General features: G+C 60.9%; 99 protein-coding genes, 1 tRNA gene and 1 pseudogene. 49 read left to right on the top strand and 52 right to left on the bottom strand.

Annotated features, from left to right (window positions below):
* Window positions 1-169 precede the first annotated feature (169 nt).
* The 14 genes from aspS to SOR61_RS03900 form a co-directional block, all read right to left on the bottom strand.
* Complete coding sequence (aspS, locus tag SOR61_RS03965) at window positions 170-1,972, bottom strand: aspartate--tRNA ligase (RefSeq protein WP_320611393.1); 1,803 nt, start codon at window positions 1,970-1,972, stop codon at window positions 170-172.
* 43 nt (window positions 1,973-2,015) lie between these two features.
* Complete coding sequence (locus SOR61_RS03960; protein WP_320611392.1) at window positions 2,016-2,492, bottom strand: hypothetical protein; 477 nt, start codon at window positions 2,490-2,492, stop codon at window positions 2,016-2,018.
* A 3-nt stretch (window positions 2,493-2,495) separates the two neighbouring features.
* On the bottom strand, window positions 2,496-3,854 hold the full coding sequence (gene hisS, locus SOR61_RS03955) for a histidine--tRNA ligase (protein WP_320611391.1): 1,359 nt from the start codon (window positions 3,852-3,854) through the stop codon (window positions 2,496-2,498).
* A gap of 141 nt (window positions 3,855-3,995) precedes the next feature.
* Window positions 3,996-4,412, bottom strand: a complete 417-nt coding sequence (locus SOR61_RS03950) for a methylglyoxal synthase (protein ID WP_320611390.1) — start codon at window positions 4,410-4,412, stop codon at window positions 3,996-3,998.
* A 97-nt stretch (window positions 4,413-4,509) separates the two neighbouring features.
* Complete coding sequence (locus SOR61_RS03945) at window positions 4,510-5,247, bottom strand: AAA family ATPase (protein ID WP_320611389.1); 738 nt, start codon at window positions 5,245-5,247, stop codon at window positions 4,510-4,512.
* 76 nt (window positions 5,248-5,323) lie between these two features.
* Window positions 5,324-6,043: a 16S rRNA (guanine(527)-N(7))-methyltransferase RsmG gene (gene rsmG / locus SOR61_RS03940; RefSeq protein WP_320611388.1), complete on the bottom strand. Its 720-nt coding sequence runs from the start codon at window positions 6,041-6,043 to the stop codon at window positions 5,324-5,326.
* 12 nt (window positions 6,044-6,055) lie between these two features.
* On the bottom strand, window positions 6,056-6,238 hold the full coding sequence (locus tag SOR61_RS03935; protein WP_320611387.1) for a hypothetical protein: 183 nt from the start codon (window positions 6,236-6,238) through the stop codon (window positions 6,056-6,058).
* A gap of 13 nt (window positions 6,239-6,251) precedes the next feature.
* Window positions 6,252-6,728 carry a large-conductance mechanosensitive channel protein MscL gene (gene mscL / locus SOR61_RS03930; RefSeq protein WP_320611386.1) on the bottom strand — a complete coding sequence of 159 codons (477 nt, stop codon included), beginning with the start codon at window positions 6,726-6,728 and terminating at the stop codon, window positions 6,252-6,254.
* Between the two features lie 171 nt (window positions 6,729-6,899).
* Entirely contained in the window at window positions 6,900-8,189 is a 1,290-nt protein-coding gene (gene serS / locus SOR61_RS03925; RefSeq protein WP_320611385.1) for a serine--tRNA ligase, read from the bottom strand.
* A gap of 63 nt (window positions 8,190-8,252) precedes the next feature.
* Window positions 8,253-8,774, bottom strand: a complete 522-nt coding sequence (locus tag SOR61_RS03920) for a hypothetical protein (protein ID WP_320611384.1) — start codon at window positions 8,772-8,774, stop codon at window positions 8,253-8,255.
* Window positions 8,771-9,640, bottom strand: coding sequence for a ParB/RepB/Spo0J family partition protein (locus SOR61_RS03915; protein WP_320611383.1), 870 nt, complete (start codon window positions 9,638-9,640; stop codon window positions 8,771-8,773). Before SOR61_RS03915 ends, SOR61_RS03920 begins: the two co-directional genes overlap by 4 nt.
* A complete protein-coding gene (locus tag SOR61_RS03910; RefSeq protein ID WP_320611382.1) occupies window positions 9,641-10,423 on the bottom strand; it encodes a ParA family protein in 783 nt (260 codons plus the stop codon).
* Between the two features lie 188 nt (window positions 10,424-10,611).
* Window positions 10,612-11,298: a ParB/RepB/Spo0J family partition protein gene (locus SOR61_RS03905; RefSeq protein WP_320611381.1), complete on the bottom strand. Its 687-nt coding sequence runs from the start codon at window positions 11,296-11,298 to the stop codon at window positions 10,612-10,614.
* Between the two features lie 169 nt (window positions 11,299-11,467).
* Window positions 11,468-12,808: a butyryl-CoA:acetate CoA-transferase gene (locus tag SOR61_RS03900; protein ID WP_320611380.1), complete on the bottom strand. Its 1,341-nt coding sequence runs from the start codon at window positions 12,806-12,808 to the stop codon at window positions 11,468-11,470.
* A gap of 376 nt (window positions 12,809-13,184) precedes the next feature.
* Here SOR61_RS03900 and SOR61_RS03895 point away from each other — a divergent pair, with 376 nt between their 5' ends.
* From SOR61_RS03895 to SOR61_RS03875, 5 genes are all read left to right on the top strand, one after another.
* Complete coding sequence (locus SOR61_RS03895; protein ID WP_320611379.1) at window positions 13,185-13,766, top strand: xanthine phosphoribosyltransferase; 582 nt, start codon at window positions 13,185-13,187, stop codon at window positions 13,764-13,766.
* 94 nt (window positions 13,767-13,860) lie between these two features.
* Window positions 13,861-15,021, top strand: coding sequence for a BMP family ABC transporter substrate-binding protein (locus SOR61_RS03890; protein WP_320611378.1), 1,161 nt, complete (start codon window positions 13,861-13,863; stop codon window positions 15,019-15,021).
* A gap of 218 nt (window positions 15,022-15,239) precedes the next feature.
* Window positions 15,240-16,781 carry an ABC transporter ATP-binding protein gene (locus SOR61_RS03885; RefSeq protein WP_320611377.1) on the top strand — a complete coding sequence of 514 codons (1,542 nt, stop codon included), beginning with the start codon at window positions 15,240-15,242 and terminating at the stop codon, window positions 16,779-16,781.
* Entirely contained in the window at window positions 16,774-17,931 is a 1,158-nt protein-coding gene (locus SOR61_RS03880) for an ABC transporter permease (RefSeq protein WP_320611376.1), read from the top strand. The genes SOR61_RS03885 and SOR61_RS03880 overlap by 8 nt, the downstream gene beginning before the upstream one ends.
* Window positions 17,924-18,913 (top strand): ABC transporter permease, encoded by a 990-nt coding sequence (locus tag SOR61_RS03875; RefSeq protein ID WP_320611375.1) that lies wholly within the window; start codon window positions 17,924-17,926, stop codon window positions 18,911-18,913. The genes SOR61_RS03880 and SOR61_RS03875 overlap by 8 nt, the downstream gene beginning before the upstream one ends.
* 66 nt (window positions 18,914-18,979) lie before the next feature.
* Here SOR61_RS03875 and SOR61_RS03870 read toward each other — a convergent pair.
* Window positions 18,980-19,304: pseudogene (locus tag SOR61_RS03870) on the bottom strand (helix-turn-helix domain-containing protein).
* 141 nt (window positions 19,305-19,445) lie between these two features.
* Here SOR61_RS03870 and SOR61_RS03865 point away from each other — a divergent pair.
* Window positions 19,446-19,598, top strand: a complete 153-nt coding sequence (locus SOR61_RS03865) for a hypothetical protein (RefSeq protein WP_320611374.1) — start codon at window positions 19,446-19,448, stop codon at window positions 19,596-19,598.
* A 116-nt stretch (window positions 19,599-19,714) separates the two neighbouring features.
* On the opposite strand, the gene SOR61_RS03860 is transcribed toward SOR61_RS03865, so the two are convergent.
* Both SOR61_RS03860 and SOR61_RS03855 read right to left on the bottom strand, forming a co-directional pair.
* A complete protein-coding gene (locus tag SOR61_RS03860) occupies window positions 19,715-20,188 on the bottom strand; it encodes a nucleoside deaminase (protein WP_320611373.1) in 474 nt (157 codons plus the stop codon).
* Between the two features lie 93 nt (window positions 20,189-20,281).
* A complete protein-coding gene (locus tag SOR61_RS03855) occupies window positions 20,282-21,778 on the bottom strand; it encodes an oligosaccharide flippase family protein (protein WP_320611372.1) in 1,497 nt (498 codons plus the stop codon).
* Between the two features lie 302 nt (window positions 21,779-22,080).
* Here SOR61_RS03855 and SOR61_RS03850 point away from each other — a divergent pair, with 302 nt between their 5' ends.
* The 3 genes from SOR61_RS03850 to SOR61_RS03840 all read left to right on the top strand — a co-directional run bounded on the left by SOR61_RS03850 (window position 22,081) and on the right by SOR61_RS03840 (window position 24,856).
* Complete coding sequence (locus tag SOR61_RS03850; protein WP_320611371.1) at window positions 22,081-22,797, top strand: DUF554 domain-containing protein; 717 nt, start codon at window positions 22,081-22,083, stop codon at window positions 22,795-22,797.
* 160 nt (window positions 22,798-22,957) lie between these two features.
* Complete coding sequence (locus tag SOR61_RS03845) at window positions 22,958-23,734, top strand: enoyl-CoA hydratase-related protein (RefSeq protein ID WP_320611370.1); 777 nt, start codon at window positions 22,958-22,960, stop codon at window positions 23,732-23,734.
* A gap of 270 nt (window positions 23,735-24,004) precedes the next feature.
* Window positions 24,005-24,856, top strand: coding sequence for a 3-hydroxybutyryl-CoA dehydrogenase (locus SOR61_RS03840; RefSeq protein ID WP_407066503.1), 852 nt, complete (start codon window positions 24,005-24,007; stop codon window positions 24,854-24,856).
* A 123-nt stretch (window positions 24,857-24,979) separates the two neighbouring features.
* On the opposite strand, the gene SOR61_RS03835 is transcribed toward SOR61_RS03840, so the two are convergent.
* The 9 genes from SOR61_RS03835 to rpmH form a co-directional block, all read right to left on the bottom strand.
* Complete coding sequence (locus SOR61_RS03835; RefSeq protein WP_320611369.1) at window positions 24,980-25,894, bottom strand: cation diffusion facilitator family transporter; 915 nt, start codon at window positions 25,892-25,894, stop codon at window positions 24,980-24,982.
* Between the two features lie 156 nt (window positions 25,895-26,050).
* Window positions 26,051-27,451 (bottom strand): regulatory iron-sulfur-containing complex subunit RicT, encoded by a 1,401-nt coding sequence (locus tag SOR61_RS03830; RefSeq protein WP_320611368.1) that lies wholly within the window; start codon window positions 27,449-27,451, stop codon window positions 26,051-26,053.
* Window positions 27,452-27,478: 27 nt separating this feature from the next.
* Window positions 27,479-28,207 carry a DNA polymerase III subunit delta gene (locus tag SOR61_RS03825; RefSeq protein ID WP_320611394.1) on the bottom strand — a complete coding sequence of 243 codons (729 nt, stop codon included), beginning with the start codon at window positions 28,205-28,207 and terminating at the stop codon, window positions 27,479-27,481.
* A gap of 68 nt (window positions 28,208-28,275) precedes the next feature.
* Window positions 28,276-29,214: an alpha/beta hydrolase gene (locus SOR61_RS03820; RefSeq protein ID WP_320611367.1), complete on the bottom strand. Its 939-nt coding sequence runs from the start codon at window positions 29,212-29,214 to the stop codon at window positions 28,276-28,278.
* A 69-nt stretch (window positions 29,215-29,283) separates the two neighbouring features.
* Window positions 29,284-30,033 (bottom strand): RNA-binding cell elongation regulator Jag/EloR, encoded by a 750-nt coding sequence (gene jag, locus SOR61_RS03815; protein ID WP_320611366.1) that lies wholly within the window; start codon window positions 30,031-30,033, stop codon window positions 29,284-29,286.
* Between the two features lie 14 nt (window positions 30,034-30,047).
* The gene (gene yidC / locus SOR61_RS03810; RefSeq protein ID WP_320611365.1) at window positions 30,048-31,427 is read right to left on the bottom strand and encodes a membrane protein insertase YidC; all 1,380 of its coding nucleotides are present in this window, start codon (window positions 31,425-31,427) and stop codon (window positions 30,048-30,050) included.
* 60 nt (window positions 31,428-31,487) lie between these two features.
* On the bottom strand, window positions 31,488-31,706 hold the full coding sequence (gene yidD, locus SOR61_RS03805) for a membrane protein insertion efficiency factor YidD (protein WP_320611364.1): 219 nt from the start codon (window positions 31,704-31,706) through the stop codon (window positions 31,488-31,490).
* Window positions 31,703-32,071, bottom strand: coding sequence for a ribonuclease P protein component (rnpA, locus tag SOR61_RS03800; protein WP_320611363.1), 369 nt, complete (start codon window positions 32,069-32,071; stop codon window positions 31,703-31,705). The genes yidD and rnpA overlap by 4 nt, the downstream gene beginning before the upstream one ends.
* Window positions 32,072-32,192: 121 nt before the next feature.
* On the bottom strand, window positions 32,193-32,327 hold the full coding sequence (rpmH, locus tag SOR61_RS03795) for a 50S ribosomal protein L34 (protein WP_320611362.1): 135 nt from the start codon (window positions 32,325-32,327) through the stop codon (window positions 32,193-32,195).
* Window positions 32,328-32,791: 464 nt separating this feature from the next.
* On the opposite strand from rpmH, the gene dnaA reads away from it, so the two are divergent.
* The 11 genes from dnaA to SOR61_RS03740 all read left to right on the top strand — a co-directional run bounded on the left by dnaA (window position 32,792) and on the right by SOR61_RS03740 (window position 43,964).
* Window positions 32,792-34,108, top strand: coding sequence for a chromosomal replication initiator protein DnaA (gene dnaA, locus SOR61_RS03790; protein ID WP_320611361.1), 1,317 nt, complete (start codon window positions 32,792-32,794; stop codon window positions 34,106-34,108).
* A 285-nt stretch (window positions 34,109-34,393) separates the two neighbouring features.
* Entirely contained in the window at window positions 34,394-35,506 is a 1,113-nt protein-coding gene (gene dnaN / locus SOR61_RS03785) for a DNA polymerase III subunit beta (RefSeq protein ID WP_320611360.1), read from the top strand.
* A 19-nt stretch (window positions 35,507-35,525) separates the two neighbouring features.
* Window positions 35,526-35,738, top strand: coding sequence for an RNA-binding S4 domain-containing protein (locus SOR61_RS03780; protein ID WP_320611359.1), 213 nt, complete (start codon window positions 35,526-35,528; stop codon window positions 35,736-35,738).
* Entirely contained in the window at window positions 35,735-36,883 is a 1,149-nt protein-coding gene (gene recF / locus SOR61_RS03775; protein ID WP_320611358.1) for a DNA replication/repair protein RecF, read from the top strand. The genes SOR61_RS03780 and recF overlap by 4 nt, the downstream gene beginning before the upstream one ends.
* A 66-nt stretch (window positions 36,884-36,949) precedes the next feature.
* Window positions 36,950-37,219 carry an extracellular matrix regulator RemB gene (remB, locus tag SOR61_RS03770; protein WP_320611357.1) on the top strand — a complete coding sequence of 90 codons (270 nt, stop codon included), beginning with the start codon at window positions 36,950-36,952 and terminating at the stop codon, window positions 37,217-37,219.
* A gap of 36 nt (window positions 37,220-37,255) precedes the next feature.
* A complete protein-coding gene (gene gyrB / locus SOR61_RS03765; protein WP_320611356.1) occupies window positions 37,256-39,202 on the top strand; it encodes a DNA topoisomerase (ATP-hydrolyzing) subunit B in 1,947 nt (648 codons plus the stop codon).
* Window positions 39,203-39,231: 29 nt separating this feature from the next.
* The gene (locus SOR61_RS03760) at window positions 39,232-39,930 is read left to right on the top strand and encodes a PrsW family intramembrane metalloprotease (RefSeq protein WP_320611355.1); all 699 of its coding nucleotides are present in this window, start codon (window positions 39,232-39,234) and stop codon (window positions 39,928-39,930) included.
* A gap of 72 nt (window positions 39,931-40,002) precedes the next feature.
* Window positions 40,003-42,513 carry a DNA gyrase subunit A gene (gene gyrA / locus SOR61_RS03755; RefSeq protein ID WP_320611354.1) on the top strand — a complete coding sequence of 837 codons (2,511 nt, stop codon included), beginning with the start codon at window positions 40,003-40,005 and terminating at the stop codon, window positions 42,511-42,513.
* A gap of 9 nt (window positions 42,514-42,522) precedes the next feature.
* Window positions 42,523-42,753: a hypothetical protein gene (locus SOR61_RS03750; protein ID WP_320611353.1), complete on the top strand. Its 231-nt coding sequence runs from the start codon at window positions 42,523-42,525 to the stop codon at window positions 42,751-42,753.
* The gene (rnhA, locus tag SOR61_RS03745; RefSeq protein ID WP_320611352.1) at window positions 42,750-43,190 is read left to right on the top strand and encodes a ribonuclease HI; all 441 of its coding nucleotides are present in this window, start codon (window positions 42,750-42,752) and stop codon (window positions 43,188-43,190) included. Before SOR61_RS03750 ends, rnhA begins: the two co-directional genes overlap by 4 nt.
* A gap of 63 nt (window positions 43,191-43,253) precedes the next feature.
* A complete protein-coding gene (locus tag SOR61_RS03740; protein WP_320611351.1) occupies window positions 43,254-43,964 on the top strand; it encodes an HAD family hydrolase in 711 nt (236 codons plus the stop codon).
* 87 nt (window positions 43,965-44,051) lie between these two features.
* On the opposite strand, the gene gpr is transcribed toward SOR61_RS03740, so the two are convergent.
* Window positions 44,052-44,957: a GPR endopeptidase gene (gene gpr, locus SOR61_RS03735; protein ID WP_320611350.1), complete on the bottom strand. Its 906-nt coding sequence runs from the start codon at window positions 44,955-44,957 to the stop codon at window positions 44,052-44,054.
* Between the two features lie 199 nt (window positions 44,958-45,156).
* Between gpr and rpsT the strand changes: the two genes are divergently transcribed.
* The 13 genes from rpsT to SOR61_RS03670 all read left to right on the top strand — a co-directional run bounded on the left by rpsT (window position 45,157) and on the right by SOR61_RS03670 (window position 63,921).
* Window positions 45,157-45,423 (top strand): 30S ribosomal protein S20, encoded by a 267-nt coding sequence (rpsT, locus tag SOR61_RS03730; protein ID WP_320611349.1) that lies wholly within the window; start codon window positions 45,157-45,159, stop codon window positions 45,421-45,423.
* A gap of 79 nt (window positions 45,424-45,502) precedes the next feature.
* The gene (locus SOR61_RS03725) at window positions 45,503-45,628 is read left to right on the top strand and encodes a hypothetical protein (protein ID WP_320611348.1); all 126 of its coding nucleotides are present in this window, start codon (window positions 45,503-45,505) and stop codon (window positions 45,626-45,628) included.
* Window positions 45,629-45,630: 2 nt separating this feature from the next.
* Window positions 45,631-46,413: an AI-2E family transporter gene (locus SOR61_RS03720; RefSeq protein WP_320611347.1), complete on the top strand. Its 783-nt coding sequence runs from the start codon at window positions 45,631-45,633 to the stop codon at window positions 46,411-46,413.
* A 151-nt stretch (window positions 46,414-46,564) separates the two neighbouring features.
* Complete coding sequence (locus SOR61_RS03715; RefSeq protein ID WP_320611346.1) at window positions 46,565-47,902, top strand: trypsin-like peptidase domain-containing protein; 1,338 nt, start codon at window positions 46,565-46,567, stop codon at window positions 47,900-47,902.
* 249 nt (window positions 47,903-48,151) lie between these two features.
* Window positions 48,152-49,585 carry a glycine--tRNA ligase gene (locus SOR61_RS03710; RefSeq protein ID WP_320611345.1) on the top strand — a complete coding sequence of 478 codons (1,434 nt, stop codon included), beginning with the start codon at window positions 48,152-48,154 and terminating at the stop codon, window positions 49,583-49,585.
* 161 nt (window positions 49,586-49,746) lie between these two features.
* Window positions 49,747-51,657, top strand: coding sequence for a sulfatase-like hydrolase/transferase (locus SOR61_RS03705; RefSeq protein ID WP_320611344.1), 1,911 nt, complete (start codon window positions 49,747-49,749; stop codon window positions 51,655-51,657).
* Window positions 51,658-51,692: 35 nt separating this feature from the next.
* Window positions 51,693-53,456 carry an LTA synthase family protein gene (locus SOR61_RS03700; RefSeq protein WP_320611343.1) on the top strand — a complete coding sequence of 588 codons (1,764 nt, stop codon included), beginning with the start codon at window positions 51,693-51,695 and terminating at the stop codon, window positions 53,454-53,456.
* 221 nt (window positions 53,457-53,677) lie between these two features.
* Window positions 53,678-55,786, top strand: a complete 2,109-nt coding sequence (recJ, locus tag SOR61_RS03695) for a single-stranded-DNA-specific exonuclease RecJ (protein ID WP_320611342.1) — start codon at window positions 53,678-53,680, stop codon at window positions 55,784-55,786.
* Window positions 55,787-55,853: 67 nt separating this feature from the next.
* Window positions 55,854-58,094, top strand: a complete 2,241-nt coding sequence (locus SOR61_RS03690; RefSeq protein ID WP_320611341.1) for a bifunctional (p)ppGpp synthetase/guanosine-3',5'-bis(diphosphate) 3'-pyrophosphohydrolase — start codon at window positions 55,854-55,856, stop codon at window positions 58,092-58,094.
* A gap of 148 nt (window positions 58,095-58,242) precedes the next feature.
* On the top strand, window positions 58,243-59,451 hold the full coding sequence (locus SOR61_RS03685) for an ATP-grasp domain-containing protein (RefSeq protein WP_320611340.1): 1,209 nt from the start codon (window positions 58,243-58,245) through the stop codon (window positions 59,449-59,451).
* Window positions 59,452-59,494: 43 nt separating this feature from the next.
* A complete protein-coding gene (locus tag SOR61_RS03680) occupies window positions 59,495-60,205 on the top strand; it encodes an amino acid racemase (protein WP_320611339.1) in 711 nt (236 codons plus the stop codon).
* 41 nt (window positions 60,206-60,246) lie between these two features.
* Window positions 60,247-62,616 (top strand): acetylglutamate kinase, encoded by a 2,370-nt coding sequence (argB, locus tag SOR61_RS03675; RefSeq protein ID WP_320611338.1) that lies wholly within the window; start codon window positions 60,247-60,249, stop codon window positions 62,614-62,616.
* Window positions 62,617-62,670: 54 nt separating this feature from the next.
* Window positions 62,671-63,921, top strand: coding sequence for a pitrilysin family protein (locus SOR61_RS03670; RefSeq protein ID WP_320611337.1), 1,251 nt, complete (start codon window positions 62,671-62,673; stop codon window positions 63,919-63,921).
* Window positions 63,922-63,972: 51 nt separating this feature from the next.
* Here the strand turns inward: SOR61_RS03670 and SOR61_RS03665 are convergent, their stop codons facing one another.
* Genes SOR61_RS03665 through SOR61_RS03655 form a run of 3 tightly spaced genes read right to left on the bottom strand, consistent with a single transcriptional unit; the run spans window position 63,973 to window position 66,516 of the window.
* Window positions 63,973-64,530 (bottom strand): pyruvate kinase alpha/beta domain-containing protein, encoded by a 558-nt coding sequence (locus SOR61_RS03665; RefSeq protein WP_320611336.1) that lies wholly within the window; start codon window positions 64,528-64,530, stop codon window positions 63,973-63,975.
* A gap of 18 nt (window positions 64,531-64,548) precedes the next feature.
* Entirely contained in the window at window positions 64,549-65,553 is a 1,005-nt protein-coding gene (locus tag SOR61_RS03660) for an ATP-binding protein (protein ID WP_320611335.1), read from the bottom strand.
* 3 nt (window positions 65,554-65,556) lie between these two features.
* Complete coding sequence (locus SOR61_RS03655; RefSeq protein WP_320611334.1) at window positions 65,557-66,516, bottom strand: DnaD domain protein; 960 nt, start codon at window positions 66,514-66,516, stop codon at window positions 65,557-65,559.
* Between the two features lie 184 nt (window positions 66,517-66,700).
* Between SOR61_RS03655 and SOR61_RS03650 the strand changes: the two genes are divergently transcribed.
* The 7 genes from SOR61_RS03650 to SOR61_RS03620 are packed head-to-tail and all read left to right on the top strand — an operon-like array spanning window position 66,701 to window position 72,858.
* Complete coding sequence (locus SOR61_RS03650) at window positions 66,701-67,030, top strand: cell division protein ZapA (RefSeq protein ID WP_320611333.1); 330 nt, start codon at window positions 66,701-66,703, stop codon at window positions 67,028-67,030.
* Between the two features lie 12 nt (window positions 67,031-67,042).
* Window positions 67,043-69,139, top strand: coding sequence for a U32 family peptidase (locus SOR61_RS03645; RefSeq protein WP_320611332.1), 2,097 nt, complete (start codon window positions 67,043-67,045; stop codon window positions 69,137-69,139).
* 53 nt (window positions 69,140-69,192) lie between these two features.
* Window positions 69,193-69,783: a Maf family protein gene (locus SOR61_RS03640; RefSeq protein WP_320611331.1), complete on the top strand. Its 591-nt coding sequence runs from the start codon at window positions 69,193-69,195 to the stop codon at window positions 69,781-69,783.
* A 34-nt stretch (window positions 69,784-69,817) separates the two neighbouring features.
* Window positions 69,818-70,660 (top strand): rod shape-determining protein MreC, encoded by an 843-nt coding sequence (gene mreC / locus SOR61_RS03635; RefSeq protein ID WP_320611330.1) that lies wholly within the window; start codon window positions 69,818-69,820, stop codon window positions 70,658-70,660.
* A complete protein-coding gene (locus tag SOR61_RS03630; RefSeq protein WP_320611329.1) occupies window positions 70,661-71,164 on the top strand; it encodes a hypothetical protein in 504 nt (167 codons plus the stop codon).
* 18 nt (window positions 71,165-71,182) lie between these two features.
* Window positions 71,183-71,617 (top strand): hypothetical protein, encoded by a 435-nt coding sequence (locus SOR61_RS03625; protein WP_320611328.1) that lies wholly within the window; start codon window positions 71,183-71,185, stop codon window positions 71,615-71,617.
* Entirely contained in the window at window positions 71,548-72,858 is a 1,311-nt protein-coding gene (locus SOR61_RS03620) for a penicillin-binding transpeptidase domain-containing protein (RefSeq protein ID WP_320611327.1), read from the top strand. The genes SOR61_RS03625 and SOR61_RS03620 overlap by 70 nt, the downstream gene beginning before the upstream one ends.
* A gap of 183 nt (window positions 72,859-73,041) precedes the next feature.
* Here SOR61_RS03620 and SOR61_RS03615 read toward each other — a convergent pair whose 3' ends face one another.
* The 3 genes from SOR61_RS03615 to SOR61_RS03605 all read right to left on the bottom strand — a co-directional run bounded on the left by SOR61_RS03615 (window position 73,042) and on the right by SOR61_RS03605 (window position 74,306).
* On the bottom strand, window positions 73,042-73,401 hold the full coding sequence (locus SOR61_RS03615; RefSeq protein WP_320611326.1) for a hypothetical protein: 360 nt from the start codon (window positions 73,399-73,401) through the stop codon (window positions 73,042-73,044).
* A gap of 87 nt (window positions 73,402-73,488) precedes the next feature.
* Window positions 73,489-73,917: a hypothetical protein gene (locus SOR61_RS03610; protein WP_320611325.1), complete on the bottom strand. Its 429-nt coding sequence runs from the start codon at window positions 73,915-73,917 to the stop codon at window positions 73,489-73,491.
* An 80-nt stretch (window positions 73,918-73,997) separates the two neighbouring features.
* Window positions 73,998-74,306: a hypothetical protein gene (locus SOR61_RS03605; RefSeq protein ID WP_320611324.1), complete on the bottom strand. Its 309-nt coding sequence runs from the start codon at window positions 74,304-74,306 to the stop codon at window positions 73,998-74,000.
* Between SOR61_RS03605 and SOR61_RS03600 the strand changes: the two genes are divergently transcribed.
* Window positions 74,296-75,285: a serine/threonine-protein kinase gene (locus SOR61_RS03600; protein ID WP_320611323.1), complete on the top strand. Its 990-nt coding sequence runs from the start codon at window positions 74,296-74,298 to the stop codon at window positions 75,283-75,285. The genes SOR61_RS03605 and SOR61_RS03600 overlap by 11 nt on opposite strands.
* A gap of 80 nt (window positions 75,286-75,365) precedes the next feature.
* Here the strand turns inward: SOR61_RS03600 and SOR61_RS03595 are convergent.
* From SOR61_RS03595 to SOR61_RS03575, 5 genes are all read right to left on the bottom strand, one after another.
* A tRNA-Gly gene (locus tag SOR61_RS03595) sits at window positions 75,366-75,441 on the bottom strand.
* Window positions 75,442-75,539: 98 nt separating this feature from the next.
* Window positions 75,540-76,211 carry a hypothetical protein gene (locus SOR61_RS03590; protein WP_320611322.1) on the bottom strand — a complete coding sequence of 224 codons (672 nt, stop codon included), beginning with the start codon at window positions 76,209-76,211 and terminating at the stop codon, window positions 75,540-75,542.
* 28 nt (window positions 76,212-76,239) lie between these two features.
* Entirely contained in the window at window positions 76,240-78,489 is a 2,250-nt protein-coding gene (locus tag SOR61_RS03585; protein ID WP_320611321.1) for a DNA topoisomerase (ATP-hydrolyzing) subunit A, read from the bottom strand.
* 30 nt (window positions 78,490-78,519) lie between these two features.
* A complete protein-coding gene (locus tag SOR61_RS03580) occupies window positions 78,520-78,732 on the bottom strand; it encodes a hypothetical protein (RefSeq protein WP_320611320.1) in 213 nt (70 codons plus the stop codon).
* A 25-nt stretch (window positions 78,733-78,757) separates the two neighbouring features.
* Window positions 78,758-80,743 (bottom strand): toprim domain-containing protein, encoded by a 1,986-nt coding sequence (locus tag SOR61_RS03575; protein WP_320611319.1) that lies wholly within the window; start codon window positions 80,741-80,743, stop codon window positions 78,758-78,760.
* Between the two features lie 278 nt (window positions 80,744-81,021).
* Here SOR61_RS03575 and SOR61_RS03570 point away from each other — a divergent pair, with 278 nt between their 5' ends.
* The 5 genes from SOR61_RS03570 (at window position 81,022) to SOR61_RS10225 (ending at window position 84,384) form a co-directional block, all read left to right on the top strand.
* Window positions 81,022-81,510: an SCP2 sterol-binding domain-containing protein gene (locus SOR61_RS03570; RefSeq protein ID WP_320611318.1), complete on the top strand. Its 489-nt coding sequence runs from the start codon at window positions 81,022-81,024 to the stop codon at window positions 81,508-81,510.
* Between the two features lie 6 nt (window positions 81,511-81,516).
* Window positions 81,517-82,110, top strand: a complete 594-nt coding sequence (locus SOR61_RS03565) for an iron-containing alcohol dehydrogenase (RefSeq protein ID WP_320611317.1) — start codon at window positions 81,517-81,519, stop codon at window positions 82,108-82,110.
* Window positions 82,111-82,159: 49 nt separating this feature from the next.
* Complete coding sequence (locus SOR61_RS03560) at window positions 82,160-82,705, top strand: iron-containing alcohol dehydrogenase (protein WP_320611316.1); 546 nt, start codon at window positions 82,160-82,162, stop codon at window positions 82,703-82,705.
* The gene (locus tag SOR61_RS03555) at window positions 82,702-84,108 is read left to right on the top strand and encodes an aldehyde dehydrogenase (protein WP_320611315.1); all 1,407 of its coding nucleotides are present in this window, start codon (window positions 82,702-82,704) and stop codon (window positions 84,106-84,108) included. Before SOR61_RS03560 ends, SOR61_RS03555 begins: the two co-directional genes overlap by 4 nt.
* A 69-nt stretch (window positions 84,109-84,177) precedes the next feature.
* Window positions 84,178-84,384, top strand: a complete 207-nt coding sequence (locus SOR61_RS10225; protein ID WP_407066502.1) for a PF20097 family protein — start codon at window positions 84,178-84,180, stop codon at window positions 84,382-84,384.
* A 152-nt stretch (window positions 84,385-84,536) separates the two neighbouring features.
* Here SOR61_RS10225 and SOR61_RS03550 read toward each other — a convergent pair whose 3' ends face one another.
* A complete protein-coding gene (locus SOR61_RS03550) occupies window positions 84,537-85,061 on the bottom strand; it encodes a hypothetical protein (protein WP_320611314.1) in 525 nt (174 codons plus the stop codon).
* Between the two features lie 264 nt (window positions 85,062-85,325).
* On the opposite strand from SOR61_RS03550, the gene proS reads away from it, so the two are divergent.
* The gene (gene proS / locus SOR61_RS03545; protein ID WP_320611313.1) at window positions 85,326-86,768 is read left to right on the top strand and encodes a proline--tRNA ligase; all 1,443 of its coding nucleotides are present in this window, start codon (window positions 85,326-85,328) and stop codon (window positions 86,766-86,768) included.
* 96 nt (window positions 86,769-86,864) lie between these two features.
* On the opposite strand, the gene SOR61_RS03540 is transcribed toward proS, so the two are convergent.
* Entirely contained in the window at window positions 86,865-87,152 is a 288-nt protein-coding gene (locus SOR61_RS03540; protein WP_320611312.1) for a DUF6809 family protein, read from the bottom strand.
* 108 nt (window positions 87,153-87,260) lie between these two features.
* Here SOR61_RS03540 and SOR61_RS03535 point away from each other — a divergent pair, with 108 nt between their 5' ends.
* The gene (locus SOR61_RS03535) at window positions 87,261-87,509 is read left to right on the top strand and encodes a helix-turn-helix transcriptional regulator (RefSeq protein WP_320611311.1); all 249 of its coding nucleotides are present in this window, start codon (window positions 87,261-87,263) and stop codon (window positions 87,507-87,509) included.
* A gap of 99 nt (window positions 87,510-87,608) precedes the next feature.
* Here SOR61_RS03535 and SOR61_RS03530 read toward each other — a convergent pair whose 3' ends face one another.
* The 5 genes from SOR61_RS03530 to SOR61_RS03510 form a co-directional block, all read right to left on the bottom strand.
* On the bottom strand, window positions 87,609-88,331 hold the full coding sequence (locus SOR61_RS03530; RefSeq protein WP_320611310.1) for an amino acid ABC transporter ATP-binding protein: 723 nt from the start codon (window positions 88,329-88,331) through the stop codon (window positions 87,609-87,611).
* Complete coding sequence (locus tag SOR61_RS03525) at window positions 88,318-89,085, bottom strand: amino acid ABC transporter permease (protein WP_320611309.1); 768 nt, start codon at window positions 89,083-89,085, stop codon at window positions 88,318-88,320. Before SOR61_RS03525 ends, SOR61_RS03530 begins: the two co-directional genes overlap by 14 nt.
* Before the next feature lie 87 nt (window positions 89,086-89,172).
* Window positions 89,173-90,009 (bottom strand): transporter substrate-binding domain-containing protein, encoded by an 837-nt coding sequence (locus SOR61_RS03520; RefSeq protein ID WP_320611308.1) that lies wholly within the window; start codon window positions 90,007-90,009, stop codon window positions 89,173-89,175.
* A gap of 225 nt (window positions 90,010-90,234) precedes the next feature.
* Entirely contained in the window at window positions 90,235-91,011 is a 777-nt protein-coding gene (locus SOR61_RS03515) for an enoyl-CoA hydratase/isomerase family protein (protein WP_320611307.1), read from the bottom strand.
* A gap of 150 nt (window positions 91,012-91,161) precedes the next feature.
* The gene (locus SOR61_RS03510; RefSeq protein WP_320611306.1) at window positions 91,162-92,121 is read right to left on the bottom strand and encodes a nitronate monooxygenase; all 960 of its coding nucleotides are present in this window, start codon (window positions 92,119-92,121) and stop codon (window positions 91,162-91,164) included.
* A gap of 432 nt (window positions 92,122-92,553) precedes the next feature.
* Between SOR61_RS03510 and SOR61_RS03505 the strand changes: the two genes are divergently transcribed.
* Window positions 92,554-93,270 carry a hypothetical protein gene (locus SOR61_RS03505; RefSeq protein ID WP_320611305.1) on the top strand — a complete coding sequence of 239 codons (717 nt, stop codon included), beginning with the start codon at window positions 92,554-92,556 and terminating at the stop codon, window positions 93,268-93,270.
* A 148-nt stretch (window positions 93,271-93,418) separates the two neighbouring features.
* On the opposite strand, the gene SOR61_RS03500 is transcribed toward SOR61_RS03505, so the two are convergent.
* From SOR61_RS03500 to SOR61_RS03470, 7 genes are all read right to left on the bottom strand, one after another.
* Window positions 93,419-94,852, bottom strand: a complete 1,434-nt coding sequence (locus SOR61_RS03500) for a hypothetical protein (protein WP_320611304.1) — start codon at window positions 94,850-94,852, stop codon at window positions 93,419-93,421.
* Window positions 94,849-95,595, bottom strand: coding sequence for an ABC transporter ATP-binding protein (locus SOR61_RS03495; RefSeq protein ID WP_320611303.1), 747 nt, complete (start codon window positions 95,593-95,595; stop codon window positions 94,849-94,851). Before SOR61_RS03495 ends, SOR61_RS03500 begins: the two co-directional genes overlap by 4 nt.
* Window positions 95,570-96,562 (bottom strand): hypothetical protein, encoded by a 993-nt coding sequence (locus SOR61_RS03490; RefSeq protein ID WP_320611302.1) that lies wholly within the window; start codon window positions 96,560-96,562, stop codon window positions 95,570-95,572. The genes SOR61_RS03495 and SOR61_RS03490 overlap by 26 nt, the downstream gene beginning before the upstream one ends.
* On the bottom strand, window positions 96,559-96,945 hold the full coding sequence (locus SOR61_RS03485; RefSeq protein WP_320611301.1) for a GntR family transcriptional regulator: 387 nt from the start codon (window positions 96,943-96,945) through the stop codon (window positions 96,559-96,561). Before SOR61_RS03485 ends, SOR61_RS03490 begins: the two co-directional genes overlap by 4 nt.
* A 214-nt stretch (window positions 96,946-97,159) precedes the next feature.
* On the bottom strand, window positions 97,160-98,038 hold the full coding sequence (locus SOR61_RS03480; protein WP_320611300.1) for a GNAT family N-acetyltransferase: 879 nt from the start codon (window positions 98,036-98,038) through the stop codon (window positions 97,160-97,162).
* A gap of 65 nt (window positions 98,039-98,103) precedes the next feature.
* Complete coding sequence (locus SOR61_RS03475; protein WP_320611299.1) at window positions 98,104-99,027, bottom strand: phosphatidylglycerol lysyltransferase domain-containing protein; 924 nt, start codon at window positions 99,025-99,027, stop codon at window positions 98,104-98,106.
* 16 nt (window positions 99,028-99,043) lie between these two features.
* On the bottom strand, window positions 99,044-99,456 hold a 413-nt coding region (locus tag SOR61_RS03470), incomplete at its 5' end, for a C-terminal helicase domain-containing protein (protein WP_320611298.1).

Genomic DNA, 99,456 nt, shown 5'->3' with positions numbered 1-99,456 from the left:
TGCAGTTGCTGGACAACAGGAAGAAGTACCTTTACTTTTTCATATTTTCTCGCCATAATAATACCCCCTGATGTAGTACTTCCATTTTCCTACATCAGGGGGCGTTTTGTCTATTGTCCGTTTTTACTGGTTCAGTTCAGTCTTCCATACCGGCGTGTTTTTTCTGTCTTTATTCCTCTTCTGCGGGGGTCTCTTCCACTCTGGTGACCGCAATGGCCAGGTCATCCAGCTGCTTCTGATCCACCACGTCGGGGCAGTTCATCATAAGGTCGGAGGCGTTCTGTACCTTGGGGAAGGCGATCACGTCCCGGATGGAGGAAGCACCGGTCATGAGCATGACCAACCGGTCCAGGCCGTAGGCCAGGCCGCCGTGGGGAGGTGCGCCGTACTGGAAGGCGCCCACCAGGTGACCAAACCGCTCCTGGATGTCCTCCTGGGAGATGCCCAGCGCCTCAAAGGCCTTGGTCTGCATCTCGGGGGTGTTGATTCGGATGGAGCCGCCGCCCAGCTCGGTGCCGTTCAGGACGATGTCATAGGCGCGGGCACGGCAGTTTGCCTTGTCGGTGAGCATCTTGTCCTCGTCCTCGAGCATGGGAGCGGTGAAGGGATGGTGCATGGCCTGGTAGCGGCCCTCTTCCTCGGACCACTCGAACATGGGGAACTCAGTGACCCACAGGAACTTGAAGTCCTTGGGGTCCAGGATGCCCAGCTGCTTGGCGCACTCAATCCGCAGGGCGCCCAGAGCAGCGAAGACCACGTCGTCCTTGGCGTCGCCTACGATGAGGATCAGGTCCCCGTCCTTGGCGCCAGCCCGCTCCAGAATGGCAGCGTTCTCTTCGTCGGTGAGGAACTTCTGGTAGGAGGAAGTCACCTTTCCGTCCACCATACGGGCCCAGGCCAGGCCCTTGGCCTTGTAGGTCTTGACGAAGTCCACCAGCTTGTCGATCTTCTTCCGGGGGAAGTCCTTGGCGTGGCCGTCCACGTTAATGAGGCGCACGGAGCCGCCCTCCTGGATGGGGCCGGAGAACACACCGAAGCCGCAGTCCTTCACGATGTCGGAGATGTCTTTCAGCTCAAAGCCGAAGCGCAGGTCGGGCTTGTCGGAGCCGAACCGGTCCATGGCCTCCCGCCAGGGCATCCGCAGGAAGGGGGTCTGCACGTCCACGTCCAGCACTTCCTTAAAGACTCTCTTCAGGAAGCCTTCCTGGATGGTCTGGATCTGCTCCTCGTCCAGGAAGGACATTTCCAGGTCGATCTGGGTGAACTCCGGCTGACGGTCGGCCCGCAGGTCCTCGTCCCGGAAGCAGCGGGCGATCTGGAAGTAACGGTCAAAGCCGGAGAGCATCAGCAGCTGCTTATACTGCTGGGGAGACTGGGGCAGGGCATAGAACTTGCCCGGATGGACCCGGGAGGGCACCAGGTAGTCACGGGCGCCTTCGGGGGTGGACTTGGTGAGCACGGGGGTCTCGATCTCCAGGAAGCCCTGCTCATCGTAGTAGTCCCGGCAGATCTTCACGATCTTATGACGCAGAGCGATGGTCCGCTGCATATCCGGGCGGCGCAGGTCCAGATAGCGGTACTTGAGGCGGACCACATCCTTCACGTCGGAGTTCTCCACGATCTCAAAGGGAGGGGTCTCCGCCTTGGCCAGCAGCCGCAGCTCGGTGACCTTCACCTCAATGTCGCCGGTGGGCAGCTCGGGGTTCTTGGACTCCCGCTCCCGGACGAGACCCTTGGCAGCGATCACATACTCGCTGCGCAGGGAAGCGGCCTTCTCGAAAATGTCTCTGGGGGTGCTGTCGTCAAAGGACAGCTGCAAAAGGCCCGTGCGGTCCCGCAGGTCCACAAAGATCAGGCCGCCCAGGTTCCGCTGCCGCTGGACCCAGCCGCAGACAGAGATCTCCTGGCCGATGTGCTCGGCGCGGAATTGGCCGCAGTAGTCGGTGCGGCGGAAGTTCTGTAAGGTATCCATGGTTTCTCTCCTCCAATGGTGATTGTAAAAAATACCGCTGCGGTCACGCCGCGTTTTCCGCGGGAACCGCCTGGTTCCGCAGCAGGTCCAGGATGGCCTGCTGGTTGGCCTGGCCGTCGGAGCTCTTATGGGTCCTGGTCTGGCCGGTGGGGCCCAGGCTCAACAGGCTGCCCCCCTGGAAGGTCACTTCCCATACCTGATCGCTCTCCTGGTCAAACAGGCTGAGCACACACAGGTAGGGGAGGGTGGGGGTCTCCTGGGGCCGGGAGAAGGTAAAGGCGTAGCTGGGCTGATTCAGCAGGGTAAGCAGATCAGCAAACCCCTCTTCTCCCGCCTGGAGCTGAACGGTCAGGACCTCCCCGCCCTCAGCGGGGTGGAGGGCAGCCTCTACCTTGGTGATGCGGCTGAGCTGGAATCCGTCGCCCATGGCGGCCTCCAGCCCCTTGGGCCGGAAAAAGACCACCGCCACGATGATGACCAGCGCAATGAGCAGAAAGCCGATGACCCCTTCCTTTTTCATGGCTTATCCTTTCTCCCGGATGGGCTTGCCCTGGGCACGGAGGGCCATGGCCTGGGCGATGGTCTCCGCGGCCTTTTCCGGGGCCATGGCTTCCTGCTCACCGGTGGTCATGTCCTTCACCTTGACCACACCCTGGGCGATCTCCTCCTCACCCAGGAAGGCCACATAGGGGATCTTCAGCTTGTCTGCGTAGCTCATCTTGCCCTTGAACTTCTTCTGTTCCCCGTACACCTGGGCCCGGACCCCAGCCTGCCGCAGCTGGGTGGCAAAGGCGATGGCGGAGGAGAGGTCCTCGGTCATGGGGAGGATGAGCACATCCGCAGGGGCGGTCACCAGGCCGTCGTTCAGGTAGCCCTGCTCGCCCAGCACATAGAACAGCCGGGTCAGGCCAATGGAGATGCCCACGCCGGGGAGTTTCTTATCAGTATAGTACTCCGCCAGGTTGTCATACCGGCCGCCGGAGCAGATGGAGCCAATTTCCGGATGGTCCAGCATCACGGTCTCGTAGACCGTGCCGGTGTAGTAGTCCAGGCCACGGGCGATGGTGAGGTCCACGGCGAAGTGGTCCTCGGGCACCCCGAAGGCAGACAGGTATTTGACCACTGCGCCCAGTTCCTCCAGGCCCTGGTCAAAGACCTGGCTGCGGCCCCGGTAGCCCTCCAGCGCGGAGAGCACCTCTTCGTTGGAGCCGGTGATGGCGATGAACCGCAGGATCTCTGCGGCGGCCTCCTGGGATACGCCCTCCTCCAGCAGGAGGGCCTTCACCTTGTCGGGGCCGATCTTATCCAGCTTGTCCACGGTGCGCATGATGTCCCCGGCCTGGTCGGCCAGACCCTGCATCTCGTAGAAGCCGGTGAGGATCTTCCGGTTGTTCACCCGGATCTTGAACCGCTCCAGACCCAGGGAGGTAAAGGCGTGGTAGATGATAGAGGGGATCTCGGCCTCGTTGGAGATGTCCAGCTTGCCGTCGCCGATCACGTCGATGTCGCACTGGTAGAACTCCCGGAAGCGGCCCCGCTGGGCCCGCTCGCCCCGGTAGACCTTGCCGATCTGATAGCGGCGGAAGGGGAAGGCCAGGTCCCCGTAGTGGAGGGCCACGTACTTGGCCAGGGGGACGGTCAGGTCAAACCGCAGGGCCAGGTCACTGTCGCCCTTGGTAAAGCGATAGATCTGTTTTTCGGTCTCGCCGCCGCCCTTGGCCAGCAGGATCTCCGCCGACTCGATGACGGGGGTATCCAGGGGGGTGAAGCCGTAAAGGGCATAGGTGCGGCGCAGGCTCTCCAGCATCCGCTCAAACTGGGTCTGAGGGGCGGGGAGCAGCTCCATAAAGCCGGACAGGGTCCGGGGTTTCATCCGTTCCATGGGAAGGACCTCTCTTTCTTGGTTTCGGCGGAAAGGCCGGGCACCAGGGTCCCGGCGCGCCGTCTGCCCGCCGGCGGCAAACGGCCAAAAGCCCCTGACCTCCCCAAGAGAGGAGCCAGGGGCACAGGTGTGGACAAATGATTACACCGTAACAGGTTTCAGAGCCGGATTGATGATCTCTCTCCAGTCCAGGTCACCCCGCTCCAAGCCGTGGATCAGGATCTCCGCGGTGGCCACGTTGGTGGCAAAGGGGATGTTGTACTGATCGCACATCTGGTTAATGTACTTCAGATCCGGGTCCAGGTCGCTGGACTGGGGATCAGAGAAGAACAGGACCATGTCGATCTCGTTGTAAGCGATGCGCGCACCGATCTGCTGGCTGCCGCCGTGGGCGTGGGACAGGAACAGACGGACGGGCAGGCCGGTGGCTTCTGCCACCAGACGGCCGGTGGTGTTGGTGGCGCAGACAGTGTGCTTGGACAGGACGCCGCAGTAGGCGATGCAGAACTGCACCATCAGTTCTTTCTTGTGGTCGTGGCTCATGAGGGCGATATTCATTCTGGCTCATCCTTTCGCTTTCTCACCTGGGGGGCTGGGCCCTTGCCAGGCTCTGCTTATACCATGGGGGAGGGGAAGGCACTTCCTTTGCTTCCGATCAGTAAATCTTCATCAGGGGAACGGTCTCTCCGGCGATGCGCCGGGCGATGTTCCCATAGGCCTGCGCCGCGCCCCGCTGGCTGAGCTGGAGCAGCGCCCGCCCCTTTCCTGCGGCCAGAACCACCCTGGTATCCTCCGGAACCAGGCCCAAAAGGGGCAGGCCGGCGGTGTCCATGGCGTCGTCAATGGTGGTCCCCAGACGGCGGAGCACTCTGCCCCGCACCCGGTTGACCACCAGATGAACGGTCTGCATATGCTGGAGCTGGCTGACCACCCGCTGGGCGTCCCGCAGGGACGAGGGATCGCTCACCGCCACCACAATGGCCCGGTCTGCGTCGCACGCAGCCAGACGGAAGCCTTCGCCCAGGCCCGCAGGGGAGTCGATGAGGATATAATCATAGGCCTCCCGCGCCTGCTGCAGCAGGGTGCGGAAGCCGCTCTCCCCGGGGAACTCTCCCGGCAGGGTCAGGGGGGAGGTGAGAAGATACAGATCGGAAATGGACGGATGGGGCGCCACCGCCCGGCTCAGTTCGCACCAGCCGGCGATCACGTCGCTGAAATCCATGAGCGCGGCGTCGCTCATCCCCAGGGTGATATCCAGGTTGCGCAGTCCCACGTCGCCGTCGATGCACAGCACCTTGTGCCCTTGCAGGGCCAGGGCGCTGCCCACGCCGCCGGTGAGGGATGTTTTCCCGGTTCCGCCTTTTCCGGATGTTACGACAATTACGCTGCCCACAGCCAATCCTCCCGAAACTTCTGCTTCATTGTAACATAAAGCCCGCCCCTTTGCAACCATTTTTTGTGCAAAGATACTAAACTTTTCCTTCTTTGATCTTCGTCCACTTTCGCGGATACTCGCCCGGGGTGGGACGGTCTTTAAACACCGTTACGATCCGATGATAGACCTCAGTTCCCGGCAAAAGGTAGTCCATCACGAAGGGCTTCGCCCCGCCCAGGGCGTGGATGATCCCCTCGGCGGCAGCAATCTCCTCATCCGTCTTGTTGCTCTTCATAGCCAGAAACAGGCCGCCCGTTTTCACGTAGGGCAGGCACAGCTCCGACAGCACCGGCATGGAGGCCAGCGCCCGGGACACCGCCGCGTCGTAACTCTCCCGGTGGGTCTTGCGCCGGGAGAGCTCCTCCGCCCGGCCCTTGATGAGCACCACGTCGTGCAGACCCAGTTCCTGGCAGACCTGGTCCAGCCAGTCCATGCGCTTGCCCAGGCTGTCCAGCAGGGTCAGGCGGATGGACGGGTCCAGAATCCGCAGCACCAGGCCGGGAAAGCCCGCCCCGGTGCCCACGTCGATGACCTTTTTCCCCGCCAGAGCCCTGGAGGGCAGCAGGGCCGCGCTGTCCAGGAAGTGGCGGGAAATGACCTCCGCCGGGTCGGTGATGGCGGTGAGGTTCATCACCTGGTTTTTTTCCAGCAGCCGGTCGCAGTAGAGGGCCAGCTTGTCCACCGCCTCCGGCGCGGGGGAAAGGCCCAAGCGGGTCAGCCCGGTCCGGAGGGTTTCTTTCAGTTCGTCTGTCATAGGCTTACCTCATCACCAATTGATGATCTGGCCGGAGTAAAACACATAGAAGTATCCCAGGGTCAGGGCAACCATAATGGCCACCCCCACCCAGGCCAGGGCCCGGGTGAGGGAGCTTGTCTTTTTCTCCGGGGGCTTGATCTCCGGCGTCTCCTCCGCCGGGACCTGTTCTTCCAAACGCTTCTCGGGTTCCATAAGGGGCTCCTTTTTACTTCTGCTCCTTCAGCAGGTCGCGGATCTCCATGAGGAGCTTTTCCTCGGCGGAGGGTTCCGGAGGCGCAGCCTGGGCGGCGGCCTCCTCCTCTTCCTTCTTCTTGAGGACTTCCATTTTGGTCTTGGCGGAGTTCATCACCTTGATGACGATGAAGACCACCAGGGCCACCAGGATAAAGTCGATGATGGTGGACAGGAAGGTGCCGATGCCGATGGTGACGGCGGCGGTGATCACCTCGCCGGCCTCGTCCAGGACCTCAGGCTGAAGCACGATGTTCAGCTGGGTCAGGTCGGTGCCCCCCAGGAAATAGCCGATGGCGGGCATGACTACGTCGTTGACCAGGGACGTGGTGATTTTGCCGAAGGCGGTAGCGATGATCACGCCGACGGCCATATCCATCACGTTGCCCCGGCTGATGAATTCCTTAAATTCAGCGATAAAGCCTTTGGCTTTCTTTTTTGCGTCTGCCATGATGCTCATCCTTTCTTTCTGTCTTCCGTTTCATGGTAGATGTGCGGGGATCGTTCTTGCCGGTGCCGTGGTTCGGCGGGATGAGGGCATCCCGCCCTACAGGGCGTGGTCGGTAGGGCGGGGTCCCCTGACCCCGCCGTCTTACCCGGCAGTACCCTCTGGGGTTGTGGTTTACTTCTTGCTGATAACTTCCAGACCGCCCAGGTACTTCTGAAGGACCTCAGGCACCTTAACAGACCCGTCCTTCATCTGATTCTGCTCGGCCATGGCGGGGAAGATACGGCTGGTAGCCAGGCCGGAGCCGTTCAGGGTGTGGACAAACTCTGGCTTGCCGGTGCTCTCCCGACGGAACCGGATGTTACCCCGGCGGGCCTGATAATCCCGGGCGTTGGACACGGAAGAGACTTCCTTATAGCCAGCCATGGAGGGGATCTGGATCTCAATGTCGTAGGTGCGTGCCATGGAGGCGGAGCAGTCGCCGGCAGCCAGCTTCACGGTGCGGAAGTGGAAGCCCAGACCCTTCACCAGGTTTTCTGCCTTGGTCACCAGCTCGTCAAAGGCCTCGTCAGAGTCCTCGGGGCGGGTGAACTGGAACATCTCCACCTTATTGAACTGGTGGCCTCTCACCATGCCTCGTTCCTCGGCACGGGCGGAACCGGCTTCCCGACGGAAGCAGGGGGTGTAAGCAAAGAACTTCTTGGGCAGGTCTGCCTCGGAGAGGATCTCATCCCGGTAGACGCTGGCCAGCGCGGCCTCTGCGGTGGGGAGCATATAGTGGGTACGGTCGTCGGTGGGGTTCTGGATCTTATAGACCTCGTCAGCGAACTTGGGGAACTGACCAGCGGTCTCGCCGCACTGGTACTCCAGCATGTGAGGAGGCAGGATGAACTCATAGCCGTCGGCCAGGTGGGTGTCAATAAAGTAGTTGAGCAGAGCCCACTCCAGGCGGGCGCCCATACCGGTGTACATCCAGAAGCCGGAACCAGCCAGCTTCACGCCCCGGGTGTAGTCGATGAGGCCAAGGTTGGTGCACAGGTCCACGTGGTGCTTGGGCTCAAAGTCAAAGGTGTGGGGCTCCCCAAAGTAGCGCAGGGGCTCGTTGTTCTCCTTACCGCCGGGCTTCAGGTCGTCGTCGGGCAGGTTGGGCAGGGAGAGCATCAGGGTGCGGTACTCTGCCTCCACGGTGCGGAGCTTTTCGTCGTTGGCGGCGATCTCGCCCTTCAGCTCGCTCATCCGGGTAAACACGGGAGCGGTGTCCTCTCCGGCCTTTTTCAGCTGGGGGATGGTCTTGGAGACCTTGTTCTGCTCGGCCTTCATCTGCTCGGTGGCAAAGATAATATCCCGGCGGACCTTATCCAGCTCCAGAATGCGATCCACTTCCTGGTCGCAGTCCACTTCCTTGGCCCGCAGGCCTGCTTTTACCTTATCGGGGTCTTCCTTAATCCGTTTAATATCCAGCATGGTGTATCACCTCATCAAAGAATTTTCAGTCCACTCATGGGTTTGTTTCACGTGAAACAGGGCTCAGAAGAGATAGCTGTAAATACTCCAGTAGGTCTCTTTGGGGGAGCTTCCGCCCTCCACCACAGACTCGTCCGGGAGGGCTTCCTCCAGGCCGGACTCGTGGAATTGTTCCACCAGTTCCCGGGCCCGGGAGTAGGACTTCCGGGTGGCGTCCTCGATCTGCCGCAGCCACTCCAGGGCCTGGGCTTCCTTCTCCTTCTGGTCCAGCTTGCTCTGGGCCTCGTCTCTCTCTTTCTCCAGCTTGCCTGTTTTGAGCTCCAGCTTCTGCTTCTCCATCTGCAGGTCCATCAGGCTCTCCTGACTGGACAGGGATTCATTCAGGTCGGTCAAAGCCTGGTGGCTCCGCTGCTGCATGAAAAAGGACATCACCAGAAGCAGCAAAGCCACAAAGAACAGCACCGTCAGATAGACCTTGACGGGACGGCTTCTGCTCTTTTTCTTCTCCGGCGGGGGAGAGGACGCCTCCTGCTGGCCGGCGGCTTCCCCCGTGGTCTGGGTTACTTTGAATTCCTCTGTACTCAAGGTTCCGTTGTCTCCTTTCCAGAGGCCAGGGTTTCCAGGGCTTTCATCAGCCCTTCCAAATCCTCTTGGTCGTAGTATTCCAGGGTGAGCTTTCCCTTTTTCTTTCCCTGGGAAATGGTCACCTTGCGGCCCAGGTTGGCGCTGAGGCTCCGCTCCGCCTCCTTATAATACAGGCGCAGGGGAGAGGGGGCGGGCGCAGGCGGCTGTTCCTCCTGGAGCAGCCGGCGGATGCGCTCCTCGGTCTCCCGGACCGAGCTTCCCTTCTCCTGGATCTCTCCGGCCAGGGCGATCTGGGCCTCTGCCGTGGGCAGGGCCAGCAGGGCACGGCCGTGTCCGGCGGACAGGGTACCCTGCTCGATCATCCACTGGACCTCCTGGGGCAGGGCCAGCAGCCGCATGGCGTTGGCCACCGCAGGACGGGATTTGCTCACCCGCTGGGCCACCTCCTCCTGGGTGAGGCCGTAGTCCTGCACCAGGGCCCGGTAGCCGGCGGCCTCTTCCATGGGGTTGAGATCCTCCCGCTGGAGGTTCTCGATGAGGCCCAGTTCCATGACCTTCCGGTCATCGGCCTCGATGATGATGGCGGGCACCTGGGACAGGCCGGCCATCCGGGCGGCCCGCCAGCGGCGTTCGCCGGCGATGATCTGATAGTATCCAGAGGCCAGGCGGCGGACCGTCAGGGGCTGTAACACCCCGTGCTGACGGATGGATTCCGCCAGATCCGCCAGGGCCTCCTCGTCAAAATGCTTTCTGGGCTGGTTCAGGCCCGGTTCCACCTGGGACAGGGGGAGATTCACCGAGCCGCCCTCCTGGGTATGGAGAGAACTGTCTCCCAGCAGTGCGTCCAGCCCTCTTCCTAAGGCCATTTATGTACCATCCTTTCGTGGCGGCAGAGGGTTCCGGGACAGAACCTCCTCTGTCAGTCTTTGATAGGCCACCGACCCCCGGGAGGAGCCGTCGTAGGCGTTCACGGGCTTTCCGTGGCTGGGCGCCTCAGAAAGCCGGACGTTCCGGGGGATCACGGTGGCGAATACTTTTCCGGGGAAGTGCCGCTTCACCTCTTCTGCCACCTGCATGGACAGGTTGGTGCGGCCATCGTACATGGTGAGCAGCAGTCCTTCCAGGTCAATGGAGGGGTTCAGCCGCGCCTTCACGATACGGATGGTGGACAGCAGGTCGCTGAGGCCCTCCAGGGCGTAGTACTCGCACTGGACCGGCACCAGCACCCGGTGGGCGGCGCACAGGCAGTTGAGGGTGAGCAGTTCCAGGGAAGGAGGACAATCGATCAGGATGAAGTCATAACGATCTGCCACCTGATCCAGGGCGTGTTTCAGCAGATACTCCCGCTCCGGCAGGGGGATCATCTCCACAGAGGCCCCGGCCAGGGCCTTGTTGGCGGGGAGCACATCCCCGTAGGGGGTGGTGACAATGGCGTTCTCCACCGGTGCCCCGCTGATGAGCACGTCGTAAATGGTGGGGAACACCGCGCCCTTGTCCAGGCCAAAGCCGGAGGTGGCGTTGCCCTGGGGGTCAAAGTCACACACCAGTACCCGCGCCCCGGCGCTGTGGAGGCAGGAGCCCAGATTTACGCAGCTGGTGGTCTTGCCCACCCCGCCTTTTTGGTTGACAAAGGCTATGGTTTTCGCCATGATGGTCCCCTTCTTCCCGTTGTTCCGTAGCATCCCGAAGAAAGGCCAGGGGCCTCCGGTCCTTCGGGTAGACTTAAATTATACCCATATTTCGCCGCTTTTGCAAGGGCCGGGACCGGGCCCCTCTAAAAAAAGATGGATGTTTCACGTGAAACATCCATGAAAAGAAAGGAAATGTGCAAAGAATTTCATTCCCCAGGCCCCTTGGGGGTGCGGGCCTTGGGAATCCGAATGGTGAGCAGGATGGTATCCCCCTCCTCCACGTACTGCTCGGTCCGGGAGACGGTCCACCCCTCCTTCACCACCAGCTGGGCCCCTTCCACCTGGGCCTCGGGGTGAGGCAGGCGGAGCAAAGCCCGGGCGTGGCGCTCGGTGAACCCGTTCTTCCGGAGCAGTTCCAAGGCCTGGTCGGGCAGCCGCAGCAGGCGGAGCTTGTTGGCCACCGCCGACTGGGACTTGCCCACCTTGGCGGCAGCCTCCTCCTGGGAGAGACCGTAGACCCGGATCAGTCGTTCCAACGCCTTGGCCTCCTCCCAGAAGTCCAGGTCCCGCCGCTGGAGGTTTTCGATCAGGGAGAGCAGGCAGGAGTTTTCCCGGTCCACGTCCATGATGAGGCGGGGCACTTCTGCAAGCCCGCAGATCATGGCCGCCCGCAGCCGCCGCTCTCCAGCGATGAGTTCATACCGGCCGCCGCCTTTCCGGCGGACGGTGAGGGGCTGGAGAATGCCATGGACACGAATGCTGTCCGCCAGCTCGGCCAGCCCCTGGGGATCGAAGTAGCGGCGAGGCTGGTCAGGGTTGGGGGAAATACAGTCCGGCGAAAGCATGGTCACCCGGGTGCTCTCCAGCAGCCCCCGCTTGTACAAAACCGGCATTTCTCTGGCCTCCTTTCTAAGAACACCCAGATTTTACCATTTCCAAGGTGAAAAGGATTGGGAAGGCTGTCGAGGATTCCCCCCTTTTTTTCCCGGGACATAAAAAATCCCCCCTGGACGGAGCGAACGTCCAGGGGGGAGGTCAAAGTAAAAGAAGTAGGCGAAAGAATTACCGCTTGTTGGAGCGTCTCCAGATGCCCATCTTCTCAGCGTCCTTGATGAGCTCATCACGGAACTGGGGATGTGCGATGGAGATGATCTGCTCTGCACGCTGCCAGGTGTTCAGACCCTTCAGGTTGATCATGCCGTACTCGGTGACCAGGTAGTGAACGGTGGAACGGGGGTCGGTGCAGATGGAGCCGGGGGTCAGGGTGGGCACGATGCGGGACTTCAGGGAGCCGTCCTTACCCTGCATGGTGGAGGACAGGCAGATGAAGGACTTACCGCCGTTGGACAGGTAAGCACCCATGACGAAGTCCAGCTGGCCGCCGGTGCCGGAGATGTGCTTGATGCCGGCAGACTCAGCGTTCACCTGGCCGAACAGGTCCAGGTCAACGATGTTGTTGATGGAGATGAACTTATCCAGCTGAGCCACCACGCGCACGTCGTTGGTGTAGTCAACGGGAGCACCCAGCACGTCGGGGTTGCGGTTGACGTAGTCATACAGCTTCTTGGTGCCGGCGGCGAAGGCGAAGACCTGGCGGCCATAGTCCAGGCTCTTGTTCTTGCCGTTGATCTTGCCGGCCTTGGCAATGTCAACGAAAGCGTCGACATACATCTCGGTGTGAACGCCCAGGTCCTTCAGGTCGGACTCAGCGATGAGGGCGCCGACGGTATTGGGCATGCCGCCGATACCCAGCTGCAGGCAGGCGCCGTTGGGGATCTCGGGCACGATCAGGTTAGCAACGGTGCGGTCCACGTCGGTGGGAGGCACGGAGCCCAGCTCGGGGATGGAGGGGTTGTCGCCTTCCACGATGTAGGTGACGTCCTGGACGTTGATCTCGGTCTTGTACAGGCCGTAGACAACGGGCAGGTTCTCGTTGATCTCCACGATGATGTGCTTTGCGCGGGCGCACATATCATACAGGTGGGAGGGAGCCAGGGACAGGGAGAAGTTGCCGTGCTCGTCCATGGGAGGAACCTGCATCATGACCACGTCCACGGGGTCCAGGTTTTCACGGTAAAAGCGGGGCAGCTCGGAGTAACGCATGGGGGAGAACCAGCCCATGCCCTTGTTCATGATCTTACGGTCTACGCCGGAGCAGTGCCAAGAGTGCCAGGAGAAGTGCTCGCCAGCGTCGTCAGCCTTGGCGATCTCGGGCATCCACATGGTCACGCCGCCGCGGACCTTCACGTCCTGCAGCTCGTCCTGGCGGGCAGCCAGTGCCTTATCCAGGGCAATGGGGTGATTGGTGCACCAAGTATAGTCCACCCAGTCACCGGACTTAACCAGCTTAACAGCCTCTGCAGCGGTGGTCAGCTTGCTCTTGTACATTGCGTAAAAATCCATACTTCGTTTCTCCTTTTCTAATAAAAAGAATAAAAAATCACCCCGCCGGGTGGCCGGAGGGTCTGATTTTCGCCCCGGATCGGGGGAAAAATCAGAATAAAACGATCAGGCTCAGTTTAAAGGTCGAGATAATAAATGTCAAGAAAAAGTGCGTATTTTATCTAATTTTCATCTTTGCAATTTTTTGCAACAGAAGGCCCCTGTAAAAACCGCCAAAAAAGAGAAAAGCACACGGGGGTTTTCCGTTGTTTTTTTGTGAGGATTCCCCTCTTGCAAGGCGCATACGCATCAAGTACAATAGTGATATTCAGCGCCGTCAGACGCTGTCATTCTCTTACTCTTCAACGGGATTTTCATCGAAAGGGGCGTCACTTCTGTGGAAGAACTGAAACAGCGTATTCGTGAGCAGGGAAAGATCCGGGGGACCAACGAGATCCTGAAGGTGGACAGCTTTCTGAACCACCAGATGGATGTGGGCTTTTTGACCCAGATCGGCCGGGAATTCCGCCGCCGGTTCCAGGACTGTCAGGTGGACCGCATCCTTACCATCGAGGCCTCCGGCATCGGCATCGCCTGCCTGGCCGCTCTGGCCTTCGACAACATCCCCGTGGTCTTTGCCAAAAAGAACAAGACCAAGAACATCGCCGGCGATGTCTCCATCAGCCAGGTGGAGTCCTTTACCCAGAGCAAACGTCCCTATAATATCTTCGTCTCCAAGGAATTTCTCCATCCCGGAGAAAAGGTCCTGCTCATCGACGACTTTCTGGCCAACGGCAGCGCCCTGAGCGCCCTCATCGACATCGCCGGACAAGCCGGCTGTGAGGTAGTCGGCGCCGGTATCGTCATCGAAAAAGCCTTCCAGCCCGGCGGCGAGCGCATCCGCGGCCAGGGCGTGCGGGTGGAGTCTCTGGCCCGCATCCAGGCCATGAGCGAGGAAGCCGGCGTCGTCTTTGCGTGACCCTTCGTTCATTACGGCCCTCCGGCCGTTTTGAAGCCGCAAGCTCCCCTTGCGGTTTTGTCCCTGTGACTACATATTTTAAGGAGGAAACAAAATGAAAAAGCGTATTCTTGCTCTGCTGCTGGCCGGCGTCATGGTCCTCGGCCTGGCTGCCTGCGGCGGCGACAAGCCCAGCGAAACCACCGGCGGCGACGGCGACTCCACTGCTGCTGGCATCGCCAAGGAAGACCTGAAGGTGGGCCTCATCCTCATCGGTGAAGCCGCCGACGCCTACAACAAGAACCACATCGAGGGCATGCAGGCCGCCTGCGAGAAGCTGGGTCTGGACTATGAGACCCAGGTGGTGGTGAAGCCCAACATCGCTGAGGACTCCACCTGCTCCGACGCCATCAACGAGCTGCTGGACGCTGGCTGCAACGCCATCTTCGCCAACTCCTTTGGTCATGAGCAGTACATGGTAGAGGCTGCTGCCGACTACCCCGACGTGCAGTTCTGCCACGCTACCGGTTACCAGAGCGCAACCGACAGCCTGGACAACACCCACAACTACTTCGCCAAGATCTTCGAAGCCCGCTATCTGGCTGGTATCGCCGCCGGTCTCAAGACCGAGACCAACAAGCTGGGCTATGTGGCTGCCAAGCCCTTCGCAGAAGTCATCTCCGGCTTCACCGCCTTCTATCTGGGCGCTAAGAGCGTCAACCCCGACGTGACCATGCTGGTGAACTACACCAACGAGTGGTCCGACGCCACCAAGGAAGCCACCAACGCACAGGCCCTCATCGACCAGGGCTGCGACGTGATCTCCCAGCACTCCGACACCTCCGCTCCCGCTACCACCGCTGAGGCCAACGGCGTCTTCGCTGTGGGCTACAACGACGACATGGTCCCCGTGGCTCCCAAGTCCGCTCTGGTCTCCGCTCGGGTCAACTGGGGCGCTTACTATGAGTACGCTCTGAACTGCCTGATCAAGGGCGAGAAGATCGACCAGGATTGGTGCGGCAGCTACGCAGAGAACGCCTGCTACCTGTCCGACCTGAACGAAGCCATCGTGGCTGAGGGCACCAAGGAAGCCATCGACAAGGCTGCTGCCGGTCTGGCTGACGGCTCTGTCCAGGTCTTCGCTGGTCCTCTCCACGGCAAGGATGCTGACGGTAAGGAGCTGAACCTGGCTGAGGGCGAGTTCTACACCGAGAACGAGAAGTCCTCCGCTCCCTCCTTCGCCTTCATCGTCGACGGCATCACCGTGCTGTCCTGATCCCTTTGTTCCTACGGCCCCCCGGATGGGGGGCCATCCCCTGCACCCTTGCCCTGCGGCAAGGGTGCAGTTGGTTTCCTTCCCCATGGGAAACCCCAGAGGAAAACCCATAAGCCTTCTCTTTAACGGCTTTCCTGTGGCGCTTCCCTGAGAAAAGAGAACGGTTCGTCCATGGTACCAGCCTGCCCCGGCAGGCCAGAGAGAAAGAGGTGAATCCCTTGCACACAGTGAACGCGGTAGAACTGCGGGGCGTGACCAAAACCTTCGGCCCTGTGGTCGCCAACAACAACGTGAATCTGGACATCCGAAAGGGGGAGATCCTGTCCCTGCTGGGAGAGAACGGCAGCGGCAAGACCACCCTCATGAACATGCTGGCGGGCATCTACTTCCCCGACAGCGGCACCATCTTCGTCAACGGAGAAGAGGTCTCCATCCTGTCCCCCAAAGATTCCTTCGCCCTGCGGATCGGGATGATCCACCAGCACTTCAAGCTGGTGGATGTGTTCACCGCCGCAGAAAACATCGTCCTGGGCCTGGAGGAGAAAGGCCGCTTTGACCGAAAGGCCATCTCCCAGCAGATCAAGGACATCAGCACCAGGTACGGCTTTGATCTGGACCCCGACCGGAAGATCTATGACATGGCCGTGTCGGAAAAGCAGACCGTAGAGATCATCAAGGTCCTCTACCGTGGGGCTGACATCCTCATCCTGGACGAGCCCACCGCCGTCCTCACCCCCCAGGAGACCGAAAAGCTCTTCGCCGTCCTGCGGAACATGCGGGACGACGGCAAGTCCATCGTCATCATCACCCACAAGCTCAACGAGGTCATGGCCATCTCCGACCGGGTGGCCGTCCTGCGCAAGGGGGAGCACATCGCCACGGTGGACACCAGGGACACCAACCCCCAGGCCCTCACCGACATGATGGTGGGCCACGCCGTCACCCTGAACATTGACCGGCCCACCCCGGAAAACCCCGTGAAGCGGCTGGAAGTGAAGAACCTCACCTGTCTGGACAACGAGGGCGTCAAGGTGCTGGAGAACGTGAGCTTCTCCGCCAACGGAGGCGAGATCCTGGGCATCGCCGGCATCGCCGGCAGCGGCCAGCGGGAGCTCTGCGAGGCCATCGCCGGACTCTATCCGGTGAACAACGGTCAGATCCTCTACCACCCCAGAAACCCCCAGGAGGCGCCGGATAGTCTGGTGGGCAAGTCCCCCATGGAGATCCGGGACCTGGGCATCAGCCTGGCCTTCGTCCCCGAGGACCGGCTGGGCATGGGCCTGGTGGGTTCCATGGGCATGACCGGCAACATGATGCTCAAGAGCTACGACAAGGGCGGCCACTTCTTCACCGACTCCAAGACCCCCCAGGCCCTGGCCCAGGAGATCAAGGACAAGCTGGAAGTGGTGACCCCCAGCATCAACACCCCCGTGCGGAAACTCTCCGGCGGCAACGTGCAGAAGGTGCTGGTGGGCCGGGAGATCGCCTCCGCCCCCTCGGTGCTCATGGCCGCCTACCCGGTCCGGGGCCTGGACATCCACTCCTCCTACACCATCTACCGCCTGCTCAATGAGCAGAAGCAGAAGGGCGTGGCGGTCATCTACGTAGGCGAGGACCTGGACGTGCTGCTGGAGCTGTGCGACCGTATCCTGGTCCTCTGCGGCGGCAAGGTCAGCGGCATCGCCGACGGCCGCACCATTACCAAGGAAGAAGTGGGTCTCATGATGACCCATCTGGGGGAGGTGAGCACCCATGACTGACCACAGACACAGCCAGAAGGAACCCCTTGTCCGTATGGTCAAGCGGGACGACCTGAGCAAGAAAAAGAAATGGGCCATCCGCCTGGGCGCCATCGTGCTGGCCCTCCTGGTAGGCTGCCTCTTCGTGGCGGTTTTGGGCCACAACCCCCTGGCCGTTTACCACGACATCATCGACGGCTCCCTGGGCGGTCCCTCCGCCCGGCGGATCACCATCCGCACCGCCATCCCCCTGCTGGGCGCCGCCCTGGCCATCGCCCCGGCCTTCAAGATGAAGTTCTGGAACATCGGCGCAGAGGGTCAGATCATGGCCGGTGCCATCGGCGCCTCCTACTTCGCCCTCTACTGGTACGATAAACTCCCCAAGCCCGCCCTGCTCCTGGTGATGGCCCTGGCCAGCATCGTCATCGGCGGCCTCTGGGGCCTTATCCCCGCCTTCTTCAAGGCCCGCTGGGGCACCAACGAGACCCTTTTCACCCTGATGCTCAACTACATCGCCCTGGGCATCGAGAGTTACCTGCAAAACGGACCCTGGAAGGACCCCAAGGGCACGGGCTTCCCCATCATCGCCATGTTCGACCAGAACGCCCGTCTGCCCAAGGTCTTCGGCGTCCACATCGGCTGGATCATCGTCCTGGCCCTTACGGTGGGTATGTTCATCTACATACGGTACAGCAAGCACGGCTATGAGATCTCCGTGGTGGGCGAGAGCGAGCGCACCGCCCGCTACGCCGGCATGAACGTGAGCAAGATCATCATGCGCACCATGTTCCTCTCCGGCGCCATCGCCGGTCTCATGGGCTTCTTGGTGGTCTCCGGCGCCGACTACACCCTGAACACCGGCACCTCCGGCGGCGTGGGCTTTACCGCCATCATCGTGGCCTGGCTGGCCCACCTGAACCCCTTCGCCATGGTGCTCATCGCAGGGCTGCTGGCCATCCTCACCAAGGGCTCCAACACCATCCAGACCAATTTCAAGATCCCCGCCTCCGCTGCCGATGTGCTCTCCGCCATCATCCTCTTCTTCATGCTGGGGTGTGAGTTCTTCATCAACTACCGTCTGATCTTCCGGGGCAGCAAGCACAACCGTCCCCAGGAAGTGCCCGCTCCCGCCGCAGACCCCAAGGGAAAGGAGGACCAGGACCATGAATAACCTCATCAACTTTCTGACCGCCGGGATCCTGGCCGCCACCCCGCTTCTCTTCGGCGTGCTGGGTGAGACCCTCACAGAAAAATCCGGCAACCTGAACTTAGGTGTGGAAGGCATGATGTTCATGGGCGGCATCGCCGGCATCATGGGCCCCTACTACTATGAAAAGGCAGGGGGGACCAACCCCTACATCGCCCTGCTGCTGGCCCTGGTGTGTGCAGTGCTGTGCGCCGGGCTGGGGGCCTTCATCTTCAGCGTCCTCACCATCACTCTCCGGGCCAACCAGAACGTCACCGGTCTGGCCCTCACCATGTTCGGCACCGGCGTTGCCAACTACTTCGGCGAGGCCATCGGCCACGCCGACCCCTCCGGCTTCCTCTCCGTGAGCACCGCCGTGAAGGGCCTCTTCAACAACCCCATCTTCCCCGAGCCCCTGGTGAAGCTCCCGGTGGTGGGCAAGCTCCTCTTCTCCCATAACTTCATGGTCTATCTGGCCATCCTCACCGCAGTGCTCCTGGCCTGGTTCCTGGGCCGCACCCGCAAGGGCCTGAACCTGCGGGCCGTGGGCGAGAGCCCGGCCACCGCAGACGCTGCGGGCATCAACGTCACCCGGTACAAGTATCTGGCCACCTGCATCGGCGGCGGCCTCACCGGCCTTGGCGGCCTGTATCTGGTGATGAACGCCGGCGCCGGCGTGGGCGGCGCCTGGGTCCACAACTGCATCAACGGCTACGGCTGGCTGGCTGTGGCCCTGGTCATCTTCGCCGTGTGGAGCCCCAAGCGCGCCCTGTGGTGCTCCCTCATCTTCGGCGGCCTGGCCTGTATGCGGTACTACTATCCCATCTCCTTCATCCCCGCCTCCATCTACGACATCGTTCCTTACATCGTCACCGCTGTGGTGCTGGTCTTCGTCAGCCTCAAGCACAACCGGGCCAATCAGCCCCCGGCCAGCCTGGGCCTGAGCTACTTCCGGGAGGAACGATAACCCCTTCGGGACAAACGAAAACCCGAGCGGCTTATCATAAGCCGCTCGGGTTCTTTTTTCTCTTGGTCAGGGTTCCTCTTTCCTGGGCTGTAATCCCTGAAGAATCGTCCGAATCGCCTCCAGCTGGACCGGGTCCAGCCGGGCCAGGTCCTCCACCACCTCGGCCAGGCGGGCGGGGATCTCCTGCCCCTCCTCAAAAAACTCCCGGGGAGTCACCTCCAAATATTCACAGATATAAAAGGAAGCCCTGCATGGAGGGGAGGGCTTTCCGGTTTTCGATCCGGTTGATATAGCTGCTGTTCTGCCCGATGGCCAGGCTCATCTCCCGGGCAGACACCCCTTTCTGCATCCGCAGCTGGGTCAGACGGCGGGAAAAGAACTCCTCATACATAGCATCCACCCCTTATGATAGGATATTATATGCTATGCCATCTGGATTATTAGGACATAAAATCGCCTATTCCATTGACAATAGGATATTTTATGTCATATCATAACAGGAAATGCTACATCCCTTCCCGGAGGTGTTTCCATGGCCCGTCTGTTTCGTCTTGTTTTGTCCCTTTGTCCGGTCCTGCTGGGCCTGGGGCTCTGGCCCCTCTTCCTCCAGGGCTTCCCCCTGCTGGACCTGCTCCCGGGGTTTGTGCCCCTGCTGCTGCAAGGGGGAAAATGGGCAGAAAAATAGGGTCAGCGGTTGCAACACTGACCCCGTTCTTCCGAAGGTTAAAAATGAAAAGAAGCTTTCTTGACTCTTGCAAGGATATCCTACCAAAGACTTGTTACAAAAAAAGTCCACAATTGTTACAAAAGCTTTAAGTTTTCGGGTCTTTTTTCCCGTACCTGGGAAAAGAAGGCCTGGAGCAGAGAAGCGCACTCCTCTTCCAGAATGTGCCCCACGATCTTGGGGTGGTGGCGGAAGTTCTCTTCAAAGAGATTCAAGATGGATCCACAAGCCCCGAAGCCCTCGTCCTTGGCCCCGTAGTACAGCTCAGGGATGCGGGCAGAGATGATCCCCCCGGCACACATGGGGCAGGGCTCTAAGGTGACATACAGTTTGGTCCCGCTGAGCCGCCAGCCGCCCAAGGTCCGGCAGGCGTCCTCAATGGCTTCCAGTTCCGCGTGGGACAGGGCAGAGCCCTTCTCCTCCCGCTGGTTCCGGCCTCGGCCCACCACCTTGCCGTCCTTCACGATCACACAGCCTACGGGAACCTCTCCCGCCTCATAGGCCTCCCGAGCCAGGTCCAGGGCCTGGCGCATATAGTCCTCATGGGTCATGGTGGTCTCCCTCCTCCTGCGTTTTTCCCATTGTACCGGATTTCTCCGCCCCAGGCAAGGCGGAGTTTTTTACGCCGGAGGACAGGGGAGAGGCTACGGTTCCCCCTTCTGTCCCACGCCCATGGCCTGGAGGGCCGCCAGATAGAGGAGCAGACCAAAGAGCAGGGCGCCGCAGGCCGCAGCCAGGGAAGACAGGCCCCCTCGCAGGAGGACGGTTTCCATCAGGTCCCCGCAGGAGGACGCCAGACAGGCCGCCAGGGTGGGGGCGGTAAACCAGGCAAAGACCGGCAGCTTCAAGCCGATTTCCCGGGAAACCACCCGCCAGCTGAGCACCGCCCCCAGCAGAGAACTGAGGGTAAAGCTCAGGGCATAACCCCCCATACCCCAGGTGCCCACGGTGAGACAGGTGAGACCCAGCTGGACCCCATCGCACACCAGTGCCACCGCAGCAGAGGCCCCCTGCCGGTTCACCCCGCTGAGCACACAGGCAAACAGGCCGTGCCAGCAGGAGAAGAGGACTCCCAGGGCCAGCAGGGACAGGTGGTCCCCCACGGCAGGCTCTTTGTACAAAGCGCTGCCAATGGCAGAGCCCAGCACCGCCAGCAGCGCCAGGGCGGGAATCAGAATGAGATTGGCCACCCCCACCCACCGGCGGACCTGGGTCCGAATCTCCTCCTCCTTGCCCAGGGCAGCGGACCGGGAGAGCTTGGGGGTGAGCACCAGCCCCAGGGCGCTGAGGAAGGCGGTAGGGAGCAGCAGCATGGGCAGGGTCATGCCAAAGGTAATGCCGTAGGCGGACATGGCCTGGCTCTGTTCCATGCCGCCCAGCACCAGCAGCCGGGGGATGAGCACCGCATTGGCCGAGGAGATCAGGTTTCCCAGGAGGGCCGCCGCGCTCACCGGCAGGGCGATCTGCCCCATCTGCCGCCGCAGGGCAGCAGGGGGGAGCTTCTGCCCCGCCAGGGAACGGGGGGGCCCCACATAGCAGCGGAAGAGGACCGTCTGGGTCAGGGCGGAGGCCACCTCGCTGAACACCATGCCCAGGACGATGGTCCCCACCGCTTTCTCCGGGGTAGGGGGCTCCAGCACCCACAGAAGGGAGAGGATGAGGGCCGCCCGGAGCAGGTGCTCCAAAAGCTCGGTGAGGGCGGCGGGGCAGACCTTCCCCGTTCCGTAGAAGTAGTGTTTTTGCAGGTTTTCCACCCCGGTGAGAAGGAGGCAGGGCACCAGCAAAATCAGACCCAGCTGGGTCCGGGCGTCCCCCAGCAGGTAGACCGAGGCCCCGTCGGACAAAACCACCAGCAGGGCCCCAGGCAGCAAAGCCAGCAGAAAAAACAGCCGGACTGCCTGCCCCCGGATCTGATGGACCACCCGCAGGTTGCCCAGGGCCTGGTACCGGGCGGAGAGATTGGACACCGCTGTGGTGAGGCCCACAGAGGTGAGGGAAAGGAGCACGGAATACACCGGAAGGATGAGCTGATACAGCCCTAAGATCTCCGCCCCGGCCATTCTGGTCAGGAGGATACGGTACACGAACCCAATGGCCTGGGATAGGATCCCGGTCAGGGTCAGCAAGGCCACACTGCCCACGGACACACCCCCTTTGTTTCTGTTCAGACTATGAGGGGGCGGGGGAAAAGATACCTGGGCCTGGCCCGGGGAGGGCGGGGGAGCTGTTCCTGTATAAATATAGTACAGGACGAAAGATGCCCTTCTTCAAAAAAACCTTTTATTTTTCCATGTTTTTTTAAGATTCCTGGCATATTTTTCAGGAAAGGTAAGATTTTTCTCTTTCCTTGACAAGGGTAGGGAAAGGACGTATAGTATTTTTATTCTTTTTTCTACGGATCTTTCCCCGGGACGGCTTTTTGGGGGGAAAAAGAGGCGGTTTTATGCTTGCTGTGCTCATCAACTGCGCCCTCATTCTGGCGGGCAGCGCCCTGGGGATGCTGCTGAAAGACAAACTCCCCCAGCGCTTTCTCACGGTCCTCATGCAGGCCATGGGCCTGTGCGTGGTGAGCATCGGGATCTCCTCCGCCATCGGCACCAAGGATACCCTTTGCGTGGTGGTCTGCCTGGTGGTGGGCACCCTCATCGGGGAGGGCATTGACATCGAAGCCCGGCTGGACCGCTGGGGGGAGGGGCTGCGCCGCCGGTTTGAGGGAGAAAACGCCACTGGCAGCAGCACTTTCACCCAGGGGTTCGTCACCGCTTCCGTTTTGTTCTGCGTGGGCGCCATGGCCATTGTAGGGGGCATCGAAGCGGGGATCCATAAGGATTACTCCATCCTGGTGTCCAAATCGGTGATCGACGGGGTCACTGCCATCAGCCTCACCGCCGCCCTGGGGATCGGGGTGGCCTTTTCCGCCCTGCCCATCCTGGTGTATGAGGGGGCCATCACCCTGCTGGCCGGGGCGGCGGTGGGGATCCTTCAGGAGGCGGTCATCACCGAAATGAGCGCTGTGGGGGGCTGCATCATCATCGGCATCGGCCTGAATATGCTGCAGTTGCGCAGAGAACCGCTGAAAGTGGGCAATCTGCTTCCCTCCATTTTTCTCCCTCTGGGCTATCTGCCCCTGGCAAACTGGATCGGTGCGGTTATTCCCTGAAAATCCAACAGAAAAGCCTCTTTTTTTCCCATTTTTTTCGGTAAATCAGCGAAGACTTTCACCTTGTCCCATGGGTAAAAATGCAGTATACTATTGCAGAACTGTTGTATACAGATAAAAAAATGATCTGTAAACCAATCTTTTTAGGAGGTATTCCCCCATGGCATTTGTAGAGGTAACCCAGCAGGGCCACGTCGGCATCATTACCATGAACCGTCCCGAGACCCTGAACGCCCTGAGCAGCGAGGTCTTTGCTGACCTGCTGAAGGCTTTTGACGTTGTTGAGAACAACGACGATATCTATGTCGTGATCGTGACCGGCGCCGGCCGTTCCTTCGTGGCAGGCGCTGACATCAGCGAGATGGCTACCATGAACGTGGTCGCCGGCAAGAACTTCGGTGACCTGGGCAACCAGGCTATGCTCCGTCTGGAGAGAATGGAGAAGCCCACCATCGCTGCTATCAACGGCTTCGCTCTGGGCGGCGGCTGCGAGCTGTCCATGTCCTGCGACATCCGCATCGCTTCCGAGAAGGCCAAGTTCGGTCAGCCCGAAGTGGGCCTGGGCATCACCCCCGGCTTCGGCGGCACCCAGCGTATGCCCAGAATCTGCGGCACCGCTCACGCTATGGAACTGATCCTCACCGCTGACACCATCAGCGCTCAGCAGGCTCTGGAAATCGGCCTGGTCAGCAAGGTCGTCGCTCCCGAGGCTCTCATGGATACCGCTATGGAAATGGCCAACAAGATCGCTTCCAAGGCTCAGATCGCTGTCCGCGCTGCCAAGCAGGCTATCCGCTATGGCGTGCAGTGCGACATGACTACCGCTGCTACTTACGAAGCTCTGGCTTTCGGCACCTGCTTCGGCACCGAGGACCAGAAGGACGCCATGAAGGCTTTCGTCGAGAAGAAGAAGCTGGACGGCTTCAAGAACCGCTAATTTCTCCTTCCCATCTGTCGCCTTCTGGTCCGGCACCCGCACCGCGGGGACGGCGTCTGGGACGCCGCCAAGCGTTTTGCCCTGCAAAACCTTGGCTTTGACGGAATTCACTTCCGGCAAAGCAAGTCCAATGACACCAGAAGGACGCTATGAAGGCTTTCGTTGAGAAAAAGAAGCTGGACGGCTTCAAGAACCGCTAAGCGATTCTCTCATTTCCCATCCTTTCGTTAATAAAATTTTTCACATATTCATCTTAGGAGGAACACTACAATGGCTATTAATAAGATCATGGTCCTGGGCGCTGGCACCATGGGCATGGGCATTGCCCAGGTTTTCGTCGAAGCCGGCAAGACCGTTATCGTTCGCGACATCGCTGACGCTTTCATTCAGCGCGGTGAGCAGGTCCTGAACAAGAACCTGGACAAGAAGGTCTCCAAGGGCAAGATCACCGAGGAGCAGAAGGCTGACATGCTGAGCCGCGTCTCCTTCACCGTGGACCTGGCTGACGCCAAGGACTGCGACCTGGTCGTGGAAGCTGCCATCGAAGTTCTGGACATCAAGAAGAGCATCTTCAAGGAACTGGACGAGATCTGCAAGCCCGACACCATCCTGGCTTCCAACACCTCCTCCATCTCCATCACCGCTATCGCTGCTGCTACCAAGCGTCCTGAGAAGGTCCTGGGCATGCACTTCTTCAACCCCGCTCCCGCTATGAAGCTGGTTGAGGTCATCCGCGGCGCTCGTACCTCCGACGAGTCCTTCCGCGCTGTGTACGCTTGCGCTTCCGAGATCGGCAAGAGCCCCGTCGAGGTCGGCGAAGCTCCCGGTTTCGTGGTCAACCGCATCCTGTTCCCCATGATCAACGAAGCTATCATCGTTCTGGAGAACGGCATCGCTTCCAAGGAAGACATCGACACCGCTATGATGTACGGTGCTAACCACAAGATGGGCCCCCTGGCTCTGGCTGACCTGGTTGGTCTGGACATCTGCCTGGCCATCATGGAGACCATCTTCACCGAGACCGGCGACAGCAAGTATCGTCCCGCTCTGACCATGAAGAAGATGGTGCGCGCTGGCCTGCTGGGCCAGAAGACCGGCGAAGGCTTCTACAAGTACAACTGATCTTACCCCTTTGTTGGTGCAATCCCCCTCCGGCTCAGCCGGAGGGGGGTTTTTCTCTTCGAAGGACCCCTCCTGTCGCCAGAGGGAAAAGATAAACGCCATCCGGTTCGGATGGCGTTTTCTTCATTCCTTCTCATCTTCTCTGGGGTTTACATGGACCATACAGTGTTTCACCATGGGGAAGGCCTCCTCAATGGCCTCATGGACCTGCTCGGCAATGGCGTGGGCCTGCCGGAGGGAGAGGTCCTCATGGGCGGAGATCTCCGCGTCCACATAGATGCGGGTGCCGAAGAGACGGGTCTGAAGCAGGTCCAAGCCCAGCACCCCCTCCTGCTGTAAGATGACCTGGGTCATACGCTCCAGGGTCTCCTCGTCGCAGGACTGGTCCACCATCTTGTTCACCGCATCCCGGAAGATATCGATAGCCGCTTTGGCGATGAACACGCAGATGACCACGCTGGCCACGCTGTCCATCACCGGGAACCCGGCCATGGAGAAGGCGATGCCCACCAGGGCGCCGATGGAGGACAGGCTGTCGGAGCGGTGGTGCCAGGCATCGGCCATGAGGGCGTCAGAGCCGATCTTTCTGGCGGCCGCCCGGGTGTACCAGTACATCCATTCCTTCACCAGGATGGAAACCACCGCCGCCGCCAGGGCCAGGACGCCGGGGGCGGTCAGGTCGCCCCGGCCCCCGGAGAAGATGGTCTTGAGCCCGTTCCAACCGATGAGCAGGCCGGTCTCCAGCAGGATGATGGCCAGGGTCACCGAGGCCACGCACTCAAAGCGCTCATGGCCGTACTGATGGTTCTTGTCCGCCTGTCTGCTGGAGATCTGCACGCCGATCATCACGATGAAGGTGGAAAAGACATCAGAGGCGGAGTGGATGCTGTCGGAGATCATGGCCCCGGAATGAGCCAGCAGACCGGCCAACAACTTAAAGAGGGAGAGGATCAGGTTGACGGCCACGCTGACCCAGGAGACCTTCATGGCCAGCTTCTTCCCCTCCTCGGGAGTATAGGGTCCCTTTTCAGATACCATAGGAAACACCTCGTTTCATAGGACAGGCGTCATCCCCAATATGGGGTGACGATGTGGAAAGAATACCGGGTTTTCCCTGCTGGAAAGGGAAAACCCGGCAGAAAGACCAGAAAACCCAGATGGTTTTCCACAAGTCCCTCGTTTTTTGTGGATGGCTTACTCTGCGGCAGGGGGCTTTCCGCCTCCGCCGCTCCGCCGGTGGCCCGGTCTGTGCCAGTAGGAGCGCTTCTTCTCTCCGCCTTCGCCCTTCTCGGTCTTGGCTTCGCCGCTCTTTCCGGTCTTCCTGGGCTTTTCCTGGGGGATGGACGCAGGGGCGTCCTGCTGGGGCCGTCCTCCGCCCCGGGACCGGCGGCGGGAGCTGCCGCTCTTCTTCCGGCCCTCGTCCTTGCCCCCGTGCTGGTCCTCCCCGTCCGGGGTCTTGGGGGCGGCGGGAGAAGCATGGCGGGGCCGGTGGCGGGACTTTGCCTTTTCCCGGGCCTCCTGCTTCTCCTTCTCCCGCTCCAGGTCTGCTTCCAGGGCTTTCTCTGCCTTCTCGGCGTTTCTGCACCGGTCGCCCCGGCGGCGGCGGGAGGAATGGGACTCCCCGTGGGGATGCTTCTCGCTGTGCTCGGCCATATACTCGTCCAGGGCGGCGGCCAGGGCGGCCTGCTCCCGGCGGTACTGGTCCTCGATGGACTCGCTCTCTTTCCGCAGCTTGGCCAGCTCCTCCTTGGGGGGCTCTACATAGCCCTCGGGGCGCTTGCCCTTGCCGCTGCGCACCACCCGGATCTCGCTGTTGTGATAGGTCCGCAGAGAGTCGGGCTGGTCGTCCAGACGGACCCGGACCTTCTCCCGGAGGGTGTTCACGCTGATGATGGTGCCCGCACCGTCCGGGGTCTCCACAAAGGAGTCCATCCGGGGGGCGTCCTTCATAATGTCCTCATAGGCCTCCTGCTCATACTTGAGGCAGCACATGAGGCGGCCGCAGGTCCCGGAGATCTTGGTGGAATTCAGGGAGAGGTTCTGGGTCTTGGCCATCTTGATGGACACCGGCTGGAACTCCCGCAGGAAGGAGGAGCAGCAGAAGGGACGGCCGCAGATGCCCAGTCCCCCCAGCATTTTGGCCTCGTCCCGGATGCCGATCTGCCGCAGCTCAATGCGGGTATGGAAGATGGCAGCCAGGCTCTTCACCAGGCCACGGAAGTCCACCCGGCCCTCGGAGGTGAAGAAGAAGAGGATCTTGGTCCCCTCAAAGCTGCACTCCACGTTGACCAGCTTCATTTCCAGGTTATGCTCCAGGATCTTTTCCTGACAAACCCGGAAGGCATATTTTTCTTTCTCCCGGTTCCGGTCCACCACCGCCAGGTCCTCGGGGGTGGCCTTCCGGATCACCGGGCGCAGAGGAGCGGCCAGCTCTGTCTCCGCCAAAATAAAGTTGCCGCGGACGCACACTGCGTACTCCAGGCCGCCCGCCGTCTCCACGATGACGCCGTCCCTGGGGACGCAGGAGAGCTCCCGGGGGTCAAAGTAATATTGTTTGCCTTCGCTGCGAAAGCGAACGCTGATGATTTCTGCCATAGGTGTTCTCCTTTGGGTATTGATCCGTTACAGCACCGCTGCGATCCAGCCCGCCAGATGGCCGGAACTGATGTTGAACTCACAGGCGGCGCGAATGGGGGCCAGCCGGTCCACCACCGCCAGCAAGTCCGGCCGACGGGGCAGCAGGGCGGTGAGGCGGGCGGTGGTCTCCTCCAACAGAAGGGCGATCTCCTGCCGGTCCTTCTTTTCCAGCGACAGCAGGAAGGGAAGGGTCTCCAGGGGGGCTGCCCCGGATACGATCCATTGAGTCAGCTGTTCTCCTTCCCGGCTGGCCGCCGCGGTCTCTTCTCCCTCCGCCCGGAGGGTCTCGCACCGGGAGCGGATGGTGGGCAGAAGGAGCTCCGGGTTGGGGGAGAGGAAGAGAAAGCAGGCGTAGGCCGGTCCCTCCTCAATGAGTTTCAAAAGAACGTTCTGTCCGGTGGGGTTGAGCAGTTCCCCGTGCTCCAGAACATAGACCTTGTTGGGGGCTTCGTTGGGTCGGATGTAAGCGTCTGCCCGCAGGGCCCGGACCTGGTCGGCTTTCAGCCCTTCCCCCTCCGGGTCCGCCCGGATGATGTCAGGATGGATGCCCAGGGCCGCCTTTCGGCAGCCGGAGCAGTGTCCGCAGGGCGGTTCCGGTCCGGTGCAGACCCAGGCCGCAGCCAGGCGATCCGCCAGGGCCTTCCGGTTTTCCCCCACCACCAGGTAGGCGTGGGATAACTGCCGGCGTTTCATTCGATTTTCCAGGAAATCCATCCGATCCACAGGGAAGTCTCCCTCCTTTTTCCACAACGTGGCGTGAAATTGTGTAAAGAATCCCGTTCTTACCTGCCGAACGCTCTGCGCAGGGCGGCGTAGGTGAGGGCATAGGCTGCCTGGCTGTAATCTGCGTCAGGAACGCTCAGCTCAAAGCAGTGGTAGCAGCCCGGGAACACATGATATTCTACCTCCACCCCGGCTTCCATCATCCGGGTCCAGTAGGCGATGTTTTCGTCCCGGCCCGGGTCCAGCTGCCCGATGTAGGAAAAGAGAGGAGGCAGGCCGGTGAGGTCCTTGGCCAGCGCAGGTGCGTCGTACTGGTCGGGCATCTTCCCGGGATTCAAGAACTTCTCCCAGGACTTTTCGCAGTTGTACCGGCACCAGACCTTTTCGTCGGTGATCTCATGGCTGGAGGGAGTATCCAGGGTATAGTCCAGCTCCGCGTACAAGGGCATTTGCAGGCAGAGCTTGGGGCCTTTCCGGTCCCGGACCAGCAGGGCCATGGCCGCAGCCAGGTTTCCTCCGGCGGACAGGCCGGACACCGCCAGCTTTTCCCGGTCCACCCCCAGGGTGTCGGCGTTTTCATACACCCACAGAAGGGCGGCGTAGCAGTCCTCCAGGGGAGCGGGGGTTTTCCAGTTGGGGGCCAGACGGTACTCCACGGACACCACCATGCAGCCTACATTCTTGACGTAGCGCTGGCACAGGGCCTCCTGCCGGTAGACCGTGCCGAAGAGGAAGCCGCCGCCGTGGTAGAAGAACAGGCAGGGCAGGGGCTGGGCCTGTTTCTCCCGGGGCTCATAGATCCGCACTTTCACATCAGGGGCCCCGTGGGGGCCGGGAATGATCTCATCCCGGACGGAGACTTCCGGGTCTTCTTTCAGGTTGGCCAGCTCGGCGGCGTTGCACTTGGGCACAAACTCCTCCAGATGGTCGAAGTCAAAGCCAGGGGAGGCGTCATACCAGGCACGAAGCTGCGGATGGATACGTTCACGGAATGTCATGGCATTCTCTCCTCTCTAAAACGGGAAAAAACGGCGGTGGAACACAGTCCTCCCCCGCCGTTTTTCTGGTCAATATACGTGCTTTCCCCGGGAAAAGGCCACCACGGTGCGGCGGTTGGGCTCAGTTCCTGTGGAGTAGGTGATGACGTCGGGATAATCCTGCAGGGTCTCATGAATCACATGACGCTCATAGGCGTTCATAGGCTCCAGCGTGATATTCCGGCGGTACTTGACCACCTTGGCAGCCACTTTGTTGGCCAAACGCTTCAGGGATTCCTCCCGCTTGGCACGGTAATTTTCCGCGTCAATATGGATCCGCACCCGGTGGGAGCGGCCACGATTGACAGAGTAATTGGTCAGCTGCTGGATGGCGTCCAGGGTCTCGCCCCGGTGCCCGATGAGGGCGCCCAGGCGGCTGCCTTCCAGGGTGACCAGGATGCTGTTGTCTTCCTTGGGGGAGATGTGAATCTCCGCCTCAACTTCCATATGGGCCAGCAGGCCGGTGAGGAAGGCGCGGATGCGCTCCTCCACGGTGCCGGTGCGGGTGGTGGGGGCAGGCTGCTCCTTCTCCGGGGCGGCCTTCTCTGCCGGAGCGGGGGGCGCAGCGGGCTCCTCTGCCGGGGCGGGGGCGGGTTCCTCGTCGGGGACCTCATAGGTGACCTTCACCTTGGCCGGAGAGCTGCCAAAGCCCAAAAAGCCGCTTCTGGCCCGCTCTAAAATTTCTACGGAAACGCTGTCCCGGTCCAGACCCAGCTGTTCCAGGGCGCTGCGCACAGCCAGCTCCTCGGTCTTGCCGGTGGCTTCGATCCATTTCAACATCTGGCGTTCCCTCCTTACTTTTCTTCGTTCTCTTCCTCAGGTTCTTCCAGGAAGGATTCCTCCACGAAGCCCTCTTCTTCCTCTTCGGGCTCTGCCGGCTGGACCGGCTGAGAGGAAACGGGAACCTGGGTCACCGCAGCAGCCTCCTGTGTTTCCTCCTGTGCAGCAGCTTCCTTGGTCTCTGCCACAGGGGTCTCAGTGCTCACAGGCGTTTCTGCGGGAGCGGGAGAACCATCCTTCTTTCCTTTTTTCTTGTTCTTCCGCTCTTCGGCTTCCTTCTGCTTCTGCTCCCACTCCTCCTTGGCGATCTCATTGGGGTCGCGATAGGGGAAGGTGGGGTAGCGGTCGGGGTCATAGAGGCGGCCGCGGGCATAGGTACGCATCCCCTCCCGGCTGGCGGTGGCGATGCTCTTGTTGAGCTTGCGCTCCATCTGGATGCGGCGCATCTCTTCCGCAGCCTTTCGCTTAGCCTCGGCCTGGAGCTTTTTCTCCTGCTTGAGCCGTTCCTTTTCCTCCTCCTGCCGGCGGAGCCGCTCCTCTTCCTGCTTCTTGATAAACTTGGTGAGGAAGGGGATGTTCATGAACTCCTGCATGATGGCAAAGAGGCTGTTGGCGATCCAGTACACGCCCAGGGCGCCGGGGAGGGTGAAGCACAGCCACAGGGAGACCAGGGGCATGATCACCATGGTCATCTTGGCGCTCTGGTCCACCACCCGATTGGTGTGCAGGACCTTGGCGTTGATCTTATTGGTGACGATCATGGACACCACGCTGAGCAGCGCGGAGAGAACGGGCACCAGAAACAGGCCAAAGGTGGGCAGCAGGTTTTCTTCCTTCCAGAAGAAAAGGGAAGGCGTCTGGGAGAGGTTGATGCCCAGGAAGGTAAAGTCGATCTGGGGCATGTTGGCCAGCTCGGGGATGGCGGAGACGATTTTGTCGTGGTTCAGGAAGACATCCTGGGCCATCTGGAGCTGCTGGTTCTGGTAGCTCAGTACGTTTCCGTAGAGCAGGTTGGACACAGAGTTGAACTGGTCCTCGGTCATGCCCATAAGGTAGGTCAGAGGCTGACGGACGATGGCGTACAGGACCATCAGGAAGGGCAGGGGGAGGAAGGACCACAGACAGCCGGAGGAGGGCTTGACCCCTTCCTGTTCATAGAGCTTCTGGAGCTCCTGGCTGTACCGGGTCCGGTCTTTCGCGTACTTTTGCTGCAGGACTTTCTGCTTCTCCGCCAAACTGCTCATGCCCATCATGCCCTTCCGGCCTTTCAAAAAGACGGGGAAGAGGATGAGTCGGATAACGAGACCGAAGAGAATGAGGGACACACCATAGCTGCCGGTCACGTTATAGAAGAGCAGAACCAGTTTGGCGAAGGGGGTTAAGATGATGTTCATTGCAACGCCTCCAAGGTTGGTTGAGAGTCCGGCGGCAGGGCGCCGGCCCGAAGAGCATCCTCAGGGAACGGGATCATACTCAATGCTTTTCTGCTTATGAAAGGGATTGCAGCGCAGAATTCTTCGCACGGCAAGAAAGCCCCCCTTCACTGCGCCGTATTTTTCAATGGCCTCCAGGGCGTAGGCCGAGCAGGTGGGAATAAAACGGCAGCAGGGGGGACGGGCAGGTGAGATTGCCTTTTGGTAGAACCGGATCATCCATAAGAGGATCGTCTTCATGGCTTCTTCTCCTTTCCGGCGGGACCGGAGGAACGAAGAAGCTGCAGTTTTTTTGCCAGGCGGAGAAAATGCTGCTCCAAGTCTCTGTACTGACTGTGCACCGCCCGGACCCGGGCCACGACGACAATATCGTAGCCGGGGAGGATCTCCCCCTCGTGGAGGCGATAGATCTCCCGCAGACGGCGGCGGACTTTGTTGCGGACCACGGCATGGCCCAGCTTGGTTCCTGCGGTGATGCCGAAGCGGTTTTCCTTTCTGCCGTTTTTCCGGCAGTAAAGCACCATGGTGGGAGCCACGGCGCTTTTTCCCTTGGCGTAGAGCCGGCGGAACACTCTGTTTTCCTTTAAGGAGACCGTATACTTCACAGCTTCATTTTCTCCTCACGCAACGTAGACTGCGAAGCGGGAGAGAAACTCCGTATGCTTCGCAGGGGCGGTGGAATTGGATTCCCCGCCCCTTGTACTCTTTATGCGGTTAACCCCGGCATCAGTGGGTCAGCCGGGCACGGCCTCTGGCGCGGCGACGGGCCAGAACCTTGCGCCCGTTGGCGGTAGCCATGCGCTTGCGGAACCCATGCTCCTTGGAACGCTGACGCTTCTTAGGCTGATAGGTACGAACCATTCTGATACACCTCCTGTATCTATTTCCAGCGGAGGATCTCCCTTCCGCCAACCACAACAGCCGAATTGCCCCGGCTGCGGTCGTCAAATAAACGCGTGATCTCTGTCCATGATTACGCGAAGATTATTATAACGGAAAAGAATTGGCTGTGTCAACCCAAAATTTACGGAAACCCCTTGTCCCGCACCGACTTTTCCCTCTTTCCCACAATATCTTGCGGGAGAAAAACCTCCTCTCCCCAAGGGGGCTGAAAAAAATTTTTTTCAGTTCCCCCTTCTCCCGGGAAAACCCGGTCCAACCGCCCCCCTCTTTTCCGGACCCGGAGAAGTCTCTCCCCCTCCTACCTTATAAATACAAATCTGCTTGCCAAGGTCCGCAAAATCTGGTATAATAAGCCGATTATTGTATACTTGTTTTTTCTCATCAATCTCGTCTCGTTCTGGAAAGAAAGAAGGAGGAATCCCATGAACTCCGCCGCTGACATTTGGAACCGGGTCCTGGCGATTATGGAGCAGCAGCTCACCAACACCACCATCTCCACCTGGTTCAACGACGCTGAACCCATCGCCCTGGAGGAAAACCGGTTCGTCATCTATATCCCCACCGACTTCAAAAAGGATATCGTGGCCTCCCGGTACCTGCCGGATATGAAGAAAGCCCTGTACGATCTCTTCTCTGCCGACCTGGATGTGGTCATCCTGGGTCCCGAGGAGCGGGAAAAGTACGGAAAAAAGGAGACCGTCTCCCGGTTCCTCCCCGGCACGGAGGAGTATACCTTCGAGCGCTTCGTGGTGGGCAACTCCAACAAGTTCGCCCACGCCGCCGCTGTGGCCGTGGCGGAGCACCCGGCTGAAAACTACAACCCCCTCTTTATCTACGGAGAGTCCGGTCTGGGCAAGACCCACCTGCTCTACGCCATTGCCCATACCATCCACCAGAATCACCCCGATTACCGGATCGTGTACATCCGCGGCGACTCCTTCACCAACGAACTCATCCGCGCCATCCGGGAGGGCAAAAACCAGGAGTTCCGGGACAAGTACCGCTCCGCCGACGTGTTCCTCATGGACGACGTGCAGTTCATCGCCGGACGAGACTCCACCCAGGAAGAGATGTTCCATACCTTCAACAGCCTCTATGAGGAGAAAAAACAGATCGTCTTCACCTCCGACCGTCCCCCCAAGGAAATGCTTCGGCTGGAGGACCGACTGAAAACCCGGTTCGAATGGGGCCTTCTGGCTGATATCCAGCCCCCCGACTACGAGACAAGAATGGCCATCATCAAAAACAAGGCCATCCGCATGGGCGTGGAGCTTCCCGAAGAGGTTCTCATCTATGTGGCGGAAAACATCACCTCCAACGTCCGGCAGATCGAAGGGACCGTCAAAAAAATCCTGGCCTTCCGGGACCTGCTGGGCAGCAACGTGGACGCCAACTCCGTCACCCGGGCGGTGCGGGATATGTTCAAGGACACCGCCGACATTCTGCCCACTGCGGAAGTGATCATAGAAGAGGTCTGTAAATTCTATAATATTGAGGACGCTGCCCTCCGGGGCCAGGGCCGAACCAAGGAGACGGCGCAGGCCCGGCAGATCGCCATGTACCTCATCCGAAACATGACCAAACTCTCCCTGAAGGAGATCGGCAAGGAGTTTGAAAACCGGGACCACACCACTGTCCTGCACTCCATTGACCGCATCGAAAAACTCAGTAAATCCAACCCCGAGATCGCCGAAGTGGTGAAGGATATCCGCTCCAATGTCAACGACCGGTACGGATAAGAAATTCCCCCTTTTTTCTCCGGCGTTCTCCTGAAAAATCCACCGGATTTTGTGGAAATGTGGAACCCGTCCGGTGGATATTTCCCGTTTTTCCACAAAGCCAAAATTTTCGTCAAATTTTTTCCACGGGCCCTGTTGGTAAAAAATCCTTGGCATTTCTGGCTTTTTCCGGCTTTTCCACAAAAATTCCCCCTACGACCACGATTACTACCATTTTTCCTGTTCTCTCTTATTTGGGGAGAAAACACAGGTTTTTCCATCTTTCAACCGATTGGAGGCTTTCCCATGAAATTCAGCTGCGAAAAAGCGCTGCTTCAAAGCGCCATTTTGACCGCCTCCCGGGCGGCTTCTCCCAAGAGCACCATCCCCGCTCTGGAAGGACTCCTGCTGGAAGCAGAAGAATCCGGCACCCTCTTCATCACCGGCTACAACCAGGAGACCGGCATCCGGTCTTCCATCCAGGCCGACGTCACCGAAGCCGGGTCCATGGTTCTGTCCGCCCGCCTGTTCGGAGAAATCATCCGGAAAATGCCCGACGATACCGTTCTCTTCCAGGAAGAGGCCCTGAAAGTCCACATCTCCTGCGGGATGAGTGAGTTTTCCCTCATGGGCATCGACCCGGAAGACTTCCCGGAGCTCCCCACTGTGGAATATCAGAACTCTCTGGAACTGCCGGAACAGACCCTTCGGGCCATGATCGGGCAGACCCTCTTTGCTGTCAGCGACGATGAGAGCCGTCCGGTCCACAGAGGGACCCTGTTTGTGGTGGATGATGACGGCCTCACCCTGGTGGCGGTGGACGGATTCCGTCTGGCTCTGCGCCGGGAACCGGTGACCTCCAAAAACGGAACCTTTGAGTTCGTGGTCCCCGGTGCTTCTTTGGCGGAAGTGGAAAAAATCTGCCGGGAAACCGACGAGTCGGTGCACATTCACCAGGGCTCCCGCCATATTCTCTTTAAGATCGGCCAGACCATCCTCATTTCCCGCCGGTTGGAAGGGGAATTTTTGGCCTGGCGGCAGGCCATCCCCCGGAACAACCCCATTCAGGTGGTGGCCGGAACCAAACAGCTCCTGTCCTGCATCGACCGTGTTTCCCTGATCGTCAGCGAAAAGCTGAAAAGCCCCCTGCGCTGCGTCATCAATGACGGGGAAATCGACATTACCACCAAAACTGCCATCGGCACCGCCCATGACTGCTGCCCTGTGGAGGGCAGCGGCAACGGATTGGAGATCGGCTTCAACAACAAATACATGATGGACGCCCTCAAGGCTGCCCCCAGCGACCAGGTGAAGCTGGAACTGTCCAGCCCCATTACTCCCTGTATTATCGTTCCCGCAGAAGGGGAAGAAAACTTCCTGTTCATGGTGCTGCCTGTGCGGCTCAAGGCTGACTATTGAGGATGGGGAGAAGAGAACCATGGAAAAAATCACCGTTCCCATCACAACCGAATACATCAAGCTGGACGCCCTTTTGAAGCTGGCCAACGTGGTGGCCAGCGGGGGAGAGGCCAAGATCCTCATTCAGGAAGGGGAGGTCTCGGTCAACGGAGAACCCTGCTTCCAGCGGGGAAAGAAGCTCCGCCCCGGCGACGTGGCCGTGCTCTTTGACAAAGAGATGACGGTGCAATGAGAGTAGACGCCATTTCCCTGGACGGGTTCCGCAACTACGAGGGGTTTTCCGCCTCCTTTTCCCCGGGGGTCAATGTGATCTATGGGGAAAACGCCCAGGGAAAGACCAACCTGTTGGAAGCCATCGGCTTTCTCTCCGGGGCCCGGTCCCATCGGGCCAGGGGAGACAAGGAGCTCATCGGTTTCAGCCGGGACAAGGGGACCATCACGGCCCAGGTCCACAGCCGGGACCGGGACTTTCTTTTGGAGGCGCAGCTTTTCCGGGGCAGCCGCCGAAAGCTCTTCGTCAACCACGTAAAACTGAAAACCGCCGGGGAACTGGCGGGGATCGTACAGACCGTTCTCTTTTGTCCCGAGGACCTGTCCCTGATCAAGTCCGGGGCCGCAGAACGCCGGGCCTTTCTGGACCACGCCATCTGCCAGCTCCGCCCCCGGTACGGGGAGGCCCTCACCCAATACAATAAGCTTTTGGAGCACAAGACCCGCATTCTCCGGGACTGGGAGAAAAATCCCGGACTGTTGCAGGTGCTGGAGGACTTTAACGAGGCCATGGCCCGGGCGGGCGCTCTGGTGATCCACTACCGGGCCCATTTTATCCGCAAGCTGGCAGAGAAGGCCGGGGAGATCCAGCGGGAATTTTCCGGTGGACGGGAGGACCTCTCCTTGTCCTATGCCACCGTTTCCACCATCCAGGACCCCCTGGCCCCTACCACCACCCTGTATGAAGGGATTCGTCTTCATCAGGAGAACCACGCCCAGGGAGAACTGGCCGCCCGCTCCTGCCTTTCCGGTCCTCATAAAGACGATCTGCTTACGGAGATCAACGGTCAGTCCGCCCGGCAGTTTGCCTCCCAGGGGCAGACCCGCACCGCAGCTCTGTCTTTGAAGCTGGCGGAGCGGGAACTCTTCCGGGACGACACCGGACAGTGGCCCATCCTTCTGCTGGACGACGTGCTCTCTGAGCTGGACGCCCGGCGGCAGGCCTTTGTGCTGGAGCGGATCACCGGGGGACAGGTCTTCATCACCGGCTGCGACGCCCCGGAAGGGGAGGCCTTTTCGGGGAACGTGCTGCACATTTCCCAGGGAAAGCTGGTGGCAGGGGAGAGATCCGGACAGGAATGTCCCGGATTCGAGGCCGCCCCGTGATACAATAGGCAGAAAACAAGGGGTCCGGCTCATTTCTCCGGATCCAACGGGAAAGGAGCCGCCGCTGTGTATCTTCACTTGGGTTCCTCTGTGGTCATTCCCCAGCGGGATGTCCTGGGGATCTTTGACCTGGACAACACATCGTATTCCAAACTCACCCGGGAGTTTCTGGCCCGGGCGCAGCAGGAAGGACGGGTGGTCACCGTAGGGGAGGACCTGCCCAAATCCTTCACCCTCTGCCAGGACCCATCCGGCAGAGTGACCATTTACCTGTCTCAGCTCTCTTCCTCCACCCTCCTCAAGCGGGTGGAGTCGGGCAGCTTTGAGACGGTTTGATTTTCGTTTCGCATTCTCTCGTTTTGGAGGTTATCTATGGATCAGTTGGAAAACAAAACCACTACGGCAGTGGAGCATGAATACGGCGCCTCGGAGATCCAGGTGCTGGAGGGGCTGGAGGCAGTCCGGAAGCGTCCGGGCATGTACATCGGCTCCACCTCCTCCAGTGGGTTACACCACCTCGTCTATGAGATCGTGGATAACTCCATTGACGAAGCCCTGGCCGGGTACTGTACTGAAATTCACGTGTCCATCGAAAAGGGGAACATCATCACCGTCACCGATAACGGCCGCGGCATCCCCGTGGACGTACAGCAGCAGACGGGAAAGCCCGCCCTGGAAGTGGTCTTTACCATCCTGCACGCCGGCGGTAAATTTGGCGGCGGCGGCTATAAGGTCTCCGGCGGCCTCCACGGCGTGGGCGCCTCGGTGGTCAACGCCCTGAGCGAGTGGCTCACCGCCCGGGTCTACAAGGACGGAAACATCTACGAGATGAAGTTCTCCCGGGGTGCGGTCACCCAGAAAATGACCATCGTAGGCCAGACCGACCGCACCGGCACCGAAGTCTCCTTTAAGCCCGACCCGGAGATGTTCCGGGAAACCCTGGAGTACAGCTATGAGACCCTCCATACCCGGATGCGGGAAGAGGCCTTCTTAAACGCCGGCCTCACCATCACCATCACTGACCGGCGGGGAGAAGAGGAAGTCTCCGACACCATGTGCTATGAAGGTGGCATCCGGGAGTTTGTCACTTACCTGAACCGGAACAAGACCACCATCCATGACCATGTGATCTACATGTCCGGGGCAAAGAACACCTCCATGGCAGAGGTGGCCATGCAGTACACCGACACCTACAACGAGGTCATTGTTTCCTTTGCCAACAACGTGCACACCCCGGAGGGAGGCATGCACGAGGAGGGCTTCAAGCGTGCCCTGACCAACTCCCTCAACGCCTATGGCCGAAAGGCCAAGATCCTGAAAGATGACGAGAAGGTCACCGGCGACGACTGCCGGGAGGGCCTCACCTGCGTCATTTCCGTGAAGCTCACCGAGGCCCAGTTTGAGGGCCAGACCAAGGCTAAGCTGGGCAACTCCGAGATCCGCACCCTGGTCAACTCCATTGTCAGCGAGCAGCTGGAGATCTTTTTCGAGGAAAATCCTGCCGTGGGCAAGGCCATCCTGGAAAAAGCCCTCACCGCTGCCCGGGCACGGGAAGCTGCCCGGAAGGCAAGGGAATCGGTCCGGCGCAAGACCGGGCTGGAATCCGGCCAGATGCCGGACAAGCTGAAGGACTGCAACGAGCGGGACCCCGCCCTCACGGAAATCTACATCGTCGAGGGCGACTCCGCCGGCGGCTCCGCCATCCAAGGCCGGGACGCCCGGTTCCAGGCCATCCTGCCTCTGTGGGGCAAGATGCTCAACGTGGAAAAGGCCCGGGCGGACCGGGTATACAGCAACGAAAAGCTAATCCCGGTGATCACCGCCCTGGGGGCTGGCATCGGAGAGGAGTTTAACCCGGAGAAACTGCGGTATCACAAGATCATCATCATGGCCGATGCCGACGTGGACGGCGCCCACATCCGCACCCTGCTTTTGACCTTCTTCTTCCGCTTCATGCGGCCCCTCATTGAGCAGGGCTATGTCTACTCTGCGGTTCCCCCTCTGTATAAGATCACCCGGGGCAAGCAGCAGCGGGTGGCCTATTCCGACCCGGAGCGAGACCAGGTTTCTGCTCAGATGCGTGGGGATAACCCCAACGCCAAGGTGGAGATCAGCCGCTACAAGGGTCTGGGCGAGATGGACCCCCACGAGCTGTGGGAGACCACCATGAATCCTGAGACCAGAACCCTCCGCCGGATCACCCTGGACGACGCAGTGAAGGCCGACGAGGTCTTTAATATCCTCATGGGCGAGAAGGTAGAGCCCCGAAAGGAATTCATCGAGGAAAACGCCAAGTACGTGGTGAACCTGGATATTTAAGCTGATTTCCGGCGAAGGGAGCAGAACCAATGCTGTTTTTGAATTCCGTGGTGTTTCTGGTGGCGGCCGCCCTGCTGCCTCCCCTTCTTTTGCTGGGGGTGGTCTACCGGATGGACAAGCTGGACCGGGAACCGGCGGGCCTTCTTATGTCCCTGTTTTTCCGGGGCGTGCTGGCCATGGTCCCCATTCTGGTGCTGGAACTTATGGCCGACCAGTTCATTGACTTTTTCCCCTGGCGTCCCATGGTCTATCTCTTCCTGGCCTACTTTGTGGTGCCTGGATTCATCGAAGAGGGGGTCAAGTATCGGGTCCTCATCCGCAGGACCTGGCAGGAGCCCAACTTTAACTTTCGCTTTGATGCGGTGGTGTACGCCGTGTTTGTCTCCCTGGGCTTTGCCGCCGTGGAGAATATCCTGTATGTTCTCACCAACGGCTTTTCCACTGCCGTGGTGCGGGCCATCTTCTCCATCCCCGGCCACGCCATGTTCGGGGTGGTCATGGGGGCCGGCGTGGGCCGGGCCAAATGGCTGGAAGCCCACGGACAGTACCAGCAGGCCGAAGCAGCCCGGAAAAATGCCTGGCTGCTGGCGGCGGTGCTCCACGGCCTGTACGACTTTTTGCTGGTGGCCTTTGGCTGGGTGTTCTACCCCTATTTTGCAGGGCTGGTACTCTATGTGTGGAATTTTTTGCGAAAAAGCGCCCGGGAGGACGGCCCTGTGGCCCTGTAACGGCAGAATGGGGTATGGTTTTCCCCATACCCCGCAGAAGATGCGGAAACCTTCCTGAAAAGGAGTTACGATATGAGCAAGAACAAAGACTATAAACCGGAGGACATTGCCTTTCCTCAGCAGGTCATCGTAGAGTCCGACCTGGTGAAGGAGATGAAGGACAGCTACATCGACTACGCCATGTCCGTCATCGTGGGCCGTGCCCTTCCTGACGTGCGGGATGGTCTCAAGCCTGTCCACCGGCGCATTCTCTACACCATGTACGAAAGCGGGCTGACCTCGGACAAGCCCTTTAAGAAGTCCGCCACCTGCGTGGGTGACGTGCTGGGTAAGTACCACCCCCATGGGGACGCATCGGTGTACGACGCCCTGGTCCGTCTGGCCCAGGACTTCTCCATGCGCTATCCCCTCATCGAGGGCCATGGCAACTTCGGTTCCGTGGATGGCGACCCCCCGGCTGCTTACCGTTATACCGAGGCCAGAATGTCCAAGATGGCGGCGGATATGCTCAGCGACATTGAGCAGGAGACCGTAGACTGGGGCCCCAACTTTGACGAGAGCCGGAAGGAGCCCAAGGTCCTGCCGGCCCGGTTCCCCAACCTGCTGGTGAACGGTTCCTCCGGTATCGCCGTGGGTATGGCCACCAACATCCCGCCTCACAACCTGCGGGAAGTGATCGACGCGGCCATCTGCGTGCTGGAAAACCCAGAGGCAGACCTGGCCGACCTGATGCAGCACATCAAGGGTCCGGACTTCCCCACTAAGGCCATCATCATGGGCCGGTCGGGCATCCGGGCAGCCTACGCCACCGGCCGTGGCCGGATCACCATGCGGGCCCGGACCGAGTTTGAGGAGTACGGGAAGAACCATGACCGGATTCGGATCATCGTTACCGAGCTTCCCTACCAGGTGAACAAGCGGATGCTCATCACCTTCATCAGCGATCAGGTGAAGGACAAACGGCTGGAAGGCATCTCCGACCTGCGGGATGAGTCCGACCGCAACGGTATGCGCATCGTCATCGAGCTCAAGCACGACGCCAACCCCCAGGTGGTGCTCAACCACCTGTTAAAGCAGACCCAGCTGCAAACCACCTTTGCGGTGAACATGCTGGCCCTGGTGCACAACCAGAGCCAGCCCAAGATCCTCTCCCTGCGGCATATTCTGGATGAATACCTGGCCTTCCAGGAAGAGATCATCACCCGCCGGACCATCTTCGACAAGCGGAAGGCAGAGGAGCGGGCCCACCTGCTGGAAGGTCTGCTCATCGCCCAGGACCACATTGACGAGGTCATTCAGATCATCCGGTCCAGCTACGACAACGCCCGGGAAAACCTGATGAACCGGTTCGACCTGGACGAGGTCCAGGCCCAGGCCATCTGCGATATGCGTCTCATCTCTCTCCAGGGCCTCAACCGGGAAAAGCTCCAGGGCGAGTACGACGAGCTGGAGGAAAAGATCGCCTGGTACGCCGAGCTCCTCTCCAACCGGGAGAAGCTGCTGGGGGTTCTGAAGGAAGAACTCCTGGTGATGCGGGAGAAGTACGGGGACGACCGTCTCACGGAAATTCAGGACGTGGAGGACGAGATCGACATCGAAGACCTGATCGAAGAGGAGATGTGCGTCTTTACCCTCACCGCCGCCGGATACATTAAGCGGATGCCCGCCTCCACCTACCGGTCTCAGAAGCGGGGCGGCAAGGGCATTTCCGCCCAGAGCCTCCGGGAAGAGGACTATGTAGACACCCTCTTCACCGCCTCCAGCCATGATAATATCCTCTTCTTCACCAGCTCCGGCCGGGTGTATCGGAAGAAGGGGTACCAGATCCCCGAGGCCAGCCGCACTGCCAAGGGCACCCATCTGAACAACATCTTCCAGTTCGAGCCGGGGGAGAAGGTCACCGCCATGCTCCACGGACGGGACTATGACGAAAACGGCTATCTCTTCATGGTCACCCGCAACGGCACCGTGAAGCGGACAGAAAAATCTGCCTTCCGGAACATCCGGACCTCCGGCCTGCGGGTACTCACCCTGGATGAAGGGGACGAACTCATCTCCGTGCGGGAGACCAACGGGGAGCGGAACATCCTCATCGCCACCCATGAAGGTATGGCCATCTGCTTCCGGGAGACCGACGTACGGCCCATGGGCCGGACTGCCGTGGGTGTCCGGGGCATCAAGCTCCGGGAGGGGGACTACGTCATTGGCGCGGTCCGGGCCTATCCCGACGCCAACCTGCTGATGATCACCGAAAATGGTTATGGTAAACGTACCCCCGTGGAGGAGTACATCCGTTCCGGCGGAGAGCCCCAGCACCGGGGCGGCTTCGGCCTGAAGGCTTATCAGATCACCGAAAAGACCGGAAAGGCCGCTGCCTTGAAGGTGGTGGGTCCTGACGACGATATCCTCATCATCTCCGACGACGGCACCATGATCCGCATGGCAGCCTCTGACGTGAACCTGTACAGCCGCACCGCCCAGGGCGTGAAGGTCATGCGGGTCTCTCCGGGGGCCAAGGTCATCGCTCTGGCCCGGGTGGAGCAGGAGAACGACGAAGAGACCACCCCGGACGGGGAGGCATAAGGAGGCCCCATGGAAGAAAAAAGTTTCCGGCGGATGCTCACCGGCGCAGGGATCGTCATGCTGATTCTGGGGGCCCTGCTCATCTGGAAGGCCATCGTTGATGTGATCCCCGCCTCCAACCTCTACTACGGGAGTTTCTATCTCTTTGGCGGCGGGGTGATCGCCCTGATCGGTCTGGCTCTTCTGGTGGTCCCCCGGAGAAAAAGGAGGAAACAGGCCAAAAAGGAGGAGACCCCGTGAAACAGGTGACCATTTATACCGACGGCGCCTGCTCCGGCAACCCCGGTCCCGGGGGCTGGGGCGCGGTCCTCTTTTACGGCAAGCATAAGAAAGAAATCTCCGGCGGGGAAGCCTCCACCACCAACAACCGGATGGAGCTCACCGCTGTCATCAGGGCCTTGTCCCTTTTGAAGGAGCCCTGCCAGGTGGACCTGTACTCCGACTCCAAATATGTGATCGACGCCCTGGAAAAGGGCTGGGCCTGGGGCTGGAAAAAGCGGGGCTGGGTGAAAAGCGATAAGAAACCCGCTCTGAATCCCGACTTATGGGACCAGCTGCTGGCGCTCACCCAGGTCCATTCCCTCACCTACCACTGGGTGAAGGGCCATGCGGAGAACCCCTATAACAACCGCTGCGACGAGATGGCCGTGGCGGAGAGCCGAAAGTGGAAAGGCTGACCAACTGTGAAGCAAACCCCCTTTGCCCTGTAGGACAAAGGGGGTTTTGAAAGGAATGAAACCATGAAGAAACCCACCATTCTCTTTGACCTGGACGGCACCCTGCTGCCCATGGATCAGGATGTCTTTACGAAAGGATACTTCCAGCTGCTGGCCGGAAAGTTACAGGAGCACGGGTATGATCCCCATACTTTGGCCGAGCATATCTGGACCGGCATTGGCGCCATGGTGCAGAACGACGGCAGCCGCACCAACGAGGAGGCCTTCTGGGCTGCTTTTACTAAGATCTACGGGGAGAAGGTCCGGGAAGACCAGGCGATCTTTGAGCGCTTTTACCGGGAGGACTTTCAGAAGGCCCAGGCCTTCTGCGGTTTTAATCCCCAGGCCAGGGAGACCGTGACCGCCCTGAAAGCCCAGGGGTATCCGGTGGCTCTGGCTACCAACCCCATTTTCCCCTCCATCGCCACAGAGAGCCGCATCCGCTGGGCGGGGCTGGAGCCGGAGGATTTCCTCTTCTACACCACCTATGAAAATAGCCGGTTCAGCAAACCCAATCCGGAGTACTACCGGTCTCTCACCCACCGGCTGGACAGCCCGGCAGAGGCCTGCGTTATGGTGGGCAACGACGTGGATGAAGATATGGTGGCCAGAACTGTGGGCATGGAGGTCTTTCTCCTCACCGATTGCCTCATTAACCGTGGGGAGAAGGATCTCTCCCCTTATCCCCACGGGGGATACGCCGATCTGATGCGCTATCTGGAGGGCCGGAAGTAAGGGTCCTGTGGAAGAAAAAAGGGGGATGGTTTCCCCAAAATCAGAAAAAATGTGGGAAAAATCCCCGGAAATCCGGGAAATTCATCCCTATGAGATCCACTTTTCCACATCTTCCACAGAGAAATCCACATGGAGTGCCGTGCTGATCCCCAGGCCCAGCACCCGGGAGAGCAGCTGCACTTCGCTGTCAATGCTTCGAGGGGTCACGAACCACTCTGCTCCCTCCCGGCGAAAGACCGACAGGTCAAAATCCTGGATGCCCCCTGCTTCCAGCAGGTCCATACAAAGGGTGGCGGCGTCCACCACCGTGGGGATCCCAATGGCGATCACCGGGATGCCCAGGGTATCCCGGTCCAGGGCCAGGCGGGCGTTGCCCACCCCCGACCCGGGGACGATGCCCCGGTTGGAGACCTGAATGGTGCGGCAGACCCGCTCCTGCTGCCGGGCGGCCAGGGCGTCCACCGCCACCAGACAGACCGGCTGTATGGTTTTGACCACTCCCGCCAGCACTTCGCCGCTCTCCATTCCGGTGGTGCCTGCCACCCCTGCGGCCAGCGCGGCCACCGGCCGCAGGCCGGAGAGAGAGGGCTCTGTGGTTCTGGTCAGATGGCGGGTGACCAAAAGGGAGTCCGTGGTCTTGGGCCCTAAGGCGTCGGGGGTGATGCTCCGGTTGCCCAGGCCCGCCACCAGTACCGGACCGGTCTCCGGCAGGGTGCCCAGCTGTTCCAGCATGGCGGCCACCCCCCGGGCTGCCTCTAAAATCTCCTCCCGCTCCCGGGGGAGATGGGGAAGGGTAAGGGTGAGATAGGTGCCGACCGGTTTTCCCAGGGCCGCTTCCCCCTCCGGCGTGAGAATGTCCACCCGGGTCAGGGGGAACCCGAAGAGGGTGGACTCCTCCGCTTTCACCCCGGGAAGGGGAGACAGTTCCCCGGCGGAAGCCTCCGCCAGCTCCTTGGCCTCCAGGGCCAGATCGATCTTTCTGCGGTACGTCATGGCGCCCTCCCTGATAAAAACCACCATATCTGGTGGAAGAATAACCTTTGCGCCACTATTTTTAGCATTGGGCAAAAAAATATGTAAAAATTCGAATTTTTCCAGAAAAAAGGTTGCAATTTTCATTTGCTTGTGCTAAAATACATTCTCGCACAGAACTTTTGTGACTTTATGACAAGAATCGGAGGAGGTGTTTGGTTTGCCGAATATCAAGTCTGCAAAGAAGCGTGTTCTGGTCAATCAGACAAAGGCCGCAAGAAACAAGGCCGCAAAGTCCGCACTCAAGACTCAGCTGAAGTATTTTGACGCTGCTATCAACGAAGGCAACCGCAGCGAGGCCGATAAGAGATACAAGGAAGCAGTCAAGGCTGTGGATCAGGCTGCTGCCCGTGGCCTGCTGCATAAGAATACCGCAGCAAACCGTAAGAGCAAGATGACTCTGCGGCTGAACAAGATCCCCCAGTAATGATCCTGTATGCAAAAAACCGTCTGACAATTTCAGACGGTTTTTTTCTATCCTTTTATTGTAGAATAAGGAGACACGTATGAACTTTCAGCCTCTTTCCTGGCCCCAGCGGCGGCAGCTCTGGGCCCGCCTGCTGATCCGTCTGCTGATCTTTCTGGCCATTGTTTTGTTTTTGTTCCTGGCGGGGGGCCTGTCCTGTCCCTGACCATGCCCTTTTTGCTGGCCCTGCTGCCCACGGCGGTGGCTGATCTGGTCCATGACCTGTCGGACCGGCTGCTGCTGTGGCTGAAAGACTTTGCCTATGGGCTGGTCCCCCAGACCGCCTCGGCCGCCCGGAGCATCTCCTCCTTTGTGCTGGCCTTTCTGTTTTTCCTCATGGCCTGGTACTTTACCGCCGCAGACTATCCCCATATTAAGGAGAGCGTGGCCCGCCGGATCCCGGAGCCTATGGCCCGGGTGGCCCACCAGCTGCGCCGGGCCTTTTCCGCCGCCTTTGGGGGCTACCTGAAGGCGGAGGCCCTGATCTCTCTGGGGGTCATGGTGATCCTGCTGGTGGGATTTCTGGTGATCGGCCAGCCGTACAGCATTCTCCTGGCGGTGCTGCTGGGTGTGATGGACTTTATCCCCATCATCGGCGCAGGAACTGCCATGGTGCCCTGGGCGGCGGCCCTCATTCTCCTGGGAAAATGGCAGCAGGCGGTGCCGCTGCTGGTGATCTGGGGGATCATCTGCCTGTTCCGCCGGTTTATGGAGCCCAAGGTGGTGGGCGACCAGACGGGACTGCACCCCTTGCTGTCCCTGCTGGCCATCTATGTGGGCATGAAACTGGGGGGCGTCCTGGGCATGATCCTGGGCCCGGTGCTTCTCATCATGGTCCGCAACCTCTGGCAGGCGGGGATGTTCCGGGAGACGGTGGGCGACCTGGCCATGGCCGGGGAGGACTTTACCGCCTTGCTGCGAAAGACACCCCGGAAAGGACCCAAAAATTAAAAAATTCTCCACGACGACGTCACGAAATTTTCATAAATTATGGGTATACTGACCCCTGTAAAAAACAAGAACCCATGCAGCAGGAACCAGATCCGCCGGAAGGAGAACCCAGGCGGCCCTCCTGCGAAGCGGAGCACAGGAGGCATTCACCATGGACTACTACAACAACGACAATCAATGGAACCATGATCCCTTCTCTCCCCAACCGGGGCAGGAGGGTCCGGACTTTCCCGGCGGACCTAAGAAGAAGGAGCGGAAGCCCATGAGCCGCAAGACCAAGCACGCCTTGAAGATCGTTGCGGTCTGTCTGGTCTGTGTGCTGGCCGGTGCGTCCATCCATCCTCTGGCCAGCGTGATGGGGGGGAAGAACGAGACCACCCTGTACGCCGGCAGCCGGGAACCCACCCAGCTGAACGTGACGGAAGTGAACACGGAGAAGGAGATGACCACGGAAGAGATCTACGGGGCCTACTCCGCCTCCTGCGTGGGCATCACGGTGGATATCGTGAGCACCAATATCTTTGGCCAGACCGTCACCGGCGCCGCCGCCGGTTCCGGCTTCGTCATTACGGAAAACGGCTACATCCTCACCAACTACCATGTTATTGAAGGGGCCAACTCCATCACCGTCACCTTTGTGGACGGCAAGCAGTACCCCGCCACTGTGGTGGGCGGCGAGGCGGAAAACGACATCGCCGTCATTAAGATCGAGGCCACCGGCCTGAAGCCTGTGGTCATTGGCAAGTCCAGCGACATGCTGGTGGGCGAGCAGGTCACCACCATCGGCAACCCCCTGGGCGAACTGACCTTCTCCCAGACTGCCGGCATCATCTCCGCCCTGAACCGTACCGTGACCATGAGCAACGGCCAGCAGATGAACATGATCCAGACCGACTGCGCCATCAACTCTGGCAACTCCGGCGGCCCTCTCTTTAACAGCCACGGGGAAGTGATCGGCATCGTCTCGGCCAAGCTCTCCTCCAACGGGTCCTCTTCCTCCGCCTCTGTGGAGGGTCTGGGCTTCGCCATCCCCATGGACGACGTGGCAAGCATGGTGTCCGACCTGGTGAACAAGGGATACGTCACCGGCAAGCCTGTGATGGGCGTCATCATGGAGGACGTGGACCAGCAGGTGCAGGCCTATGGCATCCCCGCCGGTGTTCTGGTGGGGAAGGTGAGCGAGGGTATGCCCGCTGCCAAGGCCGGCCTCAAGGACGGAGACATCATCACCAAGATCGACGATACGGAGGTCAAGAGCCGGACCGAGCTGGCCGCTGCCGTGGACCAGCACAAGCCGGGAGATCAGGTGACCCTCACCGTGTATCGCAGCGGGGAGACCCTCACCGTCAAGGTGACTCTGGAAGAGTCCACCCCCGAAACCGAAGCCAAACAGGAAGAAGATCGTAAGGCATATCAAGAACAGCGGCAACAGCAGCAGCAACAGCAGCAGCAAGGCAGCGGCGGTTGGTCTTACAACTTCGGATATTAAGCATAGAGAAATCGATCAAACAAGAAGGGAAAGCATGCCTGCTTTCCGGAAAACCGGCTGCTCCCATGAGGATCAGCCGGTTTTTCCCTGGGGCGACCGTCCCGGCCTTGACACTATGGTGTTTTCGGGTATAATTGAACTATTACGGAAGTGTATAGAAAACCATAGAAAAAGAGAGTCTTGCCGGGTTTTGTCCCGACCAAAAAAATATAAGATCGCCGGGGCATCCGGCGAAGGAGGAGTTTTGTCATGCTTTCCAATTCCGAAAAGACCATGGATAAAGTAGTTGCCCTGTGCAAGGGACGCGGCTTTGTGTTCCCGGGCAGCGAGATCTATGGCGGTCTGGCCAACACCTGGGATTACGGCCCCCTGGGCGTGGAGCTGAAGAACAACGTGAAGAAGGCCTGGTGGAAGAAGTTCGTGCAGGAGAACCCCTACAACGTGGGCCTGGACGCCGCCATCCTCATGAACCCCCAGGTGTGGGTGGCCTCCGGTCACGTGGGCGGCTTCTCCGACCCTCTCATGGACTGCAAGGAGTGTAAAGAGCGGTTCCGCGCCGACAAGGTCATCGAGGCCTGGTGCGAGGAAAACGGCTTTGACCTGGGCAAGTCCGTGGACGCTCTGAGCCAGGCCGAGATGAAGGAATTTGTGGAAGAGCACAACATTCCCTGCCCCACCTGCGGCAAGCACAACTGGACCGATATCCGTCAGTTCAACCTGATGTTCAAGACTTTCCAGGGCGTCACCGAGGACGCAAAGAACACCGTCTATCTCCGTCCCGAGACCGCCCAGGGTATCTTCGTGAACTTCCAGAACGTTCAGCGGACCACCCGGAAGAAGCTCCCCTTCGGCGTGTGCCAGGTGGGCAAGTCCTTCCGCAACGAGATCACCCCCGGCAACTTCACCTTCCGTACCCGTGAGTTTGAGCAGATGGAACTGGAGTTCTTCTGCAAGCCCGGCACCGAGCTGGAGTGGTTCGGCTACTGGAAGGACTTCTGTCACAAGTGGCTCCAGGAGCTGGGCATGAAGGACGAGAACCTGCGCATGAGAGACCATGAGCCCGAAGAGCTCTCCCACTATTCCAACGCCACCACCGACTTTGAGTTCCTCTTCCCCTTCGGCTGGGGCGAGCTGTGGGGCGTTGCTTCCCGCACCAACTACGACCTGAACGCGCACCAGACCACCTCCGGCAAGGATCAGACCTATTTCGATCAGGAAGCTGGCGAGCACTACATCCCCTTCGTCATTGAGCCCTCCCTGGGCGCTGACCGTGTGACCCTGGCCTTCCTGGTGGACGCCTACGACGAGGAAGTGGTGGGCCAGGACAAGAAGGGCGTGGACGACGTGCGTACCGTGCTGCGTCTGCATCCTGCGCTGGCTCCCTTCAAGTGCGCTGTGCTCCCCCTGAGCAAGAAGCTGGCTGAGCCCGCTCTGAAGATCCAGGAAGAGCTGTCCAAGCACTTCATGGTGGACTACGACGAGGCCGGCTCCATCGGCAAGCGGTATCGCCGCCAGGACGAGATCGGTACCCCCTTCTGCATCACCGTGGACTTTGACACCGTGGGCGACGGGGAGAAGGAAGCCGATCACTGCGTCACCGTCCGTGACCGTGACACCATGGAGCAGATCCGTCTGCCCATCGACCAGCTGAAGGACTACATTCAGGAGAAGGTGTCCTTCTAAGCACCCACTGAAAGAGACCAAGCCCTGCCCCGCCGGGACAACCGGCGGGGCAGGACCACAGCCATGGATGCCGCGGCCTCTTTCCCTGCCGCCGGTATCCCGCCAAAGGGAGAGCAGTGCACCCCTTGGAGGGTCCCTCTCTTCCCATGAGGACCATTCTTATGCATACCCATTCCAAAAAGAACATGGACAAAACACAGGAGGGAAAGGCACAAGGCCTTTCCTTTGGTTATTGTATGGCCCATGCCCGCCTGTACAGCCGGGACGTGCCCGGCATCCTGCCCTATCTCTACATCATCCCCTTCTTCCTGGCCTATCTGGTCCTGGACTTCACCCTGCGCTTCACCTACCGGGGCGTGGGGATGGTGGGGGTCACATATCTTCCTGCCAACCTCTTCACCCTGGGCTGGGCCCTGGTGTTTGCCGGGTTGGTGTTTTTCCTTCCGAAAGCCCCCCGCTGGTTTGTCCGGTGCGTCCCGCTGGTGACCTTTGTCACCATCGCCGTGACCCACAGCGGTTTTATGAGCGTGTTCAGCCAGTTCTTCTCCTTCTCCGTGCTCATCTTCGGGGGAACGGGGAGCTTCGTGGACAGCTCTTACATCCACATCGACTGGAAGGTGGTGGCCGGCGCCACCATCACCGTCCTTCTCATGATGACCTCCGGACGCCTCCTAAAGGTCATCCCCCCGAAACCGGTGAAGAAATCGGTGCTCACCGGTGTGCTGGCTTTTCTGGTGGGGGTGGGCCTGGTGATCTTTACCCACTTCCACTTCTTCCTCAAGATGGACACGGTGATCTGGCTCAACGACGCAGAGGACGTACCCGCTGCCACCTACCAGGAGTTCAGCGACACCACCAACTGCCTGAAACTCTGCGGCCTGTACCAGTACACCGTCCGGGACCTGTGGATCTTACTCTTCCCCACCGGCTCCATGACCGACAGCCAGCGGGAGCAGGTGGACCAGTATGTGGCCGACTATGAGGCCGCCCAGACCGACAACGACTACAGCGGGATGTTCCAGGGGAAAAACCTCATCATGGTCCAGCTGGAGGCCATTGATACCTGGATGCTGGACCCGGCCTACATGCCCAATCTGGCGGCCCTGAAGGAGCAGAGCATCTGCTTTGAGAACCACTATACTCCGGCCTATATCACCGCCAGCACCTTTAACACCGAGTTTATGACCAACACCTCTCTGCTCCCCGCCCGGGGAGGGATCCCCACCTCCGTGTATACCCGGGACGATTTCTCTTACTCTATCGCCAACCTCTTCCGAAAGGCGGGGTACACGGCCAACACCTTCCACAACAGCGACGGAGATGTGTACAACCGGGGAGAGGTCCATCCCAACCTGGGCTATGAGCGCTACGTGGGGGGCAGCGAACTGGGGATGGAGAACCCGGAGTTTGACCGGTATCTCATGAACGGCTTTGACCAGATGGTCCAGGGCGACCCCTTCTACTCCTTCGTCATCACCTACTCCGCCCACGGCTACTACGGGGACGAGCGGGCGGTCTACCAGGCCCACGCCGACCGGGCCAAGGCCGCCGCCAGGCACACGGAGGGCAACTGCGTCTACGCCATTGGCGGGGCCATGGAGACCGACGACTTCATCGGGGCACTCATGGCTGAGCTGGAGGCCAGCGGCCACCTGGACGACACGGTGCTGGTCTTTTACGCCGACCATTACAACTACTACATGATGGACGACGACCTGTGCATGAAGCTCAAAGGCGCAGATAACATGAACCTCATCCGCCACACGGACTTCTTTATCTGGTCCAAGGATACCAAGCCCACCCAGGTGGAGAAAGTCACCTCCAGCCTGGACGTGCTGCCCACCCTTGCCAACCTCTTCGGCCTGGACACCACCGGCGCATTCTTCGCCGGGCACGACGGCCTGGGGGACCAGGGGGGCTATGTGTTCTTCTCCGACGGCAGCTGGTACGACGGCAAGACCTACTGGGACAGCGCCAGCGGGCAGAAGGGCGACCCCGCCCGCACCCAGGAGATCAATCAGATCATGGCCATGAGCAACTGGGTCCTGGCCGGAAACTACTATGACCGCTGAGGCGGCCCAACAACAGCAGAACAAGGAGCGTATCTATGAAATCCTTTTCCCATAAACGACCCGTCTCCCCCTGGCTGACCTTTGGTCTACTGGTGGTGGTGACGGTGGTGTACAGCGGGTTTTCCCTGGCCCTGGCGGGGCAGGGGGAAAACGCCCTGGGGAGCCATCCCCTGATCTTTCTTCTGAACACCCTGCCGGTGTTTCTCTGCCTGCTGCTTCTGTGGCTGGCCACAGGGCAGGCCTGGATCGCCAGTCTGGTGACCGGGGCGGTCCTCTTCCTTCTCACCGGAGGCAACTACTTCAAGATCCTCTTCCGGGACGACCCCCTTCTCTGGGACGACCTGCGTCGGATTCGGGAGGGCCTGAAAATGTCCGGCCAGTATGAGGTGTCCCTGACCCCTCTCATGATCCTCTGGATCGTGGTGATCGTGGCCGTCACCGTGCTGCTCTTCTTCCTGGGGAAGGGCCGGCCCAAGCTGCCGGTCCGTCTGGTCTCCCTGGGGGCGGCGGCGGTGGTGCTGGTGGTCTGCTTCTGGAAGGTCTTTCCCAACGACCTGCTCTACACCCGGATGGCCGGGGAGACCAGCAAGAACCAGACCCAGGCCTATATGACCTGCGGGGTGGTCTATCCCTTCCTCCACAGCATGGAGGGGAACACGGAGGGGTACGACGAGGCAGCCGGCAAGGCCATCATGGACCGGTATCAGGACGCCGACATCCCCCAGGACAAGAAGGTGAGCATCATCTCCATGCAGATGGAGGCCTTTGCCGACTTCTCCCAGTACAACATCGACGGCCTGTCCCCGGAGGTCTACCGGGACTTCCATGACCTGCAGGAGCAGAGCTATTCCGGTACCCTGGTCACCGACATCTTTGCCGGGGGCACCGCAGAGACCGAGTGGGCGGTGATCACCGGGGGCAACAAACACGGGGACTTTCTGGAAAAGACCGACTCGGTGGCCTGGTACCTCCGGGACCAGGGCTATGTGGCCAACGGGTCCCACCCCTGCCGGGACTGGTTCTATGACCGGAAGCACGCCAACCCCAACCTGGGTCTGGAGGATTACCTCTTTACAGACAACTACTACAACCGCTACACCCAGGATGACGTGGTCTACGACAACGTCTACTTCCCCGACCTGGAGGAGCGGCTCACAGAATACTTTGACACCAACGATGCCCCTCTGTTCTCCTTTAACGTGACCTACCAGGGCCACGGCCCCTACGAGACGGAGTTCACCTACTGGGGCAACAGCTACTGCACCGGGGACTACCCCACGGAAGTGGACAACGCCCTGAACAACTACTTCTACTCCATCCAGGACACCAGCCATTACCTGAAGGAATTCACCCAGTATCTGAACAGCCGGGAGGAGCCGGTGGTGCTGGTGCTCTTCGGGGACCACAAGCCCTGGATGGGCAACCAGGGGGCCTATTACGAGACCCTGGGCATCAACCTGGACACCTCCACGGAGGAGGGCTTCCGAAACTATTACGAGACCTGGTACATGATCTGGGCCAACGATTCGGCCAAGGAGACCCTGGGCAATGACTTCCAGGGCCAGGGCCCGGATCTCTCCCCCTGCTTCCTGATGAACGAGGTCTTTGGGCTCTGCGGCTGGGAGGGCTCGGCTTACATGCAGGCCCAGCGGGAAGTGGCCCAGGCTCTGCCGGTACTTCACACCACCGGATGGGTGATGGAAAACGGGGCGCTGACCCAGACCCCGTCGGCTGCCGCCCAGGCCCTCATGGACCAGTTCCAGAACGTATCCGCCTATGACCGGAACCGGTATTCCTGAGGGATTTGACATGAGAGGGAAAAAAAGAAAGTTTTCCTTCTATTTTCTGTTTCAAAATGACGGATTTCCATTGAAATTTCTGAAAAGCCTCCCTTATCTCTTGAGATAGGGGAGGTTTTGTGATACACTTTAATATGTATAGTTATTTGCATTTTTCCTTTTCCTCCCAAAAAATGGAGGGGAGGGAGAGAGGCAGAAATTTTCCCAAACGAGGACCAACCATGAAATATCAGCAGTGGAATATCACACATCGACCAGAGGAGGCCTATAAGGCCATGCGAAAACAGGGGATCCCTACCCTGGTCGCATCCACCCTCTGCGCCCGGGAGATTACCTGCCTGGATGAGGCCAGGATGCTGCTCTCCAGCGGAGAGGATCAGCTCCAGGACCCCTTTCTCATGAAAGATATGGACCTGGCTGTGGCCAGAATTGGGCGGGCCCTGCGCAACGGAGAAAAGATCGCGGTCTACGGCGACTACGACGTGGACGGCATCACTTCCACCTGCCTTTTGACCCACTACCTGCGCAGCCAGGGGGGAGAGGTGATCTACTACATCCCCAACCGGCTGGAGGAGGGATACGGGGTCAACAACCAGGCGCTGGATCAGCTGGCCCAGGAGGGCGTGAAGCTGATCATTACCGTGGACTGCGGGATCACCGCCGTGGAAGAGGTTCGGTACGCCGCCGGTTTGGGTCTGGATATGATCATCACCGACCACCATGAGTGCAAGGAGGAGCTCCCCGCCGCCCTGGCGGTGGTGGACCCCCGTCGGAAAGACTGCCCCTATCCCTTTAAAGAGCTGGCCGGCGTGGGCGTGGCCCTGAAGCTGGTCATGGCCCTGGGCGGTCCCGCCCGGTATCGGGCCCTCTTCCATGAGTATGCAGACCTCACCGCCGTGGGTACGGTGGCGGACGTAATGCAGCTTCTGGGGGAGAACCGCACCATTGTCCGGGTGGGTCTGAACCACCTGAAAAAAACCAAGCGGCGGGGGCTGTACGCCCTCATGCTGGAGGCAGGCACCCTGAACCGGGCCATCACCTCCACCACCGTGGGGTATTGTCTCTCCCCCCGGATCAACGCCGCCGGCCGGATGGGCCGGGCGGCCATGGCCGCCGAGCTCATCCTCACAGAGGATACCAGCCGGGCCGAACTCTTGGCCCACGAGCTGTGCGAGCTCAACCGCCAGCGTCAGGCGGTGGAGCTGTCCATCTTTAACCAGTGCCTGGACCAGCTGTCCGGGCGGAAGCAGTACGACTGCCTGGTGCTGGCAGATAAGACCTGGCACCAGGGGGTGGTGGGCATTGTGGCCTCCCGCCTGAGCGAACAGTTCGCCTGCCCCGTGTTCATGATCTGCCTGCAGGAGGACGGCAAGGGCAAGGGTTCCTGCCGGTCTTACGGCGGGTTTAACCTGTTCTGCGCCCTGGACCAGTGCTCCGACCTGCTGGAAGGGTACGGAGGCCATATGCTGGCCGCAGGCTTCTCCATCAAGGAGGAGAACATCCCCGCCTTCCGGGAGAGAATGCAGGAGATCGTCCGGGCCAATACCGGCGGGGAGGAGATGGTCTCCACCCTGCAAATCGACGGAGAGATCGAAAACGCCTCCATCCTCACCGTGGAGGAAGTGGAAGCCCTGTCCATGCTGGAGCCCTACGGGGCGGGCAACCCCAAGCCGGTGTTCTCCCTGTCCGGGGTGACGGTGACCTGCCTGTCCGACGTGGGCGGCGGCCGCCACCTGAAGATGCGGGCCAGCCGGGACGGCCGGACGGTGGATATGATCTTCTTTTCCGTGACCCGGGCCCAGTCGGGCCTTTCCGTGGGGGACAAGGCGGATGTGGCCTTCTATCCCCAGATCAACGAGTACCGGGGGTCCCGGACGGTGCAGCTCCACCTGGTGGACCTGCGCCCCTCCTACTCCACCAAGCAGCTCAGCGAGCAGGAGCTCTACCGCCGGTTCTGCCGGGGCGAGCGGATCACCCCCTGGGAGGCCCGCTCCATGATCCCCCGCCGGGATGAGTTTGCCGCCGTGTGGCGTTATCTGGCCCGGCGCAACGGGGAAGTGGCCGATACCCCCATCCGTCTGGCGCGAAAAGTGGCCCACGAGGAGGACCTTTGGGAGTCCACCCTGCGGACCATGATCTGCCTGGACGTGCTGGAGCAGTTCGGCCTGGTGAAGATCTGGCAGGAGGAGAACCATATCATCCGGGTCCGCCTGCAAAAACGAAAGGAGCGGGGCAAGGTCGCCCTGTTCCAGGCCCCCATCATCCAGCGGCTCCAGGCCATCGCCTGGGAGGAGGATGGGTCGATGAACCGCAGCAGCGCCAGTTCCTGAGAGAGGCGGCCGTTCCGGCCGGGTCCCGGGGAACCGGCTGGAACAACAAACCGAAAGGAGCCCGCCTATGGAAGATAGATTGGATCTGCGTTTTCAAGAACTGGAAGATAAACTGAAAAACTTCTCGGAAGAGGAGAAAAACCAGGTGCGGGACGCCTACACCTACGCCCGGGACCACCACAACGGACAGCTGCGCAAGGACGGCTCCCCCTACATCACCCACCCTCTGGAGGTGGCCCATCTGGTGGCGGAGCTGGGGCTGGACGCCGACTCGGTGATGGCCGCCCTGCTCCACGACACCATTGAGGACACCGAGGCCACCCACGAGGAAGTCTCCAAGCGGTTCGGGGTGACGGTGGCCGACCTGGTGGAAGGGGTCACCAAGCTCACCCGGGTGCAGTACACCTCCACCGAGGAGAAGCAGATGGAAAATCTGCGGAAGATGCTCATGGCCATGGCCAAGGACATCCGGGTCATCCTCATCAAGATCTGCGACCGGGTCCACAACATCCGGACCATGGAGTACCAGTCCGAGCGGAAGCAGCGGGAAAAAGCCCTGGAGACCCTGGAGATCTACGCCCCCATCGCCCACCGGCTGGGTATGCAGCGGATGAAGTGGGAGATGGAGGACCGGTCCTTAAAGTTTCTGGACCCGGTGGCCTACAACGAGATCGACCAGGAGCTGGCGCGCCAGGCCCAGGCCCACGCCGCCTTTATGGAGCGCATCCAGAACGAGATCCAGGCCCGCCTGGCCAAGGAGGGCATCAAGGGCACCGTCTACGGCCGGGTGAAGCATGTGTACTCCATCTACCGGAAGATGTACGCCCAGAACAAGAAGCTCAGCGAGATCTTTGACCTGTACGCCTTCCGGGTGATCGTGGACGACATCCCCACCTGCTACGGGGTGCTGGGCTGCATCCACGACATGTACAAGGCTGTGCTGGGCCGGTTCAAGGACTACATCGGCACCCCCAAGCCCAACATGTACCAGTCCCTCCACACCACCGTCATCGGCTCCGAGGGCATCCCCTTCGAGGTGCAGATCCGCACCTGGGAGATGCACCACATGGCCGAGTACGGCGTGGCCGCCCACTGGAAGTATAAGCAGGGTCTGTCCAGCAAGCAGCTGGGCACCGAAGAGACCTTCGCCTGGGTGCGCCGTCTGCTGGAAAACCAGCAGGACACCGAGGCTGAGGAATATATCCGCACCTTGAAGGTGGACCTGTTCGCCGACGAGGTCTTTGTCTTTACTCCCAACGCCGACGTCATCAACCTCCCCGCCGGCGCCACCCCCATTGACTTTGCCTACGCCATCCACTCCGCTGTGGGCAACTCCATGACCGGCGCCAAGGTCAACGGACGCATCGTGGGCTTTGACTACCGGCTCAAGTCGGGCGAGATCGTGGAGGTCATCACCTCCAAGAACGCCAAGGGCCCCAGCCGGGACTGGATGAAGCTGGCCAAGAGCAACCAGGCCCGCACCAAGATCCGCCAGTGGTTCAAGCGGGAGAAGCGGGAGGAGAACGTGGCCACCGGCCGGGCCATGTTCGAGGGCGAGCTCAAGCGCCTGGGCATCACCATTGCCATGATCACCACCGAGCACATGCTGCCCCACGTGCTGGAGAAGGTCCGCTTACACTCCCTGGAGGAGATGTACGCCGCCATCGGCTACGGCGGCGCCTCTGCCCAGAAGTGCGCCAACCGGGTGAGAGAAGAAGTGGTCCACCAGGACCGCCAGCAGGCCGAGCGCCTGGCCGCCGAGCGGGCGGCCCAGGAAGCGGAGAAGGAGGCGGCCAAGGTGGCTGCCGCCCTGGACGGGGGCGTGGCCAAGTCGGGTAACCGCAAGCACTCCGTGTCCGGCGTCATCGTCTCGGGGATGACCGAGTGCATGGTGAAGTTTGCCAAGTGCTGCACCCCCGTGCCCGGAGACGAGATCATCGGCTTTATCACCCGGGGCTACGGCGTGTCCGTCCACCGGGCGGACTGTCCCAACGCCATCTCCAGCCGCCGCCGGCCGGAGGAAGCCGACCGCTGGATCAAGGTCAGCTGGGACGCCGGCAGCCTCAACACCTATAAGACCGCCCTGGAGCTCATCGCCAAGGACCGCCAGGGCCTGGCCATGGACGTGGCAGCGGTGCTGTCCACGGCCAAGATCAACATCCTGGGCATGACAGTAAACGTCCTGCCCGACGGCTACACCAAGATCAATCTGGTGGTCGAAGTCCGCACCCAGAGCGAAGTGACCACCATTATGAATAAACTCAACCAGATCTCCGGGGTCTATCACGTGACCCGGGTCAGCGGCTGAGCATGTTTCACCCCCTTTCCCCAATGGGGGAGAGGGGGTCTTGCAGGCAGACGGCCTGTATAAATCCACCAAGAAACGGGAACACAAAGAGGAGCCGGAGAAAACGGCTCTTTGCCTTTCCCGGGAAAAGTAAGGAAGCGTATCAACTATGGAACACACCTTCCAGCCCCTGCTCTTTGGCGGGGATATCAATGTTTACAGCGTGGCCCGGGCCTTCCATGAGGCCTATGGGGTCAAGTCCATCTGCTACGGCAAGTATGCCTCGGGTCCGGCTTACGGCTCCCACATCATCGACTACCGGGTCTGCGCCCAGAACGAGGACGGGGAGACCTTCCGCCGGAACGTGGAGACCGTGGCCGGGGAGTTCCCCAACAAGACCATCCTGGTCTTGGGCTGCGGAGACAGCTACGTGAAGCTGGCCGCAGAGAATAAGGACCGGTTCCCGGCCAACTGCGTGGCCCCCTACGTCAGCGGGGAGCTCATCAACACCCTCATCAACAAGGAGAAGTTCTACGATCTGTGCGACCAGTACGGCATCGACCATCCGGCCACCTTCATCTACCGCAAGGAGATGGGCCACGACTTCACCCTGCCCTTCGATCCCCCCTATATCTGCAAGCCCTCCAACGGCGTGGCCTACTGGGAGCATCCCTTCCCCGGCAACGAGAAGGTCTTTACCTGTCCCACCCGGGAGAATCTGGAGGAGGTGCTGGACAAGGTCTATGCCTCCGGCTACCCGGACACCATGATCATCCAGGACTTCATCCCCGGGGACGACAGCTATATGCGGGTGCTCACCAACTACTCTGACCGCAACGGCCAGGTGAAGCTCATGTGTCTGGGCCATGTGCTCCTGGAGGAGCACACCCCCCACGGCATCGGCAACCACGCGGTGATCCTCACCGAGGTCAACCGGGAGCTGTGCCAGAAGATGAAGACCTTCCTGGAGGCAATGGGCTATCTGGGCTTCTCCAACTTTGACATCAAGTACGACCAGCGGGACGGCAAGTACAAGGTCTTTGAGATCAACTGCCGCCAGGGCCGGAGCAACTACTACGTCACCGGCGCCGGATACAACATCGCCAAGCTGGTGGTGGAAGACCGGATTGAGGAAAAGGACCTGCCCTTCGTCCTGGGGGACAACCCCAGCCTGTGGCGGGTGGTACCCAAGAAGGTGGCCTTTGACTACATCGTCTCCGACTACCACCAGGAGATGAAGGAGCGGATGCACCAGGGACAGGAGGTTTCCCCCCTGTTTTACAGCAAGGACAAGGCCCTGGGCCGCACCCTGCGCATGAAGAAGAACTATCTGGGCCACTTCAAGAAGTTCAGCCAGTACTACGAGAAGAAGAAGTAACCACTGCCGCGCGCCCCTATGGGGGCAGAAGAGGAAGTGTCCTATGACAGAAAAAGAAGGCATTTTAGGCGTGCTGGGGGGCATGGGTCCCCAGGCCACCAACACCTTTTATCAGCGGATCATTGACCGCACCCAGGCCGAGACCGATCAGGAGCACCTGCGGGTGCTCATTTGGAGCGACGCCAAGATCCCCGACCGGACGGCGGGGATTCTGGGGGGCCGGGAGGAGGAGGTCTTCTCCGCCCTGCTGGCGGATGCCCAGCTGCTGGAGCGGGCAGGCTGCACCGTGCTTGCCATCCCCTGCAACACCTCCCACTACTTTGCCGACCGGCTCCAGGCCCAGCTCCAGGTCCCCATCATCCACATGATCCGGGAGACCGTCCAGGCCATCCAGGCGGCGGGCAAACACCGGGTGGGCATCCTGGCCACCGACGGGACCGTCAAAACCGGCATCTACCAGAAGGAGCTGGAGGCGGCGGGCCTGGAGGCAGTGACCCTGCCCGAGTCCCTGCAGAAGGTGGTCATGTCCATCATTTACGACGAGATCAAGCGGGGGGAGACCGGCTCCCGGGAAAAGTTTGCGGAGGTAGATTCCTACCTGCGCTCTGTGGGGTGCGACTGCGCCATCCTGGGCTGCACGGAGCTGTCGGTATACCGCAGCCTCCACAGCCTGCCCCCTTACTATATTGACGCCATGGAGGTCCTGGCCGAGCAGGCCATCCTCCGCTGCGGCAAGCGCCTGCGGAACATCTGACCGGGGGCGCACCCATTCACACAAGGAAAGGACCGTACGCCATGAACCTGACCCTTTATCCCCTGGGGGATTACATTCAGCTGTTACAGAAGAAAAACCTGCTGCTGGACTTCTCCGGCGCCCCCCTCACCCGGGAGGTCTCCCTGGTGAGCTGTGACTCCCGGACGGTCACCCCCGGCACCCTGTTTATCTGCAAGGGCGCCCACTTTAAGGTAGAGTTTCTCCAGTCGGCCAAGGAGAAGGGCGCCTTCGCCTACCTGGCGGAAAAGCCCTATGACCAGGTGGACCTGCCCTGCCTGCAGGTGTCCGACGTCCGCCTGTCCATGGCTCTGCTGGCCGACTTTTACTACAACCACCCCTCCGCCAAGCTCAGCGTGGTGGGCATCACCGGCACCAAGGGAAAATCCTCCACGGCCTACTACTTAAAGTACATCTTCGACGAGTATCTGGCCGCCAAGAAGCAGACCCCCAGCGGGGTCATCTCCTCCATCGAGACCTTCGACGGGGTAGAGAAGTTTGAGTCCCACCTGACCACCCCGGAGCCCCTGGACCTGGAGCGCCACTTTGCCAACGGTGTCTCCACCGGTATGCGCTACCTCACCATGGAGGTCTCCAGCCAGGCCCTGAAGTACGACCGGGTGAAGAACGTGGAGTTTGCCGCGGCGGTGTTCCTGAACATCGGCATGGACCACATCTCTCCCATTGAGCACCCGGACTTTGAGGACTACTTTGCCTCCAAGCTGCGGATCTTCTCCCAGGCTGCGGCTGCCTGCGTGAACCTGGACTGCGACCACGCCGACCGGGTGCTGGAGGCGGCCCGGAAGAGCTGCCCCCGGATGATCACCTTCTCCCGGAAGGACCCCTCCGCCACCATTTTCGGCTCCCAGGTGCGCAAGGCCGGCGGCGATATCCTCTTCCGGGTAAAGACCCCCCGGTACAACCGGGAGTTCCGCCTGACCATGCCCGGCCTGTTTAACGTGCAGAACGCCCTGGCCGCCCTGGCCGTGTGCGAGGCTCTGGGTATTCCCGAGCAGTACGCCTTTGCCGGCCTTATGAAGGCCCGGGTGCCCGGCCGGATGGAGGTCTATACCAACGCCGACGAAAAGGTATCCGTCATCGTGGACTACGCCCACAACCGGCTGTCCTTTGAGACCCTGTTCCAGTCGGTGAAGGAGGAGTACCCCGGCAAGCGGATCGTCACCGTCTTCGGCTGCCCCGGCTACAAGGCCTATGACCGCCGCCGGGACCTGGGCGAAGTGTCCGGCCAGAACTCCGACCTGGTCATCCTCACCGAGGAGGACCCGGGAGAGGAGCCCATCCAGGATATCTGCCGGGATATCGCTCAGTACGTGGAGCAGGAGGGCTGCGATTACTCCATCGTGCCCGACCGGGGCGAGGCCATCCGTCAGGCCGTGATGGGCTCTCAGGTGCCCACGGTGATTTTGCTCACCGGTAAGGGGGCTGAGACCCGGCAGAAGCGGGGCATTGAGTATATTGACTGCCCCTCTGACGTAGACTATGCCAAGCAGTATCTCCACGAGTACGACGTGCAGCACGGCATGGACGGTATGAGCAAGGTCCGCGCCCTGCTGGATGTGCTGCCCCTGCTGCGCCGGTACGAGGGGAGAACCATTGTGATCAAATACGGCGGCTCCGCTCTGAACGCCGCCTCTACCGACACCATCCTGGAAGACGCCGCTGCCCTGCAGTCCGTGGGCGTTCGGGTGGTGCTGGTCCACGGCGGGGGCAAAGAGATCTCCGCCCTGCTGGATAAGCTCAACGTGGAGAGCCAGTTTGCCGACGGCTATCGGGTCACCAGCCAGCCTGTGCTGGAGGCTGCGGAGATGGCCCTGTCCGCCCGGGTGAACAAGACCATTGTGGGCGCCCTGGAGCGGATCGGCGCCAAGGCCTGCGGTGTCTCCGGCCGGGACGGCGGCCTTATCACCGCCCGTCAGAAGGACAAGAACCTGGGCCAGGTGGGTACCATCACCCGGGTCGACCCCCGGCTGCTGCGCACCCTGCTGGACGGGGGCTATCTGCCCGTGGTGTCTCCCATCGCCCGGGGCGAGGACGGCACGGTGTACAACTGCAACGCCGACGACGCCGCCCGGGCTGTGGCGGAAGCCATGGGAGCAGATAAGCTGGTCTTCCTCACGGATACCGACGGCATTCTGGTGGACAGCCACAACCAGAGCACCCGGATCGCCAAGATGGACGTGAGCCGGGCCAAGGAACTCATTGACAGCGGGCTCATCGCCGGCGGCATGATCCCCAAGACCATGAACTGCATCCACGCCGTGGAGCACGGCGTGGGCGCGGTGACGGTGCTGGACGGCCGGATGGAGCACGCGGTGCTGCTGGAATCCATCTCGGAGAAGTCCCTGGGCACCACCATGGAAAAGAAACGGTAAGGATCTGGAAACGGGTCTTTCCCGACCCTGTGACCCAAAGGAAGGAGAGACCCTATGGTTCAGATGGAAACCCTCCCCAACGGGGTGCGCATTGTGACCGAACGGATGGACACCGTCCGGTCCGCCGCCCGGGGCATCTGGGTGGGCGGCGGCTCCCGGGAGGAGCGTCCGGAGGAGTCCGGAGCAGCCCACTTTATCGAACATATGCTGTTCAAAGGCACCGAGCACCGGTCGGCGGCGGACATCGCCCGCCAGACCGACGCCATCGGCGGCCAGATGAACGCCTTTACCACCAAGGAGTGTACCTGCTTTTACGGACGGGTGCTGGACAGCCACCTGCTCCAGGCCCTGGACATCCTGTGGGATATGGTGTACCACTCCTCCTTCACCCAGGAGGCAGTGGAGACCGAGCGGGGCGTTATCCTGGAAGAGATCGACATGTATGAGGACACCCCCGACGACCTGTGCGCGGAGAAGCTCTTCGGCCAGGTCTTTCAGGGCTCCTCTCTGGCCCGGCCCATTCTGGGTAGCCCCGAGACCTTAAAGACCATGACGGGGAATTCTCTCCGGGCCTACCACCAGCGCCATTACCGGGCAGACAACACCGTGGTGGCCCTGGCGGGGAGCATCCCTCCCCAGGTGCTGGAGGAGATCCGGCGGCGGTTTGCCACCCTCCCCGGGGGAGAGGCGGAACCCCAGCCTCCGGCGGTGTATACCCCCTCCTTCGTGGTGACGGAAAAGCCCATTGAGCAGAATCACCTGACCCTGGCCTTCCCCGGCCTCACCTACCACTCTCCCAAGCGGTTTGCCTTGCAGCTGCTCTCCTCCATCCTGGGGGGCGGGGTCTCCTCCCGCCTGTTCCAGCAGGTGCGGGAGCAGCAGGGCCTGTGCTACACGGTCTACTCCTATGGGGCGGGCCACGAGGACACCGGCGTGTTCTGCATCTACACCGCCCTCAACCGGGAGACTGAGGAAAAAGCCCTCACCACCATCCGCCAGGTGGTGGAGACCTTCCTAAAGGAAGGGCCCACCCCCGAGGAGCTGGAGCGGGCCCGGGAGCAGTCCAAGGCCAACGTGGTCATGGGGCTGGAATCCACCCAGGCCCGGATGAGCCACGCCGGGCGGTCCCTGCTCTTTACCGGGGAGATCCTCTCTCCTGAGCAGATCATCGCCGCCTACGACGGGGTGACCCGTCAGGACGTGATGGAGCTGGCCCAGCAGCTGCTGCGCTGGGACCAGGTATCCCTGTCCGCCGTGGGCCAGGTGCGCACTGTGGAGGAATACAAAGCCCTTCTGTTTTCCTGAGACGTGAAAAAAGGCCCGACGGCAATGCCGTCGGGCCTTTTGTTGTGGGGTTTAATAGGGCTTGCAGAGAATTTCGTGGACCTTGGTGTCCAGCAGATGGGCGGTGTAGCCGGGGGTGAGGACGCAGGCGGTGTCCGCCCCGTGGGCAGAGCCTCCCACCGCCACCACAGGCTTGCCGTAGGAGATGGACCCGTGGTCCAGCGCCATGAGGGCGATCTCTACGCAGACCTTGGTGCCCTGACCCAGCATCCGCAGGGTGGCGGCCATGACCTCCACCGGGGAGACCCCGCCAAACTGGTTGCTGAGCCCCCGCTCTCCCCCGGACAGGGCGTGGGCGGCGGTGACCACCGGGACTCCCTGGGCCACCAGCTGGTCATAGACGTCCTGGGGCATGTCGTTTTCTCCTGGGGCGTGCATCCCGTAGACGTGGCGGACCACCACGATCCGGTGGGGGAAGGCGGTCTCTTTAGCCAGGTCCAGCAGGGTCAGGGCAGTCTGGCCGGAGGAAGAGGCCACCACCAGGTCCAGGCCCCGCTCCTGGGCGCAGTCTAAGGCCAGGCGAAGGGTTTCGGCGGTGTTGGCAGGGCCGGGGGTGTCGTAGATACGCATGGAACGCTCTCCTTTCTCTTACCGCAGCTGCTTTTTCAGCAGGCGGATGTCCTGGCCGAAGAAGGCCATAATAAAGTATTCTCCTTCCAGCCGGGAGGCCACCTGGGGGGAGTACCGCTGGCGGATGCCATCCAGGTTCAGGTTGGAAGAGATGACGGTGTGCTTTTGCTCCACCAGCCGAGTGTTGATGAGCTCGTACAAGGCGGACTGGACGAAGGGAGTGGTGAACTCGCTGCCCAGGTCGTCCAGGATGAGCAGGTCGCAGCGGAGATACCGCTGGGCGTCGGCCTCTGCCTGACGGGCGTCCTCGGCGTTCCGGGCGAACTTCCGGGTCTCAAACCGGGAGAAGATGTTGGCGGCGGTGTCGTACACCACAGAGAAGCCCTTTTCCGCCACCACCCGGGCGATGCAGGCAGAGAGGAAGGTCTTGCCCAGGCCCGGGTTGCCGTTGAGGAAGAGGTTTTTGTGGGGGTAGGAGCCGAAGAGCTCGGCATAGCTGCGGCAGGTGGAGAGAATGATCTCCATGGTCTCCCGGGGGGAGCGTTTGAACTCCGGCCAGGTCTGGCGGTCGTAGTAGTCCAGGCGGAAGGTCTCAAAGGACTGTTCCCCCAGGTTCAGCAGGGAGGAGAGCTCCTGAATCTGCTCCTGACGGCAGAGGGCAGACAGACACCGGCACATGGTCTGACCCTTCCAGCCCCGGTCATTGCACAGGGGGCAGAAGGGCTGGTCGTCCAATGCGTCCGGGGGAAAGCCCCCCTGGGCCAGCAGGGCGGCTTCCTCATCCTGGAGGGCCAGGTTCTCCCGCCGGAGGGCAGCCAGGGCCTCCTCCTGACCCAGCCCCTGTTTCAGGCTGGCGGCCAGGATCCGAGGGGCGGTCTGCCGCAGGGTGCGCTCGATCTCCCGGGTCCGGGGCAGGGCCCGGAAGATTTGTTCCCGCCTGGCCTGCTGCTGGGCCCGGTGGGCCTCCTGCTGCTCCTTCAGGCGGCGCTCCGCCCGGGCGATGATCCCTTCACTGTATGCCATGGGTTATCCCTCCTTGTGTGGGTGTTGCTGGGCTTGCTGCCGGGCAGCCTCCTCCAGCATCCGTCCAATGTCGTCGGAGGGCAGGGGAGCCTGCCCTTTGGCCCGGTTGGGGGCGGGCCGGGTGAAGCCTGCCCGGCGGCGGTCCTCTGCCTGGCGGATCTCCGCTGCGGTGGACAGCCCCTGCTTCTGCCAGCTGAGCAGGATGCCGTTCATATAGCTCCACTGGAACTTGCCCAGCTGGAAGACCGTACGGTCGTGGGCCATGGTGAGGGCCTCGTCGTCGAAGCCCATGGTGATCCAGGCGTCCAGATACTCCGCCTCCCGGTCCACCGGGGCCCGGTCGGGGTGGCCCAGCAGGGCCATGATCTCCATGCCCCGGCTGCTCAGACGGGCCAGGCGGCGGAGGTAGGCGTCGGCGGTCTCCAGAGAGTCCACCCCTGCCTTCTGCCAGCGGAAGGCGGTGCGGCGGATCTGGGTGAGGGTGGGCTTTCGTCCCGGCCCCCGCTTTTTGGCGACCTCCTCCACGCAGTAGCTCACCAGGGTGAGGATGACCTCCGGCGGCATGGCCAGAAAGTCGTAGATCATGTAGAGGGTTTTCAGGTCGCTGGGGGAGAGGACCTTCCCCAGCAGCCGCTCCACCTCGGGCACCAGGGCAGCAAAGCCCCCCTGGGCCAGGGCCACGGTGATGTCCTGGGTGGTGTAGTCCGGGGGCGCGTCCGGCTCCAGCTTCTGGGGGGGCGGGGCCTGGACGGGGGCCTCCGGGTCTGCCAGGTGGAGGGTGAGCAGGGTATGGTGGGCGGCCTCCAGACGGGCCGGGTCCCACTTGAGGGCGGCGGCGTCCCGGCCGGCGAGGAGACACAGATAGAGCAGGGCGGCGTCTGGGCTGCCCGAAGCGATGAGCTTGTCCGCTGCCTTCCGGTGGAAGGAGAGGATGCTCCCGGGGTAAAACAGGTCTTTGGCCATGACGCACCTCCTTGGTTTCCTGATTGAACCTTCATTTTACAGGAAAAACCCGGTTTCGTAAAGGGGGACGAGGGGGCAGGACCTGGGGGAAAGGGGAAAGTCCTCTATGAAACCCTGTCGAATTGTGGTATAATGACGCTGACTTTGCCAAAGGCAACTATAACTCGGATTGGAGGAACAGAATATGGCAAACCGAGTGACCATTGTACTGCATCATCGGGAATATCACATTGTAGCCGAAGAGGACGAGAGCTATATCCAGCAGTGTGCGTCCATTGTAAATAAAGAGCTGGACGAGGCCATGAAGGGCACCACCCTGTCCATCAGCGACGGGGCCATGCTGGCCTGCCTCAACGTAGCGGACAAGTACAGCAAGGAGCGGCAGGTATCGGATAACCTGCGGGCCCAGCTGAAACAGGCCCTGGACGAAAACGCCCGGCTGTCCCGGGAGCTCAGCGAGCTCCGCCGGGAGGCCAAGAAGGCGGAGCGGGCCGCCAAACAGGAGAAGAAGTAAGGAGAGAGCAGCATGGAACTGTTAGCACCGGCCGGGTCCCCGGAGGCCCTGCGCGCGGCGGTCCAGGCGGGGGCGGACGCGGTCTACCTGGGCTTCGGCCCCTTAAACGCCCGGCGGAACGCCAAGAATTTTTCCCGGGAGGAGCTGGAAGAGGGGGTCTCTTACTGCCACCTGCAGGGGACCAGGGTCTACCTTACCCTGAACACCCTGCTCACCGACCGGGAGCTCCCCCTGGCGGCCGAGACCGCCGCCCTGGCCAACGAGATCGGGGTGGACGCCATCCTGGTGCAGGACCTGGGGGTGGCCAAGCTGGTGCGGGAGACCTGCCCGGACATGGAGGTCCACGCCTCCACCCAGATGACCGTCCACAACCTGGACGGCATTCTGGCCTGCGCTGACCTGGGTATGACCCGGGTGGTCCTCTCCCGGGAGCTGCCCCGGAGCGAGATCGAGGGGCTGTGCCGGAAGTCTCCGGTGGAGCTGGAACTCTTCGTCCACGGGGCCCTGTGCATGGCGTACAGCGGCCAGTGCTTCCTGTCTGCCCTCCTGGGCGGCCGCAGCGGCAACCGGGGCCTGTGCGCCCAGCCCTGCCGCCTGGCCTATGGCTGGCCGGGGGAGAAGGGGACCTGTCATCCCCTGTCCCTGAAGGACCTCTCCCTGGCCGGAGAACTGAAGGAACTGGAAGAGATGGGCATTGCCTGTCTGAAAATCGAAGGACGGATGAAGCGGGCGGAGTACGTCTCCGTGGTCACGGGGATCTACGCCGCTGCCCTCCGGGAGGGCCGGGAGCCCCGCCCCCAGGAACTGGCCCAGCTGGAAGCGGCCTTCTCCCGCCAGGGCTTCACCCAGGGCTACTACGCCGACCGGAAGGGACCGGAGATGTTTGGCATCCGCAAGGAGGGGACCCGGGACCCGGAGGACCTCTTTGCCCAGGCCCGGCAGTTTTACGGCCGGGGAGAGCATAAACTCTCCCCCGTGACCCTGTCCGCCACCCTGCGGCAGGGCCAGCCCCTCACCGTTACCGCCCAGGATGACCAGGGGCATACCGTCACCGCCCAGGGGGCGGAGCCCCAGCCTGCCCGCACCCGTCCGGTGACCCGGGAACAGCTGGAACAGCAGCTGCGCAAGACCGGCGGCACCGTGTATCAGGCGGCTGCCCTGGATGTCCAGGCAGAAGAGGGGTTGTCGGTACCCCTGTCCGCGGTGAACGGTTTGCGCCGCCAGGTGCTGGAAGGGCTGGACCAGGCCCGCACCCAGGTCCCGCCCCGGCGGCAGGTGCCCTTCCAGCCCCCTGGGAAGGAGAAGGGCAGCCGGGAGACCCCGGCCTTTTCCCTGTCCTTCCGCCGGTTTTCCCAGCTCTCCCGCAGCTGTCTGGAGGAGGGCCCCAAGCTGGTCTATCTCCCCAGCCAGGAATGGGCAGGCCACGGAGAAGAACTGGCCCGGTGGGTGGAAGCCTTCCCTGAGATTTCCTTTGGGGTGACCTTCCCCCGGGTGGTCTGGGACCGGGAGCTGCCCCGGCTCCGAAAGGAACTGGAGGAAGCGAAGAAAGCAGGGGCCACCCAGGCCCTGCTGGGCCACGTGAGCCAGCTGGCTCTGGCCCGGGAGTTTGGTCTGGTCCCCCGAGGGGACTTTGGCCTGGGACTTCTCAACAGCCTCACCGCCCAGGAGCTGGCGGTGCTGGGCTTTGCCTCGGCCACGGTGTCCTTTGAGGGGAAGTTCGGCCAGATCCGGGACCTGAATAAGCCCCTGGAGACCGAACTTCTGGTGTACGGCCACCTGCCCCTCATGCTCATGGAGAACTGCATCATGAAGAACTGGGGGAAGGGCTGCCACTGCGAGAGCGGCACCCAGATCCTGCGGGACCGGAAGGGCGAGTCCTTCCCGGTGGAGTCTGCCTGGGGCTGCCGCAACGAACTCTTTAACGGCAAGGCCCTGTGGCTGGCGGACAAAAAAGCGGACTGGACCGGACTGGGGGTCACCTATGCCCGGCTGTCCTTCCTGCGGGAGGACGCCCAGACCTGCGCTGCGATCTTCCGGGCCTACCGGAAGGGCGAAGGAGAGGGGCCGGACCAGTTTACCCGAGGCTTATATTACCGCGGGGTAGAGTAAGGGGAAAAGTTGGGGCAGGTCCCCCATTTCGATGGAAACCACGGAGGAAAACCATGAAAATAGTGTTAGCGTCCCAATCCCCCCGGCGGCGGGAGCTGCTGGAGCAGATGGGACTGGAGTTTACAACCAAATCGCCGGAGATCGACGAGAGCGCCTATACCGGGCCCACCGCCCAGGACCTGGTGGAGATCCTCTCCCGGGAGAAGGCCCTGTGGGTGGCCCGAGGGGAGGACCCGGAGACCATCGTCATCGGGGCGGACACGGTGGTGGTGTCGGAGGGGCGGATTCTAGGCAAGCCCCACACCCCCCAGGAGGCGGAGGACATGCTCCTCTCCCTGGCGGGTAAGGACCACCTGGTGTGCACCGGGGTGACCGTCTGCCAGGGGCAGCGGCATACCTCCTTCCGGGAGATCACCCAGGTGACCTTCCGGGCCCTGACGCGGGAAGAGGTGCAGGACTACGTCCGCACCGGAGAGCCCATGGACAAGGCAGGAGCCTATGGCATCCAGGGCTATGGGGCCCTTCTGGTGGAGGGCATCCGGGGGGACTACAACAACGTGGTGGGCCTGCCGGTGCATCGCCTGGGACAAGCCCTTCGTGACTTCGGCGTAGACTGTCTGAAGCTGGCCGCCTGCCGCCCGTAAGGGCAGAGGCCCCGCCGGCGGAAAGGGGGCCCACGTGAAGGAATGGTTCCGGCACAAATGGATGAAAATAGCAGCCGCGGCTCTGTCTCTGAGCCTCACCGCGGCGGCCCTGACGGTGGTTCTGAACGGAACCGCAGGGCCGCTGGGACGATGGGGGGAGACCGTGTCGCGGCCCTTTTTGCGCCTTTTTTCGTCGGTAACCGGGGCGGTGCGCCAGGGGGAGGACTACCTGCGGGGGATCTCTCAGCTGCGGCAGGAGAAGCAGGCCCTGGAGCAGGAGCTGGCCCAGGCCCGGCAGGGCGCCCTGGAAGGGGCGCTGGCCCTGGAGGAGAACGACCGGCTCCGGTCCCTGCTGGGCTTCCAGCAGCGGCGGCGGGATCTGACCCTGACCCCCGCCTGGGTGGTGGCTCGGACCCCGGACAACTGGCAGGGGGAGGTCACCCTGGACCAGGGGGAGAACCAGGGGCTTCGCCCGGGGCAGTGCGTGGTGGACCAGCGGGGGGCGCTGGTGGGCCTCATCAAGGAGGCGGGGCCCTCCTGGAGCAAAGTGACCCTCCTGTGCGACGGCGGCTTTCGGCTTACCGGCCAGGGGATTCGCTCGGGAGAGCTGGGAGAGCTCACCGGGGACCTGACCCTGCTGGCCCGGCAGGAGGGCAAGCTCAGCGGCCTGCCTCTGGACACCCAGGTGCAGCTGGGAGAAGAGGTGGTGACCTACTCGGTGAGCGGCAGCGGTCCCTCGGGCCTCTCGGTGGGAAAGGTGAGCGCCCTGGAGGAGGACCCGGGAGGGCTGAGCATGTCCGCCATCCTCACCCCGTCGGCGGACCTGTCCCGCCTCACCCAGGTGTTTGTGGTGACGGCCTTTCAGGAGGTGCGGTAGATGTCCGGGGGAAAACTATGCCTGCTGGGGCTGGGGGGACTGGCGGTGCAGAGCGTGGTGCTGGGCCGGATCTCCTGGTGGGGCGTGAGCCCCATGCTCTTTCCCGGGCTGGTGTATCTCGCAGGCCGGACCTGGGGAGAGACCTGGGGGGCGGCCTGTGGACTGTTCTGTGGAATCCTATGGTACCTGGCTGGGGGAAACCTATGGCAGATGGTGCTTTTGGCGGTGCTGGGTGGAATGTCCGGGGTAGTTTTCCCCAGAGTGGGTGGATTTTGGGGAAAGTGGCTCTGCTTTCTCCCCCTGCTGGGGGCGTGGGAGGTCTGCCTCATGGCGGGCCACTGGCTCAGCGGCAGCGGCCCCTGGGGCCCGGCGGTGATCGCCGGGCGGGAATGGCTGCTCTCCGGACTCAGTTATCCTCTGGCCTGGGTGCTGGTGTTCCTGGCGGGCCGGACCTGGCACAGACCAGCCCGGCGGAGACGGCGAAGGAAACGGAAATCCCTCTGAGAAAGGACGGAATGGAATATGCGCTGGACGGTAGCAGGGAGTGTATTTTCGGCGGTGCTGGCGGGGTTTTTCCTGCTGCTTTGGAATTTGCAGGTGGTGCAGGGCGCGGCGTACTATGAGAAGTCTCAGCGGAGCATTGCGGAGGTGGTGGAAGTCCCGGCGGCCCGGGGAAAACTCCTGGACCGAAACGGGAAGATCCTGGCCCGGGACCAGGGGGTCTGGACCGCCCAGGTGGAGGAGGACCTCTCCCGGGAGGACCGGGAAGCCCTGGCCGATCTATGCCACCGGGAGGGCATCCTCTGGGACGGACAGGGGACCATCCCGGAGGTCTCGTCCACCTTCATGGCCCGGGAGAGCAGGAGGATCTGCAAGGGGAGCCCTTTGTGCTGGAGGCCCAGAGAGTGGGCAGCGGGACCCTGGCCCCCCATGTGTTGGGCCGGGTGGGACAGATGAGCCCCTCGGAATGGGAGACCTATCGGGAAAAGGGATACGCCATGGACGAGCTGGTGGGGAAGGACGGGGCGGAAGCCGCCTTTGAGTCCCTGCTCCACGGCCAGCCAGGGCGAAAGGTGTTGGAGCGGGACCCCCAGGGCCGGGTCACCGGGGAGAAGTACGCAGAGGTCCCCGTCCCCGGAAAGGACGTGACCCTTACCCTGGACATCGACTTACAGCGGCGGGGGGAAGAGGTGCTCTCTGCCTATCTGGAGGAGCACGCCCAGGGCGCCGGGGGCGCCCTGGTGGCCTTGGACGTCCGGGACGGCGGGGTGCTGGCCATGGTGAGCCAGCCGGGGTATGACCCCTCTGCCTTTTCCGCAGACTACGAGGCCCTGGCGGCAGACCAGCGGCACCCTCTCATGAACCGGGCGGTGCAGGGGCTGTATGCCCCCGGCTCCACCTTTAAGCTGGTGACCGCCGCAGCGGCCCTGGAAGAGGGGTACCTCACCCCGGACACCCAGATTTTAGACACCGGGCGGTACACCTACTATGAGGACCCCCAGCCCCAGTGCTGGCTCTACCGGCAGGAGGGCAAGACCCACGGGCTGGAAACCGTAAGCGAGGCCATTGCGGACTCCTGCAACATCTTCTTTTACGACGCCGGGCGAAGGGTTGGGATCGAGACCCTGGACGCCTACGCCCACGCCCTGGGCCTGGGAGAAAAGACCGGCATCGAGCTGGCAGGGGAAAAAGCCGGGGTGGTGGCCGGGCCGGATTACAGCGCTTCCATCGGGGAGCCCTGGTACGTGGGGAGCGTTCTGTCCGCAGCCATCGGCCAGGAGAACAACCGGTTCACCCCCTTGCAGCTGGCCCATATGGTGTCCACCTTTGTGAGCGGCGGCCAGCGGCGGCAGGTCCATCTGTTCCAGAAAGCGGAGGGGGAACCGCCCTATGAAACCAAAGTCTTAGGGGAGACCGACCTCTCCCCTGAAAACGTGGCAGCGGTGAAGGAAGGGATGCTGGCGGTGACCCAGGAGGGGTCCCTGGCCAAGGCCTTTCAGAACCTGCCGGTGCAGGTGGGGGCCAAGACCGGCTCAGTACAGGTGGCGGGGGAGGAGACCTCCAACGCGGTGCTGGTGTGTTTTGCCCCCTATGAGGACCCGGAGATCGCCCTGGCCATTGCGGTGGAGCAGGGCGGGTCCGGAGCGGAGCTGGGCCAGGCTGCGGCAGAGGTGCTGGGTGCCTGGCTGCAAGAGTGAGACGAAATCAATGCGCGGTCCTTTCCCTGTGGGGGAAGGGCCGCGTAAGCTGTTTTTGGGCAAATTTTTTAGGCGGGGGACTTATAATCCCGGCATAACCGGGCAGGCTATCCATATACTTGGAATGACAAGGGAGCGCAGTGCTCCCGGGGAGGAATGGACCATGGTGACGCTCCTTTCGAGTTAAGGGTGAGGGTCGGACTTGGGGGTTTTCCGCAGGCTCAGCAGGAAGAGAAGGGCAAAGACCAGGCACAGGCCGCCCCAGATCTGTAAGTCGGCGAAGATGCCGTGGCAGGTGAGGCCCACCACCCCGGCCACAGCGTAGAGGATCAGGCAGAAGATGGTGCCGCCCCGGCTCTTCCGGGCGGCGATGGCCACGATCCCGGCGATGAGCATGAAGATGGCCACCAGGAGACCGGCGCCGCCGCTGGTGCCTCCCTGCCCTTCCAGGGCGTCCCCCAGGGAGGCGGCGCAGGACTGGAAGAGGATCAGGGCGGTGAGGACGATGCTGACAATGCCGATGATGAGTTTTGCGGTTTTCATGGGATTCCTCCTTTTCATAAGTAGACAGACAGAGATATTGTAGCCCACAGGGGAGAGAAAGTGGGATGCTGGGAGCATCATAAGGGGCTATCCCAGCAGGGGCAGGTCCAGCTCGGCCAGCCGTTCGTTCACCGCCCAGAGGGTGGGGAGCTTCTGGTTCAGGGCCAGCATGATGGCAGCGTCCCGCAGGCGGCGGGGATACAGGGGGCTGTACTCCGCCCAGACCAGGGCCTGGTTGGTCTCCCGGATGGAGAAGCCGCCGCCGATGCACAGGCAGAGGATCTTGTCCCGGCTGGGCTTCTTCCGTCCGTTCAGGATCTGGTAGCCGTAGTGGACCTCCAGGCCGCTTTTGGCCAGGGCCTGGCTGCGGGAACAGTGCTTCTCCTCCAGCTTTTTCAGATAGTACCCGGCAAAGCTCTGGGGGGTTCCTGCGCTTCCGGCGTGGATGGCCGGGAGCTGAGGGAAGGGGGTTTGCAGCAGGACCTGGGTGAGATCGCCGGTGGTGAGGTCAGGCATGGGATGTCCTCCTTTCTCCATGATGCTGGGAACATCATAAAAGAAAAAAGCGGCTGAAATTCCCCCAATCTGGGGGAATTTCAGCCGCCGCTTCGGTTGAGGGGGGCTTCTCCGGCTTCTTCCAGCCATTGGTTCACGGTGTCCACGGAGGTGATCCTCCGGTTCAGGGCGATGATGAGCAGGGCGTCCCGCCGGTGCTTGGGGTAGAGGACGGGCATCTCGTAGAGGGAGAGGGCCCGCTGGGTCTCCTTCAAGGTCAGCCCCATGGCGATAAAGAGCCGGAGGAGCTGATCCCGGTCGGCGGTGCGCCGCTCGCCGGAGAGGAGCTTATAGCCGGACTTCCGGGGCAGGTCGGCCTTTTGGAAGAGGGCCTGCCGGGTGCAGCACACGGAGAGCGGGAAGATCTACGTGCGCAAGGACCTGACGCTATATGACCGGTCGGTGTTTCAGTATTTGCAGGACCAGGCCCCAAGGGGCATCCCCCGCATCCAGGAGCTGGTGGAGGCGGACGGGACCCTGGTTGTCATTGAGGAGTACGTCTCCGGCCGGACGTTGGCGGAGTGCCTGAAGGAGGACGGTCCCTTTTCTCCCCGTCGAGCGGCAGACTGCCTCTGCCAGCTGTGCGAGATCCTGGGGCCCCTGCATCACCGCACCCCACCCATCGTCCACCGGGATTTGAAGCCCTCCAACCTGATCCTCACCGGGGAGGACCGGGTGGTGCTGGTGGACTTTAACGTGGCCAAGGAGAGCAGGGAGGACCGGAAGAAGGACACCCACCTGCTGGGCACGGCGGGGTACGCCGCCCCGGAGCAGTACGGCTTTTCTGCCTCTACCCCGGCGGCAGACCTGTACGCGTTGGGGGTCCTGCTGCAAACCATGCTCACCGGCAAGGAACCGGGGGAGGCGGGGGACACCGGACCCTTCGCTCCGGTGATCGCCCGGTGCACCCAGATGGACCCCCGCAACCGGTACCCTTCTGTGGAGGCCCTGGCCAGGGCGGTGAGACGGGTTTTGGGGGATCCCCCGTCCCGCAGGAAACCATCCTGGCTGCCGCCGGGGTTTCGAGGGAAAGAACCCGCCCTCTGGGTGGTGGCGGGGCTGGGGTACGCCCTGGCGGTCTTTCTCAGTCTGACCTTACAGGTGGAACATGCCTGGGGGGCGTTCCTGTGGGCCAACCGCCTGTGCTGCCTGGCCCTGCTGCTGTTGGAGACTCTGTGGCTGGGGAACTACCGGGGCATCTGGCGGAAGCTGCCTCTGACCCGCAGCCCGGTGCTGTGGGTCCGGCTGGCCGGGGCCCTGCTCTGGGGCTTTGTGCTTATGGTCGCCCTCTTTGCGGTGCTGGTGGGGGTGGAACCCCTTTTGAGATGAGAAAAACCGGAACCTGTTGGTTCCGGTTTTTTTGGTGCAGAGAAAGAAAAAACCCAGACAAACTTCGTTTGTCTGGGCGATGGAGCGAGTGACGAGGCTCGAACTCGCTACCTCCACCTTGGCAAGGTGGCGCTCTACCAGATGAGCTACACTCGCATCGGCAAGGAATATACTATCACGTCCCCGCCGGAAAGTCAAGGGGTATGTTAGGATTTTTTAAAAAATTTTTTGAGCCCTTGTGAAAAGGGGGGCGGTCAGCCCTGTTTGGGGGTCCCCCAGGTCAGGAGAATTTCCGCCAGCCGTTCCTGTCCCTGGTCGGGGTAGAGGTTCACCTGGACGGACTTCAGGGGGGGCAGGGCCCTGACCTGCTGGGCGTAGGCGTCCAGCACGGCCTGCCGGAGGGACTCGGTGCTGTCGTTCTTGGTGAAGTAGCTGATGCGGAAGAGGACCTGGGTGGGTTTGCTGGGCAGGAGGGTGATGAGCTCCCGCTCCACCGCGGTGCTGCCGGTGACCGAGATCACCTGGGAGAGGAGCTGGGGATTCTTGTTGTAGGCGATGGAGACGCTCACCTGGTAGTAGGCAGAGGTCTGGGAGACGTCGTACTTGATGTAGTCCACGGCGTAGGTGCCCAGGGGGTCCTCCTGGGTGACCTCCAGGCAGGCGCTGTCCACGTCGCTGGCGGCGGAGCCGGTGAGGCTGATGTACTGGTAGAGGCGGATGATCCCCCGTTCCTCTCCCTGCTCCACCAGGTGGAGGATGGCGCTCACCAGGCCCTGGTAGGTGTCGGCCCGGAGGATGGCGTCGTTTTCCGCCTCGTCGGAGAACTGGGTGTGGGGGACCACCGAGGTGTAGCTGCGCTCCAGCATGGAGCAGCCGGACAGGAGAAGGAGGGCCAGGGTGAGCAGGGCCAGAGAGAGCGGTTTCATAGAGGGAACTCCTTTCCTGTGGGGATGGTCAGAGCAGGGAGAGCTGGGTATCGCCCTGGTCTTCTGCCTTCAGCAGGGCGCCGGCAGCGGGGAGGCTCCGGGCCCGGTAGCGGGACTGGTTGACCACGGGGGTCTGGTCCAGGAAGGCGGCGCGGTCGGCCTTGTGGTTTTTCTTCAGGGTCATCACCTGGACGCCCTGGGTGCTGCGGGTGGTTTTCAGGGGGACCAGCTGGGAGGAGAAGCAGAGGGCCCGGCCCTCGGTGGAGGTGAAGAGGATCTCTTCCTCCTGGCCCTCCTTCAAAAAGAGAACGGCCACCAGGGGGCTCTTATCGGAATAGGCCCCGGTGAGCTTTTTCCGCTTGGTGACGGTCTGATAGGCCGCCAGAGGGACCCGGGCCACCTTGCCGTTGGCGAAGAAGAAGAGCAGGTGGCCGGTGTAGTCTCCCGGGAGGCAGGCCCAGAAGAGGCTCTCCCCTTCGTCCATTTCCAGCCGGGCGGGGAGGTAGTCTCCCAGCACGCTGGCCTTGGTGTCGTCGAAGGTGTTGGCCCAGGTCTTGTAGCACTGCTGCTGGTCGGTGAAGAGGAGGAGCTCCGCTGCGCTGGTGGTCTCCCAGTGGAAGGCAGGGCCGTCTCCCTCCTTGTATTTCTGTTCCCCGGACATCCGCAGGGACTGGGGGGTGATCTTCTTAAAGTACCCTTCCCGGGAGAGAAAGAGGTGGACGGGGTAGGAGGGAACGTCCTCCTGGGGCAGGGTCTCTTCCGCCAGCTGGTCCTGAGAGAGGATCTCCGTGCGGCGGGGGACTCCGTAGGCCTTTTTTACCCCTTCCAGCTGCTTGATGATCTCCCGCCGGATGCGGGCAGGCTTCTGGATGAGGTCGGTGAGGTCTGCGATGTCCTTTTCCAGCTGCTCGATCTCCCCCGTGCGCTTTAAGATGTACTCCTTGTTGATGTTCCGCAGGCGGATGTCCGCCACGTAGTCCGCTTGGGGGCGGTCCAGGCCGAAGCCCTCCATGAGGTTGGGCACCACCATGGCATCCAGCTCGGTGTTGCGGATGATGGCGATGGCCTTGTCGATGTCCAGCAGGATGGCGGCCAGGCCCCGGAGCAGGTGGAGCTTTTCGGTTTTCTGGTCCAGGGTGTACTGGGCCGAGCGGCGGACGCAGTCGGTGCGCCAGGCGGTCCAGTGGTCCAGGATCTCCCCCACCCCCATGACCTTGGGCATGCCGTTAATGAGGATGTTGAAGTTGCAGGCGAAGGAGTCCTGGAGGGGGGTGGCCCGGAAGAGCTTCTGCATGAGCTTGTCCGGGTCGGTTCCCCGTTTCAGGTCGATGGCCAGTTTCAGGCCGGACAGGTCGGTCTCGTCCCGCATGTCGGCGATCTCCCGGATCTTCCCGGCCTTGATGAGTTCTGCCACCTTATCCAGAATGGCCTCGGCGGTGGTGGTATAGGGGATCTCATAGATCTCAATGAGGTTTTCGCTTTTCACATACCGCCACTTGGCCCGGACCTTGAAGGAGCCCCGGCCGGTGCGGTAGATGGCCTCCATCTCCTTCCGGTCGTAGAGGAGCAGGCCCCCGGTGGGGAAGTCCGGGGCTTTCAGACAGTCCAGCAGATCCCGCTGGGGGTCCTTGATCCGGGCGATGGCAGCGTCACAGACCTCGGAGAGGTTGAAACCGCACAGGTTGGAGGCCATGCCCACGGCGATACCCATGTTGGCGGAGACCAGGATGTTGGGGAAGGAGGTGGGCAGGAGCAGGGGCTCGGTGAGGGTGCCGTCGTAGTTGGGGACAAAGTCCACCACGTTCTTGTCGATGTCCCGGAAGAGCTCCTGGCAGATGCCGTCCAGCTTGACCTCGGTGTACCGGGAGGCGGCGTAGGCCATGTCCCGGGAGTAGACCTTACCGAAGTTGCCTTTGGAGTCCACGGGAGGGTGGAGCAGGGCGCCGTAGCCCCTGGAGAGGCGGACCATGGTCTCGTAGATGGCGCTGTCCCCGTGGGGGTTGAGCTTCATGGTGGCGCCCACCACGTTGGCGGACTTGGTCCGCCCGCCGGAGAGGAGCTTCATCTGATACATGGTGTACAGGAGCTTCCGGTGGGAGGGCTTGAAGCCGTCGATCTCCGGGATGGCCCGGGAGATGATGACGCTCATGGCGTAGGGCATATAGTTGAGTTCCAGGGTGTCGGTGATGGGCTGCTCCAGGACCTGGGCGTGCAGGCCCATGACGCCCTCCGGTGTGGTCCGTTTTTTTCCCGGGTCATAGGATTTCTTCTTGGCCATAACGTTACGTACCTCTTGTTTGGTGTGGGGTTATAGTTTCCCGTGGCATTTGGGGCAATGGGTGGCGGTGGGAGGGAGGGTGATGAGCTGCTTGCCGCAGTGGGGGCAGCGGCCCAGCAGGGCTATGCACAGCAGGCCTACGGCGACAAACCCGATCCCCAGCCAGATCTTGGTGAGGACGATGAACACGAAGCCGCAGACCATGATGGTGCAGCCGGTTTTTCTCGCTTGCTTGTTGTCCATATAGAGACTCCTTTTCTCCGGGCCTTCAGGAGATGTCTGCCAGGTCCAGGTATTTGTATCCGTTTTCGGCGATGTGGTCCTTTCTGCCCTGGGCGTTTTCCCCCAGCAGCAGGTCAAAGACCTGGGCGGTGGCCTCTGCGTCGGTGGGCATCACCCGGATGAGCCGGCGGGTCTCGGGGTTCATGGTGGTCATCCACATCATCTCCGGGTCGTTTTCGCCCAGACCCTTGGAGCGCTGGATGGTGGGCTTTTTGCCCTCCAGTTTGGTGAGGATCTCGGCTTTTTCCTTCTCGGTGTAGGCAAACCAGGTCTTGCCCCCGGCGGAGATCTCGTACAGGGGGGACTCGGCGATGTAGACGCAGCCCTTTTCAATGAGGGTGGGGGTGAGCCGCCAGAGCATGGTGAGGATGAGGGTGCGGATCTGGTAACCGTCCACGTCGGCGTCGGTGCAGATGACGATCTTATTCCAGCGGAGGTTGTCCAGGTTAAAGAGGGAGAGGTCTTTGTTGTGCTTGTCGGTGACCTCCACCCCGCAGCCTACGACTTTCAGCAGGTCGGTGATGATCTCGCTCTTGAAGATCTTGCCGTAGTCGGCCTTGAGGCAGTTGAGGATTTTGCCCCGGACGGGCATGATGCCCTGGAACTCTGCGTCCCGGCCCAGCTTCACCGAGCCCAGAGCGGAGTCACCCTCTACGATGTAGAGCTCCCGGCGGGAGACGTCCTTGGTGCGGCAGTCCACGAACTTCTGCACCCGGTTGGCGATGTCCACCGCCCCGGCCAGACTCTTGCTCTTGATGGAGAGCCGGGCCTTTTCTCCGGCCTCCCGGCTGCGCTTGCTCACCAGGATCTGCCGGGCGGCCTCCTCAGCGGCCTGGGGGTTTTCCAGGAGGAAGATTTGCAGGTGCTCCCGAAGGAACTCGGTCATACCCTCCTGGATAAAGCGGTTGTTCACCGCCTTTTTGGTCTGGTTCTCGTAGGAAGTCTGGGTGGAGAAGTTGTTGGAGACGAAGATGAGGGTCTCCTGTACGTCAGGCCAGGTGATCTTGGCCTCGTTCTTGTTGTACTTTCCGTTCTGCTTGAGCCAGCCGTCCATGGCCGAGAGGAAGGCAGAACGCATGGCCTTTTCCGGCGCGCCGCCGTGCTCCAGCCAGGAGGAGTTGTGGTAGTGCTCGATCACGTGGGCCCCGCCGCAGAAGCAGAAGGCGCAGGAGAGCTTGACCTTGTACTTAGGCTTATCCGCCCGGTCCCGGCCCATCCGCTCCCCGGTCCAGAACTGGATGGGGGTGTGGGGGTGCTCTCCGGCCAGCTCTGCGGCGTAGTCGGCGATGCCGTTCTCGTAGGAAAAGACGGTCTCTTCAAAGCCCTTGTCCCCCTGGTTGCGGAAGCGGAAGACCAGGCCGGCGTTCACCACCGCCTGGCGGTGGAGCACGTCGGTGAAGAAGTCGGTGGGGATGTCGGTGCTGGTAAAGACCTCCAGGTCGGGCAGCCAGGTGATGCAGGTGCCGTTCTTTTTCCGGTCGGCGGGAGAGACCTTCATCTCCCCCACCAGGCTGCCTTTTTCAAAGTGGAGGTCGTAGCGTTTGCCGTCCCGGCGGACGGTCACGTCCATGAACCGGGAGGCGTACTGGGTGGCGCAGGCGCCCAGGCCGTTGAGGCCCAGGGAATACTCATAGTTTTCTCCGGTGAGGTTGTCGTACTTGCCGCCGGCGTAGAGCTCGCAGAAGACCAGCTCCCAGTTGAACTTGCCCACGGTCTCGTTCCAGTCCACGGGGCAGCCCCGGCCAAAGTCCTCCACCTGGATGCGTCCGTCCCGGAAGCGGGTGACGATGATCTCGGCGCCGTAGCCTTCCCGGGCCTCGTCGATGGCGTTGGAGAGGATCTCAAACACGGCGTGTTCGCAGCCCTCCAGACCGTCGGAGCCGAAGATGACCCCGGGCCGTTTCCGGACCCGGTCGGCGCCTTCCAGCATGGAGATGGACTGGTTGCCGTATTCCTTTTTCTTGTTTGCCATGGAGGATTCTCCTTGTGTTTACAAAGGGCATACCGCCCCAGAATAGAACATTGTTTACCTTTAATCATAATCCAAGCGGACAGGGGGTGTCAAGTGGGGGAAGGGGTCGAACCCTGGGGGGTGAGAAAAGGAGGGGAGGGCGAACCGGGAGGGGAAGGGCCCCTTGGGGGAGGAAATTTCGCTTCCTGCTTGCAATCGAGGAAAAATTGCAGTATCTTTTTTATAAGTATATGGTTCCGGCGGGAAGCCGCCGGAGCAAGGAGAGGAGGAATGGATCGTTGGCCTACGGATCCATGAAAATGTGTTTCCAGTGCGCTACCTGCAGCATGGTGTCCACCTGTCTGTTTCGCGCGCTGAAGTTTTTGTCCACCCGGGACAGCCGCATCCGGGCCGAGGCCCAGAACTGGCCCCGGGGCAAGACCCTGCGGTTGGAGATCCCCGGCGCCAAGGGATTTACCATTACCGGGTCCAAGGACGGCTTCCGCAAACTCCATCAGGATGCCCCCGGGGATGTGACCATCCGGTTTAAGAGCCCGTCGGACGCCTTCCGGGTGTTCACCGGGCAGATCAGCGTGGCCCAGGCCTACGCCCAGCACCGCTTTGTGTTACGGGGCGATATGGGCCTGGCCATGCCCTTCGTCCGATGCGTAGACCTGGCGGAGGCCTATCTGTTCCCGGCGTGCCTGGCCAGGCGAATCTTAAAACGTCTGCCTGCAAAACAAATCTCTACCCTCCGCGTGTACGCGGCGGTGCTGTTTGGGAGGTAATCTGTCATGTCTGCCTATTATGAGTTTAAACTGCCCTCCAAGATCCTCTCCGGGGAGGGGGCTTTGGAACATATCCCCCATGAGCTCCACACTTTGGGGGCCAGCCGCCCTCTGCTGCTCAGCGACCCCGGCCTGGAGCAGGTGGGGACCGTGACCATCGTCAAGGAAGCCTTCCACCAGGGAGGGATGGAACCGGCAGAGGTCTTTTGCCAGATCCCTCCGGACTCCTCCATTGAGGTGGTCAACCGCATCGCCGCCCTGTACCGGGAGACCGGCTGCGACAGCCTCATTGCCGTGGGCGGCGGCTCCGTGATCGACACCGCCAAGGGGGTAGGCATGGTGCTGGCCCAGGCGGGCAGCGACCTGCTGGACTCCGCCGGGTGCGAGGTGCTCCCCCGGGGAGACCATGTGCCCTTTGTGGCCGTGCCCACCACCGCCGGTACCGGCAGCGAGGCCACGCTGGTGGCCGTGGTGGCCAACCCTGCCATCCAGGTGAAGATGGAGTTTCTCAGTTATCACCTGCTGCCCGACGTGGCCGTGCTGGACCCCCGGATGACCGAGACCCTGCCCCCTCGGATCACCGCCTCCACCGGGGTTTGACGCCCTGGTCCACGCCATTGAGGCCGCCACCTGCCTCCAGCGCAACCCGGTGAGCGACTCCTTTGCAGAAAAGGCCATCACCCAGATCTGCCAGGCTCTGCCTGTGGTGGTGAAGGAAGGGAAGAACCGGAAGGCCCGTCTGGTGATGGCCAACGGCAGTCTCCTGGCAGGGGCAGCCTTCTCCAACTCCATGGTGGGCCTGGTCCATGCCATCGGCCACGCCCTGGGCGGGGTATGCCGCCTGGCCCATGGGGACGCCATGACCATTCTTCTCCCGGCGGTGATGAAGTACAACCTGGAAACCTGCCGGGAGCGGTACGGGGAACTGCTGCTGTATGTAGCCGGTCCCGAGGTGTACGCCCGGACCCCCGCCGACCAGCGGGCCCAGAAGACCATTGACACCCTGGTGGCCCTTCGCCGCCGCCTGGCGGAGCAGACCGGCCTGCCCCTCACCCTGTCCCAGACCGGGAAGGTGAAGCGGGAGGACTTCCCCGCCGTGGCCCGGACGGCCATGAACGACGGGGCTATCATCGTAAACCCCGCCGAAGCAGATTACGACGAGATCATCGGCATCCTTGAGGAGGTGTGGGCATGAGTTACACAGCACAGGTTACGAAGATCGAAGAGACGGTAGCCCGCCAGCGGGCCTATTTCCAGACCGGCGCCACCCGGCCGGTGGCCGTACGGATGGCGGCTCTGTGCCGCCTGAAAGAGGAGATGAAAGCCCGGGAGAAGATCCTTCTGGACGCCCTGAAGGCCGACCTGCATAAGTCTCATTTTGAGGGGTACATGTGCGAGCTGGGCCTGAGCATGGACGAGCTGGGCTATCTCATCAAAAAGACCCCCCAGTGGGCCCGTCCCCGGCGGCGCCCCACCCCCCTGGCCCAGTTCGCCGCCAAGAGCTACGAGCTGCCCGAGCCTTACGGGGTGGTGCTGGTGATGTCCCCCTGGAACTATCCCTACCTGCTGAGCCTGGACCCCCTGTTTGGGGCGGTTGCGGCGGGCAACTGCGTGGTGCTGAAACCCAGCGCCTACGCCCCCAACACCAGCCACGCCATGGCAGAGCTCATTGCGGCGGTGTTTGACCCGGACTGGGTGACCGTTATTGAAGGCGGCCGGGAGCAGAACTCCGCCCTGCTGGAGCAGCGGTTTGACTACATTTTCTTCACCGGCAGCGTGGACGTGGGCAAGATGGTCATGGAGAAGGCCAGCCGGAACCTGACCCCCGTGACTCTGGAGCTGGGAGGCAAGAGCCCGGTCATCGTGGACAAGACCGCCAACATTCCCCTCACCGCCAAGCGGCTGGCTTTTGGCAAGATCTTAAACGCCGGTCAGACCTGCGTGGCCCCGGACTACTGTCTGGTGGAGCGGTCCGTGCGGGACCAGCTGGTGGCGGAGCTGAAGAAGCAGTTCACCCGGATGATGGGCCAGCATCCCATGGAAAACGAGAACTTTGTCCGGATCATCAACCGGAAACACTACAACCGCCTGCAAGGGCTGCTGGAAGGGGAGGACATCCTCTTTGGCGGCGGCCACCGGGACGACCCCGGCTCGGACAGCGGCTGGATCGCCCCCACCCTGGTGGCGGACACCCTGGACGCCACCTCCAAGCCCATGGGAGAGGAGATCTTTGGGCCCATCCTGCCCATCATCCCCTACGACCGTCTGGATGAGGCCATTCGGTTTATGAACCGTCGGGAGAAGCCCCTGGCCCTCTATCTCTTCACCCGGTGCAAGAAGGTGGAGGAGCGGGTCATGAATCACTGCTCCTTCGGCGGCGGCTGCGTCAACGACACCATCATCCACCTGGCCACCCATCATATGGGCTTTGGCGGCGTGGGCTACAGCGGCATGGGAAGCTACCACGGCAAGAAGAGCTTTGATACCTTCTCCCACATCCGCTCCATCGTGAACAAGGCCAACTGGATCGATCTGCCCATGCGCTACCATCCCTATAAAAAGGTCAACGAGAAACTCATCCGTATGTTCCTGAAATAAGAAACGGGGCGAAGCCGCAGTGCAGCCATGCCACACCCCCTATTTTCTTGAGAAAGGAATGGCTTTTTTGTGATATGTCCTTATTGTAAAAAGGAAATGCGTTTCGGTTATATCCAGAGTTCGCGGATGCTGGTGTGGGATAAGGAAAAATTGTCTGGCGTAATCCTCCCATCCAATGGCGGAATCAAGTTAACCCCAAGATTTTCTAAAACATATGCAATCAAAGCGCACTTCTGTGAAACCTGTAATATCCTGTTGTCAACGCTGAATGAGTGACCCTGTCTTTGCTATGCAAAGGGGGAGGAGCAGGTCATGAACCACTGCTTCTTCGGCGGCTGCGTCAACGACCATCCCCCACCTGGTTACCCACGTATGTTTTTGAACTAAGAAACAGGGCGAAGCCGCATTGGCTTCGCCCTGTTTTCTGGTTAGAGAGCGGTGTTCTCTCCAGGTTCCCCGGCGCAGGGGAGGGTGCGGGGTAGCACAGAGACCTCCTCCGGGGGAATCCCCAGCAGCAGCTGAATCCCGGCACAGGCCAGCACATGGAAGGGAGCGGTGTGCCCCTCCCGGGGCAGGAGGATCTCCTGGCAGTCCAGACAGTCCCCTTCCAGGGTGACCACCTCCCGCTGGAGGGCCAGGCCGATGGTGTTGTCCCCCAGGGTGGAGAGGGTGAGAGAATCCCGGGGGGAGTTGCCGTAACTCACCGCCCAGCGGGCGGGGATGTTCCCCGCCAGGGGGGACAGCCGGCCGGGCACCAGCAGGGCCTGGCAGGCGGTGGGATACACGCGTTTTTCCCGTAAGTCCGGGGAGATCACCAGAAGGTCCGCCGGAACGTCATCGGGCAGGTCCGCGGCGGGGACCAGGGTGATCTGGGGGCGGAGGGAGTCGGGAAGGCAGTCCTTCAGGAAAGAGGACAGACCCGCTCCGCTCTCAACGATTCCAATGGTATACATAGGGCTCTCCTCACTTTCGTTCCTTTAGTATGGGAAAAGAAGGCGGATTTTATACCCCGCCGGGGAGAAGACCAGGCAGGTCCTTGACTTTTTCCCCAATCAGTCATACAATGAACTTCGACTGAAATAAAATGGGATTTGCCCGCCTCGCCGGGAAGAAACCCCGGGGAGCGGGAAGCAAACTCCAGTGGAACCCTCCGGCCCTGCGCCGGGTTTATGATCGTGACACAGTATTGACAATATCACCGATAAAGGAAGAGATGTATGGCAAAGGACAATAAGAAAAAAGTCGAGCAGATCACCGACATGGAGGTGGATTTTGCCCAGTGGTACACCGACGTGTGCAAGAAGGCAGAGCTCATTGACTACTCCTCCGTCAAGGGTATGTTCATCTATCGTCCCTATGGCTACGCCATCTGGGAAAACATCCAGGCTGCTCTGGACAAGAAGTTCAAGGAAACCGGGCATGAGAACGTCTACCTGCCTATGCTGATCCCCGAGTCCCTGCTCCAGAAGGAGAAGGACCACGTGGAGGGCTTCGCCCCCGAGTGTGCCTGGGTGACCTACGGCGGCAGCGATCCTCTGGAAGAGCGGTACTGCATCCGCCCCACCTCTGAGACCCTGTTCTGCGAGCACTATAAGAACGTCATCCAGTCCCACCGGGACCTGCCCAAGCTGTATAACCAGTGGTGCTCCGTGCTCCGCTGGGAAAAGACCTCCCGCCCCTTCCTGCGCCACCGGGAGTTCCTGTGGCAGGAGGGCCACACCATGCACGCCACCGCTGAGGAGGCCCGGGCAGAGACCCAGCAGATGCTGAATATTTATGCGGACTTCCTGGAAAACGTCCTGGCCATGCCTGTGGTGAAGGGCCAGAAGACCGAGAAAGAGAAGTTCAACGGCGCGGAGGAGACCTACACCGTGGAGTGCATGATGCACGACCGCAAGGCCCTCCAGTCTGGTACCAGCCACTACTTCGGCGACGGCTTTGCCAAAGCCTTTGACATCACCTTCACCGGTAAGGACAACACCCTCCATTATCCCCATCAGACTTCCTGGGGTGTGTCCACCCGTATGATCGGCGGCATCATCATGACCCACGGCGACAACAACGGTCTGGTGCTGCCCCCCCGCATCGCTCCCATCCAGGCCATGGTGATCCCCGTGGCCCAGCATAAGGAGGGCGTGCTGGACGCTGCCGCCGCTCTGCTGGACCGTCTGTGCCAGGCTGGCATCCGGGCCAAGATGGACGCCTCCGAGCAGTCCATGGGCTGGAAGGCCGCTGAGTACGAGATGAAGGGCATCCCTCTGCGCATCGAGATCGGCCCCAAGGACATGGAGAAAAACCGGTGCGTCTTTGTCCGTCGTGACAGCGGCGAGAAGATCTTCGTCAGCCTGGAGAACCTGGAAGAGACCGCTATGGCTATGCTGGACTCCATCCACGAGGGCCTGTATCAGCGGGCCAAGAAGAACCTGGAAGATCACATCTTCGAGGCACACTCCCTGGAAGAGGCCAAGCAGCTCCAGGCCGAGCACGGCGGGTTCATCAAGACCATGTGGTGCGGCGAGCTGGAATGTGAAATGAAGATGAAGGAAGAGGCCGGGATGACCTCCCGCTGCATCCCCTTCGCCCAGGAGCATTTGGGAGACACCTGTCCCATCTGCGGCCGGGCCGCTAAAAAAATGATCTACTGGGGCGTGGCCTACTAAGGCTGTCGCTCCCGGATCAAAGAGAGAGAGAAAGTGGAAGCCGCCGGGGCTGTGCCCCGGCGGCTTCCGAGATTTTTCAGGCGGGCTGCGCCGTATTTATTCTTCTGCACTTGGCTTTTCTTCGTTATAAATTTCCATTATCATTTTTGCGCCCAACCGAAATCCTTGCACAAAGAAGTCTGCATGCTCCATAGGGAGCAGATCATATTGGTCGTCGATAATCTGGTTAAACATTTTGAGCTGGTAGGGTTGCAGGCTTTTGGTAAAGCTTTTATATCGAGCAATGCGCTCTTGGCTGCGGCGAAGATATTCTTCTTTCGTGGATTGATACTGTTCTGCGGGAGAAATTTCACCGTAATAGAGATCGTATAAAATAGATCGCATATGGTCATTCCTTTCGCTTGACATTCACTAAATGTCATATTTCTAAAAGTATAGCATATAATGAAAAAAATAACAATGAGAAATGGCAGCGAAAGGTTGAAGCCCATTATGTACAAAAACAAGACCCCGGAGGGGAAGAACAACCTGTGCGGCCGTAAGGTCAGGGAATTTCGCCGGGCGCTGCCGGGCAGCCCCTCCCAGAGAGAACTGGCGGACCTGCTTCAGATCGCCAACCTGGACCTGGACAAGAATGCAGTCCAGCGGATCGAGAGCGGGCAGCGTTTTGTAACGGACATTGAGCTCAAAGCCATTGCCGGTGTGCTGGGGGTCAGCTATCAGCAGCTGCTGGATGAATAGACGCTATATATTCCGGCCTCCCAGGGGGCCGTTTTTTATGGAAAAAGGGAAGCAAAAAAGACTGCCGAATCGGCAGTCTTTTTTGCTGCATATAAGGGATTACAGGACCTTGGACAGGAAGGACTTGGTGCGCTCCTCCTGGGGGTTGCCAAAGATCTCTGCGGGGGTGTTTTCCTCCACGATCTTTCCGTCGGCCATGAACAGGACCCGGTCGCCCACCTCACGGGCAAAGCCCATCTCGTGGGTGACCACCACCATGGTCATGCCGTCCTTGGCCAGTTCCTTCATTACGTCCAGCACCTCGCCCACCATTTCCGGGTCCAGGGCGGAGGTGGGCTCGTCAAAGAGCATAACCTTGGGCTGCATGGCCAGGGCGCGGACAATGGCGATTCTCTGCTTCTGGCCGCCGGAGAGCTGGGCGGGGTAGGCCTTGGCCTTGTCGGACAGTTCCACCCGCTTGAGCAGGGTGATAGCCACTTCGTCAGCCTCGGCCTGCTTCATGAGGCCGGTCTGCACGGGGGCCAGGGTGATGTTCTTCTGGATGGTCATGTTGGGGAAGAGGTTAAAGTGCTGGAACACCATGCCCATCTGGCGGCGGATCTCATCGATCTTCACCTTGGGGTCGGTGATGTTGGTGCCGTTAAAGGTGATGGTCCCCTTGGTGGGGGTCTCCAGCAGGTTGAGGCACCGGAGGAAGGTGGATTTGCCGGAGCCGGAGGGCCCGATCACCACGACCTTTTCCCCGGGGTAGATGTGCTGGTCGATGTCGTCCAGCACCAGGTGGTCTCCGAAGGATTTGGAGAGATGTTTAACGTCGATCACTTTGACGCAGCCTCCTTTCCAGTTTGCCCAGCAGCCAGGACAGGATCATCACCAGCACCAGGTAGATGAGGGCCACGCCCAGCAGGGGGAACATCTGCTCATACGTCCGGTTGTAGATGCCCTGGGCGGCGTAGAGGAGCTCCTTGCCGCCGATGACGGTGATGAGAGAGGTGTCCTTCAGCAGGACGATGAATTCGTTGCCCAGGGCGGGGAGGATGGCCTTCACCGCCTGAGGGATCACGATAAAGCGCATGGTGGTGGAGTAGTTGAGGCCCAGAGACTGGCCGGCCTCCATCTGGCCCTTGTCCACGGACATGAGGCCGCCGCGGATGATCTCCGAGACGTAGGCGCCGGAGTTGAGGCCCAGGGTCAGGGTACCGATCATGGTAAAGCTCCGGCTGCTGGCGAAGATGACGAAGCTCATGATGAGCAACTGGACCATCATAGGGGTACCGCGGATGACGGTGACGTAGACTTTACAGATAAGGTTGAGGATGAACAGGATGGGGTTTTTGTGGCCGGGGCGCTGCTGGTCGTGAGACGTACGGATCAGAGCCACCAGCAGACCCAGGATGAGGCCCAGGATCAGGGCCATGGCGGTGACGAACAGGGTGGTCTTCACGCCGTTGAGGTACTGGGTCCAGCGGTCGGCCTCGATAAAGGCCTGGTAGAATTTCACGAAGAAGGATTGCCAGAAGGTCAGGTCTCCGCCAGAGACCGCAATGGCTTTCCACGTGGTATACAGTTCTGCCATGGGGGCGATCACCTCTCTCTTTCTATGGTGGAAGTTAAGATAACAAAAGGGCGGCTGCTGCGCCGCCCTTTTGCGGGAATCCGAAGATTACTCAGCTTCGGCAGGGATGTACTTGTCGATGATGCTCTGCACGGTGCCGTCCTCGATGAGATCCTTCAGAGCCTTGTTCACAGCGTCCTTCAGGGCGGTGTTGTTCTTAGCGAAACCGATGGCATAGTCCTCGGTGACATACTCGATATCCAGGATCTTCAGGCCGGGGTTCTTTTCCACGAAAGCCTTGGCGGGAGCGTTGTCGATGACAACAGCGTCCACCTGGCCGTTCATGAGGGCCTGGACAGCAGCGATGCCGTCGTCATAAGCCACCACGTGGTCCTCGCCGAAGCCGCCGTTCTCGGTGGTGGCGGAGCAGTAGATGTAGCCGGTGGTGCCGCGCTGGGTGCCGATCTTCTGGGCGTTGGCCAGGTCGGCAGCGGAGGCAATGGGGGAGTCTTCCTTCACGATGATGGACTGCACGCCGGTGGCATAGGTGTCGGAGAAGTCCATGACCAGCTGACGGTCCTCGTTGATAGTGACGCCAGCCATGACCATGTCGCTCTTGCCGTCCTGAGTGGCCTTCAGAGCAGCGTCAAAGTCCATGTCGTCGATCTGGAGCTCCAGGCCCAGCTTCTTGGCGATGGCTTCTGCAATCTCGGCGTCGATGCCGATGATCTTGCCGCTGTCGTCGGTCATCTCATAGGGAGGGAAGGCAGCGTTGGTGGACATGGTGAGCTTGCCGGCCACCACGGTCTTCAGCTCGGTGGTGGCGGAGCTGTCGTCTTTGTTGTCGGTGGTGGGGGCGGGGGCCTTGGAGCCGCCGCAGCCGGCCAGAGCCAGCACGGACAGCAGCATGGCAGCTGCCATCACGATAGAAAAGATCTTTTTCATTCTGCAACCTCTTTTCATTTTTTGAGAGATGGGACGTCCCATCTCAAGACCAGATGTATTATACACTTCATGCAAAAAAGATGCAAGGGTTTCTGCAAAAAAATCCACGATATTCAGCGAAGTGTAGGAAAAGGGCAGTACGGCCGTCGCCGTACTGCCCATAATATCCAAAAGGAATATTCAATTCAAATGAATAATGAATGGAATATCGTCGAAAAGAAAGGATTACTGGAAGTTGGCCTTTCTCTTTTCCAGGAAGGCGCCCAGACCCTCTTCGCCATTTGCATGCATACGGGCAGCGGCCTGAGCTTCGGTTTCCTCAGCCAGCAGGGTGTCCAGGTCGGTTTCCAGAGCCTTGTTCATGAGAGCCTTAGAGCTGCTGTAGCAGTTCAGGGGGCCCTTGGCGATCTTGGTGGCCAGCTTCATAGCCTCGTCCATCAGCTGATCTTTGGGATAGACATGGTTGCACAGTCCCAGTTCCTTCATCTCGGGGGCCTTGACCTGGCGCTGGGTCATCATGAGTTCTTTTGCCATGTGCATACCGCAAGCGCGAGGCAGCATCCAATGTCCAGCGCAGTCAGGAATGAGGCCAACTGCGCCAAAGGCAACCATAAAGAAAGCATCATCGGACACCAGAGCAATGTCGCCAGCCATCAGCAGGGAGGTGCCAGCACCGGCAATCGCACCATGAGCAGCGGTGATAACGGGCTTGGCGAAGTTCATCATCTTCTTCATGAAGATGCCGGCGATATTGTAGAAGTCGAAGACAGCCTCGGAGTTATCCAGTCCTTTCATCTCGGCGATGTCGCCACCAGCGCAGAAAGCACGGCCTTCGGCGTTGACAATGACAACGCGGACATTGCTGTCAGATTCAGCGGCGTCAAAAGCGGTGGTGAGATCTACAAAGATCTGCTTGTTCATTGCGTTCAGGGCCTTGGTGCGGTTCATGCTGATGATGGCCACGTTGCCTTCTACGCGATACAGTACGGTTTCCAGTTCCATAGTAGATAGTCTCCTTTGTTATAATTCTGATAAAAATACACGATATGTATGGGAAAACCCCATGTTAATACAGCCTGATTATAGCATATGACAACAGGAATGAAAAGGGAAATTGCTAAAAAATTTGGCGGGAACCCCGTTCTGGTTTCTTTACTTCAGAGCGGACAGAACGGCGTCGGCTTCCGCCATCACACGGGCGATAACCTCCTGCACCGTTGGGATGTCGTGGATGCGTCCCACCACCTCGCCGCAGGGGAATACACCCCCCTCAGTGTCGCCGCTGTCGTAGCAAGCCTTCTGCCGCTTGCCGCTGACGTAGGGGAATATTTTTTCTATGGTGGGGTTCTCTTCCTTTTCCAGTTCGGCCACCTGCAAGGTGGTTTCGTTTTTCAGATTTCGGTGGGGGAAATGGATGGATCGCTGGACCACTATGGTGGAGAGCTCGTTGCTTTCCAGCATTTTCTCTTTGAAGTTGGGGTGGATCCCACATTCCTGGGTGGCCATGAACCGTGTGCCCAGCACCACGCCCTGGGCGCCCAGCGCCCGCATGGCGGCCAATCCCCGGCCATCGCACACGCCGCCGCCGCCGATGACGGGAATGTCTACTTCGTCCACTACGGCGGGGATCAGAACCATAGAGGTTACATCGTCATTGCCCGGTGCGCCGCCGCACTCAAAGCCCACCACGGAAACCACATCAACTCCGGCCGCAGCGGCCTTTTTGGCAAAGCGGACCGCCGTGGACTTGTGAATGACCTTGATACCAGCTTCGTGGAGGACGGGGACGAACTCTTTAGGCTCACGGCCGGACAGCTCCACTACGGGGACCTTTGCCTCACAGCAGGCGTGGATGAAATCCCAGGTGGCTTCGCCTTCTACCACCTCGGGAAACATGGAAATGTTTACACAGAAGGTCTTGTCCGTCAGAGCCTTGGTGCGGGCAATGGCATCCAGAAGCTCGTCCTTTGTCTTATAGAGGGAGGCACTTATGGTGCCCAGCCCCCCGGCATTGGAAACGGCGGCAGCCAGGTCCGGGGTAGCCAGCCATTGGAAGGCACCCTGCATAATAGGGTATTGGATGTTCAGTAAATCGCATAGAGGTGAATACATGACAAGTTCTCCTTAATTTGTAGTGATATGCTACGTAATTATAGCAAACCCGCAGGAAAAAGACAAGGCATAGACGCTGAGGCTCCGCTGGTACGGAAAGAAACAGAGATTACAAAAGAAGTGAGAAATACCGCTGCTGTTTTGTGTGATCTGTATGCCTTTCGCAAAATCCTGCAAAATGTTAACAAAATAGCAACAAAATCACGGAGGTTAATTGCTCTGAAAGGGTTTCCTTTTGCTTTAAAGTGTGCTAAGGTTACAAAAAAGCTACAGAGGGTAACATAACGGGAGCGAGATTGTAACAGATGGAACCATAAAATTTGAGGGAGGGCGGCGTGATCGCTCACGCAGATCTCTTTTTCTGCCTGGACCAGCGCCTTGCCGCGGAGCCGATCCGAATTTTACAGGCAGCAGGACTAAGGGAGGTCTTTTATGATTAAGCGAATTCTGAGTTTTGTAATGACGGCAATTATGCTGGCGGCTTTTTTTCCCGTAGCAATGGCAGCCACCACAGATCATCTGAACCAGCCGGAGGTATTCCTTAAGCAGCAGCAAAGAGGGACCTGCACCCTGGCTTCCACCGCCATGATGCTCAGAAGAACCGCTATGCTCCGGGGCGACGAAGACTGGGCAGAGATCACTGAGGCCTCCTGCCGGGAAGCCTTCTGGCTGTCCTGCCGCGGCCTTCCCTACCACTTCTCCTATGACGGTATGAACGTGAGCAAGGAAAAGCTCCCCGGCGGCGAAGCCAACCGGCAGATCCTCATCGACCTGCTGACAGAGCATCCGGAGGGGATCGTCCTGCACGCATCCTGCGTGCCCCACGGCATCCTGCTTACCGATTACACCGACGGCGTGTTCTACTGCGCTGACCCCGCCCAGGACTATCCCGAGGGCCGCATCCCTGTGGAGCAGGCCTATGGCACCCGCATTGAGAACTCCAATGGCTATTGGTATGTGGAGACCCCGGACGTGGCCGTGGAAGCGTCGGTCCCTGAGGTGGACGCAGCCCAGCAGCCCGCCCTCCCCGCTCCTGTCCACCATGAGCAGCCTGTGAAGGCCTCCCTGGCCCTGTTGCTCCCCGAGAGCGTGCAGGAGGAGACGGTGGCTGTGTTCTTCGGCCTGCCCATGCTCCAGCCCGGCCTGTGAGAAAAACCTTATAGTATAGAAAAAAGACTGCCTTTGGGCAGTCTTTTTTTGCGTTTAGAGAAGAGAGCCGGCGCCCCCGGGAGAGCGGGGGCGCCGGCCGGCAGAGGGTCTGCCAGGGGAGAGAAGTGTGCAAAGGAGAGGATGGGGGTTACTCCCAGGACAGAGTCAGGGGCTGGGAGGGCAGCAACCGGACGTCTTCTTCGCTGACGCCGGCTTTGGTCTCGTCACCGGGGAGGGAGCCGCTCTCGTTGAGGGAGGTGCGGTAGATCCCGTGGTACAGGAGCTGGCCGTCGGCGTTGTATACCATGAGTCTCAGGCCGGGGATGATGGAGGTCTGGCCGATAGCCAGGGTCTCTCCGTTCCAGACGATAACGGTATCTGCCGGGTCCAGGCCGATGCTCTCCTCCGGCAGCTGGCCGGTGAAACGGTGGGTGTAGGAGCCATCCAGGTTTTCGTCAAAGAGAAGAAAACCATCCTTCCCTCGGAACAGGAGGAAGTTGTCTCCTGCCCAGCAGCGGTAGCCTGCGTACTCGGTGAAGGTATAGCCGTCCACGGTGCGCTTCTGGGGCTTGTCGCCGGGGAGGGAGAGGGTCTGCTGGACTGCCATGGTCTCAGGGTCAAACGTGGTGCAGGTATAGGCGCCGTCCTGGTAGTCGGTGAGCAGGAGCCGCTGGTTCCCCTCATCCCAGGTCAGGTCCAGGATGGTGCCAGCAGGGTCCAGAGGGTGGACCATCCGCAGGCTGGCAAGGTCCGGGGTCCGGGTGCCGTCGGCCTGGGCGGTCAGATCCAGGCGGTAGATGCCGTAGCCGTCCTTCACCTGGGCGAAGGAGGGCAGGGACCATTCTCCTCCGGAGTCCACCGCGAAGAAGAGGCTGTTCTGGCTCACGGCGAAGGGGACATTCACCCCGTTGCAGGAGGGAGCCTTGACATCTAACTTGGTGAAGAGGCCCTTCATGTCCTTTTCTATGGTGACGGTCCACTGCGCATCCTCAGGGATGGGGAAGCGGAAGTAGTTCTGGAAGGCCTTCTGCATTGCGTTCCAGGATTCATCAGTCCACTCCACACCGGCCAGGTTCATGCGGATCTTCACAGGGTAGTAGGTCATACCGTAGTCCTGGGGGGAGATCTTCTCGGTGTAGGAACCACCCAAGGGGGTGCGGCTGCCCACGTCCTCCAGGATGGGGGCCATGACCGGATCGTTGAGGGCGTTGCCGGTGCGCAGATCCTTCAGGGTGAAGCCGGGTTCACCGCCGACGCCCATGGAGTGGGTCAGGTCGATGGTAAAGTAGTTGTCCTGGACCCAGGCGGGCAGCAGGTCGTCCTGGGGGACGTCCTTTGCGGCGGTGGCCTGGGCGGTGGTGGAAGCCAGATCACCCAAGGGGATGGTCAGATCCCACTGGAAGTTCAGGTTCCGGGCGGTCTGCCGGGCCACCAGGCCCTGGGCAGCGGAGGGATCGCCTTTCAGGGTCTTCTCGGTGACGGTGACCTGGTCCTTGTCGGTATGGACCGCCAGGGAGGCTGCCCCGATGCAGCCGAAGGCCGCAAACAGGCAGACGAAGAATAGAATCGCGAGCTTTTTCATGGGGAAAACTCCTTTCGATCTGTGAGTGCGTCCAAAGCGCGGAGCACCCGGTCGGATTCGTAGCGATAGGTGGTTTGGATAAACGACAGCAGATCGGTTCCTTTCTCCTCCATGTCCAGGGCGGACACGTCCGCCAGAAGGCGGCTCTTTTGCAGTAAGAGGGCCCGATCCAGCATGGGCAGGACCTCCTCCAGCAGGTGGGTGGAGAGCAGGAGGGTTTCGTTGGGTTCCAGAATACTGGGGAGGACCTTGTAAAAGTCCTTCCGGTTGAACAGGTCGTTTCCTGCAAAGGGTTCATCCATGAGGATGTAGTCAGCGCCCTGGCTCAGGGCCAGGATCACCTCGAACTGATTCTTCTGCCCGAAGGAGAAGGTTCCCACTGCCTTGTTCATGGGCAGCTGGAAGAAGTCCATCAGGGCGGAGAACCGCTGGTGCAGGAAAGCGGGAAAGTGTGCCTCATAAAAGATCACGTGATCTTTTGGGGTGAGGGTGGGGAAGAAGGAGTGTTCGCTGGTGGCGAAGGAGAGAAGGGTAATATTAGAAGGTCGGATGGGCTTTCCATCCAGGGTGATGGACCCGTGAAAGGAGGTGCGGCCCAGGATAGCCTTCATGAGGGTGGTCTTCCCTGCGCCGTTTTCGCCGAACAGCCCCACGATCTCGCCCCGGGGGAGGGTAAAGGAGAGGTCGGCCAGAGCCTCCGGTTTGTTTGCGTAGGACTTACTTACGTGGGATACGACCAGCATGGAGGAACGCTCCTTTCATTATAGGTAGGGGATAAAAAGGGAGAGGAAGTGGGACCAGAGTCCGTCCCAGGGGTTCCGGGGCAGGCATTGGTCGGGGATGGCGGCGGTGTAGACCCAGAAGAAGAGGGGCAGGAGCAGCCCGACGAGCAGGAGCCCCGCCAGGATGGAAAGGAGGGGAAGGGCCAGACGCCGCCGGTGGAGTTCCCAGCGGTCGGGCAGCCGGCGCATCAAATAGGTGCTCTTGCTGCCCTGCCAGAAGCGGGCGTAGTTTCTCCCTATGGTGACCAGCGCCGCTGCGAACACCAGCAGGAAGAGGAAGAACACCGGATAGCACAGCAGGAAGGAGGCTGCCGGAGAAGACTGCGTTGGAGGGGAAGAACGGCAAAATCGCCAGAACAGCCAGGGCCGGGAAGGCCAGGCTTTGGCCTCCGCAGAGCTTTTTTCGGGTGGCGCAGGCGGCGGTGATCCCCAGCCCCGCAGCCAGAACCAGGTTACGCAGCCAGTAGAGGCCGTCCTCCAGGGGGAACACGCTGTGGAAGAAGGGGATGCGCCAGGAGAGCAGGAAGATCCCCTGGGCCTGGTGCCCTGCGGCGGCCTGGGCCAGCCCCACCAGGACCAGACCCTGCACCGCCAGCAAAAGGAGAAAGACCAGGGTGTTGTACCCGCTCTGCCAGAGCAGGAAGCTGCGGGGGGAGAGGGGCAGCCGGTCCAGGGTGTACCGGGGGTGGCTGGTCACCCGCAGCCCGGCGGGCCGCTGGAGAAAGAGGGACAGGACCACGAAGCAGCCAATGAACACCAGGGCCAGAGGGGTCTGGGCCCTTAGCATCCAGTCTGCCGGGTCCCCGCTTTCCGGCCGGAGGGCCAGGAAAAGCCCTGCCTGGAGGGCGGCCATCACGGCCATGGACAGCAGCACGGGGAGCGCGCTGAGCCGAAGCAGAAGAAACAGGAAGGAGACTTGCTGTCTCATTGGGTGTCACCATCCTTCCAGAGGATTTCCAGCAGGGAGAGGGTCTCTTCTTTGGTGACCCCCATTTGCTTCATGGCGGCGACCAGGGTTTCCGCATCGCTGCGGAGCAGCTGGCCCCGGACCTTGGTCTGGACCTCTTCGCTGACCACGATCCGGCTCTTGGCGCCGGAGTGGGACTGGATGAGGCCTTCCTCTTCCAGCATCCGGTAGGCCTTCTGCACGGTGTTGGGGTTGACCCCCAGGAGCGCAGAGACCGCCCGGCGGGACGGAAGTTCTTCGCCGTTGGCGATGGTCCCGGCGGCGATGCCCTGCTTGATGTACCGAATGATCTGTACATAAATGGGCTGCGCTCCGTCCAGGGTGAGCTGGTCAAACGACAGCATAGGTTGGGTCCCTCCTTTCCAACCGTATTGCTCGAGTGGTACGGTTCTAACTGTATTATAGAAATGACACGGTTTGCTGTCAAGACGCAAAAAGGCGCAAAGAGAAAATGGATTTTTTGTGCGATTTGCTGTAAAATTTGCCCCAAAGGGGCAAAAAATCCCCCTCCCCCGGGTTGGGGGAGGGGGAAGGGTGAGTACCGTGTCATACAGTGGCTCAGTCGAATCCCAGGCCCAGGTAGGCGTCCTGGAGGGAGCCCCACTTGGCGTGGAGGGACCGGTCATACCATTTGATCATGCCGAAGGCCTGGTTGTAGCTGCCGTGGATGCCGTCCCAGAAAGCGGGGGTGCGGACGTGGTACCGGGTGGCGTCCATTTCCTTGGCCACCACCTCTACTGCCTGGAGCATTTTGCCCGGGGAGATGAGGAGCTCTTTCATGAGCAGGCGGCGCTTCTGGACGTACTCGATGGCGGCGCAGCCCACTTCTCCGCCGATCTCGATCTTGTACAGGTCACCAAAGGCCAGGTGGCTGCCGATCTGCTGGAAGTGGATGAGCTGGTCAGAGTAGGTCAGGTGATAGGTGCCTTTCAGGTGGGCCTCCCGGATCTCGTTGTACTCCTGGGGGGAGATGGGGGTCATGGTCCCGCCGCCGGTATCGCCGGTGAGGGAGGAGGCCAGGACCTCGATCTTCCGGGTGGCGAAGCACTCCTCCATGCCGGTGGCCTCAAAGAACCGATGGAGGGAGGGGGAGGCGGGGACCAGGGTCATGGCGGTCATGCCCTTTTGCTGCAGGAAGGTGTCAGCATACTTCAGCAGCTGGCGGGCGTGGCCCTTGCCCTGCATATAGGGGTTGGTGGCCAGGGCGTAGACGTAGCCCACGGGGACGGAGGTACCGTCGGGGAACTGGAGGGTGCCGGTGAGCATGGCAGCCATAGAGTCGATCTCTCCCTCATCGTCCACCACCAGAACCTGGTCTGCCGAGCAGAACTTCTGGTAAAAGATGTCGATGTAGGTGCCGGGGTCGCCGAAGCACTTTTTCCAAAGGTCTTTCTGCTGAGGGATCTCCTCAGGGGTCGAGGGGCGAATGGTGATCATGGTGGGATTCCTCCTTTTTGCGGCGCGGGGGAAGCCGGTCAGGAGGAGGGGTTTCCCGGGTGCCGTTATGGTGCTGCGCCGGTTTCTACCGCGCAGAAGTTTACTTGGAGATAGTCGGGGTAGTAGGAGAGCTTGGCTTTCCGCAGGCCAGGGATGCCCATGTCATCCTCCCGGTTCAGGTAGCGGATGCCGGGATAGGTCTCCCGCACAAACTGGGCCATGGAGCGGTTCACGGCGGCGTAGTCCCCCTGGATGATGCCGCTGGCCCGCTCAAAATGGACGTCATAAACGGTGTCGGTGAGGGGAGCGCCCAGAGAGAAGGCCATGAGCTGGTCATGGCAGCGGAGGACCACCCCGCTCAGGTCCAGTTCCCGGTGGTGGTCCAGGGCCAGCAGAAGGGCGTGGTGCTCGTCGTCCAGGGAGGACAGACCCTGCACCGGCTCCCGCCGCTTGGCCTCCTGATACCACAGGTCGTTCATGGCCAGGCAGTGGGGGATGTCCTGCTGGGTGAAGGGGGTCCAGTGCCAGCCTTCGCAGCAGTCATCAAAGCGGTGGATATGGTTTCGCTTGGCGTGGAGCTTTTTCCCCGGCAGGTCGGCCAGGCGGTCCACGGAGTAGAGGTAATCGAAGTTGTCCCGGGCTTCCTCAAACTGGAAGCGGCCGGGGTAGTGATCCTCCAGCCAGTTTTTGTGGTAGAGGGTCAGGCAGATCAGACGCAGGGGCTGGCCCTGGCTGTGGGCGTCCTGGGTCAGGGCCTCCAGGGCGGGGACAGGGTCCCCCTGGCCCACGGGCCAGAGATAGGCGTGGCCCAGAGAGCTCCGGAGACGAACCAGCAGCCGGTCCCCCTGCCGGGCCAGCTGGAAGCGGTAGGCGTCCTTCCAGCAGTAGAGCACGGGGAAACTGTAGTCGCACAGGGGAAGGCCCTCCATCTGCAGCAGGGGGAGCGCCCAGGCCCGGTCTGCGGGGGTAGGGGTTTGGAATGCAATCATAGAAAAAAGGGGTTCCTCACAGGGTGATGGTTTGGATGTCGTACTGGTTGTTGCGGACGATCTCATCCAGCCGGATGTCCTCGGTGACCGAGGAGATGAGGTTATAGGCAGCGCCCTGGTGCTTGGCCCGGCCGGTGCGGCCGATGCGGTGAAGATAATACTCATTCTCGTCCGGAATGTCGTAGTTGAATACCGCTTCCACGTCGTCCACGTCGATTCCGCGGGCGGCCACGTCGGTGGCTACCAGGATTTCGAACTTCCCTTCTCGAAAGCCGGTCATGACCTGATTGCGCTGGGACTGAGGAATATCCCCGTGCAGGCAGTCCACCGATCGGCCCTGTTTATGCAGGCGATCGCAGAGCTGGCGCACCGAGGTTTTCATGTTGGCGAAGACCATGACCCGGTGATAGTCCATCTGGTCAATAATCC

The organism is Evtepia sp. (genome assembly GCF_034090835.1).
Lineage (GTDB): Bacteria > Bacillota > Clostridia > Oscillospirales > Oscillospiraceae > Evtepia.
Note: the sequence above shows the minus strand (reverse complement) of the source record. Positions and strands in the feature narration are given on the sequence as shown.

Excerpts from the sequence above, each read along its gene's own strand:
- aspS (WP_320611393.1), bottom strand. The coding sequence starts at position 1,972 with ATGGATACCTTACAGAACTTCCGCCGCACCGACTACTGCGGCCAATTC.
- SOR61_RS03960 (WP_320611392.1), bottom strand. The coding sequence starts at position 2,492 with ATGAAAAAGGAAGGGGTCATCGGCTTTCTGCTCATTGCGCTGGTCATC.
- hisS (WP_320611391.1), bottom strand. The coding sequence starts at position 3,854 with ATGGAACGGATGAAACCCCGGACCCTGTCCGGCTTTATGGAGCTGCTC.
- SOR61_RS03950 (WP_320611390.1), bottom strand. The coding sequence starts at position 4,412 with ATGAATATCGCCCTCATGAGCCACGACCACAAGAAAGAACTGATGGTG.
- rsmG (WP_320611388.1), bottom strand. The coding sequence starts at position 6,043 with ATGACAGACGAACTGAAAGAAACCCTCCGGACCGGGCTGACCCGCTTG.
- SOR61_RS03935 (WP_320611387.1), bottom strand. The coding sequence starts at position 6,238 with ATGGAACCCGAGAAGCGTTTGGAAGAACAGGTCCCGGCGGAGGAGACG.
- mscL (WP_320611386.1), bottom strand. The coding sequence starts at position 6,728 with ATGGCAGACGCAAAAAAGAAAGCCAAAGGCTTTATCGCTGAATTTAAG.
- serS (WP_320611385.1), bottom strand. The coding sequence starts at position 8,189 with ATGCTGGATATTAAACGGATTAAGGAAGACCCCGATAAGGTAAAAGCA.
- SOR61_RS03915 (WP_320611383.1), bottom strand. The coding sequence starts at position 9,640 with ATGGCCTTAGGAAGAGGGCTGGACGCACTGCTGGGAGACAGTTCTCTC.
- SOR61_RS03910 (WP_320611382.1), bottom strand. The coding sequence starts at position 10,423 with ATGGCGAAAACCATAGCCTTTGTCAACCAAAAAGGCGGGGTGGGCAAG.
- SOR61_RS03905 (WP_320611381.1), bottom strand. The coding sequence starts at position 11,298 with ATGCCGGTTTTGTACAAGCGGGGGCTGCTGGAGAGCACCCGGGTGACC.
- SOR61_RS03900 (WP_320611380.1), bottom strand. The coding sequence starts at position 12,808 with ATGGATTTTTACGCAATGTACAAGAGCAAGCTGACCACCGCTGCAGAG.
- SOR61_RS03890 (WP_320611378.1), top strand. The coding sequence starts at position 13,861 with ATGAAAAAGCGTATTCTTGCTCTGCTGCTGGCCGGCGTCATGGTCCTC.
- SOR61_RS03880 (WP_320611376.1), top strand. The coding sequence starts at position 16,774 with ATGACTGACCACAGACACAGCCAGAAGGAACCCCTTGTCCGTATGGTC.
- SOR61_RS03875 (WP_320611375.1), top strand. The coding sequence starts at position 17,924 with ATGAATAACCTCATCAACTTTCTGACCGCCGGGATCCTGGCCGCCACC.
- SOR61_RS03865 (WP_320611374.1), top strand. The coding sequence starts at position 19,446 with ATGGCCCGTCTGTTTCGTCTTGTTTTGTCCCTTTGTCCGGTCCTGCTG.
- SOR61_RS03860 (WP_320611373.1), bottom strand. The coding sequence starts at position 20,188 with ATGACCCATGAGGACTATATGCGCCAGGCCCTGGACCTGGCTCGGGAG.
- SOR61_RS03850 (WP_320611371.1), top strand. The coding sequence starts at position 22,081 with ATGCTTGCTGTGCTCATCAACTGCGCCCTCATTCTGGCGGGCAGCGCC.
- SOR61_RS03845 (WP_320611370.1), top strand. The coding sequence starts at position 22,958 with ATGGCATTTGTAGAGGTAACCCAGCAGGGCCACGTCGGCATCATTACC.
- SOR61_RS03840 (WP_407066503.1), top strand. The coding sequence starts at position 24,005 with ATGGCTATTAATAAGATCATGGTCCTGGGCGCTGGCACCATGGGCATG.
- SOR61_RS03835 (WP_320611369.1), bottom strand. The coding sequence starts at position 25,894 with ATGGTATCTGAAAAGGGACCCTATACTCCCGAGGAGGGGAAGAAGCTG.
- SOR61_RS03830 (WP_320611368.1), bottom strand. The coding sequence starts at position 27,451 with ATGGCAGAAATCATCAGCGTTCGCTTTCGCAGCGAAGGCAAACAATAT.
- SOR61_RS03825 (WP_320611394.1), bottom strand. The coding sequence starts at position 28,207 with ATGGATTTCCTGGAAAATCGAATGAAACGCCGGCAGTTATCCCACGCC.
- SOR61_RS03820 (WP_320611367.1), bottom strand. The coding sequence starts at position 29,214 with ATGACATTCCGTGAACGTATCCATCCGCAGCTTCGTGCCTGGTATGAC.
- jag (WP_320611366.1), bottom strand. The coding sequence starts at position 30,033 with ATGTTGAAATGGATCGAAGCCACCGGCAAGACCGAGGAGCTGGCTGTG.
- yidC (WP_320611365.1), bottom strand. The coding sequence starts at position 31,427 with ATGAACATCATCTTAACCCCCTTCGCCAAACTGGTTCTGCTCTTCTAT.
- yidD (WP_320611364.1), bottom strand. The coding sequence starts at position 31,706 with ATGAAGACGATCCTCTTATGGATGATCCGGTTCTACCAAAAGGCAATC.
- rpmH (WP_320611362.1), bottom strand. The coding sequence starts at position 32,327 with ATGGTTCGTACCTATCAGCCTAAGAAGCGTCAGCGTTCCAAGGAGCAT.
- dnaA (WP_320611361.1), top strand. The coding sequence starts at position 32,792 with ATGAACTCCGCCGCTGACATTTGGAACCGGGTCCTGGCGATTATGGAG.
- dnaN (WP_320611360.1), top strand. The coding sequence starts at position 34,394 with ATGAAATTCAGCTGCGAAAAAGCGCTGCTTCAAAGCGCCATTTTGACC.
- SOR61_RS03780 (WP_320611359.1), top strand. The coding sequence starts at position 35,526 with ATGGAAAAAATCACCGTTCCCATCACAACCGAATACATCAAGCTGGAC.
- recF (WP_320611358.1), top strand. The coding sequence starts at position 35,735 with ATGAGAGTAGACGCCATTTCCCTGGACGGGTTCCGCAACTACGAGGGG.
- gyrB (WP_320611356.1), top strand. The coding sequence starts at position 37,256 with ATGGATCAGTTGGAAAACAAAACCACTACGGCAGTGGAGCATGAATAC.
- SOR61_RS03760 (WP_320611355.1), top strand. The coding sequence starts at position 39,232 with ATGCTGTTTTTGAATTCCGTGGTGTTTCTGGTGGCGGCCGCCCTGCTG.
- gyrA (WP_320611354.1), top strand. The coding sequence starts at position 40,003 with ATGAGCAAGAACAAAGACTATAAACCGGAGGACATTGCCTTTCCTCAG.
- SOR61_RS03750 (WP_320611353.1), top strand. The coding sequence starts at position 42,523 with ATGGAAGAAAAAAGTTTCCGGCGGATGCTCACCGGCGCAGGGATCGTC.
- SOR61_RS03740 (WP_320611351.1), top strand. The coding sequence starts at position 43,254 with ATGAAGAAACCCACCATTCTCTTTGACCTGGACGGCACCCTGCTGCCC.
- gpr (WP_320611350.1), bottom strand. The coding sequence starts at position 44,957 with ATGACGTACCGCAGAAAGATCGATCTGGCCCTGGAGGCCAAGGAGCTG.
- SOR61_RS03725 (WP_320611348.1), top strand. The coding sequence starts at position 45,503 with ATGAACTTTCAGCCTCTTTCCTGGCCCCAGCGGCGGCAGCTCTGGGCC.
- SOR61_RS03720 (WP_320611347.1), top strand. The coding sequence starts at position 45,631 with ATGCCCTTTTTGCTGGCCCTGCTGCCCACGGCGGTGGCTGATCTGGTC.
- SOR61_RS03715 (WP_320611346.1), top strand. The coding sequence starts at position 46,565 with ATGGACTACTACAACAACGACAATCAATGGAACCATGATCCCTTCTCT.
- SOR61_RS03710 (WP_320611345.1), top strand. The coding sequence starts at position 48,152 with ATGCTTTCCAATTCCGAAAAGACCATGGATAAAGTAGTTGCCCTGTGC.
- SOR61_RS03705 (WP_320611344.1), top strand. The coding sequence starts at position 49,747 with ATGCATACCCATTCCAAAAAGAACATGGACAAAACACAGGAGGGAAAG.
- SOR61_RS03700 (WP_320611343.1), top strand. The coding sequence starts at position 51,693 with ATGAAATCCTTTTCCCATAAACGACCCGTCTCCCCCTGGCTGACCTTT.
- recJ (WP_320611342.1), top strand. The coding sequence starts at position 53,678 with ATGAAATATCAGCAGTGGAATATCACACATCGACCAGAGGAGGCCTAT.
- SOR61_RS03690 (WP_320611341.1), top strand. The coding sequence starts at position 55,854 with ATGGAAGATAGATTGGATCTGCGTTTTCAAGAACTGGAAGATAAACTG.
- SOR61_RS03685 (WP_320611340.1), top strand. The coding sequence starts at position 58,243 with ATGGAACACACCTTCCAGCCCCTGCTCTTTGGCGGGGATATCAATGTT.
- SOR61_RS03680 (WP_320611339.1), top strand. The coding sequence starts at position 59,495 with ATGACAGAAAAAGAAGGCATTTTAGGCGTGCTGGGGGGCATGGGTCCC.
- argB (WP_320611338.1), top strand. The coding sequence starts at position 60,247 with ATGAACCTGACCCTTTATCCCCTGGGGGATTACATTCAGCTGTTACAG.
- SOR61_RS03670 (WP_320611337.1), top strand. The coding sequence starts at position 62,671 with ATGGTTCAGATGGAAACCCTCCCCAACGGGGTGCGCATTGTGACCGAA.
- SOR61_RS03665 (WP_320611336.1), bottom strand. The coding sequence starts at position 64,530 with ATGCGTATCTACGACACCCCCGGCCCTGCCAACACCGCCGAAACCCTT.
- SOR61_RS03660 (WP_320611335.1), bottom strand. The coding sequence starts at position 65,553 with ATGGCATACAGTGAAGGGATCATCGCCCGGGCGGAGCGCCGCCTGAAG.
- SOR61_RS03655 (WP_320611334.1), bottom strand. The coding sequence starts at position 66,516 with ATGGCCAAAGACCTGTTTTACCCCGGGAGCATCCTCTCCTTCCACCGG.
- SOR61_RS03650 (WP_320611333.1), top strand. The coding sequence starts at position 66,701 with ATGGCAAACCGAGTGACCATTGTACTGCATCATCGGGAATATCACATT.
- SOR61_RS03645 (WP_320611332.1), top strand. The coding sequence starts at position 67,043 with ATGGAACTGTTAGCACCGGCCGGGTCCCCGGAGGCCCTGCGCGCGGCG.
- SOR61_RS03640 (WP_320611331.1), top strand. The coding sequence starts at position 69,193 with ATGAAAATAGTGTTAGCGTCCCAATCCCCCCGGCGGCGGGAGCTGCTG.
- SOR61_RS03630 (WP_320611329.1), top strand. The coding sequence starts at position 70,661 with ATGTCCGGGGGAAAACTATGCCTGCTGGGGCTGGGGGGACTGGCGGTG.
- SOR61_RS03625 (WP_320611328.1), top strand. The coding sequence starts at position 71,183 with ATGCGCTGGACGGTAGCAGGGAGTGTATTTTCGGCGGTGCTGGCGGGG.
- SOR61_RS03615 (WP_320611326.1), bottom strand. The coding sequence starts at position 73,401 with ATGAAAACCGCAAAACTCATCATCGGCATTGTCAGCATCGTCCTCACC.
- SOR61_RS03610 (WP_320611325.1), bottom strand. The coding sequence starts at position 73,917 with ATGCCTGACCTCACCACCGGCGATCTCACCCAGGTCCTGCTGCAAACC.
- SOR61_RS03590 (WP_320611322.1), bottom strand. The coding sequence starts at position 76,211 with ATGAAACCGCTCTCTCTGGCCCTGCTCACCCTGGCCCTCCTTCTCCTG.
- SOR61_RS03585 (WP_320611321.1), bottom strand. The coding sequence starts at position 78,489 with ATGGCCAAGAAGAAATCCTATGACCCGGGAAAAAAACGGACCACACCG.
- SOR61_RS03580 (WP_320611320.1), bottom strand. The coding sequence starts at position 78,732 with ATGGACAACAAGCAAGCGAGAAAAACCGGCTGCACCATCATGGTCTGC.
- SOR61_RS03575 (WP_320611319.1), bottom strand. The coding sequence starts at position 80,743 with ATGGCAAACAAGAAAAAGGAATACGGCAACCAGTCCATCTCCATGCTG.
- SOR61_RS03565 (WP_320611317.1), top strand. The coding sequence starts at position 81,517 with ATGTCTGCCTATTATGAGTTTAAACTGCCCTCCAAGATCCTCTCCGGG.
- SOR61_RS03555 (WP_320611315.1), top strand. The coding sequence starts at position 82,702 with ATGAGTTACACAGCACAGGTTACGAAGATCGAAGAGACGGTAGCCCGC.
- SOR61_RS03550 (WP_320611314.1), bottom strand. The coding sequence starts at position 85,061 with ATGTATACCATTGGAATCGTTGAGAGCGGAGCGGGTCTGTCCTCTTTC.
- proS (WP_320611313.1), top strand. The coding sequence starts at position 85,326 with ATGGCAAAGGACAATAAGAAAAAAGTCGAGCAGATCACCGACATGGAG.
- SOR61_RS03540 (WP_320611312.1), bottom strand. The coding sequence starts at position 87,152 with ATGCGATCTATTTTATACGATCTCTATTACGGTGAAATTTCTCCCGCA.
- SOR61_RS03535 (WP_320611311.1), top strand. The coding sequence starts at position 87,261 with ATGTACAAAAACAAGACCCCGGAGGGGAAGAACAACCTGTGCGGCCGT.
- SOR61_RS03525 (WP_320611309.1), bottom strand. The coding sequence starts at position 89,085 with ATGGCAGAACTGTATACCACGTGGAAAGCCATTGCGGTCTCTGGCGGA.
- SOR61_RS03520 (WP_320611308.1), bottom strand. The coding sequence starts at position 90,009 with ATGAAAAAGATCTTTTCTATCGTGATGGCAGCTGCCATGCTGCTGTCC.
- SOR61_RS03515 (WP_320611307.1), bottom strand. The coding sequence starts at position 91,011 with ATGGAACTGGAAACCGTACTGTATCGCGTAGAAGGCAACGTGGCCATC.
- SOR61_RS03510 (WP_320611306.1), bottom strand. The coding sequence starts at position 92,121 with ATGTATTCACCTCTATGCGATTTACTGAACATCCAATACCCTATTATG.
- SOR61_RS03505 (WP_320611305.1), top strand. The coding sequence starts at position 92,554 with ATGATTAAGCGAATTCTGAGTTTTGTAATGACGGCAATTATGCTGGCG.
- SOR61_RS03500 (WP_320611304.1), bottom strand. The coding sequence starts at position 94,852 with ATGAAAAAGCTCGCGATTCTATTCTTCGTCTGCCTGTTTGCGGCCTTC.
- SOR61_RS03495 (WP_320611303.1), bottom strand. The coding sequence starts at position 95,595 with ATGCTGGTCGTATCCCACGTAAGTAAGTCCTACGCAAACAAACCGGAG.
- SOR61_RS03490 (WP_320611302.1), bottom strand. The coding sequence starts at position 96,562 with ATGAGACAGCAAGTCTCCTTCCTGTTTCTTCTGCTTCGGCTCAGCGCG.
- SOR61_RS03485 (WP_320611301.1), bottom strand. The coding sequence starts at position 96,945 with ATGCTGTCGTTTGACCAGCTCACCCTGGACGGAGCGCAGCCCATTTAT.
- SOR61_RS03480 (WP_320611300.1), bottom strand. The coding sequence starts at position 98,038 with ATGATCACCATTCGCCCCTCGACCCCTGAGGAGATCCCTCAGCAGAAA.
- SOR61_RS03475 (WP_320611299.1), bottom strand. The coding sequence starts at position 99,027 with ATGATTGCATTCCAAACCCCTACCCCCGCAGACCGGGCCTGGGCGCTC.